Source organism: Aequorivita capsosiphonis DSM 23843, from assembly GCF_000429125.1.
GTDB classification, from domain to species: Bacteria; Bacteroidota; Bacteroidia; order Flavobacteriales; family Flavobacteriaceae; genus Aequorivita; species Aequorivita capsosiphonis.
The window spans coordinates 57,672-173,014 of sequence record NZ_AUBG01000012.1 but is presented as its reverse complement, the minus strand read 5'-3'; the positions used below and the strand labels follow the sequence as shown (position 1 = coordinate 173,014).

At 35.9% G+C, this 115,343-nt stretch carries 96 protein-coding genes and 2 tRNA genes (1 of these 98 only partly in view); 46 read left to right on the top strand and 52 right to left on the bottom strand.

What is annotated here, in order from left to right; all coding sequences use genetic code 11:
* From topA to G440_RS0111095, 7 genes are all read left to right on the top strand, one after another.
* Positions 1 to 2,442, top strand: the 3' portion of a protein-coding gene (topA, locus tag G440_RS0111125; protein ID WP_026451379.1) for a type I DNA topoisomerase. It extends 93 nt beyond the left edge of the window; the window shows 2,442 of its 2,535 coding nt (coding positions 94-2,535); its start codon lies beyond the left edge, outside the window; its stop codon occupies positions 2,440 to 2,442.
* Positions 2,442 to 3,605 carry a formimidoylglutamase gene (locus G440_RS0111120; RefSeq protein ID WP_026451378.1) on the top strand — a complete coding sequence of 388 codons (1,164 nt, stop codon included), beginning with the start codon at positions 2,442 to 2,444 and terminating at the stop codon, positions 3,603 to 3,605. Before topA ends, G440_RS0111120 begins: the two co-directional genes overlap by 1 nt.
* Positions 3,606 to 3,718: 113 nt before the next feature.
* Positions 3,719 to 5,092: a T9SS ring complex lipoprotein PorK/GldK gene (gene porK, locus G440_RS0111115; RefSeq protein WP_026451377.1), complete on the top strand. Its 1,374-nt coding sequence runs from the start codon at positions 3,719 to 3,721 to the stop codon at positions 5,090 to 5,092.
* Positions 5,093 to 5,153: 61 nt separating this feature from the next.
* Complete coding sequence (gene porL, locus G440_RS0111110; RefSeq protein WP_026451376.1) at positions 5,154 to 5,810, top strand: type IX secretion system motor protein PorL/GldL; 657 nt, start codon at positions 5,154 to 5,156, stop codon at positions 5,808 to 5,810.
* A gap of 44 nt (positions 5,811 to 5,854) precedes the next feature.
* Positions 5,855 to 7,438, top strand: coding sequence for a type IX secretion system motor protein PorM/GldM (porM, locus tag G440_RS0111105; RefSeq protein WP_026451375.1), 1,584 nt, complete (start codon positions 5,855 to 5,857; stop codon positions 7,436 to 7,438).
* A gap of 19 nt (positions 7,439 to 7,457) precedes the next feature.
* Positions 7,458 to 8,357, top strand: coding sequence for a type IX secretion system ring subunit PorN/GldN (porN, locus tag G440_RS0111100; RefSeq protein WP_026451374.1), 900 nt, complete (start codon positions 7,458 to 7,460; stop codon positions 8,355 to 8,357).
* A gap of 127 nt (positions 8,358 to 8,484) precedes the next feature.
* On the top strand, positions 8,485 to 9,543 hold the full coding sequence (locus G440_RS0111095) for an NAD(P)/FAD-dependent oxidoreductase (protein WP_026451373.1): 1,059 nt from the start codon (positions 8,485 to 8,487) through the stop codon (positions 9,541 to 9,543).
* A 9-nt stretch (positions 9,544 to 9,552) separates the two neighbouring features.
* Here G440_RS0111095 and G440_RS0111090 read toward each other — a convergent pair whose 3' ends face one another.
* Positions 9,553 to 9,939, bottom strand: a complete 387-nt coding sequence (locus tag G440_RS0111090; protein ID WP_026451372.1) for a DUF983 domain-containing protein — start codon at positions 9,937 to 9,939, stop codon at positions 9,553 to 9,555.
* A gap of 131 nt (positions 9,940 to 10,070) precedes the next feature.
* Between G440_RS0111090 and G440_RS0111085 the strand changes: the two genes are divergently transcribed.
* The 3 genes from G440_RS0111085 (at position 10,071) to G440_RS19850 (ending at position 14,031) form a co-directional block, all read left to right on the top strand.
* Positions 10,071 to 11,984: an ABC-F family ATP-binding cassette domain-containing protein gene (locus G440_RS0111085; protein ID WP_026451371.1), complete on the top strand. Its 1,914-nt coding sequence runs from the start codon at positions 10,071 to 10,073 to the stop codon at positions 11,982 to 11,984.
* Between the two features lie 79 nt (positions 11,985 to 12,063).
* Positions 12,064 to 13,788: a patatin-like phospholipase family protein gene (locus G440_RS0111080; protein WP_026451370.1), complete on the top strand. Its 1,725-nt coding sequence runs from the start codon at positions 12,064 to 12,066 to the stop codon at positions 13,786 to 13,788.
* A gap of 66 nt (positions 13,789 to 13,854) precedes the next feature.
* The gene (locus G440_RS19850) at positions 13,855 to 14,031 is read left to right on the top strand and encodes a CPXCG motif-containing cysteine-rich protein (RefSeq protein WP_034259406.1); all 177 of its coding nucleotides are present in this window, start codon (positions 13,855 to 13,857) and stop codon (positions 14,029 to 14,031) included.
* A gap of 131 nt (positions 14,032 to 14,162) precedes the next feature.
* Here the strand turns inward: G440_RS19850 and G440_RS0111070 are convergent, their stop codons facing one another.
* Positions 14,163 to 15,710 (bottom strand): hypothetical protein, encoded by a 1,548-nt coding sequence (locus G440_RS0111070; protein ID WP_051285307.1) that lies wholly within the window; start codon positions 15,708 to 15,710, stop codon positions 14,163 to 14,165.
* 425 nt (positions 15,711 to 16,135) lie between these two features.
* On the opposite strand from G440_RS0111070, the gene G440_RS0111065 reads away from it, so the two are divergent.
* The 12 genes from G440_RS0111065 to G440_RS0111010 all read left to right on the top strand — a co-directional run bounded on the left by G440_RS0111065 (position 16,136) and on the right by G440_RS0111010 (position 28,215).
* Positions 16,136 to 16,208: transfer RNA gene (locus G440_RS0111065), tRNA-Met, on the top strand.
* A gap of 226 nt (positions 16,209 to 16,434) precedes the next feature.
* Positions 16,435 to 16,830, top strand: a complete 396-nt coding sequence (locus G440_RS0111060; protein WP_245574852.1) for a hypothetical protein — start codon at positions 16,435 to 16,437, stop codon at positions 16,828 to 16,830.
* Positions 16,831 to 16,947: 117 nt separating this feature from the next.
* Positions 16,948 to 21,363, top strand: coding sequence for a CusA/CzcA family heavy metal efflux RND transporter (locus tag G440_RS0111055; protein WP_026451367.1), 4,416 nt, complete (start codon positions 16,948 to 16,950; stop codon positions 21,361 to 21,363).
* A 16-nt stretch (positions 21,364 to 21,379) separates the two neighbouring features.
* The gene (locus tag G440_RS0111050) at positions 21,380 to 22,639 is read left to right on the top strand and encodes an efflux RND transporter periplasmic adaptor subunit (protein WP_026451366.1); all 1,260 of its coding nucleotides are present in this window, start codon (positions 21,380 to 21,382) and stop codon (positions 22,637 to 22,639) included.
* Positions 22,640 to 22,752: 113 nt separating this feature from the next.
* The gene (locus G440_RS0111045) at positions 22,753 to 23,085 is read left to right on the top strand and encodes a P-II family nitrogen regulator (RefSeq protein ID WP_026451365.1); all 333 of its coding nucleotides are present in this window, start codon (positions 22,753 to 22,755) and stop codon (positions 23,083 to 23,085) included.
* A 12-nt stretch (positions 23,086 to 23,097) separates the two neighbouring features.
* A complete protein-coding gene (locus G440_RS0111040) occupies positions 23,098 to 23,481 on the top strand; it encodes a YkvA family protein (protein ID WP_026451364.1) in 384 nt (127 codons plus the stop codon).
* Positions 23,482 to 23,485: 4 nt separating this feature from the next.
* Positions 23,486 to 23,902, top strand: a complete 417-nt coding sequence (locus G440_RS0111035) for a Fur family transcriptional regulator (RefSeq protein WP_026451363.1) — start codon at positions 23,486 to 23,488, stop codon at positions 23,900 to 23,902.
* Between the two features lie 71 nt (positions 23,903 to 23,973).
* Complete coding sequence (locus G440_RS0111030; protein ID WP_026451362.1) at positions 23,974 to 25,290, top strand: APC family permease; 1,317 nt, start codon at positions 23,974 to 23,976, stop codon at positions 25,288 to 25,290.
* A 9-nt stretch (positions 25,291 to 25,299) separates the two neighbouring features.
* Entirely contained in the window at positions 25,300 to 25,476 is a 177-nt protein-coding gene (locus G440_RS21345; protein WP_166643315.1) for a DUF2188 domain-containing protein, read from the top strand.
* Between the two features lie 36 nt (positions 25,477 to 25,512).
* The gene (locus G440_RS0111020; protein ID WP_026451361.1) at positions 25,513 to 25,782 is read left to right on the top strand and encodes a hypothetical protein; all 270 of its coding nucleotides are present in this window, start codon (positions 25,513 to 25,515) and stop codon (positions 25,780 to 25,782) included.
* A gap of 102 nt (positions 25,783 to 25,884) precedes the next feature.
* A complete protein-coding gene (locus tag G440_RS0111015; RefSeq protein WP_026451360.1) occupies positions 25,885 to 26,241 on the top strand; it encodes a SpoIIAA family protein in 357 nt (118 codons plus the stop codon).
* Positions 26,242 to 26,250: 9 nt separating this feature from the next.
* Positions 26,251 to 28,215, top strand: a complete 1,965-nt coding sequence (locus tag G440_RS0111010; protein WP_026451359.1) for a heavy metal translocating P-type ATPase — start codon at positions 26,251 to 26,253, stop codon at positions 28,213 to 28,215.
* Positions 28,216 to 28,675: 460 nt separating this feature from the next.
* On the opposite strand, the gene G440_RS0111000 is transcribed toward G440_RS0111010, so the two are convergent.
* Positions 28,676 to 29,728: a DUF4238 domain-containing protein gene (locus G440_RS0111000; RefSeq protein ID WP_026451358.1), complete on the bottom strand. Its 1,053-nt coding sequence runs from the start codon at positions 29,726 to 29,728 to the stop codon at positions 28,676 to 28,678.
* 959 nt (positions 29,729 to 30,687) lie between these two features.
* On the opposite strand from G440_RS0111000, the gene G440_RS21340 reads away from it, so the two are divergent.
* From G440_RS21340 to G440_RS0110955, 7 genes are all read left to right on the top strand, one after another.
* Positions 30,688 to 30,828, top strand: a complete 141-nt coding sequence (locus G440_RS21340; protein ID WP_169718955.1) for a hypothetical protein — start codon at positions 30,688 to 30,690, stop codon at positions 30,826 to 30,828.
* A gap of 17 nt (positions 30,829 to 30,845) precedes the next feature.
* Positions 30,846 to 31,190 carry a single-stranded DNA-binding protein gene (locus tag G440_RS0110980; RefSeq protein WP_026451357.1) on the top strand — a complete coding sequence of 115 codons (345 nt, stop codon included), beginning with the start codon at positions 30,846 to 30,848 and terminating at the stop codon, positions 31,188 to 31,190.
* 85 nt (positions 31,191 to 31,275) lie between these two features.
* Positions 31,276 to 31,656 carry a DUF6876 family protein gene (locus tag G440_RS0110975; RefSeq protein ID WP_026451356.1) on the top strand — a complete coding sequence of 127 codons (381 nt, stop codon included), beginning with the start codon at positions 31,276 to 31,278 and terminating at the stop codon, positions 31,654 to 31,656.
* A gap of 11 nt (positions 31,657 to 31,667) precedes the next feature.
* On the top strand, positions 31,668 to 31,865 hold the full coding sequence (locus G440_RS0110970) for a hypothetical protein (RefSeq protein ID WP_026451355.1): 198 nt from the start codon (positions 31,668 to 31,670) through the stop codon (positions 31,863 to 31,865).
* A gap of 444 nt (positions 31,866 to 32,309) precedes the next feature.
* Entirely contained in the window at positions 32,310 to 32,711 is a 402-nt protein-coding gene (locus G440_RS0110965) for a BfmA/BtgA family mobilization protein (protein WP_026451354.1), read from the top strand.
* An 11-nt stretch (positions 32,712 to 32,722) separates the two neighbouring features.
* The gene (gene mobB, locus G440_RS0110960; protein ID WP_026451353.1) at positions 32,723 to 33,754 is read left to right on the top strand and encodes a MobB family relaxase; all 1,032 of its coding nucleotides are present in this window, start codon (positions 32,723 to 32,725) and stop codon (positions 33,752 to 33,754) included.
* 9 nt (positions 33,755 to 33,763) lie between these two features.
* The gene (locus G440_RS0110955; RefSeq protein ID WP_026451352.1) at positions 33,764 to 35,344 is read left to right on the top strand and encodes a type IV secretory system conjugative DNA transfer family protein; all 1,581 of its coding nucleotides are present in this window, start codon (positions 33,764 to 33,766) and stop codon (positions 35,342 to 35,344) included.
* 15 nt (positions 35,345 to 35,359) lie between these two features.
* Here G440_RS0110955 and G440_RS0110950 read toward each other — a convergent pair whose 3' ends face one another.
* Positions 35,360 to 35,791, bottom strand: coding sequence for a DUF2147 domain-containing protein (locus G440_RS0110950; RefSeq protein WP_026451351.1), 432 nt, complete (start codon positions 35,789 to 35,791; stop codon positions 35,360 to 35,362).
* 189 nt (positions 35,792 to 35,980) lie between these two features.
* On the opposite strand from G440_RS0110950, the gene G440_RS0110945 reads away from it, so the two are divergent.
* From G440_RS0110945 to G440_RS0110935, 3 genes are read left to right on the top strand one after another with little or no spacing between them, the layout of a single operon-like run.
* Positions 35,981 to 36,298, top strand: coding sequence for a hypothetical protein (locus G440_RS0110945; RefSeq protein WP_026451350.1), 318 nt, complete (start codon positions 35,981 to 35,983; stop codon positions 36,296 to 36,298).
* Positions 36,299 to 36,303: 5 nt separating this feature from the next.
* Complete coding sequence (locus G440_RS0110940; RefSeq protein ID WP_026451349.1) at positions 36,304 to 36,804, top strand: DUF2231 domain-containing protein; 501 nt, start codon at positions 36,304 to 36,306, stop codon at positions 36,802 to 36,804.
* A gap of 13 nt (positions 36,805 to 36,817) precedes the next feature.
* Positions 36,818 to 37,708 carry a cation diffusion facilitator family transporter gene (locus tag G440_RS0110935; protein ID WP_026451348.1) on the top strand — a complete coding sequence of 297 codons (891 nt, stop codon included), beginning with the start codon at positions 36,818 to 36,820 and terminating at the stop codon, positions 37,706 to 37,708.
* A 155-nt stretch (positions 37,709 to 37,863) separates the two neighbouring features.
* On the opposite strand, the gene G440_RS0110930 is transcribed toward G440_RS0110935, so the two are convergent.
* The 27 genes from G440_RS0110930 to G440_RS0110800 form a co-directional block, all read right to left on the bottom strand.
* Complete coding sequence (locus G440_RS0110930; protein WP_026451347.1) at positions 37,864 to 39,279, bottom strand: alkaline phosphatase; 1,416 nt, start codon at positions 39,277 to 39,279, stop codon at positions 37,864 to 37,866.
* Positions 39,280 to 39,815: 536 nt separating this feature from the next.
* A complete protein-coding gene (locus tag G440_RS0110925) occupies positions 39,816 to 41,276 on the bottom strand; it encodes a hypothetical protein (RefSeq protein WP_026451346.1) in 1,461 nt (486 codons plus the stop codon).
* A 50-nt stretch (positions 41,277 to 41,326) separates the two neighbouring features.
* Complete coding sequence (locus G440_RS0110920; protein WP_026451345.1) at positions 41,327 to 43,318, bottom strand: UvrD-helicase domain-containing protein; 1,992 nt, start codon at positions 43,316 to 43,318, stop codon at positions 41,327 to 41,329.
* On the bottom strand, positions 43,311 to 45,128 hold the full coding sequence (locus G440_RS0110915; RefSeq protein WP_026451344.1) for an ATP-dependent nuclease: 1,818 nt from the start codon (positions 45,126 to 45,128) through the stop codon (positions 43,311 to 43,313). The genes G440_RS0110920 and G440_RS0110915 overlap by 8 nt, the downstream gene beginning before the upstream one ends.
* Before the next feature lie 106 nt (positions 45,129 to 45,234).
* Entirely contained in the window at positions 45,235 to 47,238 is a 2,004-nt protein-coding gene (brxL, locus tag G440_RS0110910) for a BREX system Lon protease-like protein BrxL (protein WP_026451343.1), read from the bottom strand.
* A 167-nt stretch (positions 47,239 to 47,405) separates the two neighbouring features.
* On the bottom strand, positions 47,406 to 49,904 hold the full coding sequence (gene pglZ, locus G440_RS0110905) for a BREX-1 system phosphatase PglZ type A (protein ID WP_026451342.1): 2,499 nt from the start codon (positions 49,902 to 49,904) through the stop codon (positions 47,406 to 47,408).
* A gap of 14 nt (positions 49,905 to 49,918) precedes the next feature.
* Positions 49,919 to 51,361, bottom strand: coding sequence for a hypothetical protein (locus G440_RS0110900; RefSeq protein WP_026451341.1), 1,443 nt, complete (start codon positions 51,359 to 51,361; stop codon positions 49,919 to 49,921).
* Between the two features lie 3 nt (positions 51,362 to 51,364).
* On the bottom strand, positions 51,365 to 53,026 hold the full coding sequence (locus G440_RS0110895) for a hypothetical protein (RefSeq protein WP_026451340.1): 1,662 nt from the start codon (positions 53,024 to 53,026) through the stop codon (positions 51,365 to 51,367).
* A 5-nt stretch (positions 53,027 to 53,031) separates the two neighbouring features.
* Positions 53,032 to 54,141 carry a 3'-5' exonuclease gene (locus G440_RS0110890; protein WP_026451339.1) on the bottom strand — a complete coding sequence of 370 codons (1,110 nt, stop codon included), beginning with the start codon at positions 54,139 to 54,141 and terminating at the stop codon, positions 53,032 to 53,034.
* Between the two features lie 18 nt (positions 54,142 to 54,159).
* Positions 54,160 to 55,176 (bottom strand): DUF1848 domain-containing protein, encoded by a 1,017-nt coding sequence (locus tag G440_RS0110885; protein ID WP_034259401.1) that lies wholly within the window; start codon positions 55,174 to 55,176, stop codon positions 54,160 to 54,162.
* Positions 55,176 to 55,790 (bottom strand): alpha-ketoglutarate-dependent dioxygenase AlkB family protein, encoded by a 615-nt coding sequence (locus G440_RS0110880; protein ID WP_051285305.1) that lies wholly within the window; start codon positions 55,788 to 55,790, stop codon positions 55,176 to 55,178. The genes G440_RS0110885 and G440_RS0110880 overlap by 1 nt, the downstream gene beginning before the upstream one ends.
* Positions 55,791 to 55,792: 2 nt before the next feature.
* Positions 55,793 to 59,323: a BREX-1 system adenine-specific DNA-methyltransferase PglX gene (gene pglX / locus G440_RS0110875; protein WP_026451336.1), complete on the bottom strand. Its 3,531-nt coding sequence runs from the start codon at positions 59,321 to 59,323 to the stop codon at positions 55,793 to 55,795.
* Positions 59,320 to 59,517, bottom strand: a complete 198-nt coding sequence (locus tag G440_RS0110870) for a hypothetical protein (RefSeq protein ID WP_026451335.1) — start codon at positions 59,515 to 59,517, stop codon at positions 59,320 to 59,322. Before G440_RS0110870 ends, pglX begins: the two co-directional genes overlap by 4 nt.
* 115 nt (positions 59,518 to 59,632) lie before the next feature.
* Entirely contained in the window at positions 59,633 to 61,237 is a 1,605-nt protein-coding gene (locus G440_RS0110865; RefSeq protein WP_026451334.1) for an RNA-binding domain-containing protein, read from the bottom strand.
* Entirely contained in the window at positions 61,238 to 64,720 is a 3,483-nt protein-coding gene (gene brxC / locus G440_RS0110860; protein ID WP_026451333.1) for a BREX system P-loop protein BrxC, read from the bottom strand. It abuts the gene before it with no gap.
* Entirely contained in the window at positions 64,717 to 65,301 is a 585-nt protein-coding gene (locus G440_RS0110855; protein WP_026451332.1) for a DUF1788 domain-containing protein, read from the bottom strand. The genes brxC and G440_RS0110855 overlap by 4 nt, the downstream gene beginning before the upstream one ends.
* A gap of 2 nt (positions 65,302 to 65,303) precedes the next feature.
* The gene (locus G440_RS0110850; protein ID WP_026451331.1) at positions 65,304 to 65,906 is read right to left on the bottom strand and encodes a DUF1819 family protein; all 603 of its coding nucleotides are present in this window, start codon (positions 65,904 to 65,906) and stop codon (positions 65,304 to 65,306) included.
* On the bottom strand, positions 65,903 to 66,082 hold the full coding sequence (locus tag G440_RS0110845) for a helix-turn-helix transcriptional regulator (protein WP_084426720.1): 180 nt from the start codon (positions 66,080 to 66,082) through the stop codon (positions 65,903 to 65,905). The genes G440_RS0110850 and G440_RS0110845 overlap by 4 nt, the downstream gene beginning before the upstream one ends.
* A gap of 419 nt (positions 66,083 to 66,501) precedes the next feature.
* A complete protein-coding gene (locus G440_RS0110840) occupies positions 66,502 to 66,864 on the bottom strand; it encodes a nuclear transport factor 2 family protein (protein ID WP_026451329.1) in 363 nt (120 codons plus the stop codon).
* 7 nt (positions 66,865 to 66,871) lie between these two features.
* Entirely contained in the window at positions 66,872 to 67,726 is an 855-nt protein-coding gene (locus tag G440_RS0110835; protein WP_026451328.1) for a DUF4138 domain-containing protein, read from the bottom strand.
* Positions 67,723 to 68,652, bottom strand: a complete 930-nt coding sequence (gene traM, locus G440_RS0110830; protein ID WP_026451327.1) for a conjugative transposon protein TraM — start codon at positions 68,650 to 68,652, stop codon at positions 67,723 to 67,725. The genes G440_RS0110835 and traM overlap by 4 nt, the downstream gene beginning before the upstream one ends.
* Positions 68,642 to 69,256 carry a conjugal transfer protein TraK gene (locus G440_RS0110825; protein WP_026451326.1) on the bottom strand — a complete coding sequence of 205 codons (615 nt, stop codon included), beginning with the start codon at positions 69,254 to 69,256 and terminating at the stop codon, positions 68,642 to 68,644. The genes traM and G440_RS0110825 overlap by 11 nt, the downstream gene beginning before the upstream one ends.
* Positions 69,257 to 69,267: 11 nt before the next feature.
* The gene (locus tag G440_RS0110820; RefSeq protein ID WP_026451325.1) at positions 69,268 to 70,110 is read right to left on the bottom strand and encodes a hypothetical protein; all 843 of its coding nucleotides are present in this window, start codon (positions 70,108 to 70,110) and stop codon (positions 69,268 to 69,270) included.
* Between the two features lie 2 nt (positions 70,111 to 70,112).
* Complete coding sequence (locus G440_RS0110815; protein ID WP_026451324.1) at positions 70,113 to 70,682, bottom strand: hypothetical protein; 570 nt, start codon at positions 70,680 to 70,682, stop codon at positions 70,113 to 70,115.
* A gap of 4 nt (positions 70,683 to 70,686) precedes the next feature.
* Complete coding sequence (locus tag G440_RS0110810; protein WP_026451323.1) at positions 70,687 to 73,089, bottom strand: TraG family conjugative transposon ATPase; 2,403 nt, start codon at positions 73,087 to 73,089, stop codon at positions 70,687 to 70,689.
* A complete protein-coding gene (locus G440_RS0110805) occupies positions 73,076 to 73,360 on the bottom strand; it encodes a hypothetical protein (RefSeq protein WP_026451322.1) in 285 nt (94 codons plus the stop codon). Before G440_RS0110805 ends, G440_RS0110810 begins: the two co-directional genes overlap by 14 nt.
* Before the next feature lie 2 nt (positions 73,361 to 73,362).
* Positions 73,363 to 73,650, bottom strand: coding sequence for a hypothetical protein (locus tag G440_RS0110800; protein ID WP_026451321.1), 288 nt, complete (start codon positions 73,648 to 73,650; stop codon positions 73,363 to 73,365).
* A 189-nt stretch (positions 73,651 to 73,839) separates the two neighbouring features.
* Here G440_RS0110800 and G440_RS0110795 point away from each other — a divergent pair, with 189 nt between their 5' ends.
* Complete coding sequence (locus tag G440_RS0110795; protein ID WP_026451320.1) at positions 73,840 to 74,499, top strand: N-acetylmuramoyl-L-alanine amidase family protein; 660 nt, start codon at positions 73,840 to 73,842, stop codon at positions 74,497 to 74,499.
* Between the two features lie 188 nt (positions 74,500 to 74,687).
* Here G440_RS0110795 and G440_RS0110790 read toward each other — a convergent pair whose 3' ends face one another.
* The 11 genes from G440_RS0110790 to G440_RS0110740 form a co-directional block, all read right to left on the bottom strand.
* On the bottom strand, positions 74,688 to 75,482 hold the full coding sequence (locus tag G440_RS0110790; protein ID WP_026451319.1) for a hypothetical protein: 795 nt from the start codon (positions 75,480 to 75,482) through the stop codon (positions 74,688 to 74,690).
* Between the two features lie 10 nt (positions 75,483 to 75,492).
* A complete protein-coding gene (locus tag G440_RS0110785) occupies positions 75,493 to 77,250 on the bottom strand; it encodes a hypothetical protein (RefSeq protein WP_026451318.1) in 1,758 nt (585 codons plus the stop codon).
* Between the two features lie 23 nt (positions 77,251 to 77,273).
* On the bottom strand, positions 77,274 to 79,634 hold the full coding sequence (locus tag G440_RS0110780) for a S8 family peptidase (protein WP_026451317.1): 2,361 nt from the start codon (positions 79,632 to 79,634) through the stop codon (positions 77,274 to 77,276).
* 1 nt (position 79,635) lies between these two features.
* Positions 79,636 to 80,724: an AAA family ATPase gene (locus G440_RS0110775; protein WP_026451316.1), complete on the bottom strand. Its 1,089-nt coding sequence runs from the start codon at positions 80,722 to 80,724 to the stop codon at positions 79,636 to 79,638.
* Between the two features lie 144 nt (positions 80,725 to 80,868).
* Positions 80,869 to 81,531 carry a DEAD/DEAH box helicase family protein gene (locus G440_RS0110770; protein WP_026451315.1) on the bottom strand — a complete coding sequence of 221 codons (663 nt, stop codon included), beginning with the start codon at positions 81,529 to 81,531 and terminating at the stop codon, positions 80,869 to 80,871.
* Positions 81,515 to 82,267: a hypothetical protein gene (locus tag G440_RS0110765; RefSeq protein ID WP_026451314.1), complete on the bottom strand. Its 753-nt coding sequence runs from the start codon at positions 82,265 to 82,267 to the stop codon at positions 81,515 to 81,517. The genes G440_RS0110770 and G440_RS0110765 overlap by 17 nt, the downstream gene beginning before the upstream one ends.
* A gap of 3 nt (positions 82,268 to 82,270) precedes the next feature.
* Positions 82,271 to 82,555 (bottom strand): helix-turn-helix domain-containing protein, encoded by a 285-nt coding sequence (locus G440_RS0110760; RefSeq protein WP_026451313.1) that lies wholly within the window; start codon positions 82,553 to 82,555, stop codon positions 82,271 to 82,273.
* Between the two features lie 321 nt (positions 82,556 to 82,876).
* Positions 82,877 to 83,713: an RteC domain-containing protein gene (locus G440_RS0110755; protein ID WP_026451312.1), complete on the bottom strand. Its 837-nt coding sequence runs from the start codon at positions 83,711 to 83,713 to the stop codon at positions 82,877 to 82,879.
* A gap of 271 nt (positions 83,714 to 83,984) precedes the next feature.
* Positions 83,985 to 84,902: a helix-turn-helix domain-containing protein gene (locus G440_RS0110750; RefSeq protein ID WP_026451311.1), complete on the bottom strand. Its 918-nt coding sequence runs from the start codon at positions 84,900 to 84,902 to the stop codon at positions 83,985 to 83,987.
* Between the two features lie 8 nt (positions 84,903 to 84,910).
* Positions 84,911 to 85,396: an asparaginase domain-containing protein gene (locus G440_RS0110745; protein WP_026451310.1), complete on the bottom strand. Its 486-nt coding sequence runs from the start codon at positions 85,394 to 85,396 to the stop codon at positions 84,911 to 84,913.
* Positions 85,397 to 85,566: 170 nt separating this feature from the next.
* Entirely contained in the window at positions 85,567 to 86,898 is a 1,332-nt protein-coding gene (locus tag G440_RS0110740; protein ID WP_026451309.1) for a tyrosine-type recombinase/integrase, read from the bottom strand.
* A 504-nt stretch (positions 86,899 to 87,402) separates the two neighbouring features.
* Here G440_RS0110740 and G440_RS0110735 point away from each other — a divergent pair.
* Positions 87,403 to 88,416 (top strand): DUF481 domain-containing protein, encoded by a 1,014-nt coding sequence (locus G440_RS0110735; protein WP_026451308.1) that lies wholly within the window; start codon positions 87,403 to 87,405, stop codon positions 88,414 to 88,416.
* A gap of 90 nt (positions 88,417 to 88,506) precedes the next feature.
* Here the strand turns inward: G440_RS0110735 and G440_RS0110730 are convergent, their stop codons facing one another.
* Entirely contained in the window at positions 88,507 to 89,022 is a 516-nt protein-coding gene (locus tag G440_RS0110730; RefSeq protein WP_026451307.1) for a DUF3124 domain-containing protein, read from the bottom strand.
* Positions 89,023 to 89,256: 234 nt separating this feature from the next.
* Between G440_RS0110730 and G440_RS0110725 the strand changes: the two genes are divergently transcribed.
* The 5 genes from G440_RS0110725 (at position 89,257) to G440_RS0110705 (ending at position 94,893) form a co-directional block, all read left to right on the top strand.
* A complete protein-coding gene (locus tag G440_RS0110725; protein WP_026451306.1) occupies positions 89,257 to 90,087 on the top strand; it encodes a helix-turn-helix domain-containing protein in 831 nt (276 codons plus the stop codon).
* A gap of 246 nt (positions 90,088 to 90,333) precedes the next feature.
* Positions 90,334 to 91,080, top strand: a complete 747-nt coding sequence (locus tag G440_RS0110720; protein WP_026451305.1) for an SDR family NAD(P)-dependent oxidoreductase — start codon at positions 90,334 to 90,336, stop codon at positions 91,078 to 91,080.
* A gap of 88 nt (positions 91,081 to 91,168) precedes the next feature.
* Complete coding sequence (locus tag G440_RS0110715) at positions 91,169 to 92,482, top strand: NAD(P)/FAD-dependent oxidoreductase (RefSeq protein WP_026451304.1); 1,314 nt, start codon at positions 91,169 to 91,171, stop codon at positions 92,480 to 92,482.
* A 163-nt stretch (positions 92,483 to 92,645) separates the two neighbouring features.
* Complete coding sequence (gene nhaA / locus G440_RS0110710) at positions 92,646 to 93,971, top strand: Na+/H+ antiporter NhaA (RefSeq protein ID WP_026451303.1); 1,326 nt, start codon at positions 92,646 to 92,648, stop codon at positions 93,969 to 93,971.
* Between the two features lie 55 nt (positions 93,972 to 94,026).
* Entirely contained in the window at positions 94,027 to 94,893 is an 867-nt protein-coding gene (locus G440_RS0110705) for a formate/nitrite transporter family protein (protein WP_026451302.1), read from the top strand.
* 184 nt (positions 94,894 to 95,077) lie between these two features.
* On the opposite strand, the gene G440_RS20970 is transcribed toward G440_RS0110705, so the two are convergent.
* Positions 95,078 to 95,239: a DUF1328 domain-containing protein gene (locus G440_RS20970; RefSeq protein WP_026451301.1), complete on the bottom strand. Its 162-nt coding sequence runs from the start codon at positions 95,237 to 95,239 to the stop codon at positions 95,078 to 95,080.
* Between the two features lie 241 nt (positions 95,240 to 95,480).
* Here G440_RS20970 and G440_RS0110695 point away from each other — a divergent pair, with 241 nt between their 5' ends.
* Positions 95,481 to 97,415, top strand: coding sequence for a M1 family metallopeptidase (locus G440_RS0110695; RefSeq protein ID WP_026451300.1), 1,935 nt, complete (start codon positions 95,481 to 95,483; stop codon positions 97,413 to 97,415).
* Between the two features lie 105 nt (positions 97,416 to 97,520).
* On the opposite strand, the gene G440_RS20705 is transcribed toward G440_RS0110695, so the two are convergent.
* Positions 97,521 to 99,638, bottom strand: coding sequence for a M56 family metallopeptidase (locus G440_RS20705; protein ID WP_084426717.1), 2,118 nt, complete (start codon positions 99,636 to 99,638; stop codon positions 97,521 to 97,523).
* Positions 99,639 to 99,640: 2 nt separating this feature from the next.
* The gene (locus tag G440_RS0110685; RefSeq protein ID WP_026451299.1) at positions 99,641 to 100,006 is read right to left on the bottom strand and encodes a BlaI/MecI/CopY family transcriptional regulator; all 366 of its coding nucleotides are present in this window, start codon (positions 100,004 to 100,006) and stop codon (positions 99,641 to 99,643) included.
* Between the two features lie 213 nt (positions 100,007 to 100,219).
* Here G440_RS0110685 and G440_RS0110680 point away from each other — a divergent pair, with 213 nt between their 5' ends.
* Positions 100,220 to 100,795, top strand: a complete 576-nt coding sequence (locus G440_RS0110680; RefSeq protein ID WP_026451298.1) for a PhnA domain-containing protein — start codon at positions 100,220 to 100,222, stop codon at positions 100,793 to 100,795.
* 1 nt (position 100,796) lies between these two features.
* On the opposite strand, the gene G440_RS0110675 is transcribed toward G440_RS0110680, so the two are convergent.
* From G440_RS0110675 to G440_RS0110665, 3 genes are all read right to left on the bottom strand, one after another.
* Positions 100,797 to 102,548 carry a tetratricopeptide repeat protein gene (locus G440_RS0110675; RefSeq protein ID WP_026451297.1) on the bottom strand — a complete coding sequence of 584 codons (1,752 nt, stop codon included), beginning with the start codon at positions 102,546 to 102,548 and terminating at the stop codon, positions 100,797 to 100,799.
* Positions 102,548 to 104,326, bottom strand: coding sequence for a CDC27 family protein (locus tag G440_RS0110670; RefSeq protein WP_026451296.1), 1,779 nt, complete (start codon positions 104,324 to 104,326; stop codon positions 102,548 to 102,550). The genes G440_RS0110675 and G440_RS0110670 overlap by 1 nt, the downstream gene beginning before the upstream one ends.
* Before the next feature lie 310 nt (positions 104,327 to 104,636).
* Positions 104,637 to 106,025: a dipeptidase gene (locus G440_RS0110665; RefSeq protein ID WP_026451295.1), complete on the bottom strand. Its 1,389-nt coding sequence runs from the start codon at positions 106,023 to 106,025 to the stop codon at positions 104,637 to 104,639.
* A gap of 225 nt (positions 106,026 to 106,250) precedes the next feature.
* Here G440_RS0110665 and G440_RS0110660 point away from each other — a divergent pair.
* The 4 genes from G440_RS0110660 to G440_RS0110645 all read left to right on the top strand — a co-directional run bounded on the left by G440_RS0110660 (position 106,251) and on the right by G440_RS0110645 (position 111,042).
* Positions 106,251 to 106,332, top strand: a tRNA-Leu gene (locus G440_RS0110660).
* A 91-nt stretch (positions 106,333 to 106,423) separates the two neighbouring features.
* Complete coding sequence (locus tag G440_RS20700; RefSeq protein ID WP_051285301.1) at positions 106,424 to 107,767, top strand: T9SS type A sorting domain-containing protein; 1,344 nt, start codon at positions 106,424 to 106,426, stop codon at positions 107,765 to 107,767.
* 380 nt (positions 107,768 to 108,147) lie between these two features.
* The gene (locus tag G440_RS0110650; RefSeq protein WP_026451294.1) at positions 108,148 to 108,915 is read left to right on the top strand and encodes a peptidase associated/transthyretin-like domain-containing protein; all 768 of its coding nucleotides are present in this window, start codon (positions 108,148 to 108,150) and stop codon (positions 108,913 to 108,915) included.
* The gene (locus G440_RS0110645) at positions 108,916 to 111,042 is read left to right on the top strand and encodes a tetratricopeptide repeat protein (protein ID WP_026451293.1); all 2,127 of its coding nucleotides are present in this window, start codon (positions 108,916 to 108,918) and stop codon (positions 111,040 to 111,042) included.
* A gap of 187 nt (positions 111,043 to 111,229) precedes the next feature.
* On the opposite strand, the gene G440_RS0110640 is transcribed toward G440_RS0110645, so the two are convergent.
* From G440_RS0110640 to G440_RS19835, 3 genes are all read right to left on the bottom strand, one after another.
* Positions 111,230 to 111,817, bottom strand: coding sequence for a class I SAM-dependent methyltransferase (locus G440_RS0110640; protein ID WP_026451292.1), 588 nt, complete (start codon positions 111,815 to 111,817; stop codon positions 111,230 to 111,232).
* Between the two features lie 2 nt (positions 111,818 to 111,819).
* The gene (locus G440_RS0110635; RefSeq protein WP_026451291.1) at positions 111,820 to 112,512 is read right to left on the bottom strand and encodes an ankyrin repeat domain-containing protein; all 693 of its coding nucleotides are present in this window, start codon (positions 112,510 to 112,512) and stop codon (positions 111,820 to 111,822) included.
* 220 nt (positions 112,513 to 112,732) lie between these two features.
* On the bottom strand, positions 112,733 to 113,767 hold the full coding sequence (locus G440_RS19835; RefSeq protein WP_034259397.1) for an endonuclease/exonuclease/phosphatase family protein: 1,035 nt from the start codon (positions 113,765 to 113,767) through the stop codon (positions 112,733 to 112,735).
* A 96-nt stretch (positions 113,768 to 113,863) separates the two neighbouring features.
* Here G440_RS19835 and G440_RS0110625 point away from each other — a divergent pair, with 96 nt between their 5' ends.
* Complete coding sequence (locus G440_RS0110625; RefSeq protein WP_026451290.1) at positions 113,864 to 115,333, top strand: T9SS type A sorting domain-containing protein; 1,470 nt, start codon at positions 113,864 to 113,866, stop codon at positions 115,331 to 115,333.
* The last annotated feature ends 10 nt before the right edge of the window (positions 115,334 to 115,343 follow it).

The following is a 115,343-nucleotide window of genomic DNA, read 5'->3' as shown; positions in this document are numbered from 1 at the left end:
GGGCACATTGCAGATCTTCCGTCCAAGGAGTTGGGTGTAGATGTAGCTGGAGATTTCACACCTAAATATATAGTTAGCAGCGACAAGAAGAAGTTGGTTGCCGAGTTGAAAGCACTTTCTAAAAAAGCTGAAATGGTTTGGTTAGCGAGTGATGAGGATCGCGAGGGTGAGGCTATTGCGTGGCATTTGGCTGAAGAATTAAAATTGGATAAAAGCAAAACCAAGCGTATTGTTTTTCACGAGATTACGAAATCTGCCATTTTAAAAGCTATCGAAAATCCACGTCAAATTGATTACAATTTGGTAAACGCACAACAAGCGCGTCGCGTTTTGGATCGTTTGGTTGGTTATGAACTTTCCCCGGTACTTTGGAAAAAAGTGAAAGGTGGACTTTCCGCCGGACGTGTGCAATCTGTTGCAGTGCGATTAATTGTTGAGCGCGAACGGGAAATTGAAGTTTTTAACCCTGTAGGTTCTTACAGAATTGATGCAGAATTTACCACATTGGAAGGGAGTAAGTTTAAAGCGAAACTTCCTAAGAATTTTGATACAGAAGAAGAAGCACGTGAATTTCTTCGGAAGAATTTGGGTGCTGATTATAAAATTTCAGATTTAACGAAAAAGCCTGCAAGCAAAAAGCCTGCTGCGCCTTTTACCACTTCAACATTACAACAAGAAGCCGCTCGAAAATTATATTTTTCAGTTGGAAAAACAATGACAATAGCACAGCGTCTTTATGAAGCTGGACTTATAACCTATATGCGTACCGATAGCGTGAATCTTTCCAATGACGCTAAAAGTGCGGCGCAGAAGGAAATTACTACTTCCTACGGAAAAGAATATAGTAAACCCCGCGATTATAAAGGGAAATCTAAAGGTGCGCAAGAAGCTCACGAAGCCATTCGCCCTACAGATATGAGCCAGCACACCATAACAGGCGATCACGATCAGGCCCGTTTATACGATTTAATTTGGAAACGAACCCTAGCTTCACAAATGAGCGATGCGCAATTAGAGCGTACAAATGTAAAAATTGATGTGCTTTCGAAGGAGAAAGTTTCAGAACATTTCAGTGCAAATGGTGAAATGATAAAGTTTGACGGTTTCCTAAAAGTTTATTTGGAAGGAACCGATTTTGAGGAAGAAGAGCAAGAGGGAATGTTGCCTAATATGAAAAAAGGCGATGCACTTGAAAATAATTATATAACGGCAACCGAAAGGTTTACTCGTGCGCCGTATCGTTTTACGGAAGCTTCGCTGGTAAAACAATTGGAAGAGTTGGGTATTGGCCGACCGTCTACGTATGCGCCAACTATTTCGACGATCATCAGCAGAAATTATGTTGAAAAAGGCACTATTGAAGGTGTAGAGCGTAAATATCTACAGCTAACGCTTCAAGAAGATGCTGTTAAAGATAAAACCTTAAAGGAAACAGTAGGCTCAGATAAAGGAAAGCTCGTCCCTACAGATATTGGAATGATTGTCAATGACTTTTTAGTAGGGCATTTTGAAAATATTCTCGACTATAATTTCACTGCAAAAGTAGAACAGGATTTTGACGATATTGCCGAAGGAAAAGAGGAATGGACAAAGATGATGAAGGACTTCTACGCAAAATTCCATCCACGCGTTGAAGATGTGGAAGAAAACGCCGATCGAGAAAGTGGAGAGCGCATTCTTGGTGAAGACCCTGAATCTGGAAGAGTTGTTTTGGTGCGTTTAGGTAAATATGGACCCATGGCACAGATTGGTGCGCCAGACGATGAAGAGAAAAAATTCGCCAGTCTTCGTCCAGACCAACAATTGCATTTGGTAACCTTTGAAGAGGTAATGGATCTTTTTAAACTGCCGAAAAGTTTGGGAGTTTATGATAATGAAGAGGTGGAGGTGAATAACGGTCGTTTTGGTCCTTATGTACGTTTAGGAAAAACCTTTATTTCGCTTCCAAAGGGAATGGATCCCCTGGATGTTGATATGGCTTTCGCAAAAGAACTTATCGAAGAGAAGAAAAAAGCGGATGCGCCTATATATATGTATGAGGATCTGCCGGTTCAAAAGGGAGTTGGTCGTTTTGGTCCTTTTATAAAATGGAACAGTATGTTCATTAATGTGAACAAAAAGTACGACTTTGATAATCTTTCTGATGAAGACATTGTAGAGCTCATCGAGGTTAAAAAACAGAAGGAAATTGATAAATTGATCAACGAGTGGCCAGAGGAGAAAATTCGAATCGAGAAAGCGCGTTGGGGACGTTTTAATGTGATTAAAGGGAAAACCAAAGTAGAACTGCCAAAAGATACGGAAGCCGATAAAATCACTTTGGAAGAAGCACAAGCAATGCTCGCAAAGAAAAGCCCAAAGAAGAAAACTGCTGCCAAAAAGAAAACCACGGCGAAGAAGAAAACCACAACAACGAAAAAAACCACAGCTAAGAAAAAATAATGATAGAATTTTTAGCACCAGTTTCTAAAAAAGTTTTAGCCCATCGTGAATTTTTGCCATTGGGAACATTGGGAAAACAAATTGAAGTCCATTCAAAAGCAGGTGAATTACCCGATTTAAAGAAGGTTAAATTTGCAATCCTTGGTATTAAGGAAAACCGCGCAGATCTCGATTTTATGGGTGCTACCATCTCTTTTGATCCCTATCGAAAAGCCTTGTATGCATTATATCCAGGAAATTGGAATTACAAAATAATTGATCTTGGTGATATTGAAAAAGGGGAAACTCCTGAGGATACTCGCTTTGCCGCCAAAGAAGTTATCGCGGCTCTGTTGAATAAAAATATAGTACCTCTAATTCTCGGTGGGAGTCAGGACTTGGCTTTTGCACAATATCGCGCCTATGATGGAAGGGGAGAAATGGTTAACGTGGTTAATATAGACAACCGTTTTGATCTTGGAAATGCTGAATTGCCTATTTCAAACAAGTCTTATGTAGGAAAAATGGTGGTGGAACAACCTTATAATCTTTTTAATTATAGCGTACTTGGATACCAATCTTTTTTTAATGCCCCTCAGGAAATAGCCTTAATGGAAAAGTTGTTTTTTGATGCTTATAGATTGGGGGAAGTTACCGCAGATATTACTGTTGTAGAACCTTTACTGCGTGATGCAGATATGGTTACCTTAGATGTTACAGCAATAAAAAGCGCAGAATTAAGTTATAAAACTAACGAAAGTCCAAATGGTTTTGACGGTCGTGAGATTTGTGCTATTTCTCGTTATGCCGGCATTAGCAATAGCGTGAAGTCTTTTGGTGTTTTTGAGCTTAGCGATTCTATTGAGAGTAAGAGTGGCGCCATGTTGGTTGCCCAAATAGTCTGGTACTTTATTGAAGGTTTCAATTTTAGGGTGGAAGATGATGATTTTGAAAATGAAAGGCTCTTCACTTCCTATAAAGTTCCTATTGATGATGAGGTATTGGAGTTTAAAAAGAGTAATAAAACAGAAAGGTGGTGGATTGTTTTGCCTTTTCTTTCAAATGTTAATAATAAATTAAAAAGGCGAACGTTATTACCTTGCACTTATGGCGAATATTTGGGTGCGTGTGATCAGGAAATTCCTGAACGGTGGCTAAAAGCCCGCCACAAAAACGAAGTATAATCAAACAATACAATTAATACCGGGTTCTATGATTTTTCAAAAAAAAAATTGTTTTTTAGAAATTTTATAGATAGGTTTGCGCCCATAACTCCCGAAATTTAACCTAAATACCTATGAAGAAGTTTATTGCATTGACTGCGATCGTTGCCTTTTTATTCAGTTGTAACTCTGGAGACAGGGGAGAACTGGTTGGGGTTAAAGGTAAAAAATGGTTTCCTGAAAAACCTTATGGAATGACGCTTGTCCCAGGTGGATCATTTATTATGGGGAAAAGTGACGATGATTTTGTTGCCCTTAATGATGCGCCAACAAAAACCGTTACGGTTCGATCTTTCTATATGGACGAAACAGAGATAACCAATTCTGAGTATCGTCAATTTGTTCATTGGGTGCGAGACTCTACCGTGAGACTTCGTTTGGCTATTATGGCCGATGAGGTAGGGGCAACCCCTGGAGATGGTGGTGTTGGGGACTTTGCCTTTGTGGACCAAGAAAATGAAGAGATGACTCCATACGACCAGTATATGTATGACAATTATTTTGGAATGGGTGAAGATTATTATGCTGGAAGAAAGCTTAATGATAGAATTCCATTAATATGGGACACCTCGAAGTATCCAGATGAATACTATTCTGAAGTAATGGATACCATGTACATTCCTGCTGAAGAAGCGTATAACGGTCAAAGAACAATTGATGTTTCCAAATTAAAATTTCAATATACCTATATGGATATTGAAGCTGCTGCTCGCGATAAGTCTAAGAGAAGAAAAGATTTCATAAAACAAGAAGAATTAAATATTTATCCAGATACTACAGTTTGGATTAGAGATTTTAATTATTCATATAATGAGCCAATGCACAATGATTATTTTTGGCATAATGCTTATGGTGACTATCCTGTAGTTGGCGTAAACTGGCAACAAGCCAAGGCTTTTTGCGCTTGGAGAACTTTATACAAAAATGCATATCAAAAATCTAAAAAACGTCAGCAAGTAAACGCTTTCCGTCTTCCTGGTGAAGCTGAGTGGGAATATGCTGCACGTGGTGGATTGCAATCTGCTACATATCCTTGGGGTGGCCCTTATACCAAAAACGATAGAGGATGCTTTATGGCAAACTTTAAGCCGCTTCGTGGAGATTATGCCGCAGATCAGGCGCTTTACACGGTAGAGGCAAAATCTTATGAGGCCAATGATTATAACCTTTACAATATGTCTGGAAATGTTGCCGAGTGGGTAGCTTCCTCTTACGATCCCGCTTCTTATGATTATTCTTCTTCCATGAATCCAAATGTGAACGACACCGAGAATATGCGAAAAGTTGTTCGTGGTGGTTCTTGGAAAGATGTAGCATACTATCTTCAAGTGAGTACCCGTGATTTTGAATATGCAGATTCTGCAAGAAGCTATATTGGCTTTAGAACTGTTCAGGATTATATGGGAACTGATGTAACCTTAAATGAAAATTTTGGCGACGCTCGCTAATTTCGTAATTACTTAACTAAAATAACCTTAACTAAAACTCTCAACAAAAACCCAATTCATTATGGCACAAGCAAAATCATCAAAGAAACTATTTAATATGGCCTATGGCCTTGGAGCATCCGTTGTAATTTTGGGAGCACTTTTCAAAATTCTTCACTGGGAATTAGGCCCATTGAACGGAGGTCTTCTTTTGGCAATCGGTCTTATTACGGAGGCTATTATTTTCGCAATTTCAGCTTTTGAACCAGTTGATGACGATTTAGATTGGTCTTTGGTTTATCCTGAATTGTCAGGAGGTGCTGGAACTACCCGTAAAGGATTAGTAAAAGAGGAGCCTGAAGCTACACAAGGTCTTTTGTCTAAAAAATTAGATGAGATGCTTAAAGATGCTCGTATAGACTCTGATCTTATGAACAGCCTCTCAACCAGCATTCGTTCTTTTGAGGGAGCAACTAAAAGCATGGCTCCTACTGCCGAAGCAATGAGCTCTACTAAAAAATATAGCGAAGAGATGGCGCTTGCAGCTGCACAAATGGATTCATTGAACAACCTTTACAAAGTTCAAATCGAGTCAACTAGCCGTCAAACGGAGGCCAATATTGAAGCTGCTGAAAATGCAGAGCAATTAAAGCAACAAATGAAGCATTTAGCTACCAACCTTTCTTCTTTGAACGGAGTTTACGGAGGTATGCTTACTGCAATGACACCAAAAAACTAAGATAGGTTCTCACCTTAATTATTAATCTTTAAAAAAGAATAAAAATGGCAGGAGGAAAACTATCCCCAAGGCAACGAATGATTAACCTGATGTATTTGGTTTTCATTGCAATGCTAGCACTTAACATGTCTAAAGAAGTCTTATCGGCTTTTGGACTATTAAACGAAAAAATAACAGTTGCCAATGTAGCAACTGGAGAGCGCAACCAAGCTTTTATGGACGGATTGGCTGTTAAAGCATCTGACGAACCAGCACAATATGCTGCTGTAAAAGCAAAGGCAGATGAAATTTCACAGATTTCTGATGAATTGGACAACTATTTAACAACGCTTAAATCTGAATCCATTTCTAAAATTAAAGATCCGTCAGATTACGAAGTAATGGATAAGGCAGATTTCTTTGATCAGCGTTTCTTCAAAGGCGATAAATATAAAGCAGAAGGGCAGGAATTTTTAGATAAAATAAATACCTACCGTACAGAGATGATTTCGGTTTTGTCTGATCCTGCATTAGCTAAAGTTGCTGGTGTTGAGGAAATCAAAGCGTCTATCGAATCAAATTTTTCTACTTCCGAAGTTACAAATCGCAACGGTAAAAAGGTAAAATGGTTAAATTATAACTACGAAGGTTTTCCATTAGTAGCCTCTTTAACCAAATTGACACAGATACAAGCAGATATTAAAACCACTAAAAGTGAGGTTTTACAAAGAATGTTAGCGGGTCAACAAGCAGCTGCATTATCTTTCAGTAATTACTCAACTTTATTGGAAACCTCAAAATCAGCTTATTATGCTGGGGAGCAATTTGATGGTTCTATTGTTTTAGGCCGTACTGATGAAAGTACAAAACCAAAGAGAGCAGAACTTACTTTAGATGGCAGAAAATTGGTGGAAGGAACTGATTATACCTTTGAAGGAGGTAAAATTAAATTAAGCGTGAGCGCAGGTTCTCCTGGAGATCATAAGATTGAAGGAAACTTGTACTATGGTGAAGGTGGTGATGAAACTGAAGTAAAGGTGGATCGCTCTTTTGCAACCATTTCAATGCCTAACTCGGCAGTAATTGCTGCAGATAAAATGAACGTGGTATATCGCGGTGTAGACAACCCGATGACGGTTTCTATTCCTGGAATTCCAGACAATAAAGTAAACGCTTCGGCAGCTGGACTTTCAAAAGTTTCTGGTAGCAAGTATGTAATGCGTCCTGGAGCTGGAAGAACTGTTACTATAAGTGCCAATGGAACTTTGCCAGATGGTAAACCTGTAGGCTCCAAATCTGAATTCCGTATCAAGGATATTCCTAGCCCAGTTGGAACCGTTCGTGGGGAAGATGGTAATGGAGGTCCTGTACGTATGGAACGTCAAGGATTGGAGATTTCAAGTATTGGTGCCGCGTTGCAAGATTTCGATTTTGCACTGAAATTGAATGTAACTGGATTTAGCTTTAAAGTTTCTGGCCAACCAACGGTAAAAGTAAACGGAAACAAATTGAACGGAGCTGCAAAATCTGCTCTAAAAAGAGCTGGTCGTGGAGAAACCGTTCAGATATTCGATATTAATACAAGCATTTCTGGAAGTAGTGTTAAGTTAAAAAGAACTTCTCCGGTATTTATTGAATTGACAAATTAGTATTAAAACCCTTTTAGGTATGAATTTGAGAAACCTTGTTTTATGTGTTTTTGGTTTAGGAATGATGGCTGGTGCAAATGCACAGGTAAACATTCTTAACGCCAAAACACCAGAAGAAATAGGCAAAAAGACGGAAGCGCAGATTGCCTATGATAATGATAAGCCGTTGCCTTATGGATATACGGACGACCGCTATGTTATGTGGTCTAAAGCAACTTGGGAAATCATAGACCTAGATGAGAGGGTAAATTTCCCCTTGTATTATCCCATAGATACCAATAATATTGGTGCTAGCAGACGATCTCTTTATGATGTTTTGGTAAAAAACATTAAAAACGGAAAGATTGAAAGCGTGTATTCAGACTCATATTTTACTGAGAAACGTACGTTAAAGGATATTGAAGCCTCACTGGTCTATAGCGATACCACTGACTTAGGGATTGAACAATTCAATGCCGAAGGTGTGGTAGATCCACAATACGTTCGTCGTTTTTCTTTGGACGCAGGTGATATTTCAGAATATCACATTAGAGGCTATTGGTATATTGATAAGCGCCAAGGCGAGCTTAGATATAGGTTGCTGGGTATTTGTCCTGTTGCCAATGAAGCACGTTCTAAAGCTTTCCCAGATGATGGACTTGATGCAAAAGTGGAATTGTTTTGGATTTGGTTTCCAGCCGCTCGTGAAGTTTTGCACGAAGCCAAAGCCTTTAACCGAAAGAATACCTCACAACCAGTCTCATTTGACCATTTGTTGAATTCAAGACGTTTTAACGGTGTAATATACAAGGAAGATAACGTTCAAGGAGACAGAGATGTGAAAGACTATATTAATGATAATGCATTAATGCAGTTGTTGGAGTCTGATAGAATCAAGGAACAAATACGTAATACTGAATTAGATTTGTGGAATTATTAATCCATAGATAAATTAATTCTTAGCAAAGACCCTTCACATTCCATTCAGGAAGTTGAAGGGTTTTTTATTCCCACGAAACTGGGAGCCTATTGACTCAAGCGTGTAGATTTTGAATAATTAAATTATAATGAAGCAGTTAGATTATATTGTTGTTGGGTTGGGGATTGCGGGCATCAGCTTTTGCGAGCAATTACAAAAAAATGATAAACGGTTTATAGTTATAGATAGTGGTGAAGACGGGTCTACTGCAAAGTCAGGAGGAGTTTTTAATCCTACGGTGTTAAAACGTTTTACTGCGGCTTGGAATGCTGCCGCCTTTTTTCCAGTAGCAAAGAAATTTTATGGAACCATTTCTGAAAATTTAGAAAGCCACATACTTCAAGAAACGCCAGTTTTAAGAATTTTTAAATGTGTTGAAGAACAAAACAATTGGTCTGTTGCAACCGACAAAAGAGAGCTGCAAAACTTTCTTTCTTCGGAATTTTTAAAAAACTCAAATTCCGCTATTGAAGCCCCATTCGGTTTTGGTGAAGTTTTGGGAACGGGGCAAATTAAAACGAAAAAATTGCTTTCGGGTTACCGCGAGTTTTTAAATGCCCAAGATGTATTGCTTTCGGAAACCTTTCAATATGAATTGTTGCAACAGAAAGAGAGCAAGGTTTTTTATAAGGATTTTTCTGCTTCAAAAATCATTTTTGCAGAAGGTGCAAAAGTTGTTGAAAATCCATTTTTTCCAAAACATGCAATCGTTGGTAACAAAGGCGAATATGTAATTATCAAAGCTCCCGACTTAAACTTGGAAGCTCTTCTAAAAGGCCCGGTATATGTTATTCCTATGGGAAATGACATCTATAAGGTGGGCGCAACTTACAGTCGTGATGATTATAGCTTAAACCCGACGGAAAGTGCTAAAGACGAAATACTATCCAAACTGAAAACATGTATCAATTATTCTTTTGAAGTAGTAGGGCAAACCGCTGGAGTACGGCCAACCACGAGAGATCACAGACCGCTTCTTGGAGCTTGGGAAGAACATTCAAATTTGGTTTTCTTTAATGGCCTAGGGTCGAGAGGCTTTTTAATGGCGCCCTTGTTGGCAGTAATTCTTTATAAGCATTTAGAAGATGATGTGCCGTTGTTAAAAGAAATGAATATTAAAAGGGCAAGAACCTGGAAAAAAATTTAACTGAATAGATCAACGTTCGGCAATCTTTTTATCGTAATCAACAAATACATTGATCCAAATATTACGAGAGATTCTTACGATATATGGGAATAGTATTACCTGGCTTAAAATAATTACGAGGAAAGTATAATTTCTGTCTAAACCAATGAAAAAGAATGCAATAATAAAGGCGGCTACGGCAATAGCGATACCAACACCATAGCTAACATACATGGCGCCAAAAAAGAAGGAAGGTTCTATTTTGTACTTTTTGCCACAATTGCTACAATGATCGTGCATTTTCATGATTTTGGTGATTTTATACGGATTGTTTTCCATATACATATCACCCTTATGGCACACGGGGCAGGTTCCTGTAAGGATACTGTAGAGTTTTGTGCCTTTTATTAATTTCATTGCCAGTTTTTTTAACGCTGCAAAATTAAGCATCTTTGCAAAAATTTTGAGGCTATATCCTGAATAAAAGATATTTCGAGCTTTACACTTCAAAATAGCTTTCAATTTTTTACAATTCTTAATTAAAGTAAATGATCAATATTCACAATCTTTCCGTTTCCTTTCAAGGCGACTATTTATTCGAGAAAATCACATTTCAACTAAAACCTGGCGATCGAGTAGGTTTAGTAGGGAAAAATGGTGCCGGTAAATCTACCTTGCTGAAGATTATCGCTGGTGAACAGGAATACGATACGGGACAAATAGCCATGGATAAGGAAGTTTCAATAGGCTTTCTAAAACAGGATATCGACTTTGAAAAGGGAAGAACTGTATTGGAAGAATCATATGAAGCCTTTACCGAAATTAAAAAATTGGAAAAAAAGCTTGAACATATAAATACCCAACTTGCCGAACGTACTGATTATGAAAGTGATTTATATCACCAACTAATGGTCGATCTAAACGATGTTCAGCATCAATACGAAATTCACGGCGGTTATAATTATCAAGGTGAAACGGAGCGTATTTTACAAGGTTTAGGTTTTCAAAGGGAGGATTTTACAAAACTGACAGAAACCTTCTCTGGTGGTTGGCGTATGCGTATTGAATTAGCAAAGCTGTTACTTCAAAACAACGACATATTGCTTTTGGATGAGCCAACAAACCACTTAGATATTGAATCAATCCTTTGGTTGGAGGAGTTTTTAAAAGGCTATGTTGGTGCCGTGGTGATTGTTTCGCACGATAAAATGTTTTTAGATAATGTTACCAACCGTACCATTGAGATTTCACTTGGAAAGATTTATGATTTCAACAAACCATACACACAGTATTTAGTACTTCGGAATGAATTGCGTGAGCAACAATTGGCTTCGCAAAAAAACCAACAAAAGCAGATTGAACAGACTGAAAAGTTGATTGATAAATTCCGCGCAAAAGCCAGCAAGGCAACTATGGCGCAGTCACTTATTAAAAAACTCGATAAGATTGATCGTATTGAAGTTGATGAAGATGATAATAGTGTGATGACACTGCGTTTTCCAGTTTCTGTTACTCCCGGAAAAGTAGTAATTGAGGCAGAGAAAATTTCAAAAAGTTACGGAAGCAACAATGTTTTAAAGGATGTTGATCTATTGGTAGACCGGGAAGCTAAAATTGCTTTTGTAGGTCAAAACGGCCAAGGGAAATCAACTCTTGCAAAGATAATTGTAGGCGAAATAGAACATAGGGGAAAACTAACTTTGGGTCATAACGTGCAAATCGGTTATTTTGCACAAAACCAAGCAGATTATCTGGATGGTACTAAAACGGTGCTTGATACAATGATTGATGCCGCAAACGAGAAAAATAGAAGTCGCGTTCGCGATATTCTGGGTTCCTTCCTTTTCCGAGGTGATGAAGTAGAGAAATATGTGCGTGTGCTTAGTGGTGGCGAAAGAAACCGTTTGGCTCTTGCAAAATTACTTCTGCAGCCTTTCAACGTGCTTGTGATGGATGAGCCTACAAACCACCTTGACATCAAATCTAAGAACGTTTTAAAGGACGCTTTAAAGAGTTTTGAAGGAACACTCCTTTTGGTGTCTCACGACCGGGATTTCTTGCAGGGATTGACCAATAAGGTTTACGAATTTAAAGATCGTCACATCAAGGAATATTTAGGCGATATTGATTATTTCTTGGAGCAACGGAATCTTGAAAATCTTCGCGAGGCTGAAAAACGAACCGTAGTTCCTTACGAAGGAAAACAAAAAAGAACCGCTGGAGAGGAATATGAAATTCAGAAGAAATTAAAATCTGCAAAAAACAAATTGAGCAATGTAGAAGCGTCCATTTCTTCTTTGGAAAAGGAAATTGCCAAGATCGATACCGAACTACTAATCAATTACGAAGAAACCATTGCAAAACCTCACTTTTTCGATAAATATCAAGAAAAGAAAAAGAAGCTCAAAAAGTTAATGGAGGATTGGGAAATGCTTCAGGAGACTTTGGATACGCTTTCCTAAAAAGTATCAAACTATAAACGCTTTCGATTATTTATGTTAACTTGTTAATATCAAGTTTGTATTATCTAATCTAAGGTTTATGGAAAACGAAAAATCCTTTAAACTATGTATCACCATGGCCGGTGCTGTTTCTGCGGGAGCATATACTGCCGGCGTTATGGATTACTTGATTGAAACGCTTGATCTTTGGGAAAAGGCCAAAGAAATAAACCGAAGTAGAGGGGTTGATCATCCAGATTACGATCATTCTATCCCGATGCACGAGGTGGAAATTGACGTTATGAGTGGATCTTCCGCAGGAGGAATTTCCAGTTCGCTCACATTATTGGCCTTGGCAGATAAAGATTTCAAGAGTTACAATAAGGACAATCCTTCCGGGAAAAACAATATTTTCTACGAAAGTTGGGTGGATATGGCCGATACATCCGGAAGCAGTACCTTGGACAAGCTCTTAAAAAATAACGATCTAAAAGAGTTTGGCGAAGTGAGATCGCTTTTAAACACTACGGCAATTGATAGTATAGCCAATGAGGCAATAAGAATCCGCGAACCCCGTAAAATACCCAAATATGCTTCAGATAGCTTAGATATTATCCTAACAACGACCAACCTACGCGGTATAAATTTTCTGGTGAACTTTGACGGACGCGGAGATGCTTCACAAGGAACTGTTATTACAAATCACGGAGGCTTTTTTCGGTATAAGCTTAAAAATGATAAATTCAAAGCTGGCATTCCCGAAAGTGAAGATGAACTTTATTATGTTCTTGATATTTCCAAAAAAAAACATCTTCGCTATTTAAAGGACGCAACTTTAAGTACCGCCGCTTTCCCCATTGGATTGCGATCAAGGGAGGTTTCTATTTCTTCCGAATACATAAAACGATATCCAAAATATCTGTTTAATCAGTCCAAGGGCATTGAGCCATTGTTGCCAGAAGGAGCTGTTTATAAATTCAATTCTGTTGATGGAGGCATTATTAATAATGAACCTTATGGCATTGGCCTAAAAGTTTTGAAAGAAAAGAATCCTAAACACATTGAGGAGAATAGATATGGCGTGATTATGATTGATCCGTTTCCCAATAAAGATCACGATGTTTCGGAAAGTGGAAAGGATATTCTGAGTATTGCCAAAGGACTTTTAAGGGCACTTCGCGATCAAGTAATGTTTAATCAAGAGGGAATTTTGGACGCGTTGGATTTAAGTGACCGCACCAAATTTATGATAGAACCAGTGCGAAAGATAGAAGTGAACGGCAAATGGGTTCGGCCAAAAAGTGATATGGCATCTGCTCCGATCGCTGGTTTTGCTGGGTTTTTGAGCCGTGATTTTAGGGCGCACGATTTTCAGCTGGGAAGAAAGAACTGCCAGGCATTTTTAAGGTATTATTTTGCCGTTTCTTCAGAAAATATAGAAAATCGATTAAACATAATCCCGAATGATGTGATTAAAGAACGGTTTCAGTTTGCTGTACCGGCAATGGATATTAAAGGTGAAAAATTCTTCCCTATAATTCCAGATATGCGGGTACTTCGCAATTTTAATAATCAAGTGGATACAGCTAAATACGGTGTGGATGCGGAAATTAAAGCTTTACCTTTCCCTAAACTGAGCTTTACAGAACTTGAGAAGCAGTATAAAAAGAAAATAAAAAATAGAATAGGATCGATAGTGAAATATTTATTGAAAAACCGCTTCCTTTCTTTTATGGCCAATTTCTTTTATATCAGGAGCGCAGGTTATAAATTTGTAAAGGAAACTATCAAAGAGGAATTGGGAGAAAATGATCTTTTAAAATAATAGATTTCAATATTGATTTTTTGTCTATCATATCAAATCTAACGTCTCACATCTAAATTATTAATCATGCACGAACATTTTTTTCAATGCCCGCATTGTTGGGAAGAGATTTCGATGCTGCTGGATACTTCCATTCGGCATCAAAAATATATAGAAGACTGCGAAGTTTGCTGCAACCCCATTGAACTGGAAGTTTCTTTTGAAGTTGGCGAATTAGTCGGGTTTTCAGCTACGATGGGATAAGAGATTTGATCTTTAAAAATGGTTGAACACTCATTATAAAAGTCATCATGATTTTTTTAGGGAGAAATAAGAATTGATGCTTTGTTAAAGAAGCATTGCGGCTATTCAATAGATAAGTCTATTTAGGCACTTTAAAGCATAGCGTTACTTAGCGCACTTTTTGCACTTATCCATAGAAAATTAAAAATAGATTTGGTTTTGTTCCTAGTAGCCTTTGCTGTTCCTTCTTTGTAAATATCTCCTTTTTTCTCGCTGTCTTTGGATATAAATATATTGGCAATCGTAGAGAGGAATTTATTTTTTTCCTTCCCGTTTTTTTTCAGAATAGTGACTTTAAAATCGGAATAATTTATTTTCAAATCTGTCGAGGAGGTATCATTATTTCCGTCGATGGTGAAATACGTTTTATTGGTATGGCCTTTCAAACGAACCTTTAAATTGGGTTCGGTAAAACCATTCATTCTATTTGCATTTAGAGAGCCAATTTGCGCCATAAATAAAAATTGATCGCTTTCATTCTGCACATCAAAATTCCAATCTACGGAAATTGGAGTTTTCTCCATAAAATCGGCTGTTATTTTTAAATGGGTTTTATCGGGGCTTGTATAGGTGTTGCTAACGTTTGAAATTGCCGCGTCCAAATTTTTAAAGTCGATGGAACCTCCCATATTGTCTACTTTCACGCGTTCTTCATACGTAATATTTGCATCGCTAATTTTTAAGGAATCTATCGTAAGCTCAAAGTCAAGTTCCCGAAGCATCTTGCTGTAAAGTGGTTTTATTTTGGGATCGTCTGCCACAAGCTTATCTCTATAAATTTCTGCGGAAGGGGAGGCTAGGGAGACCATTTTGCTTTTTGCAAAGAAGCCATTGTCGTTAAAACCGAAATCAATTGCATCAAGTGATAGTGATTTTAGCGAAAGATTATAGTGGTCTCTTTCCTTTTCTATGATTTTTGAAAGTTCTTTTTTGGAGTACTTAGTTTTAAGTTTTATGTTTTCAAATACAGCTTTGCGATCTTTTATGGAAAAGTCGCTCACGGATAGATTTTCATAAGGTCCCACTTTAACAAAAACAGAATCACTTTTTGCTTTGTAATCTTTGAAATCTAAGGGAATTTTTCTTCTAATGGTTTCGTCGTCAACTCTAATTCCATTTAATTCTAGAGAGAGGTCTTTTGAATAAAGCATGGTAGAGTCTTCGGCTTTTTCATAGATGGCAAATTTGCTGTTGTTTATACGTATTTTGTCTACAAGAATGGGTTTGTATATTTCAAAAACACCTTTTTGAGTGGTGTCCGGGTTCGGTATTACCCGATCCTTATAATAGGCCATAATCGGACTTTCCAGCGAAATAGTTTCTATATGTATTTCATTTTTAAACAAATAATCCCAATAACTAATATGCGAGATTTTTAGTTTTTCAACATTTATAAAAGTGTGTTCCACACTGTCCACCTTGTTTTTTATAATTAGTGAAGCATTCGTTATTGATAACGAACCACCAAAAGATTCCACGGTAATATCGTCATAAGAGCGGATCATGTTTTCTGGTAAACGCTCTTGAATAAATGTCTCTAATTTATTTTTCAGGATTATGTTTATTGAAATGGTAGCGATAATAAATACAGCACCAATAGCAAGAATGATGTAGCTTATTTTTCTTAGGTGTTTGTTCATAATTTAAAGATACCTAAAGAAAATAATTCAAAAAGAATTTTATTTAATACTTGTAAAAAATTATTGTGGCCCCGTAATATTGGCGGGGCACTCTAGGAAACCGCATTGCATACCATTTAAATGTTTAATTGATATTTTATGTTGCCATTTTGGACTCGATTTTGGAGGATTTCTATTTTCTTCAACTCTATTTAATGTCTAAGGGTCACCCGCCCAAGTAGGGCAAAATATTGGTAATCAAGAAAACACGATTAAATAAATGTCCGTAGATATACGGGGTGATTTTTAATCGAATAATACTTATAAAAAATAATGCAAGACTGCTTGTGAAGTCGAAAAAGCTTCTTATCTTTGCAGTCCAATATTTCTATCGGCATTATGAACCGAAAGCTAAAAGCTAAAGTTGAAATTTTGGAAATCCATATCGCGGGATAGAGCAGTAGGTAGCTCGTCGGGCTCATAACCCGAAGGTCACTGGTTCGAGTCCAGTTCCCGCTACTAGTAAAGAAAAGGCTTTGCAGAAATGTGAGGCCTTTTTTTATTTCCAATAGTACAGAATAAGTACAGAATATTCCTATTTTCAAAATTCAATTCTATTTATGCTCATTTGCCTTCTATTGATAATAAGTAGTATCAAATATCTAAATAGTGTTTGGATATAAAGGTGAACATTCTTTCTTTGCACAACCTGTGCATCCATTATTTTGTATCTTTGTCAAACTTTATGAAAATATTCGTTTCCATATCAATGTCGTTCCTATTCCTTTTTCAAGGAATAGCGGCCAATATGGAAGTTTGTGAGCAGATTGAAGAAATATCGCATTTTATTGCGCATTATCAAGACCACAAGGAAGATGATGGATATTCTTTTTTTGAATATGTTTATGAAGATTATATAAACGACGATGGAAAAGTGGACAACCACCATCCAGATTCGGAACACGATGATGCACCCGTACATATAAACCACCAATGTTGTCAACACTTTGTGTTCTTTACACCTTTTCAACCTACGTTAATAAATACGATTTCCCCCGAGGCTAAAAATCAGTATAATCATTACACTTTCCAATTAAATTCCAGATATCTGGAATCCCCATTCCAACCCCCAAAAGTATAATTCAGTTTTTTTAAGGACAGCTATGTCCTAACGTGATGCTTTTCAAAGTAGGCATTGCTTTATAAATACGTTGCACCTATACGCATCGTAAGTTTTCAACTGAATTAATACATATTTATGATTAATAAAATCATCTCATTTTCCATTAATAATAAATTTATTATTGGGCTCTTTATAGTGGTACTTATAGGTACTGGTATTTGGTCTATGGCCACTATAAACTTGGGTTCTGTACCCGATATTACCAACAATCAAGTTCAAGTTATAACAACTGCTCCCAATTTGGGAACTGAGGATATTGAACAATTTGTAACTTTTCCCGTAGAATTGGCAATGGCCAACCTCCCCGACGTGATCGAGCTGCGTTCGGTGTCTCGTTTTGGATTGTCAGTTGTTACTATCGTATTTGAGGACGAGGCAGGCACATATCTTCCCCGGCAATTAGTGCAAGAGAAATTAACCGAAGTTGCCGGAGAAATCCCCGAAGGCTTCGGCACGCCATTTATGGCCCCAATTACCACAGGTTTGGGCGAAATCTACCAATACAGCCTAAAAGTAAAGGAAGGCTACGAAGATAAATACGATGCAATGGAGCTTCGTACCATCCAAGATTGGATTGTAAAACGCCAAATGGCATTAGTTCCAGGAGTCGTCGAGGTAAATGCTTTTGGAGGATTTGTGAAGCAATATGAAGTAGCCATAAACCCCAATAAGCTAAAAAGTTTCGGTATTACAATGAACCAGGTCTTTGAAGCCCTTAAAGTGAACAATGCCAATACTGGAGGTGCCTATATAGAAAAAAATAACCAAGCCAATTTTATCCGTGGCGAAGGCTTGGCCCGAAGTATCGCCGATTTGGAAAACACAGTTGTAACTACTCAAAACGGTAGTCCCGTTTTAATACGGGATGTCGCTGAAAAGGTTGGATATGGCAGCCAAGTACGCTATGGCGCTTTTACCCAAGATGGACACGAATCTGTGGGCGGACAAATTTTAATGCTGAAAGGCGAAAGCCCAGGCGACGTGATCGAAAATGTGGAAAAGCGTATTGTAGAAATTCAAAAATCCCTGCCGGAAGGCGTTTATATTGATGCTTTTTTAAGTCGAAGTGAACTTATTGAGGCAACCACAAGTACCGTTAAAACAAATCTAATAGAAGGTGCCCTTATTGTCATATTTGTTTTGGTCTTGCTTTTAGGAAGCTTCCGTGGTGGCTTGATAGCAGCGTCGATAATCCCTTTATGCCTATTATTTGCATTTATTTTGATGAAACAATTTGGCATTTGGGCAAATTTAATGTCCTTGGGTGCGATCGATTTTGGGATTATTGTAGATGGTGCGGTGATTATCGTGGAAGGAGCGGTTTTCCACATTCATCAACGGATGAAAAAATCCACAACCGCCATTAACCAAGCTGAAATGGATGAAATCGCCTATGACTCTTCAAGTAAAATGATGAATTCTGCCTTCTTCGGTCAACTAATTGTTCTTATAGTTTTTACACCTATTCTGTTTTTGACCGGTGTGGAAGGGAAAATGTTTCGACCAATGGCATTTACATTTGGTTTTGCCGTTTTAGGGGCAATTATTCTTTGCCTTACCTACGTACCAATGATGTCATCATTATTTTTAAAACCTGCTAAAAATCAAAATAGTTGGTTTGCCAAATTTGAAAACAAGATTGATAGGTTCAGTGATAAAATTATGGGGGTTCTGAATCGTATCTATCTGCCTATATTAAATTTTGCACTTCGCTTTCGGGCAGGTGTGGTTATAGGCGCGGTTGCCTTGCTTTTGATTGCAGGATTTATTTTTAGCAATATGGGAGCAGAATTTGTCCCTAAATTTGATGAAGGCGATATTGCATTTCAAGCATTGATAAAACCAGGGAGCAGTCTTTCAGAATCTATTGAGGCCTCAGAGAAACTTCAGAATTTAATCAATGAGTTTCCGGAAGTAAAAACAGTAGTTTCAAGGATTGGTGTGGCTGAAATACCAACAGACCCAATGCCTATGGATATTGCCGATAGTTATATTATTCTTGAAAAGGACAAGAGTAAATGGACATCCGCAGATAGTAAAGAAGAACTCATAGAAAAGATTCAAGAAAAAATTTCAGTAGTTCCCGGCGTAAATTTTGTGTTTACACAACCTGTAGAACTTCGTTTTAATGAATTGCTGACTGGTGTCCGTGAAGACGTGGCCATCAAATTGTACGGAGAAGATTTGGACGTTTTGGCAGACAAGATACAGGAAATCGCGGCAGTAATTAGGACCGTTCCCGGAGCGGCTGACATTAATGTGGAGGCTACAAGTGGTTTGCCACAAATGACGGTGGTATATAACCGTGCGAAAATGGCACAATACGGTGTAACCGTTGATAAGCTGAATGATTATGTAAGTGCTTCATTTTCAGGAGAACAGGCAGGAGTCATTTTTGAAGGGGAAAAACGGTTCGATGTGGTCATTCGTTTGGCAGAGGAATATCGACAAGACATCAATAGCTTAAAAAACCTTTATATAGACCTGCCAAACGGTGCACAAGTACCATTAAAGGAGGTGGCAGATATCAGCTATAAACCCGGACCAATGCAGATTTCAAGAGACAATACCTCTCGTCGTACTTCCGTGGGCGTGAATGTTCGTGGGCGCGATGTAAAATCGATGGTCGAGGAAATTCAACAAAAATTGGAAACGGATGTTAAACTGCCACCAGGTTATTTTGTAACCTACGGCGGATCATTTGAAAACCTACAACGAGCATCAGACCGATTGATGATTGTAGTCCCAATCGTTCTATTAACAATATTTGTTCTGCTTTACTTTGCTTTGAATTCAGTTACACAAGCCTTGATGATCTATATGGCAGTGCCTTTGGCGGCCATTGGTGGCGTTTTCGTTTTGTTGATTCGTGGAATGCCTTTCAGTATTTCCGCGGGAGTCGGATTTATCGTGCTCTTCGGAGTTGCCGTATTAAACGGACTCATACTCATAAATAAGTTCAATGAATTAAAAGACAGTGGAATGACAGATTTAAAAAAACGTATATATGAAGCTACGCACGAACGTTTACGTCCAATTTTATTAACAGCCATTACAACAATTATGGGCTTTATCCCAATGGCGATTTCTACCTCTGGTGGTGCCGAAGTACAGCGGCCCTTGGCGACAGTAGTCATTGGAGGAATGCTTACGGCAACATTTCTGACCTTGGTGGTTATTCCTATTCTTTATTATTGGCTTGAATCGAGAAAGGAACGAAACAATAACGATGGAGGTGTAAGCTATGTCAACAAATCAACGAACATTGTAACCGTATTATTGATGGTTGGCGGTTTGATGGCTTCTGGAACTGCTTTTGCCCAAGACACCAATCAAAATGGAACAATGCCAAAAACCTTGACTGTAGATGAGGCCATTGCTATGGCAAAACAGAATTATCCATCGCTTAAGGAAAGTCAGGCATTTATTGAACGGGAAAAGGCACTAAAGGGAACGAGTTTTGACCTTGGTAGCACACAAGTTTTCACGGGCAAAGAAGAATATGGCAATAATCTTCCTGGAGTGCAAACAACCGTTGGCGTGCAACAGGGCAATATCGATTTGCTTTCAGGATTTTCAAAATCGAAGTTTTATAAAGAGCGCATTGCCTTGGGAGAAAAGTTTTATGTGGCCAGTGAACAACAGTTGGTGCGCAATGTGATGCAAGCCTATGACCAAATTAATTATTACAAGGCACAGTTGCGTTTTGCAGACCAATTGGACAGTATTTATGCCAATTTTAAGTCCGCTGCCCAACTTCGGTATGACACTGGAGAAACAGGCAAGTTGGAATTTATTTCAGCCTCTTCCGAATTTCAACAGATTCAAGTGTTGAGGCAACAAGCTTTTGATGATATTGAAATTGCCAAACGTGCCTTAAAACAATATTTGGGAACGGATGAAACCATCGAGACGGTAGATGGTTTTTACGAGCCATTGGATTTTATGGCGACATTGGATTCAACTTCGGTTGCCAATAACCCAATGTTGCAATATGCCTTGCAAAATGCCGAAGTAAGTAAAGCAAATGTGGGCGTTGAAAAATCGCAATTCCTACCGAAATTCAGTTTATCATATGGCAGGCAGGTTGTGGATGATGTTTCAGGGTTTAATACCTATCAGGCAGGTATTAGTATTCCGTTATGGTTTTTTCCGCAGAAGTCAAGGGTTAAGGCAGCCAAGGCAGACGCAATGGTAGCAGAGAATCAATATTTGGAGCAAAAAGCGGTTACAGAAAGTCGTGTTTCACAATTGACCAAATCACTCGAAAAAACAAAGAAGATTTTGCAATATTACGAAGAAGGCGCACTATTGTTGGCAGAAGAACAAATTACCACAGCGCAGTTGGCTTCTAAAGAAGGCGAAATAGATTACGTCAATTATATCACCATTCTTAATAGTGCCATCCGTATTAAACAAAACCATTTACAATACATCAATCAGTATAACCAGCAGACCATTGATATGCAATATCAATTGGGCAATTTATAACCTTAAAAAAAGAGAAATGAAGAATATACTATTAGTTAGTACCGTATTATTTACACTTATGTTTATGAGTTGTAATGATGCCCAAAAATCTGAACTTGGACATAATGAAGCCGAAGGTGTATCAAAGACCAATGAAGTTGGAGAAGATGCACACGGCGAAGAAGGCCACGTTGAAGGAGAGGAAGAAGGTGGTCACAGCGAGGAAGAAGGCGTTGTAGAACTTACAAAGCAACAAGCTGAAACCATCGGTTTGGAAATGAAATCTTTGGAGGAACGGAATTTAGGGAACAACATTAAGGTAACAGGTACGCTGGAACTTTTCCCACAGGATAAGGCGAATATCAGTCCGTTTGTTGGTGGAAATGTGAGTTCCATAAAAGTAATACCTGGAGATAATGTAAGTAAAGGACAGGTATTGGCATATATAGAACACCCAGATATCATTGCAATGCAACAGGAATATCAGGAAAAAAATGACGAACTGGTCTTTTTGAAACAGGATTTTGAGCGCAAGCAGACTCTTTATGACAAAGGTGTTTCTTCTGGAAAGGAATTTCAGATGGCGCAGTCAAAATTTCGTTCCACAACATCCAGCGTCAATGGTTTGCGGTCCCAATTGAGACTGTTGGGCATTAATCCGGACAAAGTGGCTGAAGGCCAAATATATTCCGCTGTTCCCATTACCACACCCATAAGTGGCTATGTGGATGAAGTAATGATTAGCCTTGGCGATTACGTGGCGCAACAATCCAAAATGTTCTCAATAAGCGATAATTCAAAGATTTATGTCAACTTCAAAATATATGAGAAGGACATAAAGCAAATCAAGAAAGGACAACAGATATATTTTTCTACGGCCTCTCGTCCAGATGAACTGCTTAAAGCAACCGTTCGGTCTGTGGGTAAAACATTTAACACCGACCCAAAAGCTTTGGAAGTTCTGGCAGATATTGAAAACGAGGATAAAAACCTATTGCCGGGTATGTACGTGGAAGGGCGAATAGTGCAAGGTGAGAAAAAAGGTTTCGCCGTACCGGAAGCCGCCGTTATAAAAGAAGGCGAGCAATCCTTTATTTTTATTCTGGATGAAGATGGAGAAATGGAAGCGAATAAACTGAAGTTTAAAATGATACCCGTAACGGTCGGTATTACTGATTTAGGCTTTGTTGAAGTCAATCTGCCTGCCGAAGTTTCAAAAGATGCTAAAGTGGTTATCAAAGGAGCTTATAATCTATCTTCGGAAATGGTTAAAGGCGAACTGGAACACGGACATTAATTCAATAATAATCAAAGGTTTTGATTCCGAGTTTGTTACCGTCTTAATTAGTTAGTTAAAAATTAAAAAGCAGGCTCGGTTCAAAATCGATTAACATTTTAAAAATTTATAATATGAAGGAAATAAAAGCATTTATAAAACCGAACCGAATCCAAAGAGTCATTGAAGCACTATCTGATAATGGATTTAAAAGTATGACCCTTTCACAAGCAGAAGGAACTGGCGCCTTTAAGTCAAAAGGTGCAAGACCGTCGCTGGATTTTCACGTGACAGATAGTCCAGTGGTTAAGTTGGAACTGGTTTGTCAAAACGAGGAATCCCAAGCGGCCATTGAAACAATTATAGCCAACGCCAAAACCGACGGGCCAGGAGATGGTATTATTTATATAGCAAATATTGAAGATGCTTTTCAGATAAAAACAGGAGATTCCCTAAAGAAAGATTAGGGTTGTAGACTAATGGGATTCTTAAAAACCATAAAGGAAAAAGCAAAAAAACTCAAGCAGGAACTTGTGGTGCTACATCTTGCCTATGGCCATCCAAGAACACCGTGGACGGCTAAAGCGATAATAATTTTGGTTATCGGCTATGCCTTAAGCCCCATTGACCTGATACCCGATTTTATTCCCGTGCTTGGTCTGTTAGATGATATCATCCTATTGCCTTTGGGTATTTATTGGGCGATAAAACTCATTCCCAATGAGGTTATTAAAGAATGTAGGGAGCGAGCCCGAACATACAGTTGGGATAAAAAGAAAAGTATAGTGGCAGGTGTAATAATTGCTTTAATCTGGATTTTGGCGGTTTACCTAATTGTTAGCCACATATTCATTAATAGATAATTCGATGAAAGAAATAGAAATATTTTTAGAAGACAAAAAAGTTCGCCCTACGGCAATGCGCGTCCTGATTTACAAGTATATGGCCGAAAAAGAAATTGCAGTCGCCCTTACAGATATAGAAAATGCTTTCACAAAAGCAGACAGGACTACCTTGTACAGAACCCTTAAAACTTTTGAGGAAAACGGAATTGTCCACCAAATTGATGACGGCACGGGAATTTCAAAATATGCCCTTTGTGAAAAAGGGTGTAATTGCAAAATAGAACAGGACTTGCACCTTCATTTTCATTGCTCAAACTGCAATGAAACGGTTTGTCTCACAAAACATAAAATTCCCCACATTAATTTGCCCGAAGGTTATTTAGCTGAAGATGTAAACCTCGTAGTAAAAGGGATATGCGAAAAATGTAGTGGTAATTAGCCAGTGTTTTTCAAACCAAAATATGTAAAAAAATACTAATTAAATGATTCTTTAAATAAAAGCAGATTACTATGGCAGAATTAAAAAGATCATTGGGTACGCTTCGGCTTACGTTTTATGGCGTTGGCACAATTGTGGGGGCAGGAATCTACACTGTAATTGGCGCGGCTGCTGGTCAGGCAGGAACAGACATTTGGTTGAGTTTTATTTTTGCGGCCATTGCCGCCAGTATATCCGCAATGTCCTATGCCGAATTATCCTCTACGTATCCAAATGCTGGCGCAGAATTTATATTTGTAAGGAAAGCATTTCCAAAAATCGACATTCCTTCCTTTCTTACGGGTTGGACGGTTGCCTTCCATAGCTCGGCGACAATTGCCGCTGTACTATTGGCTTTTTCGGGATATTTCAATACTTTTTTTGAAGTACCGGGATTATTGATAAGTTATGGTTTACTACTGTTGCTTGCTTTGATAAGTGTTACAGGTATAAAGAAGTCTTCAACAGCTAATATCATTATGGTCAGTATTCAATTGTTGGGTTTGCTCATTCTTATCTTTATAGGACTTAAAGAAACAGGCTTGCCAAAAGCTGAAATTTTTCAAATAAAGTCATTCTCTGGGACACTTGCGGCCACAGCGACTTTGTTTTTTGTCTATACAGGGTTTGAGCATATGGCATCTTTGGGTTCAGAAGTTAAAAATCCTGGAAAAACGATTCCTCGTGCTTTTTTATTGACAATGGTAATTACCACCATCTTTTATTTACTCATTTCTTTTACGGTGCTTAACATAGCTGACCCTTTAGCTATTTCGAAGGTAGATTCGCCATTGTCTTTGGCGGCATCCAACCTTAATGCTTGGTTGCCTGTTGTCTTGGCTGTTGCTGCTCTCTTTGCCAAGGCCAATGCAGCGTTTAGCGGTATTATTTCCATAAGCAGGTTGTTGTTCGGAATGGCAATCGTGGGCGAGCTTCCAAAATTTATGACCAAAGTAAATGCACAAAAAGTACCTTGGGTAACCACATTTGTGGTTATGGCTGCGGTGGGTTGTTTTTTGCTATTGGGCGATATTAAAATTGTAGCTGGGATGTCTTCTTTGGGTGCGCTACTTGTATATGTTGCCGTAAATATTGCACTTATAATTTTGCGTTTTAAAGAACCAAAACAGAACAGACCTTTTAGAGTGCCATTGTCCATCGGTAAAGTTCCAGTACTGCCCATTTTGGCCATATTGGTTAGCCTTACTCTAATTATTCAATATGATGGATTGGTTTACGCTGCCTTTGTAGGTGCGATAATAGTGGGAATAATACTCGATTATTTTTTGGATAAAAGACCGAAAAAAGACGTAGATGCTGAAAAAGAAAATGAATTGTTTAAACACTAATACATTTTTATGGACTGGACATTTGAAGAATTTAGAACAGAGCTTGACACCCTTAATCCAGCGGTACGAAAAAAGGCAATCGAAATTGCGAATGACTTAATAGAAAAGGAAGGTCTTTCACAAGATTTAGCCATCAAAAAAGCAATTGTTATGGCTGAAGAATGGTTTTATGATTTGGAAGGTTAATCTTTAAAATTTTGGACTCCTTTAATTTTAAAATAGATGATAAAAATTAAGAAATTATCAATTCCCATACTAGTAGGGTTCGCCATAGGTGTATTTATTATTCAACCCTTGGGAATCACTATTTTTAACTATGGAAATCAAGCTAATGAAATTAATTGGCTGCAATATTTGAAAAGTAATTTAGTCGAAATTTTGAATATAAACGGGAATCAAATTGTCGAGAATATTCTGTTTGGACTGTTAGGTGCAAGTGTTGCATTGATTTTTTATTTAGGTAAAATGGAAAAGAATATCGATAATAAGTGACAATTATATTTTAAAATTAAATAATCTGCGATATATGAAGTGGCCAATAAATGCACTTCCATAGCACTATATATTTCATTAAATTGATAAAAAAATAAAATTATGATACAGTTTGTAAATTCTAAAAACGAAAATTTAATTGCCGCAAAATTGGAAGGCAAAATATCTACAAGCGATGTAGAACTGATACATTCCCGAATTGATGAAATCCTGAACAGCAACCAGAAGGTTGATTTCTATTTTGAAATGCACGATTTCCACGGTTACGACCTGCAAGGTCTTTGGGCAGATATTAAAGTAGACAACTCCCATCTTTCCGATTATGGCAAAATGGCATTTGTGGGCGAAAGGAAATGGCAAGAATGGGCTGCCAAGGCAACCGATTTCTTTACCGGTTCAGAGGTAAGATATTTTGATTTAAAAGATAAGGAACAAGCCAAGCAATGGATAAATTTATAATAAAATAAAATGAGCAAGAAAAAACAAAATCTTCGTGATATCAATACCGAAGAACATAAAGGAGAACACGCACACGACGATGGCCACAACCATAGCGACCCGGAAAGTGTAGGAAAATTTAAAACCTATCTACCAGCAATTTTCAGTTTTGTGATGCTGATTATCGGTATCGCTATGGACTATTTTGATGTTGCATTTTTTAAGGATTGGGTACGTATCGTTTGGTATGTAATAGCATACCTTCCAGTAGGTTTTCCCGTGATAAAAGAAGGCTGGAACAGCATCATAAAAGGCGATTTCTTTACGGAATTTCTTTTGATGTCCATTGCTACCATTGGAGCATTCGCCATTGGCGAATATCCCGAAGGTGTGGCAGTAATGCTTTTTTACGCAGTGGGCGAATTGTTCCAAAACGCAGCGGTCAATCGAGCCAAAAGCAATATTAAAGCCTTGCTCGATGTAAGACCTAATGAAGCTTTGGTTTATCGAAACAACGATTACATTTCTGTAAATCCTGAAACCGTTGAAATTGGCGAAAAAGTACAGGTTCGTGTGGGCGAAAAAATTCCTTTGGATGGGGTGTTGCTATCAAAAAAAGGCTCGTTCAATACAGCAGCCTTGACAGGGGAAAGTAAACCTGATACTATTGCAAAAGGCGAAAAGGTGTTTGCCGGAAGTATCAATCTGGATGGTGTGATTGAAATTGAGACCACCAAAGAATTTAAGGACAGTTCCATTGCCCGAATTCTCGATATGGTGCAGAATGCAACAGCTCGTAAATCGAAAACCGAATTGTTCATTAGAAAGTTCGCAAGAATCTATACACCTATTGTTGTCTTTCTTGCGATTGGATTGACGTTTATACCCTACTTTTTTGTGGACGATTATATCTTTAGCGATTGGTTATACAGAGCCTTAATTTTTCTTGTGATTTCTTGTCCTTGTGCTTTGGTTATTTCTATTCCTTTAGGTTATTTCGGAGGATTGGGAGCAGCTTCAAAAAATGGCATTCTGTTTAAAGGAGCATCGTATTTGGATGAAATGACAAAGGTTAATACCGTTGTTATGGACAAAACCGGAACCGTGACCAAAGGTGTGTTCAAAATCAAGGAAATAAAAGCCATTGATTGGAATGAGCCTGAATTTATGAAATACCTAATGGCGATGGAAGAACAATCTACCCATCCCATTGCCAAGGCAATTATGGAATATAAAGCCGATGGCGAAGATTTTCAAGCTTCCGAAGTAACTGAAATAGCAGGAAAAGGTCTAAAGGGAACAGTAAACGGTAAAACCGTATTGGTAGGTAACAAACCATTGATGACGTCAAACAACATCGAAGTTCCATCTGAAACCGACAACATAGTAGAATCTATCGTGATGGTTTCCATTGAGGGCAAATTTGCTGGTTATGTAATTATTGCAGACGAGTTGAAGGATGATGCTCACGAAGCCATCAAACAAATCCGTGAATCAGGAATTACCAAAATAATAATGCTTTCGGGCGATAAGGATTCTATTACGCAACAAGTCGCAAAAGAAATGGGTGTAGATTGGGCAAAAGGGGGTTTGCTTCCAGAAGATAAATTGAAAGAAGTCGAAAAGCTGATGTCCGAAAACAACAACAAAGTAGCTTTTATTGGAGATGGCATCAATGATGCACCCGTATTGGCGGTTAGCGATGTAGGTATTGCAATGGGTGGATTGGGTAGTGATGTGGCAATAGAAACTGCAGACGTTATCATCCAAACAGACCAACCGAGCAAAATTGCAAAGGCTATAAAAATTGGTAAATCCACACGTCGCATCGTTTGGCAGAACATTATTTTAGCATTCGGAGTAAAAGCAGTTGTTTTAGTATTGGGTGCAGGAGGTCTGGCAACGATGTGGGAGGCGGTTTTCGCAGATGTGGGCGTGGCTTTATTGGCAATATTGAATGCCGTAAGGTTACAGAAGATGGAATGGAAGAAATAGATATATAAATAAAACAATAGTATATGTCAGAAAATCGAAGGAAAAGACGTCTGAAAGAGAAAAGTAAAGTACAAACTGAAAAAACTGTCATTTCTAAAAGGGATAAAATAATATGGATTGGTGTTATAATCATATTTGTATTGTTTGTTTTGTTTATTCTATTCCTGCTTTTCTTGAAATACTTTATAACTATTTAGATACAAAGCTATTATAGAGGGTTATTTAGAAATAACTAAAAAGGATGTATCAAAAACAAAGAAAAAAAAGAAATAAGAAAGTTGGTAAATCCAATAATCAAATCACAAGGAAAGATAAGTTCAATGGTATTCTTGCAATATTATTTGTGATAATATCCGCGTTGTTATTGTACTATTTTGTGGTAAAAGGGAATATTCATAAACATTAACTGTTGTATAGACTATAATGTTCATAATGTTCGTTCGTAATGAAACAAGATAATCTATTGCTCTCTATTTCGAATACGCTCATCCCTAAATTCAGCATAATAGCCCGACATTTTATACGATTTGGCGTGCTGTGTTTGCTTAACAAAGGATAGGGTCAGTTTAATCATATAAGGCGTTTGATGATGTTGTACAATCACCGATTCAGCATCATCCTCACTTTGTATGGGGTCAAAATGTTTTACTTCCAGTTTCTTTTGTTCTTTATAAATATTCGATTCTTTGACCCATTGTTCAAGCTGAAAATCAGTTACATTATCCGTAGAATAAATAGATTTATTAGCATACAAACAAGTTAAAATATTTAAATACTCAATATCTTTTTCATTCATAGGAATGTTACTGAATTGTTTTTTATTTCCAATTTTATAGACTTTTGGGTCATACATTATAAGTAGCAAATCTGGTGCTAATGGGTAAAAAATCTGTAATCCCTTACTTGCCATTCCATTGTGTCCGAAGGGAAATTTTCTTGATTCCAAAAACTGATTATATTTCGAAATAGGATTGTCGCTTGTTATCAATTCATTTGAAGTAGTATTTCGAATCAGCTTGATTTGCATATCCATCATCATAGGTAGACTATTAAGAAGTAAGTCAAGTTTTTTTTCTATTGCATCTTCGTATGCAAAAAAATGAGTATCATAATCAAAATTTTTAAATTGAGGTTCGAGCTTCATTGCCGTTTTCATAATTGTATCTATCATATGATTAAAATCTTCAACATTCGACTTGGTGCGATACGCTTGAAGAAGGATAAATAGCCAAATAAGATAATAATTATCAGATTTATCCTTTGGCAACTCTTTTGTTTGAACCACCCTATTTAGAATTAATGAGCTCTGATTTTCAATAGTCCCAAACCATTCTTCCCTTTCCAAATCCTTGCCATAGAAATAATCTTCTTGGGCTTGTCCTTCCAAATTTGCTTTATGGATGATTCTACCTGTATCCTTTAGACAGAGCTTAATTATTTTCGTGGAATCATTTAAACTAAAGTATCGTAAATAAAATTTCGGGACATAGTGTTGTTTTTTCTTATTGGCCATTATGAAAAAATTATTTAGATTGTAAAAATAAGAATGACAAATTTTAAGAAAGACAAAAAGCTAATTCATTTTATAGATTTTGTTTACATAAGCCATTGCAACCCATTCCCCTGCATTCCGTAAAAAACTCCATTACGGTAAATGCGCTTCATTAAAAAAATCTTGGACAAAACTCCAAAGATTCCGATTTACATTACGTTAATCCCGAAAAAAATCGGGAAACACTTCATTCCAAATCTCCATCTTTGAAGTTCAGTCCGCTTTAAACCCTACTGCATTAGGACAATCCATTTTCATAATCCGTTCAGCACATTCCCCTACATTCCGCGAAAAGCTTCATTTCAGGAAAAGAGCTTCCCTGTAAAGGTCTTGGACAAAACTCCAAAGATTCCGATTTCCATTACGTTAATCCTGCAAAAAAGCGAGAAACACTTCATTCCTAATCTCCATCTTTGAAGTTCAGTCCGCTTTAAACCCTACAGCATTAGGGCAATCCATTTTCATAATCCGTTCAGCCCATTTCCCTACATTTCGCGAAAAGCTTTATTTCGGGAAAAGAGCTTCTCTACAAAAGTCTTGGACACCATCCCCAATTTCTACTTTCCATTCCGCTAACCCGGTCCGTCCCGATAGCTATCGGGACTGGAACGGGACACTTCATTCCCAATCCGAAATTGTGAACGGAGTCCGCCAAATCGGAATTCCATTTAATCATTTGGTGCCACTTCCTATGTTTTCGTACTTCACAAAAGTCTTTAAACCTCCATCCGCACCCTCGCCGTTATACCCTTTTATTGCCAGCAAAATACCAACATTTGGAAGTTGAACGGACTGCATAAACCGCTACGCTGCGCTTCACTTTTTATAAGTCCTTATCAATTCCAAATATTGAAAATGTATCAGCAACAAAAAAAGGTAACAGCGAGGGCGCTATGGGAAGTAAATCTAAAATGAATCTTATGAAATCTTACAAAAACATCAAAAAGGAAGCGGCACCGAAAAAAACAAAAAAGGAAAACGCTCAAGATATAATAAGTAAATCACTTCAAAAAAATATAACAATAAACTGTCTGAATAGTTCAGATAGCAATTTTAATTAATTCTTAAATATTTTATTATGAGCACTTTAAAAAATCACGTACAGTTAATCGGAAACGTTGGACAAGAGCCAACCATTACAAACCTTGAAAGCGGTAAAAAAGTAGCCCGTTTTTCACTCGCAACAAACGAATATTACAAGGATGCCAAAGGCAAAAAGCAAACAGAAACCAATTGGCATACGGTTGTAGCTTGGGGCAAGACTGCAGAAATCGTTGAGAAATTTGTCGAAAAAGGCAAAGAAGTTGGAATATCGGGAAAACTAAAAACAAGAAGCTATACAACTGATGATAACGAACAACGCTATGTAACGGAAGTTGTAGCCGATGAAATCCTATTACTCGGAAGCAAAAACGACAAGTAATCATAAAAATCCAAGAGGGCACAGATACCAGTTTTCAATTAGTTCGTGCCCTCTTTTAATTATTCACTTATAAAATAAATGAACAATGAAAGCACAAGTTAACGAAATCAAAGAAGGATTGCAACATTTTCACGGAACGGAAATGTTTTATCAAATCCCATTATTAAGAACACGTTTTACGGACGGACTAAAATATCTTGCTAATGTGGCAGATTGTTTTTGGCTCATTACGGACACTTCTGTAATTGCAAAAAGTCTAATGAACCGAAGTGAGTTTATCACAATAGACTTTAAAAGATTATCCGAAGATGAACAGGATTATACAGGATACGAAGCTGAAATTATATACACCGATGGCAATGATATTGTTTTAGAAAAGCACGGGTATAGAGTGACTGATTTTCCACTCGATGAATTGCGGTTATTTTTTGTAAATAATACGCTGATGTTGCCAAGTGAATATTAATATCTAAAGCTATGGTATATCTCAATTTTACGGATCTGAGCGAAGAAGCTCAAAACCGGCTTTTAGAAGATTCTAAAAAGGATGTGAAACGAAAATTTGGCGATAGTATTCGGCAATACGTAAGAGAAAATTATACCTGTTTTGAAACGATGGTAGAGGAGGAAGCATTACGAAATTTATATTCCTATACTTTCATATTCAACATCTAATTTTCTAAACTTAATAATTAAAGCACCTCTAAATCTTGGAGGTGTTTTTCTGTTAGATTAATTCCAGTTCGATAAAAAACCGTATCTTTATTTCGCTGAAAATCAGCATTCAATTTTACGTAGGGTTATCCATTTTTCGACTTTCGCCGATAACCGTACCCATCGAAAAATAACATATCGGAAATTTATTTTCCTAAAATGGCAATTGGCTCCCGATAGTTATCGGGATAGCCAGATTGTACGAAATTTTTGTTCGCCTGTGGCGAACGAAAAGGAGTAGCAAGAGGGTAACACGCGATGCGATGTTAAGCACTCCTTTTCGTTTTCAAAATGCTGATATACAGCTACTTGAAAAATATATAATTTCTTGACTCTTAGCGATTTGCGACAAACGCTTTGCGAGAGCCCATTTTCAGGGGATGATTTGCGACAAATCGGCGAATTATGGACTCATTTATTGGTATTAGATTCAAAAAGGAAACTGCAAAACGTTTTCAGGAATTTTCAAGAACACACTTTAAATCACACACCGAGGCGATGGCTACGATGCTTGATTTTTTCTTCTACAACGAAATCTCGCCAAAGGAAAAATTGGGTCCAACCGGTAGAACCATCGAGGCTTCTATTAAGAAACGTATCAATGCAGTGATTGCCATAATGCGAGATATGGAAAAGACACAAACCAAGCCTACGGTCGCAATGATAGAATCGCTTTTTCAGACCGAAGACACAACAAAAAAACCTTTGATCTTAGAGAAAAAATTTATCACGGAAAAGAAGGAAGTACGCCTGCCTGCCGGCGAGGCAGGCTTTCGAGAAAAGGAAAACCCAAATAACGAACTTTAAATTTCTGAGCTATGTATATCACAATCACACCTCAAAAATTAGGAGGCACATACTCCCAGAGTTCAGCCGATTTTGTGGGCTATCTGGAGAAAGAAAATCAAGGTCTGGAAAAAGAAGAAATGGAACACTTTTTTAATCAATATGGCGATGAGATTTCCGCAGAGGAAGTGGCAAAGGATATTGATGGAAATGGTGCAAAACTCAAAAAAATCGAACCTAAGTTTTATACCATTACGGTCAGTCCTTCAAAATACGAATTAAACAGATTACAGAATAATAGTGAAGATTTAAAAAAATACACCCGTGAGCTGATGAAAGATTATGTGGCATCATTCAATCGTGAAATCAATGGACGACCAATAAACATAGACGACATAAAATATTATGCAAAAATTGAACACCAAAGAACCTTTAAAGGAACTGACATACAAATAAAAGAAAACCAACCTTATGCCACGAAAATACTTCAGCTAAAAAATGACATCCGTAAAATTGAGAGTGGAGCAATTGAGGGAAATAATAAACATATGGAAAAGGAAATTTTAAAATTAGAAATGCAAGCACCACATCAACAAAACGGTAAGCGAATTGTTCAAGGAATGCCGAAGGATGGAAACCAAAGTCATATCCATATCATTGTAAGTCGGAAGGATGCTTCCAATACGTTCAGCCTTTCTCCAGGAAGCAAACACAAAGCCTCGGAAGTTGAGATGCACGGTAAGAACGTGAAACGTGGTTTTGATCGAGATAAATTTTTTGAGAGTGCCGAGAAAACTTTTGATAAAACTTTTGGCTACCAAAGAAACTTTGCAGAAACCTATAAGGCCAGGAAAGATTTTATCAAAAACCCAAAAATCTATTTTGCATCATTGATGAAATTGCCCACCAATGAAAAGGCATTAGCGTTCAAAATAATGGGTAAAGCTGGCATTCCGATGATGCCGAGTATTCCAGTCACACAAGCACAACTGGCAATGAAAATATTTAACAGGCTAAGACGTGGTGCAGAAGTGGCCATCAAATCAAGTTCCATTGGAATCTAATTTAGAATTATGCAATTAGACAATCCATTAACAGCGCTTTTAATTATTGGTTTGGCCAGTGCTGTTTTCTATGGAATGTACCGAATTAGCAGGTATGCATTTATTCTTAATTTTCTGTTGCTGGGTGCTCTATTGTTTTCTTTAAATAATGAAATACGATTGATTCTGGTAGCACTCTATTTAGTTTGCCCTCTGATATTAGTTAATATAGGAATGTATGTGTTTTTACATAAAACTGACACCGCAAAAAAAGGGAGCATAAAATATCAGGTCAACTTTGCCACAACTAAAGGAAACTTCAAGCTTGTCAATATAAAACGCGGTGCATCGGTCATCGGTTCTGCGGGAAGTGGAAAGACTGAAAGTATAGTTTACGGTTTTCTAAAACACTTCCGTAAAGAAGGCTTTTGCGGAATCATTCACGACTATAAAGATTTTGAACTGACCGAAATGGCTTATCCACTTTTCAAGGATGGGGATATCCCATTTAAGGTCATTTCCTTCGATAAAATCATCCATAGGGTAAATCCGATCGCACCACGCTATTTAGAGAACGAGGAAAGCGTAAATGAGGTTTCAAGGGTGTTAATCGAAAACCTTTTGGAGCAACGGGAATCTGGAACTACAGGGACGACCAAATTTTTTAATGATGCAGCAGAAGGATTGATAGGTGGGTTGATTTGGAAGTTGAAAACTACATATCCACAATTCTGTACGCTTCCGCATTTAATAGCTATTTATCAATATCTGGACACCGATAGTCTGATACAGTTTTTGGAAACCAATACAACATCTAGAGCAATGGCAGATGCGTTTATTAGCGGAAAAGATTCTGAAAGACAAACTGCTGGTGTAAAAAGCACCCTGGCCAATGCTTTAAAGAGAATTAGCACCCAACGTATTTTTATGGCATTGTCCGCAGATGAAGTGCCACTCAATATAAATAGTCCAGAAAATCCTTGTGTAATTTCAATTGTAAATAATCCGAAATTTGAAACCTCGTATTCTCCTGTCATTGCAACGATAATCCACACGATTACCAAGCAAATGAGCGTACGCAATAGCGAAACTTCATTTCTTCTGATGGAAGAAGCTCCGACTATTCGCTTATTGAATATGCACCGTATTCCTGCGACACTTCGAAGCTATAATATTTCTACGATTTATGTGATGCAGGACAAAATCCAAAATGATATGATGTATGGCGATAAAGCAAGCAAAGCGATATTAAGCAATCTTTCTTATCAATTTTTTGGAAAAGTCAACGACCCAGACACCGCAAAATATTATGAGCGGTTTTTTGAGATTGTTAAAGACCCGACCAAGAGTATAAGTCGTGGACATAATCTTGATTTTGACACTCGAATCACAACTGGGGAAAAGGAGATTCCCAAAATTCGGGCCGATGTATTTTTTCGATTACATCAGGGCGAATTTATAACCTATGCAGATGGGAGGGATAAAAGGGTGCAATTTAAACTACAGAAAATTCATCGACAACTTCCCGAAGAAACACAATATACTAAAATGGATTTGGAAACTAATTTTGAGCGGGTTTACGAGGAGGCGCGATCAATATTTGAAAATTGAAGTTATGAATTATTTTCACTCAATAATCCGTTCCCATTCCATTGTTTTATAGAAAAAGCCAATGTAGCCCCGAACGTTCAAAATATTAGGGTCATTTTCATCAATCCATACTTTTGACCGATAAATTTTTCCGTCATTGGGATTGGTAATTGTCCCGTCAACATATTCCCCTCCATCCTTCTCAAAGTTTTTCATTAAAACAAGGCCTTCTATTTTCTGGTTTTTATCTTCTCCTTCACATTCGGTGCAAAGGTTGTCCCGGTCTTCTTCATCCATAATCCGTAAAACCTTACCATATAATTTTCCGTTTTGTTGAAAGACCTCTACGATAGAGCGAACTTCGCCGGTGTGACTATTGAATGTTTTCCATTTTCCTAAAATATCCTGGGCATTTGAGTAAAAACAAAAAAGCAAACCAAAACTTACACTTAATAACCAATTTTTCATACGATGATAACCAATTTTTTTCTAAATTATTTTAGAGGTTTTAAAAAAACCTCTAACGCAATATATTTCTTATACTTCTCTTCTATAATTATTATTTACTGCTTTCAAAAATTCATCAATCTATTCTCTATATTGATAAACATTTGAACGAGATTTTAGTAACTTTGGAAAAATAAAAATCTAAAAAAGATGAAAAAATTAATTTTTACCGTATTATTCGGCTGCCTATTTTTATTGAATTCCTGTGGCGAAAATCAAAAAACCGATATTGTAGATTCAGGTACTTATCAGGGTGTTGCCGAAAAAGTAGAGCCAGGAGAGAGAGAAATTTATGTTAGGACTTCAGATGATAAATTGTTGGAACTCTATTTTACCGATGAAACGACCCTTACCAAAGACGGTAGTTCCACCACGTTCGATAGTTTAAAAGAAGATGGCAAAGTAGAAGTTACCGTTGAGAAAAAGGGTAATAAGCTCGTGCCTATTTCGGTTAAAATCCTAAACTGATTTTAATGGCGGATATTCCTTCAATATGGAGGGAAGAATTGTGGCATTCTTTTCTTGTCCATTTGCCTATTGTTACCTTATTATTGGCTTCAATAGCAGCATTATTGAAGCCTTTTTTTTCTAATGATGGCCATAGACTTTTTTTAGGTCAAACGACCTTTGTAATGTTGTTTATTGGAGTGTTAAGTGGGTGGATCGCAATTTATACGGGAGAATTGGCTTATGATATTGAGGTACGGAAAATCTGTGATCCCGAAGTGCTTCAAGAGCATCAATGGTGGGGCTATGCCTGTTTGATCACCTATTCCGTTGCTTTGGCTTTGGTGATAGGGTTTCGATTTATACCCGCGAAGTTGTTATCATTGGCCAAGACTTTTTCTATTATTTTATTGGCTGCCGGTCTTATTGGTCTTTTTTATACAGGGCATTTAGGTGCCTCTCTGGTTTATCAGCAAGGAGCTGGAACTTACAAACCTTCATCCGATTGTTCTGAATTTGTAAAATAATGTGGCATAATCCGTGGAAAATTTAAACGAAAAATCTGCCGTAAAAACCACCTATTTTAGCATAGGTAGTAATTTTTTATTGGCGTTAATCAAAGTTGGTTCGGGTATTTTAGGTAATTCATACGCATTGATAGCGGATGGTATCGAATCTACCGCTGATATTTTTTCTTCCACCTTTGTCCTTTTGGGTTTGAAATATGCACAAAAACCACCGGATGAAAATCATCCCTATGGTCATACTCGTATAGAGCCTTTGATTACCTTTTTGGTAGTTGCTTTCTTGGTAACATCTGCAACCATTATCGCTTATGAAAGTGTCATCAATATACAAACGCCCCATAAAGTTCCTGAAGCTTGGACGCTCATTGTGTTAGGGTTAATCATCATTTGGAAAGAAGGATCTTATCGGTATGTTTCCAAAAAAGCGGAGGCAACTAATAGTTCTTCGCTCAAAGCTGATGCTTGGCACCACCGAAGCGATGCCATTACATCCGTAACTGCTTTTATAGGAATCAGTATAGCGTTGTATTTTGGCAAAGGTTACGAAAATGCCGATGATTGGGCAGCACTTTTTGCATCGGCCTTTATTTTGTACAATTCCTACCTTATTTTCAGACCAGCTCTTGGGGAAATAATGGACGAACACGTTTATGATGATTTGGTAGAAGAAATAAGAGCGGTTTCGCTAAAAGTTGATGGCATATTGGGCACGGAGAAATGCTTTGTCCGTAAAGCAGGGATGAAATTCCATTTAGACCTACACGCCACCGTCTACGGGAAAATAAGTGTTGAAGAAGGACACGACCTTGCACATAAACTGAAAGATAGATTGCATAAAGAACTCCCCCAATTAATGAATATTTTGATTCATATTGAGCCAGATACTATTAATGAGGTTGACTAAACAAATTGTTAGATTACTTATCTGATTAAAATCCCTGCATTTCTCGAATACACTCTAAAGTAAGTTGGCTCAATAAATCAATGACTCGATGTGGACTATTTTTTCTTCCATAAAAAGCTTTATATTTTAAAGCCTAAGAAATTGGCATACTAAGGTCAAAATGTGTTAGTGACTTCTGCGGCTTCAAGCATGAGGTAGTGCAAATCTGTGTTTTTAATAAAGGGTTTTAAGAGATGGCTTCCAGGCCCATACATTGCCAATTCAACATAATCTGCTGAATGTTGCATGCTTATCCATCCCACAGAGTTATGTTGTTGCTGTATGTCGGCCAAGATTTTAAATGGAAGATGCCTTGGATTGTAAAGTCCATCTTCTGTTTTTAGATCAGTATAATAGTTTAATAACAGTTGTGCCTGTTGGTCAGTAAGAGCAAAACTATTGGCATAGTCTACTCTTTCCTTTATTTGTGATATGGAAGTTTCTTTTCCAATACCATTTAAAATCCAATCATTTGAATGTTTGTAATTCTGAATAGAATCAAAATTATCATTTGCTTCTTTGCCGTAAATAATTCCTGGATTTGCATTGCCATGATCTGTAGTAATTATCACTAATGTTTGTCCGTCTTGTTCTGCAAAATCCATGGCTACTTGAATGGCTTCATCATGAGCTACTTGATCATAAATAAGACCAGCAATATCATTACCATGTGCAGCCCAATCGACTTTTCCTGCTTCCACCTGTAATACAAACCCATTGGGATGATCTTTCATTGCGCCAATAGCCTTTTGAGTCATTTCAGCTAGGGTTGGCACTCTTTGGAGAAACTCTTTATTATTCATGCCATCAATAGAATAGGGAAGTCCATCACTCTCAAACACACCTAAAATTGGTTTCTCAGCTTGTGTAGAAAGCATTTCGTTTTTTGATTTTACTACTTCGTAACCCTGGGATATAAAGGCTTGATACATATCCTTTTTATCTTTTCTCTTTTCAGGAGAAAAATAATTATCTCCACCACCCATCATCACATCAAATTTTTGTTCCAAATAATTTTCTGCAATTTTTTCTTGGGCATTTCTAGATTTGGAATTTATACAAAATCCCGCAGGTGTGGCATGGGTAATTGGAACCGTAGTAACGCAACCTGCTTTTTTTCCGGCTTTTTTAAATTTTTGCCAAATTGGAAGATGCTCTTCGCCATCTTTACTTACGTTCAAAGAACCATTATTTATGCGTACGCCTCCACCCCAAGAAGAGCTTGCCGCCGAAGAATCCGTTACAATGGAACTAGCAGAAGCCATATCCATTATGGCTCTGTTTACTTTGTTATCCTTATATAATTGTAACCAGTTAGAACCTGCCCCTGTTTTTCTTGATAGATATAAATCGGCCATATTTAAAGTGCCATTGCTCATTCCATCACTAATTATAATTATAATGTTCTTTGCTTTTTTGTTTTTATTCCCCGTTTCATATTCAATGTTGCTCGCAATAGAGTGGAAAGGGTTAAGAAGGGCAGTGCCTAAAGTTACGAGCGACCCGTTTTTAAAAAATTTTCTTCTGTTCATTATAAAAGGTTCTATTGTATGTTGGTTCTGGAAAAGTGTTTGATAATTTTAAAAACATATTGAAAACTACAACCTCTTCAATTTTATGGGGTTATCTTTTGTTATGGGTGTCTTACTAATTGATTTAAAACACATAATAGTTCTCAATTAAAAATATTGGGATAAATATATACAAAATAGCAAAATTTTGAATCTTTTGTTTAATGTATCTACCAACTTTGAATAGGAGTCTAAAACATGAACTGAATTTTGATGCGAATTATCACAGGAGAAAAAGGAAATCACTAAAATCCGTGTTGATGTTTTCTTTCCCTTAAAACAGGGCGAATTTATTACTTATGCTGATGGGAAGGATAAAAGGGTGCGGTTTAAATTGCAGAAAATACAGCGACAGCTTCCCGAGGAATCAAAGCAGTTTACCCAAGCTGATTTAGAGGCTAATTTTGAACAGGTTTATAAGGAGGCAAAATCAATATTCGAATAATGAAATATAGGAATTTTCACATTTAAAAACAATGAGTTTTTGAATACAGAAATTAAGTTATTTCTTTCAAATAATAATCTCTCAAGATTTCTTTGAATTTTTCAGAGTTCAACTTATTGGCCCTTTCCTTAATATCATTTTGGTCTAGATAATCAAAATCAAATTTTCTAACTTTATCTTTTGTCTGCTTAAGTAAGACCAAAGCTTCCTTTGTATATCCGCCAGTGCTCCATATCTCAAATCGATGTCTCTTGTCTGAATGAGTAATAGCTAGCCATCCTCTAATTTCTTTAATTTTTTCTGATAAATAAATTTCAATATATTCTATGTCAACAGGATAGTTGTAGCCTTTACATTCCACTATGCATATTTCGTTTTCATTTCGGGCAAGAACATCTATTTCTCTTGTTCGATTAGAATCTGTTACAGGTACTCTTTTCCCAATGTCCAGTGATTGTGAATATTTACTAAAATAGAAACCTACAGCTAACTCAAATAAATCACCCCTTAAGTTGTTTGTTTTTCCGTCAATCAACTTTGTGAGTTTTTCCATCATCTGCAAATATTTTTCTGGTTCGGTTTTTAAGATTGCACCAGCATTGGTTACAGTATTAATTAGGCTTTTAAGCAATTCACTATAATCTTTGCCAAAAAGTTCTTTTATGGATGCCACAAGAACACCTTTACTCTTTAGCTGATTGAGACCTTCAGATGAAATACCATCGACTATTAATACAGGGAATAATTTTAAGGAAGGATTTGATGCTTTTATAGCCGCAATTTTCCTTAAAAAAAAACTTACTGTATTTTCATCAGTTATATTTCCAATTAGAATATCGGTAACAAGAAACCCCGGCTTTTTTATTTTATTGTTATAACCCACAAGACCATCTATATATGTAGGCGCAGTAAAGGCAAATTGAAATCCACCGACTATATTATTATTCTTACCTTTTTTAAAAGAGACGAGGCCAATATTTTTACTCCAGATTTCAAATTGTTGGATTACTAAACGTTTAGAAATTTGTACTCCCTTTATATGTCTAACATTTGGGCTTAATTTTTCCGATACAGAAATGTGTAGTCCAAATTCTCCAGTGTTTGTCTCACGAATCAAATTATGCTTTTTGAGAAGTTCTATAACCGAAGAGAACTTCATATGGCCCTTTATTGAATTTACAGGACTGATTGAGTAATTAGCTAATTCATCAATTGGAACTAGACCCTGGTGGTATTTAATGGCATTAATAATTGAATAGCACCGCTTACCATCAGTCTTGAAAGACTCCACCAAATCTGTAAAATAGTCCAAGTTTTGAAAGTTGTCAGAGTGATAGACAAAAACTTTTTTATCAGAAAAAAGCCCTGCTATTTTATGAATCGGACTACTAAGTCTTTGAACACGTTTACGTGCTGCTTCATTGGTTATGCCTTGTTTTTTCTGTATATACCGTGCTAGGTCTCCGGACAGAATACCACCTTTGCTCTTTATGTATTTCTCTATATATGTCACACCACACTATTTATATAATACTAACTATCTGCGTACTCGTCGTTTTGTTTTTAAATTTCAATAATCAGCCATTTATTCCTATCGATGTCTTTTAAGTTTTTTTCAAATCTATCTTTTTCAACTGCGAAAGCTAATAGATGCGTAGGCCTCGAAAATCCAACATATACCATTTTAGCAGTTTGTCGTAACTTTTCTTTTGCTGAATCCGTCAGACCTTGAAGCGATTCATTTATGGAAATATTGAAGAATTGATCTTTTAAGCGCTCAGATTCATACTTTCCATTCCAAAAGGTTTCTAGATAAAGACTGGCGGTGTGAGTTTGTCCTTTAATATTATGTACTGTTCCAACTTGAACTTTGAAACCATCCTTATCGTAATAATTTTTAACTTCTTCCTCTTTAGATGCAGGTTTATCAACTGAAGGTGTATCGATAAATTTTTGAGAATACTTTATCTCTGAACTCAACCAGCCAAATAAAACAGGAGCAAAAATCCTCATATCTAGTAGAACATCATTTGATTTAAACTCTATGAGCTCTATACTCCATTTTAAAATTTTACTTTTCAGTAGCTCGTAATTATGAAGATTAAGTTTCTTGATATAATACAGCAGACGATTAGGACTGAAATATCTACTGTGTTCATCTCTAACGTTTTCAATACGAAGCATTTTAACCAATCCATTTAAAATGGCACTCCTAGATGTCTTCAAAGAGTGGTCTTCTTTTGGAAAGAATAGTAGATAATCTTCTAATGTTGTAAATTCTAATGAGTTAGTGCCTGTTTTGTTTTTCAAAGCGGGTAAATATGAATTTAAACAGAGCTTATGGTCTTGGTCAGTTTCCTTTCGCCATCCAAAAGCGTGATAATTTTGCTTGGCTAGGGGAAGTAATCCATCTTTTTGAAGCTCTTTGATTTTACCTGAAAACGTTGGTATTACTTTATCAGCATCAGCTACATTGAAAACCAATAGTAGGGGCTTTAAGTCAATTGCTTTTCCATTTTCATCGGTACCACGACCATCGACCTCAGTTTGTGTCAAAGAAGCACTTTTAACAATCTCGGCTATGGGTTTGCTCAATCTATGGCTTCCCTTAAAAAGTAATTTTTTTTGTCTCTGATTCCATATCAACTTTGCGTTAACATTACTTGTGAAAATACTCTGATTAATATCACCCAGTCGTTGTAACTTGGTATCACAATTATGACCAGTAAACAATCTTTCAATTAAGTTCATTTGATGAACTTCCATATCCTGCATCTCATCTACAAATACATATTGAAATCTTTTTTGAAGCAATTTATCGTAATTTAAAATTTCCGCTAATAGTAAATCGGCTAGAAAATACGCATCATCAAAACATAATGTTCCCGCTCTCAACGTATCTTCCTTAGTTGTTCTCAACCACTGCTCAATTCTTAAAATTTCCGATGGTGTAAACTTTACTTTCTTTGCATTTGGTGTTTTGACGATTAGCTCTTTTCCACTGATTTTGTCTATCAATAATATGCCATTCTTTGAATACTGAAAACGATAACTGTGAAGAACGTTGAAATTCTTATTGTAATAGATTGCGTTACTTTTTTCTTGTTTTGAAAATCCAGTTTTACCATAGTTGAAGAATTTCGAAATCGTCTCATTATAAATCTCATTATCGATACGTACAGGTTTTTGTTTGTATTTTAGAAGATATGCTGGAATAGCCAAAAAAGTATCAACAAAGCTTTGAATGGTGCCTACAAAGTTGGGATGAGAAAACAATTTGGGGCAGTGATGTCCAATTCTTTCTCTTATCTCATTTACAGCAGCGTTTGTATGGGATATGACTAAAATACCTCTATTACCAAATAGTGGTAGTTTTTTTTCAAGAATCAATAATTTAGCAAGGAGTGCAGTAGTTTTTCCGCTACCAGGAACTGCTTGCAAATCTATAGTATTGAAATTTTTTATAAAGGCTCTTCGCTCGTCATCAAATACTTTCCCTGACTCTAAAAGTATTTCTTCTGCATAAGCGATATCTGATTCAGTAATGCTAATCATTACAAGCGTGTTTTATTGCATCTATGATATACTTTATGCTCGCATCATCTTCAATAATTGGAAGGATGGTATTCAATTCAATATTGGCAGCAATCTCGTAGGCAATTTGAGTTTTATGTAAACCTTTGTTAATTAACTTCTTTCCAAGTTCTTCTTCTTTTTTATCAAGATCAACTTGGTGATGCACTTTCTTGAATGCATCTAAAAAGAGTTTCGAAAGCGATGTGGATTTTAATAGAGCATATTCTAAAGTCCAATTTTCCGCGACGAATGTTTTAACATTCTGATCGTTATATTTCGTTATAATTACAGATTTCTTCTTTTCTGATTTATCCTGAACTTCAACTTCATCTTCTTTAATGTAGGTTTTAACGATAGCTCCGTCTTCATCTTTGTCTATATGTAATTTGTAAGCTCTCACATCAACATCAGTTACAACTGAGACGGGAATGTTGATTTGTTTGGAAGCATCTGATCGTAGGTATATTCTGGAATATTGTTGAAATGCCGTATTGCCAACATTAACGATGGAAACACCTGCTTCCGTTAAATTTTTTGAAATTGTTCCTTGTTCAAAAAGTCGTTGGGCTATTGCTGGAATTAAAATCTCTTCAGACCAACCTTCAACCATTATAACACCATTTGCAAAAAATAGATTTGCCTTGGTAGTATCTAAAAATCTTTCCAAAAATGAATATTCATCCGATTCTAATTTTGTGTACTCTGGGCCTAATGGAAAGGCCGAATTATCTGAGCATAGTATTAAATTTTCTAATTTGATCTTTGATCCCAAATTAGGACTATGGGTAGTAAGAATAAGCTGAATTTTTTTTTGTTTTTGTAACGCCTCAATAATCTGCATTTGTGCTTGCGGATGCAAATGAGCTTCAAGTTCTTCAATTAATCCCAATCTCAATCCTGACCAATCCTTTTTTTGTAAATGAAGTAACTCCGTAGCCATAAAAAGACGGTTAAGCGTTCCAAGTCCTGGATTGATCTCACCCTTTATGGACAGTTCTAATTTTTCAAGGATTGTTTTTAGGTTATTTCCCTTAACTCCAAATGCAGATTCTTTTGAATCATCATAAAAGGATTTGATATATCTATCAATGTCCGACTTAAGTTCTTTTCCTTTTAGTTCATCTTTAGATAAATCCTTTCCTTCATTATTTTTACCCAAAAAATATTGTTCCACAGAATCATTGAAATCTTTAAAAAGTCCAACGAGCAAATGATCTAGATCTTTATCTTTAAAAGCATCGTGGGCTTGAAGGATTTGTGTGAGTCTTGAGTTCTTCCTAGGAACAAGTTCTGATTTCGCATCGCGAAGAGGTCTTAAGTATGTAGTTTTTAGATATTCTCTAGCCTCCGCATTCAATTGAAAACCTACTGGGTCTATTCCTGCCTTTACATCTGATGGAAAAATTCTTTTATTAGCTAAATTTCTTCGAACGTCTAGTATCAGTCTCAAATAACATTTAGCTTTACCCTCACTGTCCTTGATCCAGCCCAACCATTCGGTGAAATGCTTTGCCTCTTCAGGATGCAGATCGTCAAAGACTATTTCTATCCTAAGTCGTTCAGAGTCAAAGAAAAAATCATCTTGATCAATTTTATACCAATCATAGCTATGCGTTTTTAAAACAATTTTTATAGCATCGATTATAGCAGACTTGCCAGAGTCATTCTTTCCTACGAGCACATTTACACCCTTAGTGAAATTTAAATCTAACTGCGGTTGGTTAAGATCAAATGGATTGGTGTTTCCATATTTTCTAAAGTTCCAAAGTTTTAAATTCTTTAAATACATAGACTATTGTTTATTCCCTAGAAATAAGTTATTGAACATTTTATTTAAGTGTAAGAACATTATTAGCGACTTGTTTTATTTTTCAGTCTTTTTATTTTCAATTTGATTAGATTCTTACAAAAGTCACTTCACAAGCCTTACAAACTCGTCGTTCTTGGATGTATTCATTGATGTCATACCAACCACCCGTTTTTTGCCAAATATCTAGTCCTCTCCCTAAAATCACTTTCCATCCGTTATTCATTTCAATAGATCTGTCGTGAATAAAATCGTCAAACTCATAGGAAAATAAAATACCCATTGATTCCAATGAATAACGCATCTGTTCAAAGGCATCTTTGGCATTTTCAATAAACTCTTCATTATTACTAGTTACTAAGTGAAGTTTAACTTCTGTGTCTGGATCTTTCTTTTCGCCAATCAGTTTTGCTAGTTCCATAAAGTTCCGCAATTGATAGGGTAGCCTAATGTATGGGTCTGTGATATTAAAATCAGTGGCATTTAATAAATAAGCTCCAAACAAATTATCGTATGAAATACCAGACTGATTATCTCTAATTATTTTTTGCCCAGGTTCTAGTAATAAATTAACGTTTTCGGATTTCTGCGATTGACTGTTCTCAGCAACTTCCGTTTGCTGTATAGTAGGTTTTACTTCATTTTCAATCTCTTCTAGTGTCAGGATTGGAAAATGTTCTCCTGTTGTTTTACTAACGTAACTAAAATCCACTTCTTCAAAAGTTTCGTCCATTTTGCGAAGTTGATCCTTAACCCGTTTTCTATTTTCAATAGCGAAATCTAAAATTTCTTTCGCATCAGCCTCAGTGAAATCATTATCTGGGTATATTATTTTAATTAAACCAGCGAATGTTTTGGCAATTGACGTTTTATCTCGGGTAGTAATGGTACTCGATAATTCAAAGTATTTTGTATAATCGTGCGTTCTATCTTCTTTCCTTAGGTTCTTTAATACTTCAGCAAGGTAATCTACGATAAAACCGTATTGCGAAGTAAACATCTCATTTCGTAATTTCTGAACTTCCCACCCTGGAAGATATCCGTGCATACGGTCAAGGAAAGCCGTATCATAATAGTCTTTAGGCAAGGCCTCAAAAAGATCGCTATGTTTCATCATATATTTTACTGAATGGTCTGTGTTTCCAACAAATACCATTGAAGCAGAAGCACCATATACTTGAGTTCCTCTTGAAAAGGATTTATTAGCCATATAATTCTTCATTATATCCACTAAGCCACGATCTACTCGTTTTGTTTTTCCTGCAAATTCATCATAGGCAACAACGTCCCAATACCCAACTAACCCTATATCACCTGAACTATTATTTACAAATAGTTTCGCTTTTGATACTTCTCCACCAGAAATTAAAATACCGTGTGGCGACATTTCAGAATAAATATGCGACTTTCCTGTTCCTTTTGGACCTAGTTCAATTAAGTTATAGTTGTTCTCTACAAATGGAACAAGTCTGGTTAGTTGCAGCAGTTTTGAACGAAATGTAAATTCTTCTGGATTAAGTCCAATTGATTGCAATAAAACATCCATCCATTCTTCCTTGTCAAAATGTTTGCGAGCGCCTTTATATTCTTCAATATCAACATTGGAAACTTGAATAGGTTTTAAACTCTCAACCATCCAAGGCGTGTGATCTCTTTCTTCTGAAGGAAAATACCCCAAAGTTAAAATACACCAAACCCCGCTAGAGAGTAATTTTTGATGTTCTTTGATAAGTGCATCAGAAATTGGAACACGATTTAACCCCAAATTCGCAAATGATGCTTCATATCTATCCTGTCTGTCATTTAGTTGAACAGCCACTTTATCTATAATTCGATGAGATCCTTTTTCTCTTATAGTCGATTTGATTATTTGAGACTCATCTCTATGCACAAAATGTTTTGCGATTATATTCTTGACCGTTTCTACGCCGTGCTCAATAGTCGCTTCGTCATCTGTAGCGCAGTATTGTCCCAATAAGTATTCGAGAACATAGGTAGGAACTATGGCGTTACCTTTTACTAATTTGGTTAAATCCTTACGAACTACCTTACCTGCAAAGTGCTCGTTTATTTTTACATTGAGTGCGTTCATAGGTTGTAGAATCTGTTTAATATTTTGTCAATTATTTTTTATGCCTCTTTTTGCGCATTATTTCGTTAAAATTTTGAACCGTAACTAGGCTATGCTTAAAAATTTTGCCTCATACTGCATCAAAAATATCCTATAAAAACTCTAATCACAAATTACTAAACAGACTCTTAAAATTCATCAAAATCGTTAGTGAAAGAGATATTAAGGGTATAGTAATACTCTTTGTAGACTCTCCATTTGTTAGCGCGATCCATTGGTTCTTCCAGTACCAGTTTTACACGTTGATTTTTATATTTACCACTGGCTTGAGCAGTTAATTGGAATCTGTTTTTAACTTCTCGCTGTCGTTGGTTTTCCTCTGTAATATCGAAGGTGTAGATAAACTGATCACTTAACAACGTGCCATCTTCTGCTTGAATGGATGCTTTAATTTTCCGTTCCAAGATAGTGTCATCTACTTGCTCCGTTTGAATGAAGGAAACAGCGAGTAGGTTAGTAGTAATCTTATCGGTAGATTTAATAATATCTATTTCTACCTGAGCTGTGGTATCCTGGCGCTTTTTATTGATTTTTAATACTGGTAATACAATTTCTTGTAAAGAGGCGCCTCCGTGAACAAATTTAGAACCAGATCCACTTACGCGTAATCTATTAATAGATTTTGGAACGAGTGCATTTCCGTTGCTGGTTAAACCAAGTTGGTTGTGGGAAAAGGACTTTACTGCTTCATTACCATTTATGTCAGTTCCAAGAACGAATCTTCTATTCAATTTGTCTATTTCGCCTTTTATTTCAGCTTCAGTAAAATCGCTTTCCTCTAGAGTTTGATATTGATATAAGAAACCGTGATCTGAAGTAATAATCATATTATTACCATTCATATTAGAGATCTTCTTTAATAGATCAATCAGATAATCAAACTCTCTTTCAACGGCTTCAAACACTTTGTCCTGTGTTGTAGTGTCATCACCAGTATCATCTATATCATTATGATAGATGTATATAACATCATATTGTTTTACAAAGTCTCTACCTGTGGTACTTGCGCTAAATTTCATAAAATCCTCTGCTAATATTGCAGTGGCACGAGCCCCGGAATTTTTAGTTAAAATTTTTGATCGCGCAGGAATGCCCATTGAACTCATTTCATCCACGAGAATTAAATCAGAGCCTTTTTTTATTGACAATTCTGTGTGAGGAAGTAAGGAAGCCATACCTAACTGTGTATAAGAAGGTAGTGAGGCTATAGATCCTTCAAGTTCGCTGTCGTATCTGTTTTCTTGCGCTAATCGTTTATTTAATTCCACGCCGCACTCATAGCGCAATGCATCGGATATAATGACAAAGACACGTTGATTTTTATCTACAAACGGTTTAATATGTTTCTTAAAAAACTGTCTTTGACTAAAGGGTTCCTTTACAGGCCAAGTGTATAGATTGTCAATTACAGATTGCCATTTATCAGTATAATGAAGTAACCAATCATTGGTGTACATTTTTTCTACTTTTTGAGCCAATCCACCTAATATCTTGTCTTGATTGGATCTTCTATAGTTTAAAATAAATTTTCTATATAGATAATCAATCTCATAAAGCGACGTCGTGTATTGCTCTAAACCGTTTTCAAGAGAGGTAAATGCTACTTTAAGTTTTTGAATCTGATATTGCAGTTGTGAAGCAAAAGATACACTTTCGTAGAATGCCACAAAATGCGGATTATACCAAAATGTATGTTCCCGTTGTTTTACAATGTTTTGTAAGGTCTCATTTGAAATTTCATTTGTAATTAGGCGCTGAACGAGATCGTGAATTATTTTCTTATCTGTGAGTTTAAATAATTCATCGTTTATTGCCTTTTCTAATGGCAGGGTATTGAGAATACTTTCTATTTGAAGATCATTTGCTATTTGCGAAGAAATTTTATCAAAACCGTCTCTGTATGTGATGGTATCTTTCCATAAGGAAAGTAAAAGTCTTGTTTCTTTAGAAAGCTTAGGAGCAGCGGTTACATTAAAGTTATCTGAAAAAGCCTCTAGAAGAAAATCATAGATCGATGGCGTTTTACTTGTGTATTTATACTTGTTTAGAATTTGGGTCCAGTAAAAACCAGATAGTTCATAACGCTCTAAATCCCGTTGCAACTTTTCATTGCCATTGGCAAAGGCCGTTCCGTGGGCGTGAATAAACGTATTGAGATTAACGTAGTCTGTATCCAACGTTACTGCAACCATCTTGTAACGAATGTCCCTATGGGAATCTCCTTTACCTAATAATTCTTTTAATTTATCAATTCGCTCCTTTGATTTAAAAAATAAGATGTGTTCTGCAACTAATTCCTTAAAACTGAACTCTAAACCTAAATCTTGAAGAATAATAGCTTCTTGGTCGGTGTGGAAAATATGATATGCCAGTTCTAAATCTAGTAACCAATTTTCATTGGGTTTAGGTTTAGGAATATTGCTATAGACAAGAAATTTAATTTTAGAGGTATTCGAAGTAATCTTATATTTTATTTCAAATTCATTGCCCTGTATATGGCACTTTTCAACACCCTTTAAATCTAGGGCATCAAAGCTTTCTTTTAATTCATTACGCTCATCGTACCAAAAAATCACATCGTGATCTTGGAATTTTTTCTCTAATGCTTCTTGTATTTTGATGCTCATTTAGTCTTCAGACTTTATATTATTGTTTTAAATACTCTAATTACTTTCGACCATCCTCGGTACCAAGTTCCACTTTTCTTATTATCTGATAGTAATAATTCGTTATTTACCTCATTACTAACCTCCTCAAGGAAGGTCTCTAGTCGTTGTGTTTGAGTAGTTGAAATAAGTGGACTTACAAGGATATAGTATGTTAAACCACTTGAGTTTCTTCTAAGTAAACCTATTAAGTTATGTAATTGGAAGTAGTCCATATCAATTACGTTTGAAAAAATATGAATGGTTATGTCTTCAGCATTTTTCGTAAGTACAATATCTTCATCTATTAAAGAATCAAAATCTTTATTTATTGTTCTTATTACTTTAGTGTCTTTTGAAACGTGCAAAGAAGCTCTTTTAAGAGCAGCTTGCGAAGGTTCTATTAATGTTACCGACTTAATATTATCACTTGAAAATCTATCAATAAACATTTTAGAAGCTGGTGCTTGTCCACATCCCCAATCAAATAAATGTATGTTTTCTAAATCATTTGGTAATCCATCAAAAGCATCTTTTAACTTTGCAAAGTGCATTTTTCCGAGTTGTGACATATATGTGATAAGCTGATCTTCAGTAGTAAGTACAGCTGTTCCACGCCCTAATGATTTAAAAATTGAATCTGTGTATAATAAGTTGTTATAGAGCTCTCTGTTGAGTTCCCAAATTTCACCCATATTGTATGTATTAGCGGCTATTAAATCTGCATAAGCAGTACCACTTTCAATTAGATAACCAGGTACAAATGGTACGGTAATAAGATTCCTTTCAAGATATATATCTATCAGCTCTTGTAATTCGTTATAAGGATTATCCTCAAATTTTATACTTAAACCTAGAGCATCTTTTAAAATGGTATCTTGAAGAAATGTCTTACTTTTATTCTCGTAGCTTTCTAGTAAAAGTTGTCTTATTTCATAAAGACGAATTCCGTTAAACTCTGCAAAATGTACAACGGCAGTAGCGTAATAATTTAATAAAACGGTTAAAGGTTCTTTTTGCCCATCAGACTGAGTTAAAAAGGACTCTTCTAATAAATCTAATAGAGGAATATAACCGTCTATTAATTCAGTTGCATTACGACAATTCATAAATATTGTCGATGCCTCAATAATTTTAGATTTTTCTAAATTTTTTCTTTCAAGAATATCCAAAAAATAACCAAAGCTGAATGGCTCATTTAGCCTAACAGCAGTCGCCAATAAGAGGTTAAGAAATGCCTCGTTTTTAGTTTGTAAAAAGTCTAATTCTGAAATTTTAGGATAGGTTGGCAAATTCCTGAAGAATAACTTATCCTCAATAATTGCTTCATAATTACTTAGGCTATAGTAGTCATATAGCTCATCAAGCCTTTCATCAATGAATATTTCTAGCAGTGTCTCAGATAATAGCGCGCTTTTGTAATCGTCTAAAAATGCCATAAACTATTGAGATAAAATAAATTTAATTAAGTCTTCCTTATTAAATTTTGAATACCCTTTATAGCCTTTTTCTTTACATAATGCCTTAAGATCTAAAAATGAATATTTTCCTAACTTGGCAAATGTAAAATCATTATCGTTGTCTGTACTTTGTTCAATATCGGCTGATTGTAAGTCTGTAAAAAGTGTAGGTTCGTTAACTGAACTTATCTTATTCTCGTTTTGTTTGTTATTTGATTTGAGAGTTTCTTTTTGAGGTAACACTTCATTCTCGATTTTACTAGCATTATCTGTATTAGATGTTGGTGATACAGGCGTTTCAATTTTAACATCTTTTTTGATAGATGTAATCGTTGTTCGTATTTCTGGAATGATTGACTTGCTCAATTTGGTTAGTAATTGCTCTTCCTCACATTGAGCATTATTTTTTTGACACCAACTTTTTATTGTATCTAGTAGAAGAGAAGTTAATGAGTCTTTTTCTAGAGTAAATTCTTCCTGTTTTTCATAAGCATAGCTTTCACCTAATAGACTGATGTAATTAAATTTGGTGATAGATTTTACACCTGGATTTGCTTGTGCGATATTTTCTAAAAATTCAAATTTAGAGCTAATCTTATGCTCTTTAAAAGCATAGTTGAATAATGATTCAATAAGGTAATATTCTAGCTTACAATTAAGTTTAAACTTAACATCTACTTTGTCACTTTTATTTGAATAACTGTTGCGTAAAGCGGTATATCCTGTATGAAGTCCGAATACAAGTGCCAATTCTTCTACTAGGGTTGTCGCTGTGGATGATAATAATCCAGAAACAAGATCATTATCACTTTTTACTTTCCCTTTCCCATAGGTGTGCAGTATCGCTAACTTATAGGTTAGGGATTTAGGGTCAATCGACTCAAATTTTATAGCATTGAATTGTTTCTGTACTTTCTGCTTTTCCTTTTTACCTAATTCGTTAACGTCATCAATTGAGATAGACTTTGCTAAGTATTTGAAAATCGCATTCTTTCCAGAAAAAATATTTTGAATATTTGTGTTTATCGAAATTTTTTCGTTTTCAACTTCATTTGTAATATACGAGTTAAAATAAGCAGTAGCTGATAAGTAGTCTGTTGTAATATCAAGTTCTCTAAATTTAGAATTTAATAAACCAATTTTCATAAATGCAAGTCCACCCATTAAACGATCATACCGTTCCATTTTAGTCTTCAAATTTTGTTCAGAATAAGTTTCCGGAAAACTATTCTTTCCCTTAAGCTTAACCGTTTCTTGTTTTGATTTATATTCATAAGAAATAGCCCATTCAGGAACAAAAGCTGCACCTTGATTGATGTTCCAAATCACATTTTCAGCTTTCTTTTTATCTGCAAAGTGAATTTTTCTTAATCGCGAAATAGGTAAGCAATCTGCGTACACAAAATAGTGATCTTCTAATTGTATTAATTTAGCGATATCCTCTTCAATTAATGTTACTTCAATTGAACAATCACTATCAGCGTTCCATTGTTTATCAGACAATAATAGAAAGGTTTCATATTGATCTTGAATATCTCGATTCTTGTTACTTAAAAATCGAGAAGGACAAAAAATACCTCTCACTAAGTAATGCGCTAGTGTATCCGACTCTGTATGTATATAAAATTTCGTTGCTTTTTCCATAATTTTTAAAATGGTAAATCGTCATCTTCAACAACATTATTGTTAGTATTGGGTCTTGAAGGTGTAATTACATTATTGTTATCTGCTACATAATCTTCTTCCTCTAAAGTTCCGTGCCGTAGAGCATTTTGTAAAAAGGCTAGGTTTTCTCTCTCGTAATAAGTATGGCTGTTGTTTAATAAAAATATGTTGCTTTTAGATCGGGTTAATACAACATATAAATCTTCATCGTTAACAATGTTATATTCGTTGTTTTTCCAAAAATTATAACTGTGGATATTCGGAATAATTACGGTATCAAATTCCAATCCTTTACAGGATTTGAATGTTGTAACGTGAACTCTATCTATTCTATTTAGAATCTGTTGTTCAGAACTAAACATTGTACAAGCAACTCCTCTGTCTTGTAGCGCAGTATAAATGGATTGAACATTACTCTGATAAGGCGCTAGAATAACAATATTGTGGGTAGCCTCTGAGAAATTATTTATAATCCCGATAATTGCATTAATCTGTTGATTATCATCATTACCAATATTAATAAGTTGAGGCTTTTGTCCAGTTCTATTACCATCCTGCCTTACTTCATCTGGAAAGACAGATCTCACAAATCTTGAGATTTCTCTTGTGTTTCTAAAATTGGTATGAAGTGTAAATTCTCTGTTATTAAATTTACTTTGCAAATCAACTTTTTTACTACACCTTTCAGGAAAGAGAATTTGATTATCATCTGTAGTATAGGAAATTGATTGGCAGTGATTGCGCAAAACATCATATTTAGATAGTTCAACATCTTGAGCTTCGTCTACAATAATTTCTGCATAACCTCCGGTTGGATTATTACTCCATCGATACGTTCTGTCCACATTTGTTGCTGCATCTGCATTTATAGTTCTACAAGTTTCTTTTAAAAACCGTTCTAACGATTTGGTATAGGTAACTAAAAGACTTCTTTTATTACCTGTGTCGTAATTACGTATATGTCGCCATAAACCAATAACACTTTTTCCTGTTCCAGGTCCGCCAGAAACAGCGACAGCTCCAGGATAGTTTAACACCGTTTGTTGATCTGGTGTTAAATCAGTAATTATTGGTAGTTGAAAATTATATGCCATACTCAAAATTTATTAATATTAATTTCCCGTAATCATTTCTGAGAATTGATTCTCTTTATGTTTCTTATAGTTTTTTAATGCTTGTTCCTTAGAAGTGTTTGCATAACAATATACACATTCGTGTGGACAGGTATTATATTGCCCAATATCTTTACTCATAATACAACCGCACGCTTCACGCTGGCCTTTGTCTTTAAGCATTTTTGTTTTTTTGACTTTGATTGAGGGATCAAATAAAGTCGCTTCTTCAAATTTTACGCCTAGAAATTTCATTAATAGTTCATCTTCACTAAACAAGTCAATCATAAGGTCGTCATCAATACATTTATTGTGTTTAACGTCATATTGCTCTAATGGGATTCTTTCTGCACAGGTAGCTAATTCTAAATTCCAACTTTTATTCAATTCTTGAAGTCCCATTGCTAATTGATGCATAGTTCCTTCTGTGAACTCTATATAATTGATATTTTCTTTTTTCAAGTTAATTGCTACCTTTTTATATATAGCAATATCTGCAAAACTAAATACTAGTTTTCTTGTGTAGTTTTTAAGTTGATCTCCTATATGTTTAATTCTTTGAAGCAATTCCTCAACATCAATTTCGTCTGTTAAAATCATTGGGTCAAAACGCCAAACCACCCGTTCTTTCCCTATGCGATTTGATAATTCAATAAAGGTTTTTATTCTATTTTCCAATCTAGGCACTTTACCCTCATAACCTTCTTTGTCATAATCATTTAAAGAATATTGGAAATAGTAATTTTGCACATTCTCATTTAAAAAATCAATATGCTTGAACATCGGTTTTGGATTTTTTGTCCAAAACACAACACATCTTGTGTTTTTGAAAGCGACGTATGAAGGAACTCCATTAAAGGGATTTATCCATTTTACATAGCCTTTTTTCCATCGTTCTACGAACCAGTCGGCATAAAATGTAGGGATATCGGTAGAGCGACTTGCGGATATAATTACCGGTGCTTGTGCGCTGACAACTTCACCTTCATCATTTTGTATGTCTATTTTTTTCCACATTATTTTATGACTCTAAAAGTTAAATTAACCCGTTCACCTAAAGGTTTCTTTGTTTTTGGAATTTGATGCTTCCAAAAATGCTGTAATTCGCCTTGCATAATTAGTAAACTACCGTGTTGCAAAAGGATATCGATACGTTCATTAGAATCTTTATGTTTTAACTGAAACTTACGTTCCGCTCCAAAATTTACAGAAGCAATTACTGGATTTTGTCCCAATTCTTTTTCGGCATCTGTATGCCACGAAATAGAATCACTTCCGTCACGATAGCGATTAAGCAATACACTATTAAAAACAACATTGGCTTTGGGTTCAATATCATTTTTAACTTTTATTAAGCCTGGACTCCAAGAGTGAGGTTGTAATGTAATACCTGAAAAACTATAGGGTTTATCATTATCTCCATACCACGCTGTTAATCTTGGGAATGGAATTTCTTTACCATATATTTTCATAGATTCTTGTTTCCATTTGATATCTTCTATCAGTCGCTTAAAATATTTATCCGCGGTGGCTTTATCATAGAAATCAGGGAAATAGATATATTCCCCATTCTGTATTTTAACAGGCTTGCCGTGTTCTGGCGGTGTTGAAAACATATCTATTGTATCCATAATTATTGTATTTCTGTTACATCTATCCAATCAAACTTCCTCACTTTATCCTTTGCCTTTTTATCGTTTAACCCGGATACTGGTTTGATGATAGTTCCAAACTTATTATAGTTCACAAGCACGCCATCGTCTAAATCTATGGCGATACGTTCTGTAGCTAGTTTAAATAACTCACGGTCGTATTCTTGTAGTTCAATGACTACTTTGTTGATACGGGCTTGTTCTTTTTCTGCGCTGACTTTTTCTCTATCTGTACCCACATTTTTAACGTGGTCCAGTTGTTTGTCTTGCGCTTTTAGCTTCTCTAGGTATTCTTTGAGATAACCGTTGAGTACCGTGTTAAGCGTGTTTGGGGTGTAGCGGTGCATATAGATTAGCGCGTTGAATGCGCCAGAAGGCGATGAGAACATCCAGTAGATAGGCCGTTTTTTATAACGCTTTACGTGATCTGTATAAAAAGTCTTTAAAAAGTACTTGCGTATATCGCCTACACAGTCTTCTACAAAAGCTAGGTTTTTATCAAAATGGGGGATACCGAAGGTAGCTTTTAAAAAGGCATAAAAACGACCTACAATATCATCTTCAAACCACTCATTGTCCAAAATAGGAATCACATTATCATCGTCAGGAATATAGGTAAGGTCATCCAGCGTTTGGAATTTGGAATTTGATTTTTGTAAGTTCTCAAGGTAATCCTCGAGTGTCTCTCCTTGATTCGCCAAAATTAAACCGGGTTTATCTAAGCTATAACGCCCAAACATACAGCCTACTGCATAGCTAATAAACTGCGCCATAATTTCGCTTTCGCGAAAGACTAATTGCCCATCTGTAATACTTGATTCTTCTCTTATAATTGTTATATCATCTAACGGTACTTGAGGTGATAGTTCGTCTTTTAATTCATAAATTTCTATGAACTGACGGTTAATTTCTTCCTCGTTTCTATGCAATAGAAAAAATTTATTGTGCCAATATTTGCAATAACTGTCATAAGCTTCCTCGATATCTTGGCCATTAATCCTAAGGAGTTCGTTTTGAGAAAACAACCAAGAATCTTCTCTTGAATCCCACTCTTTCTTAGATAATGAAATGTTTTCATTTACTAGCTTTACTATTTTTTTCTTTTCATCTAAGTTTTTTGGATAAATAACAGGAACTACAGCAATATTTTCAACTTGAAAATTTATTGTTGGATTTATCATTTTTAATAAAGCTAGTCCAACGTTAGAACTTATTAAACTTTGTAAATAGAAAATATCTTCTCTTTCATAAGGAAAAACTCCAGAGCCTGATACATCCCATAGAAATCCTTTTGGGAAATATCTTGTAGCAAGTGTACTAGCGCTGATGTAAGTCCAAGTTAGATATTCTCTAAAAAAATATTTTGAAAATCCTTTTTTTCCTCTAGTAAAATCTTCACCCTTGGAAGACCAATTGACTATATAATCTTGATTACCGTACCATTTTCTAAATTTACCGCCTTTATTATAGGGTACCCAGTTTGTTTCTTTTACTATTACATCCTCAGTTTTTTCTGCATCAAATTTTATTGTCGCTAATTTAACTTCTTGCCAAAATCTCAAAAAATAATCATTGCTACCAGTTATAATGCCCTGAAAAGTATCTCCAACATCGATGACAGTTTTGCTTTTAGCAAAAATCTCTTTTACTCTTTCGCTAGCCCAATATGCTATTGGACTTCCAGCTATTTTGTTAAAACCACTTTGATCAGTTGAATAATAGCCATAATTAAAGTCAAGAAATATGGATTTTATTTTCTCAACAGTACGAACTTTTACGTGCTCTTTAAATAATCTTCTATAAACACCTTTTAAATGATTATCCTTATTTTTTTTAAAAGTAAAAGCAACTGATCCAAAGTCTGAACCAAAAACACCTCTACCTAAATGTAGAAGACTGTCAATATTATATTCTTTGAGCATTTCTACTCGGTAGTCAGCAAATGAGGATAAAAACATCCACGAAGGAAGATTAATCATTCCTACAAATCCATTTTCAAATAACTGAAATTGAGCTCTTTCCATAAAACAAACCATTAAGTCAGCTCTGCTTTTCGGGTAGTTTGATCTAACCCATTTACCTAAAACTGGATTCATTTTACTTTCACCCATATATGGAGGATTGTCTACAACGCAATGGTATTTTCGCGAAAGCGCACTTAATTGAACAATAGCTTGTAATACACCTCTAAGATTATGTCTATGAAAGAGGTCAGTATTATTCGCTTTATTTGCTAAAGAGATTCTTACTTTTTCTAAGTCTTTAGCATTGGTATGCGGTATTATAAGCGACCCAAGATTAGTGGCTTGTTGCATTGTTTTCAGGTCGTGCAATAAGGCATCACTTAGTGCTTCATCTACTGCACTAAAAGTTGCTTTTATATCTTCTTCAGTAATCTGTAAGTCTTGATAGCAGGGAATATTAGGGGTAATATCCTTAGTAAACACACGACGGTAGTATTGTCTTGCTTTCAACATTAATGCTAATCCTGCAAGTTGAGCTGCACGCGTATCTATTTCAAAACCGAAAAGGTTTTTTTCTATAATGTGTGTTGGGATATCACTTTTGTTATAGCCTTCTTCTTCATAAATTATAGAAAGTAATTCAAAACCGTAAACGAGTATATGGCCACTACCACAAGCTTGGTCCAGTAGTGTGATATCTTCTACGCTATCAATTTTGAGATAATCGTCTGCCGTAACGCTGGGCGATTCTATAAAATAGGGCATATAGTCGCGCAACTTAGATTGTGGGTTGTTTTGCATCCACAATTTACCCACGGTATTTTGAACCATATACTCTACAATCCATCGCGGTGTAAATAATTGCGTTGCTGCGGGTATATCCTCTTTTTTTACTTTGCTTTTACTGGCAAATACCTGATCCTTCTTTTCTGAAATGTAGAACTGATAGAGCCAACCTATAATTTCCACTTCTGCGCAATCTTCTGGCTTCATCCCAATTCTAATATCTTCTATGATAGAAAAACTAGAAATTAAATCGTCCGGCAACAACAACTCTGCATAATCATCAATCTTTTCAAACAGAAAAGGAAGTATTTTGCTTAAATGATTGCACGCCCCAACCAATAGCGCTGCATACCCTTCATTTTGAGCATCGGTACTTGGTATTTTTCCGTCGAGTAAATCATAAATCCGCTGGTGTTGTACCGGCAATTCTTCAGGGATATTACCTTGTTTGGCTTCTTGTAATATGGCGGGTAGCGTTCCACCTTCCATAGGACTTACTACAGAAACCCCTATAGGTTCATAAGCATTCACATCCATAAACCGTAAGGCTACAAAGCGGTTAAACCAAGTGTAGGCGACGGTGTCTATCACTTCAGCTTTAGACGTTTTATTAATGGCTTCTTGTAACTTTTTTAAATGGCCAGCTTTTTCGCGTAATTCTACACTATCCGTAGTCAAAACCTTTTCAAGTTTTGCACCTATCTGGTCTATGAGTTTTACGCGGGCGTCTTGCGCAAAGCGTTTTAGTTGGTTGGTGTTCATTTAACTGGTATTCTATATGTTATTTTTATTTTGTACTTAGGCTTCATTAACTCTTTCACTAACTCCTTCACTAACTCCTTCACTAACTCCTTCACTAACTCCTTCACTAACTCCTTCACCAACTCCTTCACCAACTCCTTCACCAACTCCTTCACTAACTCCTTCACTAACTCCTTCGCCAACTTCTTCGCCAACTCCTTAACTAACTATTACATAAATCCTTACTTAAGAATGTATGTCAAGTTATTTAAATTGCTGATAATGCTAATTCAGACATTCCATAAACATCTGGGTGCTTTAGATTTAATACTAAGTAATTTTTATGATCCAATGACCTCCAAAAGTTGGGCTTCCTTGACGTTCTATCACACCTGCATCTTTCAGTTTTGTAAAATAATCTTTTATACTTCTCGAACTAACGCCTATTGTTTTTGCTGCTTCTTTTGCGGTAATTTTTTTATCAAAAATGATAAGTAATAGTAAAATCACTGTGTTGTCTCCGAAGTGTTTCCGAAGTGTTTCCGAAGTGTTCCCGAAGAGTTCCCGAACTGTTCCCGAACTGTTCCCAAACTGTTCAGAAATAAATTGCTTAAAACCTTCATAGTTATCAGATAGAATAGTCATAACAACCTCTAAGTCAGCAGGCTCTTCATTTAATTCGTTTTGAAGTCTCTCTAAAGCCGCTGTGAAATCTTTGAGCTCGGTTTCCGAAGTTTTCACAGTTTCCTCTTGTTGATGCGTATATAATTTTAAAATAGTCGCATCAAAACTAATGTCGTATTCGGGCGCTGTATTGTTATATGTTTTCCAGTTTGCTTCTATGCGGTCAAAACCATAACCAGCGTTTTCTGCAAGACGTACCATTCTAAATAATTTTGTGATGAGTGGATTGCGTGGTAAGGATAAATCTTTTGCTTTTAACTCTTCAATTGGTTTCGGCAATCCGCCCGGGTTATAAAACTCAATATGGTTTGTAAAGATGCGTATGCGTGAGTGCGCAGGCGCAAAGTAATCGGCGTGCATTAGCATATTCACCAATGCTTCACGTATGGCTTTTAAACCGGGAGAGAGTTCTTGGCCAAAACCTTGATCTGTTAATTGAAATTCAACATCAACCTCTGGTTTTAAGCGTTTAAAACATTCAAAATAATAATCCCAAAGGTTTTCAAATTCCCCTAAGCGGAAACTATAATTTGAGCTTGCTTCGGAAATGGATTTACCTTCTATTTCTAAGAGATCAATTCTAAAATCTGGAAAATGCTTTTCTATAGTATCTCGCTTTCCTAAAAACAAAAGTCCCGAGTAGGTGAGTTGCCCATCATCCAGAACACGCAGTTTTGAAAGGAAAACATCTTCATCAAAACGGTTGTAGCTCACGTCTGGATTAAAGCGCGCCATATAATCGCGATATTGCTTGAGCGATGTAACGTCAATATCATCTTTAGACGTATTGGGTGCCAGTTCAGATGTTTTCGTGCCAAAGCTTTGGTCTCTATAAAAGGCATCTATTTCATTTTTACGCGCTTTTTGATCACTACTTGATCTGCGAATAAACGTATTGGCCTGCGTATTGTAATACACAGGTTTTTGGGCCGAAACAGGAATGTAGAATGCCAGAACTGTTTTGCCATCAATAACATAACGCTGTTGTTTTGTATCTACAAACACATTAAACTTCTCACCTCGAAGGGTATTTAAAAAGTCCTGTTCTATCTTTTCGGCATTGGTGACGCCTTGAATTTCATAGCTATTACCGATTTCTTTAATCCCAAAAACAAGCCAACCACCAGAGGTGTTAGAAAAAGCACTCACAGTTTCCCAACAAGATTTTGGTACAGACGCTTTAGCTTCCTTTACCTCAAAATCTTCCCATTCCAGATCGTTTAGCTTTGCTATGAGTTCCTTTTTGGTCATCTACTTTAAGTTGATCTTAATGTTTTCATTTATACGCTTTAAAAAAGCTTCTCGAAGTGCTTCGACATATTCGTTTACATCATCTTCAGACACTAATTCATTCTTTTCATAATCGACGTGAATTTGTGAGCGTCTTATATACTTTGCTATGGGTTCTGCCGCTTTACCTGCTTCTTTTTTTGGTGCAGCCATATTGGCCATAAGGTTTAAGGCATCTGTATGGATTTGAGATAATTGCTGTTTAGATTGCCTGATGTTTGCAATAAAGCGCTCATTTGATATGGCGTTTTTCTTATCGCTTAAAACTTTTACGACATTCAATTGCTGATCTGTATCGAGTGTTTTAAACGCAGGGCGATTACTTATGTCATCTATATATTCTTCTGCCGCAGCTATAAAACCAGTCTTTTCCTCTTTGATAAGTTCAAGTACTTTTTTAGACAATTCGTCTTTTGCAGCTTTTGCCAGCTGCACACCGCTTCCTTTGTAAGGTGTGTCGCTTTCTATTAGCGTTTTGAGTGTGTCCAGCTCATCACTTTGAATGTAATCGAAGTTTGCGGTATTGCCCTCTAACAGTGCTTTAACATCGTCATAAATATTACGTTGTTCTCCATTCATAAAACGTTGAATGGGGGAGAGTATGTCTTCTTTAGTGTCTAATAATTCATCTTCAAACTCAGAAAGCTTTGTGATGAAATAGCTATACTCCTTCTTTGACCAGCGGTCTAATTTTTCTGAAAATGGTTCCAGACTTTTAAGAAATGGATACGACTGTTTACGAGCCAGTAGTTGATCTACATCGATACGCATTTGTATAAGTCTTTCCTTAAAGGCTGAAGCAACATCTTTTGCCTCACGCAAGGAGCAACTTTCATCGAAGGCATCCTTGTATGCGTCTTTCAATTTTTTAACAGCGGTTGCATCAAAAGTAGCTTGCGGATCTAGAATGGTGTTACCGTGATGGGAACTATTTAGGAGTGCGTTTAAAAATGCTTCGTTCTCTAAAAGGTTAGAATCCTGTTTTGCTTCAATTTTTCCTCTTTTATAGAGCTTTGCCGTAACAGTCCAAATAGCATTTGGATACCAGCCATACGGTTTTTTAATAAATACATTTTTAATATCATTGAGCGTTGTACGATCGCTCCGATTTTTTCGCTTTAAAATCTCACTTAAAATTTCTCCTTCCGCCTCAGAAATAGTAGTGTCATCATTTGTGAACAGCGCATCTGGTGCTGTGCGAATGGTATTCTTAATGGTATCTTCAGAAAAAGAAACAGACTTCAGCATACGCAGATTAGGATACACTATAGCAACCAGTTTTTGAAATGCATTGATAACGCGAGTCTTTCCGTCACTGGAATTTGTCATCTCCAATTTACTTCCGTTTAGGAATACTTGTGACTCTGCTAATGCTTTGTTGGCCATAAGAATCAAATTCTTCTTGCGGATTACATTTTGCATCGACTTTTCTTGAAGGATACGAGCTACTTGAGGTCTTGTTCCAGAGCCTCTATTTTGCATTTCATATTTGGCTGTTTTGATAAACATTCTTACGTCGTGCATAAAAGTCGCGTTAGAAGCAAGAACTAGCTTCATACCGGTACTTCCCATAGTTTGGGATTGTATGAAGGCTTCATTATCATAATCTTGATAATTATCGGTAATAATCTCTATTTCCAATTCCTTCTCACGACCGAAGAAACTACCGTCTATTTTACTAGTAAAATCATAATCCTGTTTGTTCTCTAGATATTTTATTTTGTTATCTCTTATGATTTCATCAAAAAGGATTTCTTTGAGCAACTGAGTAATTGCTTGCTCATCAATATCCGTGTTTTTTATTTCTTCTTCTACATCCTTTTCATCATCGGTTAAAAACTCAAAAATATCGCCGTTGCGTTGCACATAACTTTGATTTTCAAGAATAGTCAATGCCGTATCAATCTTTGCTTCGTGATCTTTAAGGTTAACGTTAATATCGTCTATGAGCAATACCGAAATATTACGTTTTGTTGTTTTAAAATTTCCAAAATACTTTACCAGAAACAATGCTTTAAGAACCTTTACTGCAAAGCGGTCGTCCAGTTGTTTTTCGGCAAGAATGATAGATTGCTGGATTTCCCCACGTAATTCATTACGAATACCTTCAAACATTAAATCGAAACTTACCAGCGCATTTTTATCGCGTTCTTGAATGGCTTTAATTACCTGTTGAAATACACCCAGCATAGAACGTTCTCCCACGGAAGCGTGTTTTCCTTGAAAGGCGTTATGATTTGATAATGCAATTCTACACTGCTGAAATAAATCGAATTGATATGGGACAAAGGGAAATTTATTTGCGTAATCATTATTGTCCTTATAGCCTCTAAACTGAACTCCAGCCTCAGAAAATGACAATAGGGATTCTAAGTGAGGGCCATTCTTTTTATGCGCATTGGCTAACTCTTCTTGTGCCTTATCATTTTTATCGAGCAAGCGCTTTTCAATTACTTCATCCACGTTGGCAGAAGTAAGCGGTATTTTTATTTTGAATCGTGCCTGAATACGGGAAAAGTCATTTTGTTGGCTCTTGTTCATATCGCCTACCACGGTTTCCATATCCTCTTGAGAGGTAACTAAAAGCCAAGAATCACCTTTTGTTTTGGTTGCTAATGTTTCAGCAATGGTTTGCAGGTTCAGCATTAACTTGGTGTTGTCACTTATGTACTGACCTACTTCGTCTACAAAGAAATTTAACCTAAAACCTTTAGGTTTTGAATCAATATAAGTTTTTACGCGATTGCAAAAGTCTTCAATGGACTGTTTGTTTTTATCTTCTAATTCGTCAAGAATATTTTCATATTTTTCAGGGCTCTCATTAAATACAGTCGCTAAAATATCTTTTACTTCCAAAACGAAATATTCTAAACGATCTACTTCCCAAGATGTATCATTTACCTTTTTATATTCAGTTTTAAAAGCTTCATATTTTCCTTTTCCATCCAACCACATTTCAAACTCTGCTACGTGAGGTTGAAAGCCGTAATATCCCAGATGATCATAAAACACTTTGTAGAATACAGATAGAATCGCATTAGGATCTTCCTTACTGGTAATCTGTGCTTGTTGATCAATATTGAATAGTATAGACTCGGATGGAATACGTGTGGCGTTTAAGATATCACCTTTGAGCATCTCGTCGTTGTCTACTTTTTCTGCAAACAACTCTCCAGATTTCCAGCCATCGTGTTCTTTGTTTTCTAATACGTAAGACAAGATTTTCAATAAGTGGGATTTACCACTTCCGAAGAAACCAGAGATCCAAACACCATTTGCACCAGCATAATCGTTATAGGCTTGAAAGAAGTCTCTAATTTTCTTTCCTATTTCATTAGTAATGACATATTCAGTGACTTCTGTAGAAATGTTATCACGGTCATCTGCCTTAATAACTGTTTCAATAGGACGGTCTATAGGTTTTTCAAAATATTGTTTTATCATAGTTTAGCTTCTATTTTATCCATATTAAATGCACGGTAGTAATTATCATCTTTTAATAGACCAAAAAGGTTTAATGTATGGCCGTTATAATCTCCAGGAAAGAAAGCAACTGTGGGTGCTTCTTTTGCGATATTTTGAAGATTGTTAAGTACGTTATGAGACCGTATAAACGGAAATACGAGACCTATTCCTGTTAAGAAATACACCTTTGCATTATTAGATTCTATTTTTTGTTTTATTAGTGGCATCAGTACTTGATGCATATTAAGAGAAGATTGTAATGCGCTTAAAAACTTGTCTTTAGATTTTGCTTTTTCAACTTTAAACATTCGTTCCATTCCACCTTTAGATTCTAAAATCTCGCAAGCAAGATGGTAAAGGTTTAACTCTAAAATGGGCACTCCTTTATTTTCTAACTTCTTTTTCAGTAAACGTATTTCTTCTCTACAAGCAATTTCTTCTTCAGCTTTGTAAGAGGAAATGAAAAAGGGAATTTCTCCCCCTAAAGATTCCTTGTTCAGAAAATTTGATGAAGAAATGACATTGAACAAATGTTCAAATTTATGTGTAAGATTCCCCATACTTAAGCTTTTAAATTTTCAATATCAAAATCACTCAATAAGAAAATTTTGAATAACTCCGCGTTGTCTGCAAGTATGGCTTTTCGTGTTTCAGATTCTATAATTTGTGGTTGTATCATTTTTGATCTTACATTGTTTATCAGTCCTGCTTGTTCTAATATTTTGAAGGTAACTTGCTTTACTTTCTTTTGTGTAACTTCGGTTAGTTTATTCATTTCTGAATGGTATTCTGCTTTGCGACGAAAGAAAGAGATGTAATCACCATCTGTGATTTCGTAATCGTATACGAGGTATTTTTCACGAACAACCTCAAGAATAAAATCACGAATGAAATGGAAATGTTTACAAGCGGCAATAAATGTTATTTCATTCTGAACCTTATAGCTGCCCTCTAATAACGCTTTTACCTGACTCTTGGTTAAGGTGTCAATCCATTTACACATCTCTTTAAAATAACGTCTACCAGTAGCTCTTTTGCCGTTACCTAGGATGCTTTCAATATCTTCAACCGGATTTTCAAATAGATGCTTGGCTACAAGCACAAATTCTCTCGTGCGTAGAGAAGCCGCAGTAAATGAAAAATTATATGTCTTTTCTGCAATCATTGATGCGTTAGCTCTTTTAAAGGTATATCAAGTAATTCACTGATTTTCTGATAATTTTTTAGGCTAGGCTCACTCTTACCTTTTACCCAATTACTTACAGAAACTTGGCTTACACCAATTTTATTGGCGAGCCATTTTTGTTTTACTCCTTTTGATTCGAGAAGTTCTTTAAGCATATTCAGTTTAATAAAAATTAAAGTTTGTCTTCATTGTAAATATAGAAAATTTGCTTTAACAAAATTAAAATTCATCAAATTATGCTTGTGTAATATTTTAAAAACAAATAATCTTAAGAATAGATTTATTGAATGACCCAAATGGATTCTGTAACATCATTACCTATCACAGCCTAATAGGATCCGTAAATATTAAGTTTGAAAATAATGGAAGAGTAATTAGAACAATAAAATGAGTACGGTAGACAGAGAAATTACACTAGAAATCGTGCATCGTGAGATAAGTAAATACAAAGGATGATTTACCAAACAGTTAAAGCTGATGCGTATTTCCTCAAAAAAAGCAGATGTGGTGTTAAACACTTTTATTACTTGGCGGAGCTCAATAGATGACTTTATGTTTAAACCAATTTTTTATTTTAAAATGGCCCTCTTTCTCTAGGTCCTTTACTAGAAACCTTCCATTGGCCATTCTCTTTAACCAATTTAAAAACACCAGGCTTCTCGTCATAAGAAGTATTGTATTTAACCCAAGCTGTATCGCCATCGACGCTTTCATCTAAGATTTCTACGGTGACTTCTTTGTTATTTTCCGGCACCATATCTTGAATCATTAAAAGCCCGCTATAACCATCGGCAGTAGTGTGCTTTTTCATAGTAGTGTTATCCTTTTCGTAGAGGCCTTTTAGAACTATTTTTGCGGTTTCAGCAGGTGAAAGGTTCTTATCTTGAGAACAGGAAATAGATAAAAGTATGACTGAGAAAATGAATATTCGTTTCATATCAGTATCAGTTTGGATTATTAATATATTTATGTGATATTTTCAATTCAATATTACGTTCGCCATCTTTTTCGTTCAGTTCCAAAATTGCTCTGCGGTCATTAGATAATGAAAACTTGGGCATCACATAAACGAATCGTACTGTTTCATTCTCTACGATTTTAGAAGGCAAATTATACTTAAAAAGAGGTTCTTGATACAGCCGCTGTAACGATTTCCTTTTTCCTTTTTGTCTTGTTTCAACCGAAAGCTTTAAGAAATTCAAATCATAATCCAAAGTAGAATTATTCTCGATTTGGATAACGAAGTAGAGGGCTGACTTATCAAAAACAACATTTTCAACACTTAAAATGATGCTTTCTTTCTGTTTCTTAATCCGTCCGATGTGTTGTTTTCTGTCAAGAAGATAAGAACAGAATTTCTCATAGTAATATTCTCCATAATCAACATTTTTCTCAAGAGTTTCAGTCTGAATTGAATCCTTCACTTTTGGTTTTTCATTCCCAATGCTACTGGATATCGGAATGAAATAATTAAGCTTTGAAAGCTGCTTTTTATACCTTACAATATAGGAAAAAATTGATCCATTTCTATTGACTACCAGAAGATTACTTTCTTTCCCCGGCTTTGCCTGTAATAGTCCGAAATACTGTTCTTTTTCACGATTGTAAGTAAACACAAAATTATCTGAACCTGTTATTCCCTGTCGAATGGGTTCAGGGAAGAAGAGTGCGACATTTTTGGTCTCATTGGCATAGATAGTGTCCAGATTTTTAGTTGTTTGCGCTGTAGCTTGTGCATTGCAAGGTCGAGGTGCAAAACTGCAAATTAGTATAGCTGATATTAAAATAAATGTTCTCATAGCTTTGGTTTTAGAATTAGTTTGTAGTTGTTCAATACGGTCACTTTTATTTTACGATTTCTACGTTTAAGAACCTTAGTTATCCCGCTAACCTGTGGGACAGATGGGATGTTGATGTCATCAATAATATCAGTCAAAACCTCGTTGGTTGCCTCAGCTTGAAAATTATTTTCAACATATATTCCTTCACTGCCATCTTGCAAATCGAATGCTTTGAGCTTTGTGGGATGATGATTGATATTCTCAATTTCAATCAAAGCACGATTAGGCTGAAATCTGATGAATCCAAATACAAGGGTATTTTTTGGCATCATTTTACTGTTGATTGTTGCAGCTTTGGTAAGTCGCATTCTCAATCTAGTATTCGCCTGCACTACTTGGTCGCCATCGACCACCACATAAATAGTTTTGTCTGTATTACCGATTATTGAAATCTCATTGGGGCTTGGTGAAGCAGCGAAAAATAGTTGATGTTCCAGACCAAGTTCCTTGGCTTCAATTTTTTGCCCTCTCTTTATTTCAGCTGAATCAATTTGCTGTACCTTGCTTCGAGAGGTTCTTTTTTCTCCGATGTTTTGATAACGCTTTTCTGAATATTGGATCCTTCCTGAATCGTAAATGCTATCTACAATACGTTCTTTTTCACGTTTCGGAAGATCCGGATCATAAAACCCTAAGGAGTCAATCAGTTTCTCATCATAAATACTGGGAGCGTTGGTTTCGCGAACTTCCTTCAAATCATTGATAGCATCCAATTTTGAGTTGTATTCCTTTTGGTTTTCTTCCAAATCAGGTATCAATGTTTGCTCAAGGTTTTTACTTTCACTTTCATCACCATCCATTACCATAACGGAATAGGAAATCAGAAATATGAATATCACGGCCAATACCGCTGCGAAGACAATTTTATTTTTTTCAATTTTCATTATTCAATTTTTTTAAGGTGTTTTCAAAGTAATTGGTAATCAATAGTCCGTGCGGATTGTTTGGGAAATTTCGGTCAACCATAATAAGATTCCCCGTGGAAATCAATTCATAGGTGTCAACTATTGACCCTCTATTGATTTCGAAAATAGTTGTTGTAGTAAAACTATATGAACCATTATTCTCGCTTAACTTGGAATCGATGCTAAGTACTTTTTGAACCAAGGAATACTGCAATAATCGATTATAAACTCCATCAGCCTTTTTCTGGCGATACAGGTTATCCACGGAACTATTACCTAACCACAGTGCTTTTTTTAAATTACTTTCATAGTTACTAGCATCTATGTTATAGAAGTAACTGTGGAAAAGTTCCAAATGTGATAAAGCTTCAACCCTGAAATTCTCTTTTTGGGTAACAAGCTTCAGCGGAATGATACTGCCATCGGTATTGATGGCGAACGCACTATTCAGCGCTTTATTATTCGTGCTAAATGCCATCCAGACTGATAAAGTGCTGGATAGCAAGGCACAGACAACAACTGCCAAAACGATAAATCGATTCAATTTTAAGACGTTATAGATATTCTTATATGGTGTTTTCATTATTTATTAAATTAGCTAGTAAACAATCTGAGCGTGAAGGACGTGGCGCGCCTGTATAATTTGAATTTCAGAAATACAATGAAGCCAACAGATCCGAGCTGTACCACAGGTGCAAAAAAGCCTTGACCTACATCTGTTCCAAAAAGATTTGTCCAAAAATTTGTATTTATTTCGGTATAGATTGCGTTGATAAATATGTTGACCAAAAAGAAGGCTGGCACAAGCATATAAACTGCGGCATATAACTTGAAAAACGAGTATGCAAGTGATCGGAACTTTTCAAATACCGCTAAGCTTATGACCAATGGAAAAAATGCTTGCATTATGCCCAATAAGAAATAACGTTCTGCTAGAAACAGCGGGTAAATAAATAAGTCCATAATCCAAAGAAAGAGACTTATGATAAAAGCGAATATTTTGAAGCCATATAGAGGCGTTATTAAGGCTTCATAGAGCAATGCCATAGCAGCTTGTGCAGCTTCAATAAAGTTAACATCCTCTTCTATGGGGACGTCCTGCATCTGTAAGGGTAATAGTGCTGGTGCAGTACCACGATATTGCCCTTCAATTGCAACTAAAATACCATCAAAGAATCCTAATACTTGTGTTGAAAAAATAACCAATAGCACTATTGCAAAATTCTTGGCAAGTTCTCCTGGACTCAATCCCCACGAATAACCGTCTTTATCTGCAACTCCTTCATTGTATTTTTTTAGGATATTGATCAGAAAAAATAGCACAGCAAGCGTTTTCATTCCCGCAATAGTATATTGCGAGAAACTGCTGTTCTGTATCGTCTGGAAAACGGTATCGATATATTCCAATCCAATTCCTAAAATGATGGTTGCAGTCATCTCTAATATTCGGTTTCACGGTTATTGACTTTATCCTGCATTTTTCTGAAAGAGATAATGTCCTTGTAGCGTTTTGTCTTGATGGTAATGTTGGAAACCATCTCTTTCGACTCCAATTCCTTTTGTTTTAGGATTTCAGCACGTTCGGCATCGCTCATTTTTAGGTAATCACTCGATAAAATTTCATCTATAAAATCCATCGTGTCCAAAGAATTTTCTACTATGGCGGTGAACGATTGTGACACCCTTGCAACTTCGTCAGGTTTGATGTAAGGACTATCAAGAATGTCTCTCAAGTCATCCTGCAACACATCTATAAGACGTTGGTTATTCCGTCCAATTTCGCGGACAGCTTTTAATTGTTTAACCACATCGTTAACCTTTTCAATGTTTTCTTTCGCTTTTTTCATAAATTGAACCGTCTTGATAATATTCGAGGTTTGTTTCCCTGATTCTATCAGTTGTTTTATCAAGCTGATAAAATTGGTATTGTCATAAGTGGGCATTCCTTGGGCTTTAATGTTTAAGCTGAACAGCAATGCTATTGCGAGTACTAAATTTTTTGTCTTCATAATATTATGTTTTAGATGTGAATTCAATTATTGCTTTTTTCATATCGTGATGTAGCTCGTAGAGCTTCATTATTTCCTCGTTTTCTTGTCCGTCTGTTAGGTAAGCGGCATAAACTTCCTTGGGAACTTCAAGCCTAAAAATGTTACTTTCTCTACCGATTTTGATAAACATTTCGGTGTACTTTCGTGGTCCGGAAAGATTGTTTTTGATGGACTTTAATTGGTTCAGATCGTGGGTTGAGAGGTTGAGTCTTTTAACCAGTTCGTCATAACCCTTTTCATTGTTCAGGCTATAAATTACCTGAGTGTTTTCAAGGATGCTTGCGGAAGTAGAATTGTTCGGAAGCTGATTGATGGATTGTAGTATGATCCCAATCGCACCGTTTTGTTTACGGATTGCTTGATAGTAGAATTCCACGCTTTCCAATACGTTTTCGAACTTCAGTTGTTTGGCAAACTCGTCAAAAAGGATAATACCTTTCTCGGCCCGATTTTTCCAGATGGTTCTTTGGATAGCTGACTTAATCAGCTTTAACATCACGGATAGGATTTCTTTGTTATCCTTAACTTCATCCAGTTCAAAAACTATCAATCGTTTGTCCTCGATTTTATAAGTCTGATCTTCGCTTACCTCAAACAGAAAACTATATAGACCATCGCCGACGTATTCGGACATTACGTGCAAGAAACTCGTAATATTGAAGTAGTCGGGATGGATTTTAAGGGTTTTCAAAAGGTCTTTTTGATTCCATTCTATAAAGTCATAAAAACCTTCCAAAGAATGATTTTCGGAGGTACTATCGTAATAATAGCGCAGTATTTTCTTGATGGAAACCGATTGTGCTTTGGTAACCTTTAAGTCCGAAGCAAATAATTCAAACAGGAATACGGATAAATCTTCTAGACGTTCTGGGGTCAGATCATTGACATCGCTAATGTAAAATGGATTGATGCCAAGATTCTTTCCACTCTCATAACGAAGTACGGTATATTGTTCGGGATAAAGTTTGGCGAATTTGGTATAGGAACCACCCAAATCAATAATGACCAAACGAACGCCGCTTTCAAAATATTGGCGTAGAATATTATTCGCCAAAAAGGATTTGCCTTCGCCTGTTGGTGCGAAGATGGCAAAATTCCGGGCTTTGATTCTCTTTTTGCGCTCATCCCAAACATCCTTTAGAACGGGAATGTTATGTTCACGGTCATTAAAGATGATTCCGGTAGCATCCGATTTGTAATTGGTGTTATTAATGAACAGACAAAGTGCGTGTTTTAAATCGGTAACATATAAATCGTTATTTGAGAAATTGGAAGAGAAGCAGCAGTAGCTGTTCAGTATATAATTTTTCCGTTCCTCGCCTCGTGGATAATACGGGATGATATCCAGTTCCTTAAACTCTGTCTTTATCTTTGAGGTGATTTTGTCAAGTTCTTTGGCTTCCTTCGCCCAATAGACAATATTGAGATGACCACGAATAATACGTGCATTATCATCCGCATTGATTTGGTCAAGGATGTGCTGGATTTTACCAAGTACCACTTTGTTCTGCGAGCCAAAATTGGAACTTTTATTCAGTTCCTCAATTTTCTTATCGAGCAGTTTGCGCCACTTTTGTTTGTCATCGAGATATAGAATTTGATTGACAATATGATTTTCGTTAAGCGTAAGCCCTAAGCCATCAATAAACCCTTGATGAAACACAAAATCGTCAGAAGTGAATTTCTCATTGGTCTTGCTACTCTGTACACTTTCGCCAAAGCACAGTTCGCTATTGATGGCAAGGGCATCATAATGGTTTTCGCCAATATTGACGCTTTTCTTATCCAATAAAATATCGGTGTCAAAACCCTCATTAAAGCCATTAAAATAACCACTAGTAAGTTTCTGAATCTCTTCTGGTTTAAGCGGAAGAAATGCCATTTTTCGGCTATTGTTTATAAAAGAAACAGAGTCGCTTACTGAGTTGACAAAACTTTTAATGTTGTCGTCCAGTTCCTGTACAATTCCCTTTGAAACTTTTCGGAACGGATTGACATATTTTGGATTGTTGAGTGCTTTGTTTTTGGTCAAAATGAAGAACAAATAGCATTTGTGTTCAATGTGTCCACGTCCTTTAAAATGGTCGTGTGTGGCTCTTTCCAAAAAGGTTTTATTAGGAAGCTCGTCTGAAGAATAAGACTTTTTGAGGTAGATATCCTGTTTGTGAATCACAGTTCCAACAGGTAAGGATTTTAAAGCTTGAAACCAGGCACCGTGTATATCCTCAAAGTCCTTTTCTGATAGGGAATAGATTTCTGGTAGCTTCCCTTCATAACACAATACCACATTACCATTGTTGGCAAAGACGATATTGTCTTGAATATCTGCAATGGGTTGATATGCTGAAAGGTTAATCTTGTTCATAATCGAAGCCGGAATTTCTTTTGTTACTAATTATTCTTGGGAAAGCCTTCGCCATCTGAAAGATCTGTGGGTTGTTATTTATTCGAGTCAAGACAATGTATAGTGCAGCATTGATTATGAGCACGCCTATAATCATCCCGAAACTGAATGAAAAGATGATAACCAGAAGCGAAGCAAGTATGGCGATCATCATTACTGCAAACAGGGAAATAGGCAGTCCAAAAATGACTGCCCGTTTTCTGATGTTTTTATAGACCTCGAAGGTTCTCATTGCTATACTACAATCCCGATTAGATATGTAAATATTCCTACAACAGCCCCAGCAATAAGGACGAAGACGAGAACACGAGTGATCCCTTTTTTGAGATCTGCGTTTTCTCCGAAGAAGTGTCCAGCATTAAATAAAAAGCCGACGAGGAAGATAACACCAAGTAAGATTGGAAAGATTGTTCTTATGGTGTCACCTACGTCGTTTACAGAATCCTCGATGCCACCAATTTGGGCAAAAAGCGAAGTGGATAACAGTGATAGAAATGTTGCCAAATAGAGTGATTTTTTCATAACGGAAAAGTTTAGATTTTTAATTCATTTTCGTTGTTAGAAATTTACATATATTTGTTTATAAATTACTGTAAATCAGATATTTGTGAATAAAATATTATTTATATTCAAATGAATTAGAATGTTATTATTTAACATCAAATTCTATGGATTTTTCAAGTAGAGTTGTTGATAACCTGGAAATTGAAAATGAAAAAAGTGCTAAAAAACGTCAGTTTTGTCTTTTTGCTTCTAAAAATGTGCTTCATTTTTGGACAAGAAACTGTCGTCCAAAAAAGAATAATTATTGATGTTGGACACGGTGGAAAAGATTCTGGTGCAATAGGAGTAAATGGAATTCAAGAAAAGGATGTTGTAATAAAGATTGCTTTGGAAATTTTAAGAATTAACGAGCAGTCAAAAATGCCACTCCACATTTACTTGACGAGATATAGCGATACGCTCATTTCGCTATCGGATAGAACGAAATTGGCAAAGGCATTGAATGCAGATTTGTTTGTTTCCTTGCATTGCAATCATTCCAATAATGAAAGTGCAGTTGGTGTTGAAGTTTATACTTCAAGAAAACAGAGCACTTATTCTAAAGAATCTGTTTATATCGGCTATTTATTTGAGAAGGCTCTCTCTGACCAAATTGGTTATAAGATTAGGGGTGTAAAGTTTGCGGATTTCCAAGTGTTGCGAGAAACAGTTGGTTATTGTCCTTCGGTGCTTTTGGAGTTGGGATTTTTGAGTAATGCGGATGAGAGCAAATTTTTCCAAAACTCTGAAAATTTTGTGATTATGGCAAAGGTATTATTGGAAGGTTTAGACAAAAATTTTAGTGGTTATGGAAGAGTTGGGAATTGAGATAATCAAGATAATCAAAAAAATCATTATTAAAATATGTGAATTTTTTATGCAAAAAAAGATTTGGTGAGTGTTTGGTTGAATTCTACTCCTATGTTTTTTATTTAATTTGTAAACAATGAAAAATTTCATTCAATTTTCCTAATGAAGCAGTTCAGAGATAAACCAAGGACAATTAAAAAATTAATCTATTTTATCAAAGTGAGATTTTTAAATGCAACCAACAATTGTGGGTCGTTGTCAATATGCTTCCAATCTTTAATATTTTCTTGAATTTGTGATATGTAATTATTGTATTTTATCCTTAACCATTCGTGTTTTGAAATAACATCTGTTGAACCTGATGACAAGCCATTTTCAATCAAAGCTTTCAATTTTAATAAATATGGAAGCAAATCATAATTTGGCTCGTCTAATTCATCATTTGCTTGGGTTATGTAATCAATATAATAATAGCCATCATCATCTTTGGAAATACAACTCATTATACTTTCAGCTTCATCTTCAACTGAATTGATAGGTAAACGAAATGTTTTACCAATTTCGATAACTTCTTCACTTACGATAATTCTTGGGTTGATTGCTTTTTTTGATTCAAGGATGTATGCATCGACAAGTGCAGGCCCAAATATGTGCTTATCAGTATGTACCAATTTACCAACACTTACACCACCCCTTGTCAAGTAGCCATTATTTGCCAATTCAAAGGATATATGAAGTAAATCTATTATAGAATAAAAAACCTCACTATTTTCCTCAATTTTAAAAGATATTACTATTGAATCAGAAAACTGTGTAACCATTTTGGATTTCGAAATCCCACTATCATAATCTATTAGAATTTTATTGGCAATATCAATAACCCTCTTTATACTCCTTATTTTATCTTCGACGTCATTACCAGAACTATCAACAGTGGAATCGATATGAGATTTAAAACCTAAAATATCGATAAAGCAACAAATACGGTATTCATAATTCATAATAATTAATTTATTTTGTGACTACACTAATCATTTTTTCCAACAATAGTTTTGGTTTTGGTCTTCTGAAATTTTTATCAATTTTGTTATCTATATAGTAGGCAAATGATGTATAACTTTCACTTATCCTTTCGTCAGCTTGTTTTTGACTTTTGATATTATGTTGTTTCAAATCCAAATTCAAATAGTTTCGATGGTACTCCATTAAACAATCTTCCAATATAAGTTTACTTGTTTCGAAAAAATGACTGTTGTAAAGAAGAGTATCCATATCAATTATAATGAGACTTTTGACATTAGAAGTATTTAATCCCTCATCATCAAGTTTTGACAATTCATCATTAAACCAATTATTAATCAACTTATTCATTCCTGGCGTATTGAACATTCTGAAATGAACTATAAGAATAGGAAAAATTATAGCTCTATTGGATGGTGCATTGGTATCGAATGCAAGTGATTTTGTTAGTATTTTCCTTATAGTTTCTACAAGCTGTAAAACTGCTTTAGGCTTTCCTTCCTCATTTTGAACAAATGTTATTTTAAGTTTTTCCAAAATCTCGTTGTATTGGATCGATTGTTTTATTTCTTTCCCCAACAGAACATCTTTTGATTCAAATAAGAATATTTTATTACCATTACGCACATAATAATCCGGCGCACCTTTGAAATTTACATCCATTTCCTGTCCTGACTTTTGTAAAAATCTGTTGCCAAATAGCTTTTTCAGGGTTTGATTTAATAAATATTGCTCCGAAAATTGCAGGTTCTTGATTCCGTACAGATTTTTTAATTGTTCGTTTTTTGGCAGGTTATCGTTAATAGCCTTAAATCTAAAATACAAACCTTTATAAATCATTTCCACAACAAACAATGGATAGATAATTCTGTATTTACTTTTTTCTATTTTATAAAGCGGATAGCTTCGGGTTTTGGTAAAATCAAAATCCGCCAACGTTTCATCATCCAGCAAAATATGTTTTTCAATGAATAAAGATAGCTCTTCTTGTTTATCGGCATCGAGATGGATTTCCGTGTGTGCCTCCTTTTTTGCAGTTAATACAGGAAAGACAATACCCAGAAGTTTATGAAGATATTCATTAGAATCTTTTACATTATAATGTTTGTAGAAAGCAGTAATTAAATGAGTACTACCTTTATAATCTTCTAAAAATTCAAAGAAACTATACGCCTTTAGGAATTGGCACATAAAAACTTTGTCAATTTGATAGTCTGTAATATCAAAGCTGTGCAATTGGTTGCCAACCAAAAAATTGTCAAGAGTTTCTGGTATATTATGTTTTTTAAAATTTTGTGCTAACTCATTTCCTCTTTCGGTAATACTTTTCTGATTGAAAATGGTATATGCCTTAAAAAAATTGATTTCAATATCTAAAAATTCCTCCCGTGTATAATCTTTTTTTTCAAATGCGGCAGGATTGTCGTAGACGTATTCAAAATAATTAAGACTACTGATTGGATATGGCACTTCAAAGCTATCCATCTCAAAATCATTTTCCTTTGCATATATAGTCATTCGTCGATAAACACAATCAGCAAACTCAAAATTAGCTTCTGAAAAATATTCTGGCAAAAAACCTGTAAGACCAGAAAATTTAGAATCTTTATTTTTAATACCTAAAAGGAATGAACCCATTAAAAGTTGCATATCCTTTCCCAAATCCTTCAAATAATAATCTATTGGTTTTTGCTTTTCTTGCGGAAAGCAAGATTCGAACGTCAATGGCATTTTTATAGTTACACCCATACTGAAGATATTTATCTTGGATTTCAAATATTTTCAGTATTGATGTCATTATCCAAACGAATACGTACTTCTTCCCTTAATTTGATGTTGGAATGTAAAAAATTGCGATTTTCCAATAACTGTGTTACTTCATCGTAAATATTGTATTGACGCTTATTGTCTTTTATGGTTACAACCAAAGTAAAGTCCTGATTAAGAATTTCGCCATCCTTTTGTGCGAGTGTTTCAGCAAAGTCTCTATACGTGCCTGTTATTTTGGCATACCATTTACGAGTGCTTTCCAAGTTATGCTCTTTGTTAGAATTCGTCATTTCATTAAGATTGACAGAATATTTTTTTACAGGCTGATATTTTTTACCATAATTCAATAAAACCCTTTCTCTTGCATAATCGCTTTCAGTGTCTTTTTTAAATGCACTTTTGTAATTCGAATCCAATAATACATTTTTGGCATCGTCGGGACCAAATTCGTTTAGGATGTTGGTTTTTTCAATACCTCTATCTTTTATATTATCATACGTACCGAATTTTACATCAAGATTCGATTGGCAATATTCAGCACCTTGTTTTTCCCGAAGTACTGGTTGTGCAACCAAAGTTACCTTTACCTCTCCATAAAAAAACCCGTCAATGTCTATTAAACTTTCTGGAAAAGGAAACTCCAAAATCTCAATAAATTCCCCTTTAACAATATTCTCCTGTAGAATAAGCGTGATTTCGTGTGGGTCATTGTAAATAATATCATCCGCAGAATCAGGAACACCAAAACCCATTTGATTTACCCTCTCACTGGCTGGCAGTGTGAGCATACTTGGATATTTTGCCGAATGGATTGCTAAAGCTTTTAAAAGCGTTGGGTTAAAATTTTCACTAATTTTAAAATTTAGTTCAGACAAAAGTGCCGTTATCCGAGGCGTTGAAAAACTTGTCCCAATAATTTGTACAATTCTACCATCTGGCGCAATGGCATTTATGCCATTTTGTGTACTTCTACCATCGTTCATACCAGCGTTCCCACCAATTGAAACCAAATCTGGTTTAATACTGTTTGCAGGACCAGGGCCAATTCTTGTAAATGGTGATGGGTGATTCACTTCAGAAATGTCATATCCATTTTTGTTATGAGCAATTGAACCCACTACAAGTGCCCGAATGGAATCTGCTGATTTTGCTACCCTGCCTTTTGGCCTTCCGTTTATGAAATTTTTACAGTTTCCAGCGGATTTACAAATAATTACATCATAAGTTTCTTGAATACTGTCCAAAGCAATACCGAAATCTGAAAAATCATTAACATCGCATTCTTGGTCTGTACCTAAAGACAAGTTCCATATTTTGATGTCTCTTTGACTTTTAATGGCTTCCCTAATATTCTCAATTAATTCATCTTCATAAATCGATTCTTTGCTACTGTCGGGAAATACGGTGGCATCAAAGAGCATACAACCCGTATTGCCAGATAACATTTCATTTTGCAACTTGTCTCCGTAAATGATTACACTCGATACACCTGTACCGTGAGAAGTGTCTATCAACTCATCTGGGTATGTAGAAAATTTATCTTGTGTAAGCCAAGGTTTCAAATATTTATTATCTGAAATACCTGTATCTAAAACGCCAATTATGGGATAGTCAACACCTTCTTTTGGCTCCAAAATATCCAAAACATCTTCGGTGTCCATTGCGTCCAAAACAATTTTATATTTTGGCATAAAATCAATTGCCTCTAACGCTTCAAAATCTGATAGTTGGTCTAAAGTTGCTGGTGTTGCACCTTCAATTTTAAAAATGATTAGTCCTGTTGAATATCGAATTTCCTTGATTTTTAAATTTAGCTCTTGGCAAAATTTAGTGAATGCTACTTTGACGGCATTGTTTAGTTCGAAATTATGATAATCAATCAACGATACTTTGAGAACATCTTCGGCGAATTCAACAACCTGAGGGGAAAATACTTCTATTCCTTCGATAGCAGATATCGATTTGGAATTTTTTCTGAAATTTTCGATGTTTCGTCTAATAGATTGACCTTCTTCCAAGTTTTCTACTTTTATCAACAAACTGTTTGAATCAATAAATCCAATCACATTGTTTTTAGTCCTTTTACCATTGAAAAGACTTTGGATGTCTTTCCTGTGTGATTTGGCAATAGCATTGTCATCGATATAAACTTTTAAAGTTGCAGGGATGAAATCCCTTGCATTCGGACGTGTCCGGAATTCATCAAAAAGTTGGTCGAATGGTTCAAGTAAAAGCGCTGCTCTTTCTGCTAATTCCGCATCGTTCAGTTGCCATTTTGGTGGGGTATTTGAACCGCTTCCTTCCGTTCTTCTTTCATCCAATCTTCGTTTTTGGAATATCTTTATGGGTAAATTCTTTGCCATTTTATTCTAAATTTAATGCGTTTCTAACTTGTCTTATTGATAAATCTAAATATGTTGAAATCTGTTTTTGTGTAATATTACTTTCGTGTAGAAAGCGTATTGCCTCGTCTTGAGCAAAACGATTATTGGTTTTGTATTTTAAATACTCCATAAAAATATCTTCATAACCGTATTCGTCTTTTTTAATGATTGAATTGTAGTATGCGCTGTTTAAAATTTTCACAATCTCCGAATGAGAATAACCACTCAAATAATTGTAAAGTATCTCTATTTTTTTATCTTCAACATCCAATTCCGAATCAATCTTATCAAAATATAGCCTTACCAAATTCTGAACTTCAGAATTGTTAGGAATTGAGACATTGATAATTTTTTCAAAACGTCTCCAGATGGCGCTATCAAGCAACTGTTCGTGATTTGTAGCCGCTATGAGAATACCATTTTCACTAAATTCATCAATATTTTGTAATAAGCTATTTATTACCCTTTTTAACTCTCCAGTCTCTTGGTTGTCGTCCCTTGCTTTAGCAATGGCATCAAATTCGTCTAAAAAGAGAATACAGGGTTTGCTTTTAGCATAATCAAACAATTTTCTAATGTTTTTTGCCGTATTACCTAATAAAGAGGAAATTAAAGAGTCAAAGCGGGCAATTATGATTGGTATATCTAATTCTTTGGCAATGTGTTTTGCCAAGGTAGTTTTACCACATCCAGGAGGACCGTATAATAAGAGGGATAAGTTAATATCCAACCCTTTACTTTTAATGATGTTTTTAGAATTAACAAGTGAAATAAACTGATTGATAGGTTCAATTACACTGTCAGACAGGATAATATCCAATTTAATATTTTGCGGCATAATAATGTCAGCGATATTTAACCTTGTATCGTTGTCAACCGGCGCATCAAATAACTGGTCTTTATAAACCGGAACACCATTGGCCTTTTCAATAGTCTTCATAATTTTATCTGCCAATTTATCTTCTCCATCTTCGCGAAGTTTTTTTACCAAATGCTTTGAATAATTAATTACCTTATTTGCATCTTGATTGAGGCCACCTTCAATTATTTTAATGAGTTCTGTATACATTTCTCGAAATATTCTAATAGTTAACTGTGACAAATATACTTAAAAACGTAATACAGAAACCAATAATCGTAATATTTTTGCTTCAAAGTGTGATGTTATTTGTTATTTATGTAATTATTAGACTAATAGCGTAATTTTAATGAATCAATTTCTTTTATCTCCAGCCCCTTTATCAAAAGCAATCAAATTAAACAATTCCCGCATTCGGCTACGAACACGGTTGCCATAGCGTTCTTCCAGTTCTTCAGCGTTGAGATTGGTGGTGGCGTGGGTTTTAGTTTTCTTTTTGGTTTGCAGATATAATTCGTAACGAGACAAGAGCACTTCGCCCATTACGTTCAGATCCTTGCCATAGAATCTTCCAGCAGGTTCGACGCCTAAATCGTCAAAGCAATAGAATTTGGTATTGCCAAATTCCTCGATAGTCTTAAATCCAAGATGGTTAAAACTAAACGCTACATTCCGGCAGGGAATCATTTCATAGGGTCGTTGCATTGGTACGATATATCGCAGTAGTTTCATCAAAGTGGTCTTTCCACAACCCACAGGTCCGGAAAGAAGAATACCCTTGTCAGGGTCGATATCATCTTTCAGGCAATTTTCTTTGTCCTTGATGAAATAGTGACATAGTTTGCGGATGATAATCGTATCCTCATCATAGATTCTAAATTGTTTACCAAAGAGTAACTTTCCCTTTGCATCCAAGTAAATCAAGATTTTATCAAAATCGTATAACACGCTTTTGCCATCAAATTTTCCGAGCGAGTATTCCACGCCACCTTCGGTAATTTTAGAGGGGTTGTCCATAATCTTTGTTTTTAGTGGTTCGCAAGTTGTCCTTGATTTGGGACGGTTGTTTCTTGTTTGGTTTGTTTTCTTCGGCATATAACTCTGTTCTATCCATCCAGTTCGTTGCCAAGGCACGCCAATCTCTAATTTCTTTTCCATCACTCGTTTGCCAGTTCCGAGTTTCATAATGCTCGAAGAATTTTTTTCCTTCATCAGCATTAAAACCTTTTTTAATAAAAAAATCAATAACGGCCTGCCAGTCCTTTGGTTGTTTTAAATTGTTTACTTGTTTGGTATTGTTTATAGTAGATACCAATGCTTGTCCACTGGTGGGACGGTGCAAGTCCACAGCTTGTCTATTAATGGGATGGTGCTGGTACACTACTGGTTCATCATTGGGACGGTACTGTTCCGCAAGTTGTTCTAATATGGGATTGTACTGTCCCGTAACAGGTTCATCACTTGTCCCGATAATGGACATCTTGATTTTACTGCCTTTGTAAGGATTATTGGATGGGAAATAGCATAGATAAAGCCACGAGTCTAAATCTGTAACGCATCGATGATAAGTGGATTTTGAGCCTATTTTGGAACAGCGCATTAAATCTCTACGGTTTACATAAAATTCGTCTGCAAAGCGACTACTGTTCCATTCTTGGAACAGTGCCATATACAAGCTGATATGGGTAGGGTTTAGGCGGTCATCGAAATAGAACTTTTCAAAAGCCGCATTAAGTAGCTTTATGTAGTTCATCATTTAAGAGTTTAGATCGTGATTCACGCGATTTGCAGTCATTAAATTTTGAATTTCCTCGGCATCGTAATAAATGATACCGCCCACTTTTGTGTAGGGTAAAGTGCCATTTATTCGAAGATTTTGAAGAGTTCCTGGACTTATTTGTAGCAAGTCCATAACCTCGGAAGATTTGAGATATCTCTTGAGTTTCCCTTTCGATTGTTTTGATAAAAGATTTTTAATGTCATCGAGTAATTCCATTTTGAATTCTCGAAGGTCGTCTGTGGTAATAATACTTGTTGGCATAATAGAACGGTTTTAATGGAAAGAGGCTATCGTATCGCTGTCAACTAATTTGATAGCCCCTGACCTGATTTGACTTTCGTTCTACAAAATTGGGTAGGTTTACTGGATTTTATTCCCCAGTACGACCGTACTACGGTCAAAATTTAACGTTTTGAAATTTGGGAAGTTTTGGTTCGTTTTGAGATGGTTTTTGCAAAATTAAAACCTCAAACCATATTAAATTTTATGGAAAACAGATACAGGATTCAATTACCGTAGGTCAACCCTAGTACGGTCTTTTTTTAACGGTTTAAAAATGAGATGAAAGATTGTATAAGAGGATTACTCTTCGCTTTTATCCATTTCTATAAGTAAGGATGTGGAAAGCTGGTCTAGAAAGAGTGTTCTACTATTTTTCCTGTTTTTGATCTCTTGAAAGGTTTTGTAAATGTCTTTTGGTGTGAAGTCAAATATCTGTTGCAGTTTTTTAGAAACTTGCATTATGCCTTGATTATCTTGCTTTCCTAAACCTTTTGCACATAGCGCATAAAGTAGTTCCACGTAATCCGTATTTGAAAATGGCCATTGGATTTTTTCTATTGGTTTAGTGGTTCTCGGTTTGTCATTTAAACCTTTTCGGATTTGGAATTTTTTCTCATCCAAATAAACTACTAATAAATCATAAGCCTTGTACTTGCCAAGAAGCATATCCCGAGGTGTGCAAAATTCAGGATCTTGGAAATAGAATTTTGAGGTTGTAATGTGAAATGTTTCAAGGTAATCTCGTGTGTAGTATTCTTTATCAAAATGGGTAGCCCCAGAATTGACGTAACGTCCAAAATCTATATTGATAAGGAAAAATCTATTTATCTTATTGATTTTCTTCTTAATGAATTTTAATTGGTTTTCCTTATTTCCTTTTGGAAACTGAACTTCAAAAGAATGGATTTCTGAAAAGTAAATTAAGTTTATAAGCGGAATTTGTTTGGTTTCTTTAAAGAATTTTATTTCTTCCTTGATAGTTTGGAATTCTTTATCCAGAATTTCTTTTTTATAGGTTGTCAATAAATTACGACAAACCCTTATCGAACGGTTAGCCCTTTCTAAAATATTATCATATTGATTTCTTATTTCATCAAGGTCCTGAAGCAGTATTTTCGATAGTATTTGAGAATCCATAAGTAGGTAGATTTAATTTTGAGACCATAGTTATTTAATTTAATTGATAAGGTTGAGTTGCTTTTTTAATTGTTCTGAAAACTTCAGTAACAGCCACGGTAATTCATAAAATTTGTGGCTTATTAGTGTATTTTGTAGAACTTTAGTAAGATAATCTTAAACAAGAATTATGAAAGGAAAACTTTCCGTATTTAATTACGGAATGCACCGTATTTTTCTACGGAATTTTTATGATATATTGTAAACACTACGTTTTTAGACTGAATTTGAATTATTTCTTTTTCTTACGAAATCGTTTTAAGAATTCCCGCCTATTTTTCACACTTGTTTTTTTGAAGATATTGGAAGCGTGTTTTGAAACGGTACTTTCAGCAATGAATAAATCTTTAGCAATATTTTTATAGCTTAAATCACTTAAAATGGAAAGAGCAACTTCAATTTCTCTTCTTGTCAAATCTTCATAAAAAATCTTACGTTCGATCGCTTCGACCTTTTGCTTTTTTTTGAGGGCGAACACTTCGTACATTCGGTTATTATTTTCTATAAAGTATAAATACCTATCAACTTCAATGGTGGTTATGGCATAGAAAGCCAAGTTCACCACGGTAAAGGTCAACCATTGATAATCTCCAATAACTGTACAAATAGGTAACAATGCGATACTTCCCACACTTATGATAGATAATCTATTACGCCTTAAAATAAAGGCATTCGGATTACTTGGATTCGAAATTCGTCTGTAAAATATAAATAGAAAAACAAAGGCAGCTACTGAAATTGGTATGGTAAAGAGAATTCTGGCCGAGTCCAAAGACCCTGTGACAAGATAGGGGACTAAAAATAGAATGATATAACTAGCAGTCGCGAATATGGCAAGATTCCGAATTGAAGAATTAAATTTAAGAACGACAATATCATACTCCTTGTAGAGATAATATACAATGTAAACGCACAATGTGATTGCCACGCTATATGTTATGATGTATTGAAGTATAAATGGTCCAGGGAAATTATCAGTAGGAAGAAATCCGCCAGTAGCGTTATAGACAACAAATAATAAACCAAGAATTAGAAACCGCTTAAAGTTACTACTCGGTTTCTTTACTGAAAGGTAAAGTGTAAGCAATACTATAACCGTATCCAGTAATAGATAGAAGAACGTTGTCCAATGTATTGAAGTTCCAAACATTTATATACCTATTCATTGCGCTCAAATTTATTAGTTTCTAAATTTTTGGTAACATTTTTCCAGTGAAAAATTTGTCCGTTCATAGCAATATAAACATCCGGTTTTAGAAATTGCAATGAGCTTATTGCATACCCTAAATTAAAAGGGGCATCTGTGTCAGCTGATGAACCTAATATGAAAGAACCAACCAAAACAATGGTTTTGTTCAGGTCTTTCTTTCCGATATATTTTGCAGTATCTTCCACTGTGAAAGTGCCGTGAGTTATTAATATCTTTAAAGCATCAGATTCAACAATCTTACTGACTAATTGTTCTCTATCGCTCTCATTTATTGCTCGACTATCCTTTTTAAATACACTTTCTATGGTATATTCAAAATCAACATTGGCAGCTGTTAGAAAATCTTTAATTGAAATATTTGAATTCGTTTTTCCTTTGCCGTCAATATAATCAAGACCTTCAATTGTACCGCCTGTAGTTAATATAGCTATCATAATATTTTGCTATTTTTACTACATAAAGGTAGGTGTTTTAATTTAGAATAAATAAACAGACTATACACTAAAGTAAAATTAGACAAATGAAGTTATCTGTATTAATCAATTAGAAGTTAGAGATATATTATCCACTTATTGATAAATTTTTGTAGAATAAATTATCAATTTCAAAAATTAATTACACTGTCTAAAGCTTCATCTGCATCTTTGTGAATGAAGTTTGCTTGATAATTTAAGGTAGTTTTCAAATCGCTATGCCTATATAATTTCTGAAGCATCAATGGATGGATGCGATCTCCTGCAATATTCCCGAAACTGTGACGTGCAATGTGGTTTGAAAGATTTTTATCTATATCACATTGAATTGCAATCCTTTTTAAATACTTATTAAACAGTTTAGTAGCATTTCTTGTTTTTTTAAATACTTCCTCGTTGTCAGAAATGTTCGTGGTGTTAAGAAATGGAAATACATAGCCGTGGTTTTCGGCTATACAGTTTTTATATTGGCTTAGGATATTGACTGCTTTTTCCGGTATTTTTAAACTAACAGGTTTTTCATTTTTATGCATTATGTAAAGAAGTCTATCGTCTTTAAAATCTGACCATCTTAATTGCACAGCATCGGAAATTCTGATTCCTGCAAAGTAAAAAGCAATTAACCAAACGTTTTTGGTATGCCAAATAGAAGTATTTGGTTCTAATTCCAAGATTTCAATCTTTTCTATTTCATTAGAGGTAAGACCAATCTTATGGCTGGACCCTATGCGAATTTTTTCTTTTTCTCCACCGAAAGGGTAATATTTCACATCAACAACTCCAATTTTGATAGCTTTGTTGAATAATGTACGAATAAAAATAAGCTGATTAGTAATTGTACGTGTTTTTTGCCCAAGATAGACCAGGCAAAAGTCCTTGTATTTGTCTAAAAAGGACTCATTGATGTCTTGAAACTTTAATGTTTTATTCTTTTTAAAATACGCTACGGAATCCATAAATGAATGTTCGCCCTTCCGTCCTTTACTTATTCGCGCTTTTCGGCGTTCCTTGATTTCGTGAATAATGACGACTTTTTCCTTAGCTGTGCTTAGGTTTAAGAATTCTTCTAAGTTGTAAAGGATAGACAGTTCGGATTTTGCAACGGAAAATGTGCCACGCTCATATTTGTTTTTCACTCTATCTGAGGCAACATCAAAAAATGATTTCGAACCTCCTGCACCCTTTAATTTTTGCTTGACTTGCTTAGTTGTGAGTTCTTTCTTGGAATCGAAATAAATATCATTAGCCTCAGTAAGCTTTTTCATTAGGAAGTTATTTAGCTTCTTTGAGTAAGGATGCGTTCTTTTCGCCTTTCCCGCATTTTTATCCCAATCTTTTTCAAGTACATACTGACCAAGCCACTTGTAGTTGGTTTTATAGTTTTCACTGATACGAATGGCAAGGGGTATTGTATTGTCTTTTCGTATCATATTTTTTCTCAAAACAATTTTTATACTCGCCATAATCTATTAGTTTTGTGCAATACAAAAGTAATCAATTTGAAAATCACTTAGTACAGAATAAGTACAGAATAATTTGATTTTAATTGATTTCATAAGGTATTTGAAAAAATGTAAAACGCTGAAAAACATTTAGTTTGTTGGTGTTTGGTAGGTTTTGTTTGAGGACGACTTCAAGCTCATAACCCGAAGGTCACTGGTTCGAGTCCAGTTCCCGCTACTAAATAAAAAGCCATAATCTAAAAATTATGGCTTTTTTGATTATAGAAAATGCTTCGGGACAACAAGCGACGCGTAGGGCGTAGCCGAAATGTTTTTAGGAGTCCAAGGAAGTCCAGATTCCGCAACTAAAAAAAATCAAGACTTCACAGAAACGTGAGGTCTTTTTTACTTTAAACAACTTAAATGTTAACTGTTTTTCAAAAAGGACTGATTTAAAAAGCGTGTTACAAGAATGTATTCAAGCCTATTTTTTTGATTTAGATTGACAAGTAAAATGTTATTAAAATGAATTTAAAATTTATAGTTCTCTGTTTTGGTTTCCTGCTCTCGCTAAGCGCATATTCACAGAAAGATACTTTAGTGCTTTCTAATGGAGATCAAATTCTTGGTGAGATTAAAAAAATGGATCGCGGTGTTTTAAATTTTAGTACACCGTATAGTAGTGGTGATTTAAAAGTAAAATGGAAAAAAGTAAAATCCGTAAAAAGCGCCAAAAGGTTTTTAATAACGGCAAAGGATGGAGATCGATATAAAATTGACGGATTAGACGCGAATAGTGCAAACGATACTCTTGACTTTAAAGATATAAATGTTTTAGGAATTGATGAAATTGTATTCATCAAACTCCTTAAAAAGGATAGTTTTGTCTCTCGTTTAAACGCTTCCCTATCATTTGGATATAATTTTACCAAAGCTAGTAATGCAAGTCAACTAACAGTGGCTGCAGCTTTAGGATATACTTCAGATTACTATAGTATTGCAACTCGCTTTAGTGCCGTTCGAAGCAATCAAGATGATGTGGAAGAGATACAGCGGACTTCTGGTGAACTGGCCTTCAATTATTTTTTAGGACGCGAATACTTCTTAATTCTTCAATCGGAGTACTTATCAAATAGCGAGCAAAAATTGAAATTAAGAATGACAAATAAGGTAGGTCTCGGAAAGTATTTTATTCACAATAATAGAATGTTTTTCGGCGGAAACATGGGAGTTGCTTGGAATAATGAAGAATATGACGGTGCTGTAGATGAAAATAGAAACAGTGGTGAAGCTTTTGTAGCGTTGGAAGTGAATTTCTTCGATTTCAATGCATTCAGTTTGGCTTCCGGAATAACTGCTTATCCTAGTTTAACAGAAAAAGAAAGATTGAGAGCGGATTTTAATTTGGACCTTAAATACGATCTTCCACTGGATTTGTTTCTGAAACTGGGTTTTAATTACAACTATGATAGCAAGCCAGCTGAGGGCACGTCTTATGATGATTATATTATAAGAACCACTTTGGGTTGGAGTCTTTAATGTGGGATCTTGAGCGCTTGGGCAATTGTATTGAATTTAATTTCAACACCGCTTCATATCGTCCGATAGCTGTTCCAATTGAATCTTTGCTCAATAAATCTCGACCCCTTCCGTAGTAAACGAAAACGTCTTATTGCCCAATCCACCAATCATCACAGCTTGGAATAATGGGTTTAATTTTTTATTTCCGTACCATTCAATAACAAAGTTGGCCCCAGAACCACCAGATTCATCCTTTTCGTCCACTACATATTCTAAGGTTTCAAAGGTGTTAAGGAAAATGGTGGATTCTATATATTTCCTCACAAACTTCCCGTCAGTATTGTAATAATCAATACGGTTTATGTAGAGCGTGTCTGTCTCACTGGTGTTGTGAATACTTAAGGTAGAGGTTAATAATGTTCGTTCATTTCTCGTGCGTTGATACATATTAGAGTAAACAGGAACATAAACTTTATGTGTACTGTGCACACTATCTCTTTCTGCTATGGATTTTTTTAGATCGTGTTCTTTAGAGCCTAAGGCGGTTTGATCGGCTGGAATAGGCTTATCACACCCAAGGGTAAAAAGGAAAAATAAAGAAAGAAGAAATATTGAGTATTTCATAGTATTCAGGATGTCAGAGAGAATTTTTTTATTGTTGCTTAACAAATATAGGAAAGATTTCCGCTTCCTTTTGAAGAAAATAGTTCATAATGCTGGAATCCTAGGGCGAAACCCTTTTTAAAATTGCTAAATGTCGATCCTGCCATCTGCTATTTTCTGCATATAAGTGGCTTAACATTATTTTGTAATTTTCATTACGCGCAGAGTTTAAGCTTTCCGTATCTTTAAATTTATATGGCTGAAAGACTCCTCAATATTTTAAACACCTCGAAATTTATTGATGCCATACAGCCAAATAAAAAGTATTACCCTGAAAAAAATCTTTCCATATATCTAAAAAGGGGTAAACTGCTTCTTAAAGTGAACGGGAAAGAGCAAGAGATAAATTATTCATCGGTGTTCTTTATCAATAAAGGGAGCGTTTTCAGCCTAAGGGCTTTTTCTGAAGATATTGAAATATGTATGCTAGAAGCAAGTCCTAAATTGAATTTAGATTTGGTGGTTGGTTTTAGTAGATATGACGCCTACCGAACCCTGCAACTTCTGGAAGGAGGCATGCGGCTGGATGTGAAGACATTCCAAATTACTTGGCAGCATATTGATACCATCAGTCAATATTGGAAAAAAGATGTTGGGGAAGGCTTTAGGGAACGCATTGTGAAAAGTCTATATACCGCATTGGTTTATATGATTGTAGAAATTATTTTTAAGCAGAAAAATAAAACCACAGTTTTTAACCATCGTAAAGAAGCTATAACCATGCAGTTTTTAGAAATGGTGGAAGGAGGTTTCAAAAACAATAGAAATCTAAACTATTATGCTGGACAATTAAACCTCACCGCAAAATATATTTCAAATTGTGTTCGGGAAACTACAGGCGCCTCTCCCAGTAACTTTATTGCAAAAACTACCATGGACTTTGCCCGAGAACAGTTAATGCAAACACCATTTACTATTTCCGAGATTGCAGAACAACTCAATTTTAGCGATGCGTATAGTTTTGGAAAATTCTTCAAAAAACATAGCGGCTATAGTCCTGGAAAATTTAGGAAAATGCTGCGTTAGGCTATTTTGATAGTCAATTTGCTGGATACTTAAAGAATCACTCTTTTTTATTTACAAACCCTCATGTTTTACAAAAGTTAAACCTTGGTTAAATGTACTATCTGGACATTAATACAATCTTTTTGAACATTATATAAACCTCTAATGTGCAATACCTTTGTGTTATAATTAAACGATTTATTTTTAGGATATAATTAACAGGAATAACCATAAAGACATTTTATAAAAACAGTAAATTAAAAAATAATGAAAAATTTAAAAGATCAAGTAGTAATTGTAACAGGTGGTGCAGCAGGAATTGGTGGTGCAATAACAACCGTATTAACGCAACGCGGTGCATCCGTGGTTGCAGTTGATATAAATGAAGCGGCCGGAAAAGAAAAAGTACAGGAAAATCCTGATAAAATCGCTTTTTTAAAAGGAGATGTTTCTAAGGAATCTGTGGCGAAAGAAGCTGTTAAAATGGCGGTTTCAAAATTTGGAAAACTGAATGGGCTCGTCAACAATGCACACGCTTCCAAGCAAAAACCACTTATCGATCTCACGGAAGAAGATTGGTCACTGTCATTTGGCACAGGCTTTAATGCAACCTTGCATTTTATGAAAGCTGCCTATCCCGAATTGAAAAAGTCTAAAGGTTCTGTAGTTAATTTTGGCTCTGGCGCCGCATTGAACGGGCAAGAAGGACAGGCGAGTTATGCAGCCGCCAAGGAAGCAATTCGCGGTTTAAGTCGTGTAGCAGCAAATGAATGGGGAAAAGATAAAATTAGAGTTAATGTTGTATGTCCGTTGGCCTTGACCGAAGGAGTTGCAAAATGGAAAGAGAGCAGTACAGTACAATATAATCAAGTAGCAGGGCAAATTCCACTAAGTCATTTTGGAAATCCACAAAAGGATATTGCACCAGTAGTAGCATTTTTATTGAGCGATGATAGTCAGTATATGACTGGTCAAACCCTTATGGCAGATGGTGGCGATATTAAATTGAGATAAATACAAGCTTTTTTTTGGTAATCCGAACTTCTGGTTTTTTGAATGCTGTTTGGATTATCGAAATGGATACTATCATAAAAATAAATAGATGAAAGACAAGAAAATAGTAATTATAGGAGGTGGTTTTGCGGGAATAAATCTTGCGAGAAAGATGGGCGGAAAAAAAGGGGTGCAAATCACTCTTGTGGATAAAAATAACTATAATTTTTTTCCACCCTTGCTCTACCAAGTGGCTACCGGGATGCTGGATGTTTCAAGTATATCTATTCCTTTCCGCACGCTCTTTAGTGGAAAGAAGAACCTTCATTTTCGTTTGGGGGAATTGGAGGAAGTGATTCCTGTAGAAAATAAGGTAAAACTTTCTACGGGGGAATTGGCTTATGATTATTTAGTGATAGCCACTGGAACTAAGGCAAATTATTTTGGAATGGAAAACATCCAAAAAAATTCGCTGCCAATGAAAACCATTGACGATGCCGTAAAGTTGCGGAATTTCCTAATTAGAGAAGCCGAAAAATATACCTATTGCAAAGATGAAGTTGAAAAAAGAAAGATGCGCAATATTGTAATTTCCGGTGCAGGTCCTTCTGGAGTAGAAGTGGCTGGAATGATTGCTGAAATGCGAAACCGAACCTTGGCAGATATTTACCCGGAGCTTTCCAATACACCTTTAAACATATATTTAGTTGATGGCGCGCCAACGGTACTTCCTCCTATGCGGGAAAAATCACAAAAATATTCCCAAGAAAGTCTTGAGAAGATGGGAATTATAGTGAAGCTTAACAAAATGGTCTCCGATTATAAGGATGACAAGGTATATTTTAAGGATGGAGAGTCTATAGAAACCAAAACCCTTATCTGGACCGCGGGAGTTACTGCCATGAAATTCAAGGGTCTTTCTGATGATTTATATGGAAAGGGAAATAGACTTAATGTGAATGAATATAATAAGGTGGAAAATTCCGACTCTATATTCGCAATTGGTGATGCTTGTCTACAAATGAACGACCCGAATTTTCCGAAAGGCTATCCGCAATTGGGAAGTGTTGCAAGCCAGCAAGGTGAAAACTTAGCCAGAAATCTAATAGTAATAGCTAAAAAACAAAATAGCGAAGATAAAGGAGAAGATATAAAGCCTTTTCATTACAACGATAAAGGTACCATGGCAATTATAGGAAAAAGTAGGGCAGTCGCAGATCTCAATATGCCAAAAACTACCCTTACAGGTTGGTTAGCCTGGTTTTCTTGGTTGTTTGTCCATCTCTTTCTTCTTATCAGTTATCGGAACCGATTTAGAACTATGTGGAATTGGACAAGTGCCTATTTCGGAAAAGGACAATCCCAAGGCCTTATGGTTGGAGAAAACGCCAATAGCACATTAGAACAGGTAAAGGAAGGATAATTAGTAACTTTTTAAATAAGCAGTATTTTCACAACGCAATTTGGTAAAATGCTGTTTTTTCTTTGACCTGAATTTCTTTCCTGTATAGAGTTAAGGTTTTTTTAATAAAAGAGATAATTAAACACGAAATTGTATCTTAGGCGTTCAAAAATTTCAAAAATAAATGAGCAATTTCACCCAAAGTATAAATACATTTTTTAAGAAAGATTCTGCTCCTGGGATCCTCCTGATCTTCGCCACAGTACTCGCTCTCATTGTCGCCAATACATCTTTGAGAAGTTTTTATCAGGAAATGATGCAAGTTACCTTTGGTTTGGGTTTTGAGGACATTAATCTATCCAAACCCTTACACGATTGGGTGAATGACGGTTTGATGGCACTATTTTTCCTTTTGGTAGGTCTTGAAATTAAGAGTGAGCTTAAATTCGGTAGATTAAATTCTTTTAAATCTGCAGTGTTCCCTGTTGTCGCTGCGATAAGTGGTGCGGTTTTTCCTGCGCTTATATTTTTTGCATTCAATCAGGGCACTGATTACATAAATGGTTGGGCAATCCCTATGGCTACAGATATAGCTTTCGTTATTGGTATCATAGCCATGCTCGGTTCTAGAATGCCTTCTTGGGCAAAGGTTTTTATAACCACTATTGCCGTGGTAGACGACCTTATAGCTGTATTGGTTATCGCATTTTTTTACACCGATGAAATACATTGGAGTGCGTTGGGAATAGCAGGAATATGCACTGCCGTGCTCCTCGTTTTTAACTTTAGAAGGGTAAATAGATTGACTCCTTATCTTGCCGTTGGGTTTGTTTTGTGGTGGGCCGTGTTGGCTTCGGGCATACACGCCACTATTGCAGGAGTTATTTTGGCTTTAACCATACCATTGCGCCGCGAATGGAGCCTTGACAGGGTAAAAGCTTTCGCTCGGCGTGGCTTCAGTCTTTTTAAACAGGCTCGCGATAAAACTTTTGCAACCACCAGTCCACAAGCACATTATTATCTTGAAAAAACACAACGGGAGATGGAATCACCACTCAAGCGATTGGAAAGAAAACTCCACGGACCTGTTTATTTCTTTATAATGCCACTTTTTGCTTTTGTAAATGCAGGAATTGTTTTTGATTCCGAGGTGTTAAGCCAAGCTTTTCACTTGCCTATTACGTGGGGAACTATTTTAGGTTTGTCTGTTGGAAAACCAATAGGAGTAATGCTCGCTATTTGGATTCTTTTAAAGTTTTTCTACAAAAACATGCCTCAAACACCAGAAATATGGAAGCTGTTTTTTGGGATATCCCTACTTTGCGGTATAGGTTTTACCATGTCGCTTTTCATCGTTAACCTTTCTTTTGATGATGCAGTTTTGCGAGAGGAAGCTAAAATGGGAATTCTAGTTGCTTCTATTTTAAGTGGATTACTAGGATATTTTGTTTTACATAGAGCCACGCAAAAACCAGAAGCTATTACTGCAGATAAAATCAAAGTTCATTAGATAATCCGGCAGATAATTCGATAAAAAAAATATTAGAACTTCAGTTCGAATAAAGATGGAAGAAGAAGAAAAAGATCAAGAAGACTATCAGAAGGATTTAGAAAAAAAATCTAATGAGGTTAAGGGCGTCCAAAAGTATAGCGACATTCTGAGTCGCGTGATTCACGAAGGGGAAGAGCTTTTTAAAATAAACAACAAGGCCATGTTTTTAAGTGCGATAATCGCAGGATTGGAAATAGGCTTCAGTTATTTATTGGTCTGCTCCGTTTATTATCTTTTAGGAGGGAGTCTGGATGAGCAGGTGGTATTAAAACTTTTTAGTGTGGTTTATCCAGTAGGTTTTATTCTGGTCATTCTCGGAAAATCTGCGCTTTATACCGAGCAAACTTCGGTTTTGGCACTCCCTGTTTTAAATGGACAACGGAGTATTTGGGAACTTTTCAAGGTTTGGAGTTTAGTAATTCTTGGCAATATTATTGGTGGAATGTTTTTCGCCTATTTTATAGGAAACCTCGCTCCTAAAATGCATCTTTTTACCCACGAAACCATGGTAAAAGTGGGAACTCATGTTTTGAACTATGATTGGTGGGTGCTTCTGTTAAGCGCTATTACCGCAGGATGGCTCATGGGTTTATTAACTTGGTTATTGAATAGCACTATCAATTCCCTGACTAGGGTTTTGCTTATTTTTATGATTACTGGGGTTATTGGGTTTGGTGGGTTCCATCACAGTATTGTGGGCAATGTTGAAGTTTTTGGAGCTTTTCTATATACCGATGCTATCTCAATTTCAGATTACCTGTGGTTTCTATTCTTGACCTTGTCTGGAAATGGTATAGGAGGAGCGGTGGTTGTGGGACTTTTTAAATATAGGATTTTCGAATCACACTATTCCGATGAAAAAATTAAGGAAGAGCGATAGTGATAGCTTTTCAAGTTGAACTATCGCTTCTATATTATTAATATTCGTAAACGGTTTTTATAATTGAAATCCACAAATTTTTATAAAAGACTTTACCATCCATAAAGAATGAGTTTATGAAATCTAAATTCTTCTATTGAGAAATCATGTTATAAAAATCATCACGATTTCTCTTAAGAGGCTATTAAAAGATTTTCTTAAACAATAAGAAGGTAATAATAGCTCCAATTATAAAGATCACAAATATAATTTTTGCAATACCGGCAGCCGCTTCAGATATTCCTCCAAAACCGAAAATTCCGGCAACAATTGCAATGACGATACAAATAACAAACCATTTTAACATAATGTCTTTTTTTAGTTATTAATAATGTCAATTTACAAAGTACTACTTTGTTTTAGTGATTGTTTTTTAATTATTTAACATAAACCTGATGAAATGTATTTACGGGAATCCAATATTTAAATTTGTAATTCTACTGTAGATACTAATTTTATATCGAAGGGAATACGTGATGGTGGATTTTTAACAGCGTTATTAAATTGCATTTGTTAACTTCGCGTTTGTTCATAAAAAATTATATATAATGAAATACTTCAACGGCAGTTTATGGATTATGCTGCTCCTCTCCACTTTTTCCATCGCATTGAATGCACAGGAAGCAAAAAAGGACAATCAACATCTTTTTGATGACTTTACCTATAGGCAAGGGAATGTCTATAGAACCGCTTCTGGAAAACCAGGACCAGAATATTGGCAGAATGCTGCCGATTATAATTTGGAGGCATCATTAGACGATAAAAACCACAGCGTTTCTGGTAATGTCACCATTCATTACACCAATAATAGCCCAGAAACTTTGGATTTTATATGGCTTTATTTGGAACAGGATCGATTCACCGAAAACTCGCGTGGCACACTAACCACCCCTGTTCAAGGGAGTCGTTATAGTGGCGATATTGAAGGAGGTTTTGAATTGACCAATGTTTCCGCAAAAACAAAAACAGGAACTTCTTCAAAATATTTAATTAGTGATACCCGGATGCAAGTTTTTCTTGATAAACCACTTGCTGCTAAAGGAGGGGAAGTTACTATAAAAATGAATTTCAAATTCAAAGTTCCTGTGGAAGGAATGGATAGAATGGGAAGATTGGAAACCAAAGGCGGAACCGTTTATGCCATTGCACAGTGGTATCCACGTGTAGCAGTATTTGACGATGTTGTGGGTTGGAATACAGAGCCGTATTTGGGCGCCGGTGAGTTTTATTGTGAATATGGCGATTTTGATGTAAAAATCACCGCCCCAGCAGATCAAACTGTAGTATCTTCTGGAGTATTGCAAAACCCTAAGGACGTGCTGACCAAAACACAACAAGAACGTTTTGCACAGGCTGAGAAAAGCGATAAAACGGTTTATATCATTAAGCCAGATGAAGTTGGAAAACCAGCGGCACACGCTAAAGCCAATGGTACGCTTACGTGGCATTTCAAAATGGAAAACACACGTGATGTGGCTTGGGCTTCTTCAAAAGGATTTATCTGGGATGCCGCACGTATGAATCTTGGCAACGGAAAAACAGGCTTGGCGCAATCAGTTTATCCAAAGGAGAGCGATGGGAAAAATGCCTGGAGCCGTTCAACAGAATTTACAAAAGCATCTATTGAGTTCTATTCAAAAACATATTTTCCTTATCCATATCACAACGCAATAAACGTTGCAGCAAACGTTGGAGGAATGGAATATCCCGGAGTTAGTTTCTGTTCTTACAAAAGCACTGATTCAAGTCTGTGGGGCGTGACGGATCACGAATTTGGCCACAACTGGTTCCCGATGATTGTTGGCAGCAACGAACGCCGTTACCCGTGGATGGATGAAGGTTTGAATACTTTTATTAATCACTATAGTACCGAAGCTTTTAACAATGGCGAATTCAGTACTAGAATGGATGGTCCTAGAACTTTGATACCTTACCTAACGTCTGAAACTAGAGAAGGAATAGATACTTCTCCTGAAATTGCAAATGCCCGAAACTTGGCATATACTGCTTACTACAAGCCTTTCGCTGGCCTTTATATGCTTCGTGAATATATTCTTGGTCACGAGCGCTTTGATAATGCTTTCAATAGCTATATCCGTCATTGGGCATACAAACATCCGCAGCCAAATGACTTTTTTAACCATATAGAAAACGTGGCAGGGGAAGATTTATCTTGGTTTTGGAAAGGCTGGTTTTATGGCAATGGCAATATCGATTTGGGAATTACGTCTGTAGAACCTTATAAAGGAAACTATTTAATTACAGTTGAAAATAATGGAGAAATACCTATGCCGGTTGAACTTTTGGTTACTTATACAGATAATACAACTGAAGCTATTTCACTTCCAGTAGAAATTTGGCAACGTGGGAATGTTTGGAGCCATCTTTTAAAAACAAAGAAACTAGTACAACGCGTTGTGGTAGATCCAAACAAAATGTTACCGGATGTGAATGTTTTGAATGATACTTGGAATAAGCAATAGTTCCAATTTAATATAAAGAGAAATGCTTCTGAAAAATTAATTTTTCAGAAGCATTCTTTTTTGAATATGGCTAATTTACTCTAAAGTCACATTTGGGTAAAAATCTCAATTATTTCTATTTGATGAGGTTGGTTTCATTGGAACGGGAGGTGATGGTGGCGTAGGTGGGGCAATTTTATTTTCGTTTGAAATTGGTTTTTCAGAGATAGTTATAGTTCCCTTACCATCTTCTGTTTTATTTATATAAACTCTTAACTCACTGTTGTTTTCAAGCAGCTCATTTGCTTTTTCTGAAGTAATGACCCTGTCATTATAATAATAGGTTGCATCACTTATTCCACTACTGGAATCTAAACCTTTATCAGTTAAGGTTAAAGATGACGGTAATGGATAAAAGGGATCGTATTTTTTTCCGTTTTCCATCGCACTTTTAGATAGCCTTATAACGTCCTGCCCGTTTTCGTTACTGACGAAAGTGAAGATTTTATTTTGTTTATTAAGGAGTAATTCGTTTGCTTTTTCAGTGGTAATTACCTTATTCTCATACATAAATATCGTAGAACCCACGAACTTTACGTCCTTATCACTATTATAAAACGAAGGAGGTGCAGGCGCTGGAATATTGGTATTTATATTTTTATTGAAAATGATACTTGTTTTTTTCGATGTTGCAGAAGAACTAAACTTTGGAAATGGCTCAGCCTTCGCCTTCTGCGCATCGCTCATTTTTTTGTAAATACTTTCCAGACGCTCCAAATCTTTCTTTTCAATGCTGCGCTTTTCAATAGCAACCGCATCGTATCTTTTAGCCAGTTTGTTGTATTCTTTTACTTCGGCTTTGGTGGCTTTTTGTTGAATTATTTTTCCAGTTGTTTCATCTCTTTCGGCATCTTCCTTAACTTGAACCGACCAAGGATTATTTTCATCTTTTTTTATATTTGCTTGTGCGTTTTTAAACTTTTCAACTTCCTGTAAATGCGCTTGGTATATTTCTTCAGCTTCTTCTACTGTTTTTCCAGCCATGGGATTCTTTTGTGGAAAGTGCTTAAGACCAGCGTCCTTTTGATTCTTTAAAATATTGACATTGAGGTTTTTTATATTACAGGTATATAAAATGCTCCTAATTTCTTCTGCGGTGTCAATGTTGTTTTCAGTTCCGAACTGAATGCTAGCAGCGAGATATTTTTGTTTTTGCGCAATGCTAAGATTGGTGTTTAATTTGTTTATTTCAGCTTTTAAATCATTAAGTTTAACTGAAATTCCATTCAATTTTATTTTTGAGTCTCCATCGATATCAATCAAAATGTCCTGAATAGTATCTGTGGTAGAAATAGTGTTTTGTTCGGCTTGTTTGGTTACAACTTGGGTCGTGCTAAACCCATAAATTAAAAAAGATAGCAATGGCAAAATCAATATGCTTCTAAATATAATGGTGTGACGTGAGGTGCTTGTTTTCATAATTGAAAATCGTTTTTTCATGGATGAATAATTAATTGAATGTGCCAATGAAGGCGTTATAGGATCCCGAAAACTGTCGGGAGATGAGAATGACAACAATAGTTTTTGATACGCTGCCATTTCAATCCCATTTTTCAAAACTGCTTGATCGGCTAGAAATTCGTGGTTTAGTTTAATGCTTTTTTTTAGGAAGTAAAACAACGGGTTAAACCAAAATATAATTTTTAAAATTTCGATTAAGATAATATCCAAACTATGTCTTTGGCTAGCATGAGCCTCTTCGTGAAGCATAACTTCGGCAGGGATTTCCCCCGTTTCAAACTGTTTTTTGTTCGAAAAGATATAATTGAAAAATGTATGCGGAATTATTTTTTCATTTAAAAGAACGTGTATAAAACTACTTTTTTTACATTTCGTATTCTGATGAATTTTTTGAGCTAAAAAGTGAATATTTCTGAAAAACTTCACACTAAAAAATAATACTCCAAGGCCGTAAATCATCCATAAGGCAATGGGCCAATAATTGATGCTTTCTTTGGTTTCCGTCAATACTATTTGCTCAGTTCCTAAAGTGTAAATAGGAACAATTGGCGATGCTTCAACATAAGTTGTAAACGTTATTATCGGAATGAGAAATGCTGCGGCTAAACTTCCAAGTAGATAGAATCTTTTAAAATGATGGATGGAACTGTTTTCCAAAAGCATTTTGTAAAATAGGAAGAATAGGCCGAGACAGATTGTCGATTTTAAAAGGTAAATTTCCATAATTACTTCTTTTTAATTTCGGAATCGATTAAAGTTTTCAATTCTTCCAATTCTTTTCTAGAAAGATTGGTCTCTTCAGTAAAAAATGAAGCGAACTGAGAAGGACTGTTATTAAAGAAATTTTTAATGAGCCCTTTGAATTGTTTAGAGAAGTAATCTTTCTGCGGCACCATTGGAAAGTATTCGCGCGATCGGCCCAATTGTTTATAACCTACAAATTTTTTGTCCTGCATCCGTTTTAAAAGCGTTGCAACTGTAGTAGAGGCTGGTTTTGGTTCTGGATAGGCTTCTACTAGATCTTTCATAAAAGCACGTTCCTGTTTCCAGAGGAGTTGCATTAATTGTTCTTCGGAATTTGATAAGGTCATCTGCTTTAAATTATAATTAACTCTACAAACGTAGAATAAATATTTTAATTCTACAAATGTAGAAGATGATAAATTCTAAATCACAACAAATTCATTCTTCCCTGATGTCATTACGAGGCACTAAACAACCTCTTTGTAGGTATATCTGTCAATTAGACTATCTTTGCATCCTGATACTCCAAAGCCTTGTCTAAGGAGTAAAAATATGAAAACATGAGCCTAGAAAAAGACCTACAACAACGAAGTAACAATAATTGTGAACTATGTGGAAACGCAGAAAATTTGAGTGTTTTTGAAATACCGAATTCCCCGATGGAAGGAGTGGAATCTTTTATTTTCACATGCAACACTTGCAAAGAGCAGATTGAAGATCCCGAAAAAGTGGATCCAAACCACTGGCGTTGTTTAAATGACAGTATGTGGAGTACGGTTCCTGCCGTTCAAGTTATGGCTTGGCGCATGTTGAATAGATTAAAGGCAGAAGGCTGGCCACAGGATTTGCTAGATATGATGTATTTGGAAGATGAAACAAAGGAATGGGCAAAAGCTGGTGTTGAAGAAGAAAAGGTTGATGCTGTTATTCATCGAGACAGCAATGGTGTGATTCTAGAAGCTGGTGATTCCGTAGTTTTAATAAAAGACTTAAAGGTGAAAGGCAGCAGCATGGTTGCAAAACAAGGAACCGCAGTTCGTAGAATCTCCCTGGATCGTGAAAACGAAAAATACATTGAAGGGAAAGTGGATGGTCAGCAAATTGTGATTATCACTGATTTTGTGAAGAAACTATAAGCTAGTATTTGTAGTCAAGTTTTTTCATAAAAGCCTTAAAACGGGATTGATTTCTATAGGGTTCAAACATAGGTTCTAGAGGAAGTTCTATAAGGCCTAAATCTTTATTGGTGCGTGCTTTTTCTAACCAATAATACATTTTTTCTTCGTTTTTAAGCACTGCAAAGGTAGTGGCAATTTGATAACTCCACGAATTTTGATATTCACTAATCAACTTATTTAAAGCAGCATCAGATTTTTCTTGTTCTTCTAATGAATGATATATTATTGCTTCAATATGCAATTTAAACCCTTCCAATGGTTCTTTTTTTATAATTTCTAACGCTTCATTATAACGTTTTTGTCCTATTAAAATAAGGGCGTAAAGGGAGTATGCCACCCCTCGATCTGGTTCTAGTCTTATTGATTCTCCTATATATTTTTCGGCTTCAATTAGTTTGTTGGCCATATAATAGGTATTGGCCACGCTATAGAAATTATCAGAGTTCAGGGGGTCCAGTGCCAGTAATTTTTCTTGAACTGCGATAGCATCTTTTATTCTTCCCTGCAATAGCGCTACTTCTGATGCTCGCTTTAGGGCCGAAGCATTATTGGGTTCTAAAAGTAAAGCCTTATCTGCAAGTTTCCCAGATTTTCCTATGTCGTTTTCATATATTAAGGCAAGCAACGATTTAAAAGCATAGGTTTCGGCATAGGTGCTGTCTGCTTTTAGCGCGCTTTCGGCAATTTGATAGGTTAGTTTCTTGCCTTCGTTAAAGTCAATTATTCCGTAATTATTTTGTGCATGGTATATATTTCCCAAAACAATTAATGCCGCAACATAGGTGGAGTCTATGGCCAACGATTGCTCTAATAATTTTTCAGAGTGTAGCAATCCTGCTTCGCCAAAATTGTTGTGATAAATATAGCGACCTTCCAAAAACAGCGTATAGGCGTCAGTTTTTGATTCTTTTACCTTCGGAATTATATTGTCTAGAATGCGCAACTGAAGATTTTCTGCAACTGCTTCGGCAATTTCGTTTTGAATCTTAAATATATTTTTTAGCTCCTTTTCCCAAGTTTGTGTCCAAATATTATTGTCGGTTTTGGTATCTATAAGATTCACACTGATTCTTAGAATACTGTCTTGAGTACGTACACTGCCTTCAAGTATGTAGCCAACTTGTAGTGCTTTTGCAATTTCGTGTAAATCCATCGCTTTGTTTTTAAAAGAAAAGGCCGAGGTGCGCGAAGTAACTTGCAGCTCATTTATTTTTACAAGCGAATTCAATACTTCTTCTGCCAAGCCATCGGCAAAGTAGCCATGTTGCTTATTGGGTGACAAATCTGAAAATGGTAATACGGCAATGGATTTTTCAGGTTTGCTTTCTAAAGCAATGGCATTTTCATCTTTTTCGGCGCGTAATCTAAACCTATCTACAAACAATAAAATAATGGCGAAAGCTAAAAATGCAATAATAAAAGTGTTTAATTTTTGTCCGGTTTTTTGCGAAAGGGATTTTTCCTTGGGAACATTTTTAGTTTTTTTGATGCCCTCGGCAGTAATTTCAAAAAACCATGAAATACAGATCCACACTGGTAGCAAGACTATCAGAATGATTAAAATCATTTTTCCAAACCACACGGGAGCATTTATGATTGGAGTAAGTATTGCTATAACCTGCAGCAAAACCCAAGAAAAAACCAAATATGAAACCGTGCCTTTAAAGACATTCCTTCTTTTTAACTCGTTAAAAAATTCGTTGAGGTTCATTACATGCCGTTTTCAGTTTTAGGGAAGCCCATTTTGTGAATAAATTTTCGCCATCTTTTTTCGGAGTGCAGATTTCTAAAGCGAGGTTCCGACAAGACTTCGTTTAATCCCACATCGTGTACTTTATATGCCTTATCCAGCCATTTAAACGCATTTTCGGTATCATTTCTAAAGGAGTAGCTTTCGGCAATTTGATAGGCCATATCATTTGTATATTTCGATATAAGTTCCTGCATATACTCCTCAGATTTTTCAATATCGCCAAGTTTATAGTAAATATCGGAATGTATCTGCAAGCTCCAGCCTTCATCTTCTTCCTTTTTAATGGCTTCCAAAGCTTCTTCTATTTTGTTCTGCTGAAGCAATATTCGCGCGTAATAATAATGAACGGCGTAGCGATTGGGTTGTAGTTCAATACATTTTTTGGAAGCTTCCACGGCTTTTTCAAGCTGGTCCGCACAATAGTAAACATTCATTAATTGGAAATATGTATCCGGATTAAGAGGATCCAAACTTGCTGAATATTCCTGAAGCCTCAGGGCGCTTTCCAAATTGCCCAAAGCTATAGCGAGGGTAGCGCTAAGACTTATTATTTCTGGATTGGAACCATCTAACTTTAGGGCTATTGCATTTAGTTGTTTCGCTTTGGCGAAATTCCAATCAAAACTTAATTCATCATCTGCTAGATATGCATAAGCTAGTGCGTTTTTCGGGTCTATTTCCAAAACCTTATTTGTCGCCGCCTTGGCTAAGGTGTAACCTTGTTCAAACCCTAAGGTCCCGTTATTGGCTTGAGTCTCATAAACTCTTGATAGCAGCAGCCAGGCTGGTACATAGTTGTTGTCTATTTTTAATGCTTTTTTTGCTAAAGCTACCGCTTCTATAAGCTTTTGCTTATCGCTAGAAAAATGAGATGCCTGGACAGCTTGTAAATAGAGTTTGTAGGCTTTAGGATTAGTTTTTATGGACTTCGGGAGTGGTTTTGAATCTAACAAATTAAGTTCCAGCGATTTTACAACTGCTTCCGAAACTTCATCTTGAATTGCGAATATATTATCCAAGTTTCTGTCGTAGGTTTCAGACCATAAATGCTTGTCGTTTTTTGCGTCAATAAGCTGCGCCGTAATGCGAAGTAAATTTCCCGATTTACGTACACTACCCTCTAATACGTATGTAACATTGAGTTTTTGAGCAATTTCGGGAATCTTTAAATCTGAATTTTTAAATGAAAATGTTGAAGTACGCGAAGTAACTTTTAAAAGTTCTACTTGCGATAAAAGGTTGAGGAGCGCTTCGGTAAGTCCATCTGCGAAATACGCGTTGTCCTTTTTTTCTGAAAAATCTTGAAACGGAAGTACTGCAATTGTTTTAAAATTAGACCCTATTGACGCCGTGTCAAAAGTATTTTCGTCGTTTTTATTGGTAATTATAAACCTGTCAATAACCAAAACTGCCAAAAAAAGCACTAAAAAAGCGATTATAATTTTATTGAGACGTTTCCCGGTTTTTTTTCGAATGGAGGCAGATTCGGCTACTTTGCTGGTTCGCTTTAACCCAGTTGGAGTGAATTCATAAATCCAAGAACCCAATAAATATATAGGAAAACCTATTAAAAGTAAGTAAAATAGACTTTTTGAAATCCAAAGCGGCATTTCCAAAATGTCGCCCAATAGCGCAGCTATACGAATAAGTAACCACGCCACCACTATATATGAAATGGCACCTTTTATTACATTACGTCGTTTTAGTTCATCCCAAAAACTGTTTTTTCGTTTCACAATTTAGATTTATTGGATAGAAAATCTAATCCTAAAGGTAACGAAATAATATTTTGAATTTATATTTATAAAGCCTAGTAAGGTCGATTATTTTGATAAGCAGCAGATTGTTTTTTTGAAATCAATCCTCAAAATATGGAAGGCGTCATAGATTGCTATTTGCACAGCTTTTGTTAAGAGATAATAATTCTGTCAGTTCGAGCGCAGTCGAGAACTATCTTCTCTTAACTGCGCTCAATTAGACATTTATTGAAATTGAAGTAAAAAGATAGACCTAACAGGTTTTTAAAACTAGTTAGGTCTTTAGGTTTTATTTAGACATTTCCGTAAAAAAGTGATAGAATTGCGGAATGGTTTCAATTCCTTTCAAATAATTCCAAATCCCGAAATGCTCGTTGGGGGAGTGGATGGCGTCACTGTCCAGTCCGAAGCCCATTAAAATGGTTTTGCTTTTCAGTTCTTTTTCAAACAAAGCTACAATTGGAATACTACCACCACTGCGTTGTGGGATCGGAGTTTTTCCAAAAGTTTCTTCATAGGCTTTTTCTGCGGCTTTATAGCCCAAGCTATCAATAGGCGTTACATAAGCTTGCCCGCCGTGATGTGGTGTTACTATTACGCGAACCCCTTCTGGAGCAATACTTTCAAAGTGATTTTTGAAAAGTTCTGTTATCGTTTTCCAATCCTGGTCTGGCACCAAACGCATACTGATTTTTGCAAATGCCTGGCTGGCGATTACTGTTTTGGCACCTTCGCCTGTATATCCGCCCCAAATTCCGTTGACGTCTAAAGTGGGTCTTATTGAATTGCGTTCATTGGTTGAAAAATCTTTTTCGCCATAAACAGCGTCAATATCCAAAGCCTCTTTATAATCTTTTAAGTTAAAAGGAGCTTCTGCCATTTTCGCGCGTTCTTCCTTTGAAAGTTCTTCTACATCGTCATAAAATCCTGGAATGGTAATATGATTGTTCTCATCGTGAAGGGAGGCAATCATTTTTGTCAATATGTTTATTGGGTTAGCTACAGCGCCGCCGTATAGTCCGCTATGAAGGTCGCGGTTGGGGCCAGTTACTTCCACTTCCACATAACTCAAACCACGTAAGCCGGTAGTTATTGAGGGTGTGTCTTTGGAAATCATTCCTGTGTCGCTAATCAAGATGACGTCGTTTTTCAACTTCTCTCTGTTTCTCTCTAAAAACCATCCTAGGCTAACACTTCCGACTTCTTCTTCGCCTTCAATCATAAATTTTACGTTGCAGGGTAGTTGGTCCGTCTTTGTCATATATTCCAACGCCTTTACGTGCATATACATCTGGCCTTTGTCATCACAACTTCCACGAGCAAAGATGGCGCCTTCAGGATGTAATTTTGTTTTTTTGATAGTAGGTTCAAAAGGTGGATTCACCCATAAGTTCAATGGATCTGGTGGTTGCACGTCGTAATGGCCATAAACTAAAACGGTCGGTAGTTTTTCGTCGATCATCTTTTCGCCATAAACAATGGGATAACCGGGCGTTTCACATATTTCTACGGCATCGCAACCTGCTTTTTCCAATTGTGTTTTTACTGCTTCGGCTGTTTTTAAAACATCTTTTTTATAAGCGGGATCGGCGCTGATAGAAGGTATTTTTAAGAGTTCGATCAATTCATCCAAGAATCGATCCTTGTTTTTTTCAATATAAGGTTTTGCACTTTTCATATAAGTTGTTTTGAAGAAATGCTAAAGTACGAAACCCCTCTTGAACAACGTGCTATATACTGGAAATGCTGCTTGGGTTTAACTTACATTTAGCAGATTTTAAAATTTCTAAAAATAAATATTTCTAAATCCAAAATCTTGTTTATATTTGCACCCGCCAAAGCACTATTGTGGAAAGGCGGGCAAGCTCCTAAAGTTTTTCTAGGATTTTGCAAATTTTGAAAAGCGGGCGTGGTGGAATTGGTAGACACGCCAGACTTAGGATCTGGTGCCGTGAGGTGTGGGAGTTCGAGTCTCCCCGCCCGCACAAGCTAAAGGCTCTTCTTTTATTAGGAGAGCCTTTTTTATTGTTTATTTTTAAAAAGAACAAATTATAATCATTCTATAAAAATCGAAAAATGAAAAAAATTACAAGTATCCTTCTATTATTACTTAGCATAACTGTTGTTGGGCAAGCTCCCACTGAAAATATAAATGGATTAGGAAATTGCGATGCAGCCGTACAATCCACTGCTATTTTAGGAGGAAGACAATGCAGTGCAAATAATAATTGGACTGTGGCTGTCGATGTCATCGTGCCCGCCGATAAAGACCTTACGCTAAACGCAATAACACCAAGTTTCGGTATGGAAGCCGGAGTTACTGCAACTTCTGTTCTTGTCACTGTTTATAACAATGCTAACGGGGTTCCGGGAAGTGCTATTGGTTTACCACAAACCATCACTCCAACTTCTGCTACCTTTAAAGGCTCTCAATTTGGTATGGATTTCTCAGATGTTTTATTGGAGTTAAACCCAATTACATTGTCTGGATCAGCGGGAGCTGAAATACATTATTGGATTGCGCTACAAGTAACGACCTCCAATGATACTGATGGTTATATTGAATATACCTCAGAGATGGCAATTGGACTTCCCTTGGCCTTCAGTGATGGAAATGGGTTTATTATTCCCGATGAAACTAAAGATGGCGTGTATTCTCTTACTGCCGATTGTGAAGATATAACGGGTGGCTCATTTCCAGCTCCATATTGTGGTCCATTAGTTTTTGGTACGGTAGAACCAATCACTTTGGTAGAAGTGGCTGGTATTAGTAATGCCTCAAGCGCCGTTATAAACCAAAGTCCAAGCCACGAAAATTTTGTTGATGTGGTAGGTGAAATGGAACAGGGCAGTACTTATTCAATTGCTTTGGAAGGAAATACTTCAGGTCCTTATACTAATGCTTTTGTTGTTTTTATAGATTGGAACCAAAATGATGTTTTAGACGATGCTGGAGAAGTTTATGTGATTGCTGAAGAACTATTCGACTCAACCGGAAACGATGGACAGCAGGTTATCGATGCTATTCAAGTACCAGCTGATGCGGTATTGGGTACGACTAGAATGCGAGTAAAAAAGACCTATGAAGAACCGTTTCTAAATCCGTGTGATTCAGGTTCATCTTGGGGACAGACCGAAGATTATTCTATTGAAGTAACTGAGAGTTTAGGTGTAACTGAAAGTTCTGCTTTTTCTGGATTCTCTTTCTATCCAAACCCTTCTTCGGATGTTGTTCATTTAAAAGCTACGTCAAATATTGAAACCGCTTCCTTGTACAATCTATTAGGTCAAAATATTGCAACTGTTAAGATGAATGCTACTTCTTCAGAATTGGATATTTCTGGTTTAGCCAGTGGAACTTATATCTTAAAAGTAAGCATTGCGGGAGAGATTGGAACTTATAAGCTTTTGAAGAAATAGAGGAAATTATTTTCTGAGATATATAATTAAAGAGGCTGTAATTTAAAAAACAGTCTCTTTTTTTTTGATCGAAAATCACTTTTTTTGTTTCAGGACAATTGAAGATTTTAAAAAAGGGAAGAGAATATTTTCTAAGATAATCATCATGCCAGTTACAAACTCATAAATAAATTCCCGTGTTTATAATGAACTTAGCTAAATGTATTCAGATCTCACAGCTTTAATATTAGGTAGTTTCATAAAGATATTTCTGAATTTATTTTCTATATTTACTAGGCATTATTGTGGCAAACCTTTTTACCCCATCTCTTATTTCAGGCAATTTCAGCGATCTTTTATAGTGCTGGAAACAATTTTATAATTAAAACGCGCGGAAATCTATGGAGTCATTTATAACAGAATGGGGGAAAATTGCCGGCTTGGCAGGATTAGCCTTGGGTGTATTTCTTATATTGTTTAGGGAAGTCATTCGTAAAAATATTTTTGCCACACTTACCAAAAAGCAATCTTATACTATCATTATTCTTATTTTAGTTTTAGTGTGGTCTATTTCGGTATATTCCATTTATCTGTATAATAATGAAGGAGGTCCTTCTGGAAATAGTTCCCAGGTAACTGTATTGGTGCATGGAGAAAAAGGCAAGGACCAATTGGTTTTGCCAAATCGTGGAAGGGTAAAATTGATCTATGGCGATGCCAACGTTGTTGAAACCATTAATAATAAAGGCGAGGCAACTTTTAAACAAGTGCCGCCAGCATTTTTTGAAAAGGATGCAACTGTAGAAATTCTATTTACAGATCCTGAAGGCGAGCCTTATCGCGCTAAAAACCCAGATTCAGTCTATATGCTAACCAAAGGAAAGTATATTTCTTTGGAGGTGAAACTATTTGGACTAAATAATTTACGTGGTGTTGTAAGGGATTTTGAGACTGGAGAACCAGTAGACAGCGTTCGCGTGAGTATTCTGGGCCTTGAAACTTTTTCTAACCAATACGGCGAATATACGCTAGACATTCCGAAAGAACAGCAGCGTAAGTTTCAAACCGTACGTGCTTTAAAGAAAGGATATCAGCCCTTTGAACTTTCAAAAGTTCCGGTGCAAACGGACGATGAACTTCCCATTTCATTAAAACCAAAACAAAAATAGATGAAAGCATTGCGAAAAATAACGGCTCTTTTGCTCTTTTTTGTATTTCCGATGCTTTGTAATTCCCAACAAATAAAATTATCAGGTCAGGTTTCCATTCATAATAGTAAATACGAAACCGGACATATTATATATGTTGACAACGCAGTAATGAGTGCCGATTTCACCAAAGATGCTATTACAGATAATGAAGGAAAATTTACCTTAGAATTTGTAGAAATCCCTGATGGTACAGCTGTTAAGGTCAAGGCCGAAAAATCAGGTTTGGAGGTTGTAAATGAAAGGGATCTTTTGGAGGTAATTTTGAATCGAAACAGAAATGTTCCCTTGCGAATTTATCTGGCGGAGAATGGAAAAATCAATGAAGCTAAGTTGCAATTATTGAATGTTAGTAGAGATGCTCTTTTTGCTGAAAGAGATGCCGAAATACGGAGACTTCGTGGTAATGAGAAAGAGAGCAAAGCAGCTATAGCCCAATTGGAATCTCGATTAAACTTAGAAATAAAAGATAGGTTTGAAGCAGAAACATTGTTAAATGCCTATACTGATGAGCTTAAAATTAAGTTACCCCAATATTTGCTTGACCTAGCAACCATAAACCTAGATTTTGCATCCGAATTATATAAAGAAGCATATGAATATTTCAAAAATGGAAAACTCGAACAGGTAATCGAAACCCTAGATGAAGAAAAACTAAGAAAGAGCCTTGACGATGCTAAATTAGATATCAAAAAAGGAGAACAACTTATAGAAATCGGCAATCAAACGAAAGAAAAAGGTCTATTATTGATGGAACAAACCATAGAAGGCTTTGGTTTAAGAGGGAGAACATTATCGCTACAATTCAAGTATGAAGAGGCAGCAAAACAATACGATATCATCATCAATATTTATAAGGATTCTATAGTTGATATAGATAATACAAAACTACCTCAATGGTATGAAAAAGCTTCTACAAATTATTTCTTTGCAGGAATGTACCAAAGAACACTTGAATATCAATTAAAGGAAATGAAGATCATTAAAACTTTAGACAGGAGTAAAGATTCTTTATTAGCGCAATCTTATACTAATATTTCTGCCACATATCGCGAGTTGGGAGATTATAACTCCGCTTTGGAATATCAAAAAAAAGGGATTCAGTTGTTGGAGAAAGAATATGGCGAAGACAATAAAAATCTAGCAATACCATATTATGCCATTGCAGGAACCTATGGTTATTTAGGTAATGATGAAGAAACCAATAAGTATTATGAGAAAGCACTTCGTATTTTTTTGAAGGATCCAAAGTTTGATGAGGACAATTTAGCAGTGCTTTATGGCAATAGAGCGGTGCATTTTGTAAATATTGGAGCATATGATAAAGCATTGGAAAACGATTTAAAAGGATTGGAAATTTTAAAGCGAATCCGAAAACCAAATGATCCTTTGCTAATTTCTGCTTATGGCAATTTAGGTGCAACCTATTATACCAAGGGGAATTATGAAAAAGCACTTGAATATCAACTCAAAAGTATTGCGGATTTTGAGAAAATATACAAGCCTGATCATCCGGAGTTACTAACTGCGTATAACAATATAGGATCTACCTATTCCAGTATGGGGAATTATAAAAAAGCTTTGGAATATCAAGTTAAAGCTACAAAAGGAAGGGAAAAGATATATCCACCGCAACACCCGAGTTTATTTACGTCCTATAGAAATCTTGCCAACACCTATTATGAATTGAAAGATTATGAGGCTGCAACTAAATACTACCTAAAAGCATTAAATATTACAGATAAACCTTACACAAATTTAAAGGATGAAATGCTATATGAGATATACTCAAATTTGAGTGAAATGTATCAACTTAAGGAAGACTATAGCCACGCTTTAATTTATGAGAAGAAAATTATCCATTACAGTGAAAAAACCTTAAGCGCTAACGATATAAACCTAGCTGCTTGCTATGAAAATATTACTGTGGTATATGTTTTTTTAAGTCAATTTTCTGAAGCACTATATTATCAAGAAAAGGCAGTTCGGATTTTAAGAAGGCTAAAGGATGAAAATGATGAATATTTAATCCGAGCTGTGGAACTTCTAAATCTGTTGAAAGAGAAAGTAAAAAAAGTGAAGAAATAACTTCAGTTCGCATTCCCTGTATTAATGAATGTCTAACAATATTTTTCATTGCTATGGTTAATTAAGATTAGATTTTCTATCAGCGTTCTTTAATAAAAATAAACAGTAATTATCGAAATGTGATAACATCTCACTGTTCATTTGAGACTCAATTTATAGTAGGTATTTAATCAAGTTTTTATTTACATCATTTCTGAAATACCAAGGTGGTCATTGCCCGTACATCTTGAACATTAGTGGTTTTAATGGGTTCAAGGAGCTTTAATGAAAAGCTTTCTACAATTTCCGAAATAAGCTGACGCGTGATATAAAAGTTCCCCATTTCTTTGCTTATTCCATCTTGAACAAATGGTTTTTTACCATCCAATCCAATATCTGAAGCCACGCGAATCAACAAAGTCCCACTCGGTTTTAATACGCGATATATTTCGGTAAACATCTTAGTGAAATGGGTAATGTCTTTTGCAAAATGTAACACCGCGCAACAAAGAAGGTGGTCAAAAGCTTCGTCGGTATAAGGCATTTTATCCAAAGTGCCAACAGTGAAATTTCCTGAAGAATTTGGGTAAATTTCTTTTGCCAATTTAATCCTTTCCGCATCAACATCAATTCCTGTAATTGAAAAATCGTTTTGATAAAACCATTTCAAATTTCGTCCACTTCCGCAGCCTGCGTCAAGGATAGATTGCCCAGATTGATAACTACCTTTTAAAATTTGATCGATGACGTAGATGTCAACATTGCCTAATAAATTGAATGTTTGTTTGTAATTCATTTTTATTTAGCGCCAGACTTTAATAAAATATAGACAATATCATCCAGCCCTTTGTCTTTTGCGTGTTGTAGAGAGGTTACACCGTCATTATCTGCAATATTCACATCTGCTCCTGCGTCGATCAAGGTTTTGACAATGGCGGTTTGGGTTTCGTTTTTTACACTTAAAATAACTGCCTCCAATAATGCAGTCCACCCTAGTTTATTAATGTGATCTATGGGGTAATCAGGAATTTTAGTCAGAATTTTAACTACCTCTAAATGTCCTTTTTCAGCCGCTGGAATTAAGGCAGTTCCACCGTATCGGTTGTAAAGATTGAAATTGGCTCCGTTTTCCAGACCCATTTTTAGAAGTTCAACATTCCCTTCGGCTCCGGCATATAAAAACGGACTGTTTTGCATAGTATCCTGCGCATTTACATCAGCACCCGCAGCAATCAGCAATGCTGCTATTTTGTTGTAGTGATTATAGGCTGCAATCATTAAAGCCGTTCTGCCATTTTTATCTTGGATTTCTAAATCGGGTTTTGAATTTAAAATCGCTCGAACAAGTTGAACATCTTTTTCAGAAACTGCCTTTAACAATTTTGATTGGGGTTGATTTGCCATTTTATTATTTCTATTTGAGCTGTTGCAACTTTGCATGGAAAGAAACCCAATCAATAAAAGTGTGATTATTTTATAATATCTTTTCATAGCTTAGTAATTTACTAAAACTTTGAATTAAACGAAAACTCTCGGTTTTATCTAGACTGATTTTGGGTTCTTTATCAAATAGGTTGGTTTTAGATAGCCTCCCATTTGTTTCAATCAGTCAGCTCATAACTATGGTTCTAGTTATTCATCGAATATTTACGGTATTTCAAAGAAAAATAAGAAAGTCAGAAGTTATTTATAATTAGAAAGATAGCTTCGTTTAATTCTTTCCTTCTTCTATCAACTCCTCAATTTCTTCTTTTTCATCTCCGTTTAGTTTCGGGTTTTTTGGAGTTTCCACTTTCTTCTTATGGTGAATCTCATAATACATCGCAAAATGGTCGCTGCCAAAGTTTTTTGACCGAATCATTTTCCCAACATACAAATCGCGCGTATGAAAAAGATGATCTAACGGAAAACGCAGAAAGAAATAATCGGCGTGAAATGTGGAAAAGAAGCCTCGACCAACCCGCGGATCAATCATCCCTGTCATTTTTTTAAATAGGCGTGTGGTTCTACTCCACACCACATCGTTCATATCGCCACAAACAACGGTAGGTTTATCTTCATTTCTGATATTTTTTCCGGTGAGCATCAGTTCGGCATCTGCCTCTTTGGAAGTTTCGTTCTCCGTGGGGCTGGGAGGAGCGGGGTGGAGACAACAGAAAAATATTGGTGGATTCCCTTCCGTGGGAAAGTCGAAAAAGATGGATGGTTTATCATCTTCAATTTGATATCTCACTTCTATATTTTCAAGCTTCTTTTTGGAGTAAAGTTGCATTCCATAAAAATTTTCTAAGGTTGCTTTTACGGTAAAGGGATACTTATTTTCAATTTGAGCAAGACCGTTTTCCCAATCTTTGTTCGTTTCCATTGCCAGAACCAAGTCAGGGTCAAAACGTTTTATTTCCTTTATAAAATCTTGATAGTTTGAATTAGTCTGCAGAACATTTCCTGCCAATATGGATACATGTCCGTCGCTGGCATCGTGAGACCTTCTTCTGGGGAAAAGTGAGCTATATGGAAATACTTTAAAAACCTGATATAAAATGGAAGCCACCAGCGTACTTAGCAAAATCCAGCTGAAAATAGTATAATCATTTTCCAAATAAAAAAAGAGACCCAATAGTACAAACTGAATAAACAATAGTTGAAGCCGTACAAAATCTGCAGTACGGAAAAACCAATGGGGAAGGCCAGTAGCCGGAAAAAATGGACTAACGACGAAGAAAATTATTAGAATATGCAAAATCATCCGTCAAATTTAAGTTTTTTCAAAATGCGAAAGCCTATAAATATTTTTTTTGATTAAGGCTTATCCTTACTTTTACGTTTCAAAACAATTCAACCCATGAAAAAATTTATTCTTAGTAGTTATTTTGTTCTTTTCGTCTTTGCGTTTTCATTTGCGCAAGATTACACCACGCCCAATACGGGCGTAACTTGGACGCTCGATGATATTGCGGCGGCAAGCCCAACCACCATTACCGTTTCTGGAACTGATTATTCGCTTTTGGGAAATCTGACCATCGCTGAAAACGATGCAATAATTATAGATACAGACCTTACACTTTCCATAGATGCCGATTTGCGGGTTACCGTTTTTGGAACATTCACAGTAGATTCTGATGCCGTAACCATTACGGCACTTGACGAAGCTGCCCCTTACGACGGTTTCCGTTTTGAAGAAAACGCGGTGGTCAATATTCAAAATGCTACCATTAAATACGGCGGAGGCCTGAAGGTTATAAACGAAGACTTTACGCTAAACAATTCTACACTTACTAATAATGTTTCCGGAGTATCTACTGGTTCGGTGGTTTCTCTTTCACGCGGAAAGCCACAAATAACTAACAACACTTTTACTTTTAACGAGACGCCTGCTGTGAGTAGTGCGGCAAACCGTCAAGTTTCGGCATTTATCTACAATAATTATATAGAAGGAAATAATAAAAGTAATAGTAACCGGCCACAGATAAATATGGGTACTACCATGGCCACAGATACGCTGATCATCCGTAGAAACACTATTATTGGTGATCCGGCAATGACCAGAGTGGGAGGAATAGCAGTTTCTAATTTTACTGGCGGAAATATTCTAGCCGCAATAGATGATAATATTATTACAGGAAATCGCTACGGAATAACCGTCGTGGGTGCAAATGCCTTTGCCTATATTAGAAACAATGTTATTGAAGATAATGATACCGAGGGAAATCCTGCCATTGGTGGCAGTGGAATCTCACTTAATGCCAGTAGCGGTCCTTATGAAGTTATCGCCAACAAAAATGAGATACGAAGAAACCTTTGGGGAATCACTGTTATTGGTGAAGCTAGCATTAACCTTGGTGATGATGTCGATAATCCGGGTGAAAATATTTTTTCTGAAAATGGAAACAATAATGAAATCTATGCGCTTTACAATAACACGGCACATACAATTTCAGCAAAACACAACTGCTGGATTGAAGGTCAAGAAAGCACAGCCGATGAAGTTGAAGACGTGATCTTTCACATAGTGGACGATTCAACTTTAGGAGAAGTTGTTTTCGATCCTTTCTTATGTGGCGTTTTAGGAGTTGATGGAAATACAGCTGCTAATTTCAATTTTTACCCAAATCCTGTGAATAACGAAATCAATTTCAACAATATTTTTTCTTTTGAAAAAGTTGAAATCTATGGAATTCAAGGAGAGTTAATTTCTTCTGAAAATATTTCCGAAGGACAACAAATACTTCCTATCAATCTTCCTTCCGGAGTTTATTTTATGAATTTCAGTACTGAAACACAAACGGTGACCAAGAAGATGATTGTTGAATAATCTTATGGTC

Coding starts and splice junctions, on each gene's coding strand:
- G440_RS0110940 (WP_026451349.1), top strand. CDS start 36,304: ATGGCGGATATTCCTTCAATATGGAGGGAAGAATTGTGGCATTCTTTT.
- G440_RS0111040 (WP_026451364.1), top strand. CDS start 23,098: ATGGGATTCTTAAAAACCATAAAGGAAAAAGCAAAAAAACTCAAGCAG.
- pglZ (WP_026451342.1), bottom strand. CDS start 49,904: ATGAGCATCAAAATACAAGAAGCATTAGAGAAAAAATTCCAAGATCAC.
- G440_RS0110760 (WP_026451313.1), bottom strand. CDS start 82,555: ATGCCAACAAGTATTATTACCACAGACGACCTTCGAGAATTCAAAATG.
- G440_RS0110735 (WP_026451308.1), top strand. CDS start 87,403: ATGAATTTAAAATTTATAGTTCTCTGTTTTGGTTTCCTGCTCTCGCTA.
- G440_RS0110725 (WP_026451306.1), top strand. CDS start 89,257: ATGGCTGAAAGACTCCTCAATATTTTAAACACCTCGAAATTTATTGAT.
- G440_RS0110865 (WP_026451334.1), bottom strand. CDS start 61,237: ATGACCAAAAAGGAACTCATAGCAAAGCTAAACGATCTGGAATGGGAA.
- G440_RS0110790 (WP_026451319.1), bottom strand. CDS start 75,482: ATGAATTATGAATACCGTATTTGTTGCTTTATCGATATTTTAGGTTTT.
- G440_RS0110965 (WP_026451354.1), top strand. CDS start 32,310: ATGGACTCATTTATTGGTATTAGATTCAAAAAGGAAACTGCAAAACGT.
- G440_RS0110915 (WP_026451344.1), bottom strand. CDS start 45,128: ATGTATTTAAAGAATTTAAAACTTTGGAACTTTAGAAAATATGGAAAC.
- G440_RS0110980 (WP_026451357.1), top strand. CDS start 30,846: ATGAGCACTTTAAAAAATCACGTACAGTTAATCGGAAACGTTGGACAA.
- G440_RS0111070 (WP_051285307.1), bottom strand. CDS start 15,710: ATGAACAAACACCTAAGAAAAATAAGCTACATCATTCTTGCTATTGGT.
- G440_RS0110785 (WP_026451318.1), bottom strand. CDS start 77,250: ATGGGTGTAACTATAAAAATGCCATTGACGTTCGAATCTTGCTTTCCG.
- G440_RS0111120 (WP_026451378.1), top strand. CDS start 2,442: ATGATAGAATTTTTAGCACCAGTTTCTAAAAAAGTTTTAGCCCATCGT.
- G440_RS0111050 (WP_026451366.1), top strand. CDS start 21,380: ATGAAGAATATACTATTAGTTAGTACCGTATTATTTACACTTATGTTT.
- G440_RS0110695 (WP_026451300.1), top strand. CDS start 95,481: ATGAAATACTTCAACGGCAGTTTATGGATTATGCTGCTCCTCTCCACT.
- G440_RS0110635 (WP_026451291.1), bottom strand. CDS start 112,512: ATGAAAAGATATTATAAAATAATCACACTTTTATTGATTGGGTTTCTT.
- G440_RS0110640 (WP_026451292.1), bottom strand. CDS start 111,817: ATGAATTACAAACAAACATTCAATTTATTAGGCAATGTTGACATCTAC.
- mobB (WP_026451353.1), top strand. CDS start 32,723: ATGTATATCACAATCACACCTCAAAAATTAGGAGGCACATACTCCCAG.
- G440_RS0110715 (WP_026451304.1), top strand. CDS start 91,169: ATGAAAGACAAGAAAATAGTAATTATAGGAGGTGGTTTTGCGGGAATA.
- G440_RS0110730 (WP_026451307.1), bottom strand. CDS start 89,022: ATGAAATACTCAATATTTCTTCTTTCTTTATTTTTCCTTTTTACCCTT.
- G440_RS0110665 (WP_026451295.1), bottom strand. CDS start 106,025: ATGAAAAGTGCAAAACCTTATATTGAAAAAAACAAGGATCGATTCTTG.
- G440_RS0111020 (WP_026451361.1), top strand. CDS start 25,513: ATGATAAAAATTAAGAAATTATCAATTCCCATACTAGTAGGGTTCGCC.
- G440_RS0110845 (WP_084426720.1), bottom strand. CDS start 66,082: ATGCTTAAAGAACTTCTCGAATCAAAAGGAGTAAAACAAAAATGGCTC.
- G440_RS19850 (WP_034259406.1), top strand. CDS start 13,855: ATGCACGAACATTTTTTTCAATGCCCGCATTGTTGGGAAGAGATTTCG.
- G440_RS0111080 (WP_026451370.1), top strand. CDS start 12,064: ATGGAAAACGAAAAATCCTTTAAACTATGTATCACCATGGCCGGTGCT.
- G440_RS0110650 (WP_026451294.1), top strand. CDS start 108,148: ATGGAGTCATTTATAACAGAATGGGGGAAAATTGCCGGCTTGGCAGGA.
- G440_RS0110720 (WP_026451305.1), top strand. CDS start 90,334: ATGAAAAATTTAAAAGATCAAGTAGTAATTGTAACAGGTGGTGCAGCA.
- G440_RS0110855 (WP_026451332.1), bottom strand. CDS start 65,301: ATGGGGAATCTTACACATAAATTTGAACATTTGTTCAATGTCATTTCT.
- G440_RS0110945 (WP_026451350.1), top strand. CDS start 35,981: ATGAAAAAATTAATTTTTACCGTATTATTCGGCTGCCTATTTTTATTG.
- pglX (WP_026451336.1), bottom strand. CDS start 59,323: ATGAACACCAACCAACTAAAACGCTTTGCGCAAGACGCCCGCGTAAAA.
- G440_RS0110975 (WP_026451356.1), top strand. CDS start 31,276: ATGAAAGCACAAGTTAACGAAATCAAAGAAGGATTGCAACATTTTCAC.
- G440_RS0110755 (WP_026451312.1), bottom strand. CDS start 83,713: ATGGATTCTCAAATACTATCGAAAATACTGCTTCAGGACCTTGATGAA.
- G440_RS0110770 (WP_026451315.1), bottom strand. CDS start 81,531: ATGGACAACCCCTCTAAAATTACCGAAGGTGGCGTGGAATACTCGCTC.
- G440_RS0110895 (WP_026451340.1), bottom strand. CDS start 53,026: ATGGAAAAAGCAACGAAATTTTATATACATACAGAGTCGGATACACTA.
- G440_RS0110885 (WP_034259401.1), bottom strand. CDS start 55,176: ATGTGGAAAAAAATAGACATACAAAATGATGAAGGTGAAGTTGTCAGC.
- G440_RS0110840 (WP_026451329.1), bottom strand. CDS start 66,864: ATGAAACGAATATTCATTTTCTCAGTCATACTTTTATCTATTTCCTGT.
- G440_RS0110765 (WP_026451314.1), bottom strand. CDS start 82,267: ATGAACTACATAAAGCTACTTAATGCGGCTTTTGAAAAGTTCTATTTC.
- G440_RS0110740 (WP_026451309.1), bottom strand. CDS start 86,898: ATGGCGAGTATAAAAATTGTTTTGAGAAAAAATATGATACGAAAAGAC.
- G440_RS0110680 (WP_026451298.1), top strand. CDS start 100,220: ATGAGCCTAGAAAAAGACCTACAACAACGAAGTAACAATAATTGTGAA.
- G440_RS0110890 (WP_026451339.1), bottom strand. CDS start 54,141: ATGGCATATAATTTTCAACTACCAATAATTACTGATTTAACACCAGAT.
- G440_RS0110685 (WP_026451299.1), bottom strand. CDS start 100,006: ATGACCTTATCAAATTCCGAAGAACAATTAATGCAACTCCTCTGGAAA.
- G440_RS0111030 (WP_026451362.1), top strand. CDS start 23,974: ATGGCAGAATTAAAAAGATCATTGGGTACGCTTCGGCTTACGTTTTAT.
- G440_RS0110955 (WP_026451352.1), top strand. CDS start 33,764: ATGCAATTAGACAATCCATTAACAGCGCTTTTAATTATTGGTTTGGCC.
- G440_RS0111035 (WP_026451363.1), top strand. CDS start 23,486: ATGAAAGAAATAGAAATATTTTTAGAAGACAAAAAAGTTCGCCCTACG.
- G440_RS0110675 (WP_026451297.1), bottom strand. CDS start 102,548: ATGAACCTCAACGAATTTTTTAACGAGTTAAAAAGAAGGAATGTCTTT.
- G440_RS21340 (WP_169718955.1), top strand. CDS start 30,688: ATGAAATCTTACAAAAACATCAAAAAGGAAGCGGCACCGAAAAAAACA.
- G440_RS0110970 (WP_026451355.1), top strand. CDS start 31,668: ATGGTATATCTCAATTTTACGGATCTGAGCGAAGAAGCTCAAAACCGG.
- G440_RS0111000 (WP_026451358.1), bottom strand. CDS start 29,728: ATGGCCAATAAGAAAAAACAACACTATGTCCCGAAATTTTATTTACGA.
- G440_RS0110930 (WP_026451347.1), bottom strand. CDS start 39,279: ATGAACAGAAGAAAATTTTTTAAAAACGGGTCGCTCGTAACTTTAGGC.
- G440_RS0110920 (WP_026451345.1), bottom strand. CDS start 43,318: ATGATTAGCATTACTGAATCAGATATCGCTTATGCAGAAGAAATACTT.
- G440_RS0110800 (WP_026451321.1), bottom strand. CDS start 73,650: ATGAAAAAATCACTCTATTTGGCAACATTTCTATCACTGTTATCCACT.
- G440_RS0110820 (WP_026451325.1), bottom strand. CDS start 70,110: ATGACTGCAACCATCATTTTAGGAATTGGATTGGAATATATCGATACC.
- porN (WP_026451374.1), top strand. CDS start 7,458: ATGAATTTGAGAAACCTTGTTTTATGTGTTTTTGGTTTAGGAATGATG.
- G440_RS0110645 (WP_026451293.1), top strand. CDS start 108,916: ATGAAAGCATTGCGAAAAATAACGGCTCTTTTGCTCTTTTTTGTATTT.
- G440_RS20705 (WP_084426717.1), bottom strand. CDS start 99,638: ATGGAAATTTACCTTTTAAAATCGACAATCTGTCTCGGCCTATTCTTC.
- G440_RS0111045 (WP_026451365.1), top strand. CDS start 22,753: ATGAAGGAAATAAAAGCATTTATAAAACCGAACCGAATCCAAAGAGTC.
- G440_RS0110780 (WP_026451317.1), bottom strand. CDS start 79,634: ATGGCAAAGAATTTACCCATAAAGATATTCCAAAAACGAAGATTGGAT.
- G440_RS0110775 (WP_026451316.1), bottom strand. CDS start 80,724: ATGTATACAGAACTCATTAAAATAATTGAAGGTGGCCTCAATCAAGAT.
- G440_RS0110815 (WP_026451324.1), bottom strand. CDS start 70,682: ATGAAGACAAAAAATTTAGTACTCGCAATAGCATTGCTGTTCAGCTTA.
- G440_RS0111055 (WP_026451367.1), top strand. CDS start 16,948: ATGATTAATAAAATCATCTCATTTTCCATTAATAATAAATTTATTATT.
- G440_RS0111095 (WP_026451373.1), top strand. CDS start 8,485: ATGAAGCAGTTAGATTATATTGTTGTTGGGTTGGGGATTGCGGGCATC.
- G440_RS0110705 (WP_026451302.1), top strand. CDS start 94,027: ATGGAAGAAGAAGAAAAAGATCAAGAAGACTATCAGAAGGATTTAGAA.
- G440_RS0110805 (WP_026451322.1), bottom strand. CDS start 73,360: ATGAGAACCTTCGAGGTCTATAAAAACATCAGAAAACGGGCAGTCATT.
- G440_RS0111060 (WP_245574852.1), top strand. CDS start 16,435: ATGAAAATATTCGTTTCCATATCAATGTCGTTCCTATTCCTTTTTCAA.
- traM (WP_026451327.1), bottom strand. CDS start 68,652: ATGAAAATTGAAAAAAATAAAATTGTCTTCGCAGCGGTATTGGCCGTG.
- G440_RS0110795 (WP_026451320.1), top strand. CDS start 73,840: ATGAAAAAAGTGCTAAAAAACGTCAGTTTTGTCTTTTTGCTTCTAAAA.
- G440_RS0110825 (WP_026451326.1), bottom strand. CDS start 69,256: ATGAAAACACCATATAAGAATATCTATAACGTCTTAAAATTGAATCGA.
- G440_RS0110625 (WP_026451290.1), top strand. CDS start 113,864: ATGAAAAAATTTATTCTTAGTAGTTATTTTGTTCTTTTCGTCTTTGCG.
- porL (WP_026451376.1), top strand. CDS start 5,154: ATGGCACAAGCAAAATCATCAAAGAAACTATTTAATATGGCCTATGGC.
- porM (WP_026451375.1), top strand. CDS start 5,855: ATGGCAGGAGGAAAACTATCCCCAAGGCAACGAATGATTAACCTGATG.
- G440_RS19835 (WP_034259397.1), bottom strand. CDS start 113,767: ATGATTTTGCATATTCTAATAATTTTCTTCGTCGTTAGTCCATTTTTT.
- G440_RS0111085 (WP_026451371.1), top strand. CDS start 10,071: ATGATCAATATTCACAATCTTTCCGTTTCCTTTCAAGGCGACTATTTA.
- G440_RS0110835 (WP_026451328.1), bottom strand. CDS start 67,726: ATGAGAACATTTATTTTAATATCAGCTATACTAATTTGCAGTTTTGCA.
- G440_RS21345 (WP_166643315.1), top strand. CDS start 25,300: ATGGACTGGACATTTGAAGAATTTAGAACAGAGCTTGACACCCTTAAT.
- G440_RS0110900 (WP_026451341.1), bottom strand. CDS start 51,361: ATGGCATTTTTAGACGATTACAAAAGCGCGCTATTATCTGAGACACTG.
- G440_RS20970 (WP_026451301.1), bottom strand. CDS start 95,239: ATGTTAAAATGGTTTGTTATTTGTATCGTCATTGCAATTGTTGCCGGA.
- G440_RS20700 (WP_051285301.1), top strand. CDS start 106,424: ATGAAAAAAATTACAAGTATCCTTCTATTATTACTTAGCATAACTGTT.
- G440_RS0111010 (WP_026451359.1), top strand. CDS start 26,251: ATGAGCAAGAAAAAACAAAATCTTCGTGATATCAATACCGAAGAACAT.
- G440_RS0110810 (WP_026451323.1), bottom strand. CDS start 73,089: ATGAACAAGATTAACCTTTCAGCATATCAACCCATTGCAGATATTCAA.
- G440_RS0110880 (WP_051285305.1), bottom strand. CDS start 55,790: ATGGATACAATAGATATGTTTTCAACACCGCCAGAACACGGCAAGCCT.
- brxL (WP_026451343.1), bottom strand. CDS start 47,238: ATGAACGCACTCAATGTAAAAATAAACGAGCACTTTGCAGGTAAGGTA.
- porK (WP_026451377.1), top strand. CDS start 3,719: ATGAAGAAGTTTATTGCATTGACTGCGATCGTTGCCTTTTTATTCAGT.
- brxC (WP_026451333.1), bottom strand. CDS start 64,720: ATGATAAAACAATATTTTGAAAAACCTATAGACCGTCCTATTGAAACA.
- nhaA (WP_026451303.1), top strand. CDS start 92,646: ATGAGCAATTTCACCCAAAGTATAAATACATTTTTTAAGAAAGATTCT.
- G440_RS0110750 (WP_026451311.1), bottom strand. CDS start 84,902: ATGTTTGGAACTTCAATACATTGGACAACGTTCTTCTATCTATTACTG.
- G440_RS0111015 (WP_026451360.1), top strand. CDS start 25,885: ATGATACAGTTTGTAAATTCTAAAAACGAAAATTTAATTGCCGCAAAA.
- G440_RS0111090 (WP_026451372.1), bottom strand. CDS start 9,939: ATGAAATTAATAAAAGGCACAAAACTCTACAGTATCCTTACAGGAACC.
- G440_RS0110850 (WP_026451331.1), bottom strand. CDS start 65,906: ATGATTGCAGAAAAGACATATAATTTTTCATTTACTGCGGCTTCTCTA.
- G440_RS0110950 (WP_026451351.1), bottom strand. CDS start 35,791: ATGAAAAATTGGTTATTAAGTGTAAGTTTTGGTTTGCTTTTTTGTTTT.
- G440_RS0110745 (WP_026451310.1), bottom strand. CDS start 85,396: ATGATAGCTATATTAACTACAGGCGGTACAATTGAAGGTCTTGATTAT.